Consider the following 112889-nt stretch of genomic DNA (forward strand, 5'->3'; position numbering starts at 1 on the left):
GGATGCACACGCTGCACAAAATTTGAAACCAGCCAAATAACACCAGACCACACCACGGGGTGGCGGGCCCGGCAAATTCAACCAATTCAATACAATAAATTGGTATCAACAAACTTGGCACACTATTGAGTTCTCAAACAACAGACACATTCGAATACTTGCCGAAACAATTCATTTCCATGAATTCTTTATTCCGCTTTTCTTCGCTGCGATGTTTACAGCTTATTTCATTCATTTCCACTTTGCAAATTCGCGATTTTCATCGGAATTTCGCTTTGCGGAGCGAATCCGCCCAGCAGAATTGAAGCAATTTTCATTATGTGCGCCTGGCGCATGAAGAATTGCTTCTCATTTGTGGGGGTTTGTCACCACTCAACGGCGGCAACTCAGAAAACAATACACGCTCCTCCCCGGCCGTGCAAATCGGCCGGGAAGGAGCGTGCAGGTGCGTTTTCGGTACCAGTCAGGATCCGCTACCAGTCAGGATCCCGTGCTGGTCAGGGCGCGGCGACTTCCACTGTTGCCAGGTTCTTCTTGCCCCGGCGCAGAAGCAGGTAGCGCCCGTGCAGCAACTCGCTGGCCGCAATAACGGCGTCCGGGTCAGATACCTTCGCATTGTTGACGTAGGCGCCGCCCTCCCCCACAGTGCGGCGGGCGGCGGACTTGCTCTCAGACAGACCGGAGGCGACCAGCAGCTCGATGATGCCCAGGGCGCCGGCGTCAACCGTGGCGGAGGGCAGCTCGGAGGTCGCCGCCTTCAGTGTCGCTTCGTCCAGTACGGAGAGGTCGCCGTTGCCGAACACCGCGGCGGAAGCCGCAATGACCTTCTCCGTGGCGTCCACGCCATGGACGAGCGAAGTCACCTCGTAGGCCAGCTTTCGCTGGCCCTCGCGGGCGAAAGGCCGTTCGGCGATCGCGAGCTCCAGTTCCTCAATCTCGGCGCGGCTCAAGAAGGTGAACACTTTGAGTCGGTCCGCGACGTCGGCGTCCGCCGTGTTGAGCCAGAACTGGTAGAACGCGTACGGGCTGCACATGGTTGGATCCAGCCAGATCGCGTTGCCCTCGCTCTTGCCGAACTTGGTGCCGTCAGAGTTGGTGATGAGCGGCGTTCCCAGGGCGTGGACGTGCTTGCCCTCAACCTTGCGGATGAGCTCGGTGCCACTGGTGAGGTTGCCCCACTGATCCGAGCCGCCGGTCTGCAGCATGCAACCGTAGTCGCGGAACAACTGAAGGTAGTCCATGCCCTGCAGGATCTGGTAGCTGAACTCCGTGTAGCTGATGCCTTCGTCGGAACTGAGGCGGGAGGCAACGGCGTCCTTGCGGAGCATGGTGCCGACACGGTAGTGCTTGCCGATCTCGCGCAGGAAGTCGATGGCGCTCAGGGGCGCCGTCCAGTCCAGGTTGTTGACCATCCGGGCCGCGTTGTCGCCCTCGAAGCTCAGGAACCGACGGACCTGGGCCTGAAGGTAGCCCACCCACTCGGACACGGTGTCCTTGGTGTTCAGGGTGCGTTCCGCCGTCGGACGCGGATCACCGATCAAGCCCGTGGAGCCGCCCACGAGTCCGAGTGGCTTGTGGCCGGCCAACTGGATCCGGCGCATGAGCAGCAGCTGGACCAGGTTGCCCAGGTGCAGGCTCGGCGCGGTCGGATCGAAGCCGCAGTAATACGTCACGGGGTCGCCGGCGAGGAGCTTTTCGAGCTCCGCCTCATCCGTGGAGACGTGGACAAGGCCGCGCCATTTCAGCTCCTGCCAGATATTGGCAAAGCTGGGATCGTTCTGCTGGGCATCGAGAATATTTAGCTGGGACACGGAATCTAAGTTAGCAGGATCAACCGGGCCGCTGCGCAGGTGACGCCCGCCGGCCCGGGCCTACTCCTCGATGCCTGCCGGGACTCCGGCGGCGGCGATGAGCCGCAGGCGCTGGGTGGGCCGGGTCATGGCCACGTACAGGTCACCCACCCGGCCGTGCTCGTGGTTGAGCATGTCGGTCGGTTCCAGGACCACGACGCCGTCGAATTCCAGCCCCTTCGCCTCGCGGGGACTGATCACCACGATGTCCTGCGCGTAACTCCCGGCGCCCGTCCCGACCCGGTGGCCGTACACGGCCCGCAGTGCCGCGCTGGCCTCGGGGAGAAGGCCGCCGTCGGCGATGACCGCCAGCAGGCCGCCCTCGATGGCGTCCAGTTCCTCCGGAAGCACCTCGACGAGCTTGTTGACGATCTGGCCCTGGCCGACTTTGTCGATGACCGGGGACCAGCGCCCTTCCCGCACGGCCTTGGGCGCCGAAACCACCAGTCCGGCCGCGGTCGCCATGCGGGCTGCGGCCTCGGCGATCTGGGACGGGGTGCGGTAGTTGACGGTCAGCTCCTCGAGCTGCCAGCGGTCGCCGAACATGGGGCCCAGGGCGCTGTGCCAGGAGTTGGCGCCGGCAACAGAACTGGTCTGCGCGATGTCGCCCACGATCGTGAAGGACTTCAGCGGGCAGCGGCGGACCAGCAGCCGCCACTGCATGGGTGACAGCTCCTGCGCTTCGTCCACGACAATGTGCCCGAAGGCCCAGGAACGGTCCGTGGTGGCACGCTCTGCCGCGGTCAGCCGCGTCTCACGCTCCTGGTTCTGGTCCACCAGGTCTTCGGCCGTGACAAGGACGTCCACACCGGCGGTTTCCATGTTGACCAGGGTCTGCTTGGCGTTGGCCAGGTCGCGGGCCCGGTCTTGTTCCTGCTGCGCCAGGCCGCGCCCGGCGGCGGCATCAAGCTCGCCGAGCAATTCGGCAGCCTCGTCCAGCAGCGGAACGTCGGACTCGGTCCAGGGCGAATCGGCCGGGCGGAGCAGCAGCGCGCGTTCTTCCGGGCTGAGGTTCGGGGTGCATGCCTCGAGGATGGCCGGCTTGCTGAGCAGCTCCCCCACGAGTTTCTCCGGGGTCATCGGCATCCAGCACAGGTTCAGGGCGATCCGGACATCCCGGGCCGAGCGGACATCCTCCGCCAGGTACGAGCGGTCGGCGTTGTTGCCGATGTTGCCTGCCTCCACCAGCTCCGTCATCTGCTCGGTCAATTCGCGGAGCAGGATCTTGACGAAGGAGACGCGGGCCTCGTTGTGCGGTTTGCCCGTGGCGCGCGCCCTCTCCTTGGCGCGGCGGACCTGCCTGGGTGTGAGGACCAGTTTGCGGCCGTCCACCTCAAGGGTCCGGTTTCCGGCCGGAATGCGCTGCCGGTTGGCCACGGCGTTGGCGACCACCTCGGCCATGTCGAGCCGGCCCTTGATGGCGGCGACGGCGGAGTCCGGCTCGGCCACGGCGGTGATGCCGGGCATCAGCCGGCCCAGGCTCGCCATGACGACGCCGGTCTCGCCGAGCGAGGGCAGCACGCGTTCGATGTACTTCATGAAGGACGACGTCGGCCCCACCAGCAGGACGCCGGCGCTCTTGAGCCGGTCCCGGTGCGTGTAGAGCAGGTACGCGGCGCGGTGCAGGGCGACAGCGGTCTTGCCCGTGCCCGGGCCACCCTGGACCACGAGGGCGCCGGAGATGGAGGAACGGATGATCCGGTCCTGCTCGGACTGGATGGTGCCGACGATGTCTGACATCCGGCCCGTCCGCTTGGAGTTCAGGGCAGCCAGCAGGGCACCCTCGCCCTGGAGCGAATCGTTGTCGGCGAGCATGCCGGCGTCGAGCACGTCATCCTCGATTGCCTTGACCTCGCGGCCCTGCAGGATCAGGTGGCGGCGGCGGCGGACGCCCTGCCGGTCGAATGCCGTGGCCTGGTAGAAATGGCCGGCCTCGGGCGCACGCCAGTCCACCATGAGCCGCTGCAGGTCCTCGGTGGTCAGGCCGATGCGGCCGATGTACTGGGCCTCCCCGGAATCCAGGTCCAGGCGTCCGAACACGAGCCGGTCATCGACGGCGTCGAGCTGGGCGAGGCGGTCCTCGTAGAGGGCGGCGAAGGCATCACGTTCGGAAACGTTCTGCATGGTGCCCACGGCACCGGCCCGGCGCACCTGGGCCAGCTGGGTGCGCTTCTCCGCCCGCAACTCATCGAGCCGGGCGTAAAGTCCGGCCACATAGTCGCGTTCATGGGCCAAATCAGCGTCGTGCATCGAACGTTCCCCTATCGAAAAAGACAGACCCACCATTCTACAGCCATTTCGGCGGCACGGCTGTTGCATGTCGCCGAACAATGCCAAGGCAGTCTTCGTCAGGGAATTCTACCGACACGTCCCGGATGGTCCAGCCCGGCAGGCCCGCTAGATCCGCAACAGGGACCGGACGTTGTGGCCGGTCAGGGCCGTGCGGCCGCCAAGATCGTCGAGTTCCATGACCACACCGATGCCGGCCACGTGGATCCCGCACCGCTCGAACAGCCGCGCCGCGGCGCCGAGCGTGCCGCCCGTGGCGAGCACGTCGTCGAGGATCAGCACCCGGCTCCCCGGCGCCAGGTCCGTGGTGTGCAGCTCAAGGGTGGCGGTGCCGTACTCCAGGGCGTAGTCCTCGGAGAACACCTCGCGCGGAAGCTTGCCGGCCTTGCGGACCGTGATGACCCCGGTCCCGGTGGCGTAGGCGGCGGCCGCCGCGAGCAGGAAGCCGCGGGCCTCCACTCCGGCGACGGCGTCGAACTGGCCCTGGAAAGGTCCCACCAGGGCATCGACGACGGCCCCGAAGGCGGCGCCGTCGGCGAACACCGGGGTCAGGTCCTTGAAGCTGACCCCGGGTTTGGGATAGTCCGGGATGGTGGCGCACAGGCTCTTGATCAGCTCATCCACCGGCATTGCAGTCGTCGTCTGGTTCGGGTCGCTTTGATTCACCCATCCACCTTACTGGCTGGTAGCGGGAAGCCTCCCGGGCCCCGGCCTCCCGGCCCGCCAGCTCCGCGGCAACCCGCCGGCCATCGAATGTTCACGCTGTCGGTGCCGGATTCGCCGCTCCTGTCCATCCCGCCGGTGATTGAATGCTCGAATGCGACACGAAATCGTCCTCTCCGGCCATGGGATTCGGCTGGTTCCGCTGGCCCCGCACCATGCGGCAGGCCTCTTCGATTTTGTGGACGCCGGCATGTGGGCAGGCATGGCGGCGCCGATGCCGGGGACTGCCCGCGAGCTGGCGGCGCTGTTCCGGTCACGGCTGGAGGATCCCGCCACCATCCCGTTCGCCGTGACGGACGGGCGCACAGGGGCCCTGCTGGGCACGACGTCCCTCCGCGGCTACGTTCCGGACCAGCAACGCCTGGAAATCGGCGGAACATTCTACGGGCGGCAGTTCTGGGGCAGCCACGTCAATCCGGCGAGCAAGCACATGCTCCTCGTCTACGCCTATGAGGTACTGGAAGTGGACCGGGTGGCTTTCCGCTGCGACGCCCGCAACACCCGGAGCGCGACGGCGATCGAACGCCTCGGCGCACAATTCGAGGGGGTCCTCCGCGGCCACCGCGCGGCGCCAGGCGGGGGACGCGCGGACACCGCCGTCTTCTCGATCCTCTCGCAGGAGTGGCCGCACGTGCGCGAGGACCTGCGGCGCCGGCTCGCCCCCTTCGCCGTCGGCGCCGGCTACTCGCTGGGCAGCTTCGCAGCCACCTGGAACCCCTAATGCCCTGCCGCTGGAGGCAAGGCGTCCGGATGAACGGGAGGCCCGGCATCTGGAGGCACGGCATCTTGAGGCACGGAGTCCGGCTCCGGCGGGCGCAGGAGTTCGTTGGCAAGCCCGTAGGAGACGATGTCCAGCGCTTTTCGGAGCGCGCGTTCGGCGTCGAACCGCCCGGCTGCCACGCGGCTCAGCCGGGCGTAGTCCCCGGCCCATCCGGACCGGCGGAACCTGTCGGCGTCACCGTGAAGGAGCCGTCCATAGAGGACGTCCTCGAACAAGTCATGGTCGGCCAGGGCGATGTCGGCCATCAGCGCCTCGCGGTTCCGGATCATCCCGTTGGTGAACATCCCGGCCGCTTCCGCTGCGCCTTGGGCTAGCCGGGAGTCCGCCGAGTAGTTGCACAGGCGCAGCGCCCGCACCACGAGTTTGAGCGAAACGTGTTCTTCGGGAACGATGAATTTGCGCAGCAGGGCCGCGCGGAAGAGCTCAATCCAGTGCCGGCGCTCTGCTTCGACGGAGTCCGCCGCGACCTGCCCGCCGTCGGGGGTGAACAGTTCCACCATCCGGAAGTACTCGGTGGCCAGCTCCGCGAAGATCTGGAGCCGCTCCAGCTCGCTGCCCGGTTTTCCGCGCTTTCCCTCGCCCATACTGCTCCATCATCCCCCACCGCACGTGCCGGCATCAGGGCGCGGGAACGGGGCGCACACAGTGCCCGCTACCTCACGCGCCGCGGGCGCTTGGCGCCTTTGCCGGCTTTGCCGCCTTGTAGCGGGAGACGGTCGGGTCGCCGCTGAGCCAGAACCGCCAGGGGTACTCGTGGCTGCCGCCGTCGCCGGAGACGCCGACGCGCGGACCGGAGCTGATGCCCGCGGCGACCCCCTCCGGCGGGTACGCGGCCGGTTCCAGCCGGAACGGCGGCGCGAGGGCATCCCGCCCGCTGTCCGCCGTCGTCAGTCCCAGCGCGGTGGCCAGCCGGGCAGGCCCGCTCGCGAGGTCGACATCCGATTTCGACGTCGGCCGTCTGGCCCTCGCCAGCTCATGTCCCGCGACCACTTCGCCGGCCCGCAGCAGGAGCGCCGATGCCACGCCCTCGGGCCCGCACACGATATTGGCGCAATGGTGCATCCCGTACGTGAAATACACGTAGAGGTGGCCGGCCGGGCCGAACATCGGGGCGTTGCGGGCCGTTTGGCCGCGAAAGGTGTGGGACCCGGGGTCAGGGTGGTGCGAATCATGCGGGCCCAGGTATGCCTCCACTTCGGTAATGCGAACCGAGACGGATCCGCCGGGCCCGTCGTGCGTCAGCACCGCGCCGAGGATCAGCGGCGCCACGTGCCGGGCATCGGCCGAGAGCAGCTCGCGGACGGTCTCGGCCGTGCCGGACTCGGCAGGAAGCGGGCTGGAAGTCATGCTCAGACTTTAACAAACATCGCCGAAGGAGAGGACGGCCGTGTCCGAATTCCGCTAGCAGCTGCTCCGCGAAGCTGGCAGGATGGGGTGATGGACTTCTGGCAGCGCTACCGGGCAATCGATGCCCGGGACACCCGATTCGACGGGCAGTTCTACACAGCTGTCCGGACCACCGGCATCTATTGCCGGCCCTCGTGCCCCGCGCGGACGCCCAAGGCGGACAATGTCACGTTCTATGAAACGTCCGCCGCGGCGCACGACGCCGGCTACCGTGCGTGCAAACGCTGCCTGCCCGAGGCCGTGCCGGGTACGCCGGCCTGGAACGTGCGCTCCGATATCGCCGGCCGGGCCATGCGGCTCATCAATGACGGCGTGATCAACCGCGACGGCGTCGAGGGGCTCGCGGCCCGGCTCGGATACTCCTCGCGCCAGCTCAATCGGATCCTCAGCCACGAACTCGGCGCCGGCCCGCTGTCCCTGGCACGGGCGAGCCGCGCCCAGACCGCCCGCACCCTGCTGGTCTCCACCGCCATGAAAGTCTCGGACATCGCCTTCGCCGCCGGATTCAGCAGCGTGCGCCAGTTCAACGAGACCATCGGCGAGGTCTTTGCGATGACGCCTTCCGCGCTCCGGGCCACAGCCAGGCATCACCGCTCCCCCGCGGCGACCACAGCGCTCACACTCAACCTTCCGTACCGCGAACCGTTCGACCCGGGCGTCTTTGATTTTTTGGCAGTCCGCGCCATCCCCGGGATCGAGGAAGGTACCTCCACTTCCTACGCCCGGACCCTGCGGCTGACGCACGGCGATGCCCGCTTCCGGGTGGATTACGACGCCGGCGCGCCCGGGCGTCCGCTCGTGCTGACCATCGGCGCCGTCGACCTCCGGGATCTGGCCGCCCTGCTGAGCAGGGTCCGCCGGCTGCTGGACCTGGACGCCGATCCGGTCGCCATCGATGCCGCCCTCGAGGCCGACTCCCGGCTGGCCGCCGCGGTGGCGCGCACGCCGGGCATGCGGATGCCCGGCGCCGTTGATCCGCAGGAGCTGCTGATCCGGGCGATGATCGGCCAACAGATCACCGTGGCCGCCGCGCGGACCGCCCTGGTCCAGCTTTCCGCGGTCGGGAGCGCGAGCCTGGTGCCCGACGACGGCCTCCACCGGCTGTTCCCGACGGCCGAGCAGATCGCCGGGACCGGCTTCGAACTGCTCCGAGGCCCGCAGCGGCGGATCGATGCTGTCCGGGGCGCCGCGTCGGCGATGGCCTCGGGCGACCTCGACTTCGGCTACGGCGATGACGTGCAGGGGCTGGAGGCCAAACTCCTGCCCCTGGCCGGCGTCGGGCCGTGGACCGTGGGATACGTCGCGATGCGGGTCATCGGCGCGCCGGATGTGTTCCTGGCCAACGACGCCGCGGTCCGCAACGGCATCCGTTCACTCGCCGAGACCCCCGACGGCGCCACCCTTACCCCGGATTTCCGGGAGGTCAGCCCCTGGCGCTCCTACGCCACCATGCACCTGTGGCGCGCAGCAGCGGCTGCCCAGGCCGCGGCGCGCAAGCCGTCCCTGCCGCCGAGGCAGGCTCCAACGCAGAACCACAAGCAGACTCCGAAGGAAGCGAAACCATGAAAGCCCAGCTGTTGACCATGTCCACCCCGGACGGTCCGTTCACCATCATTGCCCGGGACGGGGCTGTCTTGTCGTCGGGCTGGACCGCCGTTCCCGGCGAGCTGACCGGCCAGATCCACGCTGACCTGCTTCCGGCCGAATTCGAGACCGTCACCGGGCTCGGCGGGATCTCCGAAGCCGTGGAGGCGTTCTATGCCGGCGATCCGGAGCCGGCCATGGGGGTGCCGGTGCTGCAGAAGTCCGGTCCGTTCCGCAGTCATGCCTGGGACGTGCTGCGCACGGTCGCGCCGGGGCGCCCGGTGACCTACACGGAGTACGCGGAGCTGTCCGGCAACGCCAAGGCCGTCCGGGCGGCGGCCAGTGCCTGTGCCTTCAACGCGGCGGCACTGTTTGTTCCCTGCCACCGCGTCATCCGCACCGACGGGACCCTGGGCGGCTTCCGCTGGGGGCTGGCCGTCAAGGGCAGCCTGTTGGACCGGGAGCGCGAAGCAGCCCTCGCGACGGCACGGGCCTAGGCCCTATTCCATAGCCTGCCGGGCCCGGGCGTGCTCAGTTGTGGACGGGCGCACCGTGTGCGAGGGACGGCCTGCGTGGCCCGGGCGGGCTCAGTTGTTGACCGGAACGCCGGCAGGCCAGGGCAGCAGCTTCGGAAGGTCGACGCCGTCGGCCGCGGCGGTGGCGCGCAGGCTGCCGAGGGTGGGGTTGCGGCCGGCGAGCCACGCGGCGATGTCCGTGAGCATGCCGTTGATCACGGTTGAGGTTCCGCCGCTCCCGATGGCCACCGCGGGCAGGCCAAGCGGCTGCAGCACGAAGCGCTGGCCCTCGGGTACCCGCGCGGAGAGGAAATCGAAAAGGTGCCCGCAGAACGGGCGGCTCCAGGTTTCCGGTCCGTGGCCGGTGCCGAGGTCGGCGGCATGGATGACGAGTTCGCGCCACAGTGCCAGGCCGCCGTCGAACACGACTCCCCCGCGGTAGGTGATGGGCTCACGCCAGCCGGCCGCGTCGAGGGAGTCGAAGGCGCGCAAGGCCCGGTCCAACGCCGCGTCGAGGTCGGCCCGGTGCTGCGCGAGGCTGTGGCCGGCCGCCATCTCGATGGCGCGGTTGCGCCCCTCGAAGCCGCCGTCATAGAGTTCGACGCCCTCGCCGCGGGCGGCATATTCGAGCTGCCGGGCCATCGCGTTGGCAATCCCGCAGATGTGGGCCAGCACGTGGCCGCGGCTCCAGCCGGGCAGTTCCGACGGCGCTTTGATGTCCTGTTCCGTCAGTTTGGCGGCGATTCCGGCCACGACTCCGGCGGCGCGGTGCAGTTCTGCCCGAAGGTTCTCTGGTGTGATTGAGGTCATGGCGCCCATCCTAAACCGAGCCACCCGATTAAGTCGGATTAACTGAGCGATGCCCGGTCAGCGGGGCGCGTAGCGGTGCCGGATGTGCCGGCGGTCGTGCCGGGCCTGCCAGAATTCGATTTCGCGCGGCCGGAGGGCGTAGAGCTGCCAGTCTGTGTTTTCATTGTTTGCATTTTCGCTGCCGTCGGCGCCGGGCCGGGCCCGCCAGTCGGCGGCCGAGGCTTCCGCGGACAGCTCCACGACGTCCCCGGCCACGCGGACCTGGCGGCCCTGCTGTTGCCAGAAGAAGTTCAGCGCCGCATGCGGGTTGGCCGTGAGTTCCTTGCCCTTGCGGGATTCCTTGGAGGTTGCGAAGTGCCAGCCGTCGGCGTCGATGTCCTTCAGGATCAGCATCCGCGACGACGGCCGGCCGTGCTCATCGGCGGTGGCCAGGCTGCACGCGTTGGGCTGGGGCACCCCGGCCGCCAGGGCCTCGTCCAGCCACAGCCGGAACAGCTCCGCGGGGTCCGCGGGCGCCGCCGCAGGGTCGAAGTCCGGGAGCACTTCCGGGAAGTCGGGCAGGGCACGCAGCAGTTGGCGGAACGATTCGCTCATGTCGCAATGCTAGCGGGGAGTTTTCGGCGGCAAACGCACAACGCTCCCTCACTTTTGGCAAGAAATCCGCCGACGCTCCTGCAGGCAATGCAGGAGCGTCGGCCGAGACGCTGCCGGAACTCTCCACCGGCACCCTAGCCTCGCAAGCTCGGCCAGGGAACCCTGCCCGCGTGGCCCCTCTCGCGTGTGCTAACTAGCCCGCGTACTCGCGCGCACCGGCGAGCTCGCCCTCGAGGGCCAGCAGCTGGCGTTCGACGGCGGCCGGTGCGGTGCCGCCCTGCGAGTTCCGGCTGTTGAGCGAACCCTCGGTGGACAGGACCGTGCGGACCTCCGGCGTCAGGTGTTCCGAGATGGCGGCGTATTCCTCGTCCGTGAGGTCCCAGAGCTCGACGCCGCGGCTTTCGGCCTGTTTGACCGCGGCGCCGGAGAGCTCGTGTGCCTCGCGGAACGGCACACCCTGGCGGACCAGCCATTCGGCGATGTCCGTCGCCAGGGCGAAACCCTGGGGAGCCAGCGCTTCCATCCGCTCGGTGTTGAACTTCAGCGTCGCGATCATCCCGGAGACTGCCGGGAGCAGGACTTCCAGGGTGTCGGCGGCGTCGAAGACCGGTTCCTTGTCCTCCTGCAGGTCGCGGTTGTACGCGAGCGGCAGGCCCTTCAGGGTGGCCAGCAGCCCGGTCAGGTTGCCGATCAACCGGCCGGCCTTGCCGCGAGCGAGTTCGGCCACGTCCGGGTTCTTCTTCTGCGGCATGATCGAGGAGCCTGTGGAGTAGGAATCGTGCAGGGTGACGAAGGAGAATTCCTTCGTGGCCCACAGGATCACTTCCTCCGAGACCCGGGACAGGTCCACGCCGATCATGGCCGTGATCCAGGCGAACTCGGCGAAGACGTCGCGGGAGGCGGTGCCGTCGATCGAGTTGTGCGTCGCCGAGAAGAAGCCCAGGTCCGCGGCGACGGCCTCGGGGTCCAGGCCGAGCGAGGAGCCCGCCAGGGCACCGGAGCCGTAGGGCGAAACCCCGGCGCGCTTATCCCAGTCGGCCAGCCGCTGCACATCGCGCAGCAGCGCCCATGCGTGGGCCAGCAGGTGGTGGCTGAGCAGTACCGGCTGGGCGTGCTGCAGGTGGGTGCGGCCGGGCATGGCCACGCCCTTGTGCGCCTTGGCCTGGTCCACGAGAGCGTCAATCGTGGCGAGCACGCCGCGGGCGATGATCCGGGCGTGGTCGCGCAGGAACATCCGTCCCAGGGTGGCCACCTGGTCGTTGCGGGACCGGCCGGCGCGGAGCTTGCCGCCAAGCTGGGTACCGGCGCGCTCGATCAGGCCACGCTCGAGCGAACCGTGCACGTCCTCATCGGACTCGGCCGGCAGGTAGGCGCCGGAGGCGACGTCCTCATCCAGCTGTGTCAGGGCGGCCAGCATGCCGTCCAGTTCGGCGTCGTCCAGCAGCCCGGCCTTGTGCAGCACGCGGGCGTGCGCCTTGGACCCGGCGATGTCGTAGCGGGCCAGCCGCCAGTCGAAGTGCGTGGACTTGCTCAGCGCGGCGAGGGCGTCCGCCGGGCCGCCGGCGAACCGGCCGCCCCACAGCGCTCCCGTATTTGTAGCCTCAGACTTTTGCTCAGCCACAGGGGCTACTCTCCTGCGACGCGGATGTCGCGGCCGGAGGCAACCTTGGCGGACATGCCCCACAGCTCGATGAAGCCGCGCGCCATCGACTGGTCGAACGTGTCGCCGGTGTCGTACGTGGCAAGGTCGAAGTCGTAGAGCGAGGTCTCGGAGCGGCGTCCGTTGACGATCGCCTGGCCGCCGTGCAGCACCATGCGGATGTCGCCGGAGACGTATTTCTGGGTGTCCTCGATGAAGGCGTCGAGGGAGCGCTTGAGCGGCGAGAACCACTGGCCGTCGTAGACCAGCTCGGCCCAGCGCTGGCCGACGGTCGCCTTGAAGCGGGCCTGCTCGCGCTCGATCGTGATGTCTTCGAGGTGCTTGTGCGCGGTGATGAGCGCCATGGCGCCCGGTGCCTCGTAGATCTCGCGGGACTTGATGCCCACGAGGCGGTCCTCGACGACGTCGATCCGGCCCACGCCCTGGGCACCGGCGCGGCGGTTGAGTTCCTTGATGGCCTGCAGCGGGGTGACCTTGACGCCGTCGATCGCGACCGGCACGCCGGCTTCGAAGGAGATGGTGACCTCATCCGGTGCCGGCGGGAATTCCGGGGTGGCGGTGTAGTCGTAGATGTCCTTGGTGGGGGCGTTCCAGATGTCCTCGAGGTAGCCGGTTTCGACGGCGCGGCCCCAGACGTTCTGGTCGATCGAGTACGGGTTCTTTTTGGTGGTCTCGATCGGCAGTCCCTTTTCCTCGGCGAAGGCGATGGCCTTGTCGCGGGTCAGGGCGAGATCACGGACCGGGGCGATGCACTTCAGGTCCGGGCCCAGGGTCTGGATGCCGACTTCGAAGCGGACCTGGTCGTTGCCCTTGCCGGTGCAGCCGTGGGCGACGGTGGTGGCGCCGAATTCGCGGGCGGCCTTGACCAGGTGCTTGACGATCACCGGGCGGGAGATGGCGGAGACCAGCGGGTAGTGGCCCTGGTAGAGGGCGTTGGCCTTCAGCGTGGGCACGCAGTACTCGTTGGCGAACTCGTCGCTGGCGTCGGCGACGTAGGCCTCGACGGCGCCGCAGCCCAGCGCGCGCTGGCGGATGGTCTCCAGCGATTCTCCGCCCTGTCCGACGTCGACCGCCACGGCGATGACCTCGGCGCCGGTGGCTTCACCGATCCAGCCGATGGCTACGGAAGTATCCAGGCCACCGGAGTAGGCCAGAACAATACGCTCAGTCACGGAAATGCTCCTTAGTTGTTTGGTGATGCATTAAGTATGGGAAAAGCTCTGTTGCAAGCCTGTCACACACCCGGGTGCCCGGTCCTGTGAAGGGCTCATGGTGTGGCTTATTGGCCGGCTTCCTCGGCGAACTGCAGGAAGCGTGCGGCGATGTCCGCGCCGCCCAGGGGGTCCCGGGTGACAAGCAGGACGGTGTCGTCCCCAGCGATGGTGCCCAGGATCGAGGGCATTACGGAGTGGTCGATGGCGAGGGCCAGGAAGTTCGCGGCGCCCGGCGGGGTCCGAAGCACCACGAGGTTGGCGGAGGCCTCGGCGGTGACGAGCAGTTCCCCGCACAACCGGGTCAGCCGGGCGTCGAGGATTTCCTGCGTGACGCCGCTCTTGGCCGCCCGTTCGCCGCCCTCCCCCGGGACGGCGTAGACCAGCACGCCGTCCTTGCCGCGGACCCGGACGGCGCCGAGTTCCACGAGGTCTCGTGACAGCGTGGCCTGGGTGACCTGGACGCCGTCGTCCGCGAGCAGCGCCGCGAGCTCGGCCTGGGAACGGACAGATTCGCCCGTGAGAATCGCCGTGATCCGCGCCTGCCGGGCTGTCTTGGTGGCCGGGCTGGCCCCAGGAGAGGCTGGCTGGACGGACATCAGGCCGGTCCGCCCACCGGTGCCGGCCCATCGAGTGGCGCGAGCCCACCGACTGGCGCCAGACCGTCAACCACTGCCAGACCGGAGCGGTGCATGAGCCAGGCCATGAGTGCCTTCTGCGCGTGCAGCCGGTTTTCGGCCTCGTCCCAGACCACCGACTGCGGGCCGTCAATGACGTCCGCGGCGATCTCGTAGCCCCGGTAGGCCGGGAGGCAGTGCAGCACGACGGCGTCCGGCGCCGCGAGCTTCATCGCGTCGGCATCCACGGAATAGGCGCGGAACAGCTTCATCCGCGCTTCCTTCTCCGCCTCCTGGCCCATGGACACCCACGTGTCGGTCGCGACGACGTCGGCGCCCAGGAGCGCTTCGGCGGGGTCCACCGTCACCAGCACCGAGCCGCCGGTCTCCGCGGCACGGTCCTCGGCGGCGGCGATGATCTCCGGCGACGGCAGGTAGCCCTCCGGTCCGGCGATGCGGACGTTCATGCCCGCCGTCACGCCGGCCAGCAGGTAGGAGTTGGCCATGTTGTTGGCCGAGTCGCCCAGGTAGGCCATGGTCAGGCCCTGGAGCGAGCCCTTGTGCTCCTTGACGGTCAGCAGATCGGCCAGGAGCTGGCATGGGTGGTAGTCATCGCACAGGGCGTTGATGACCGGAACGCGGGAGTTCTCGGCCATGGCGACGAGCCCGGCATGCGCGCCGGTGCGCCACACAATGGTGGAGACCATGCGTTCGAGCACCTTGGCAGTGTCCTCGACCGATTCTTTGTGCCCGATCTGCGCCTCGCCGGGGTTGATGATGAGCGCGTTGCCGCCCATGTCCGCGATGCCGGTGGCGAAGGAGACCCTGGTCCGGGTGGAGGTCTTGTCGAAGATGACGGCCACCGTCCGGCGGCCGTTGCCGTCTGCGGCGAAGGGCTGCACGCTGTAGGGCGCGGCCTTCATCCGGACGGCGAGCTCGAGGACCTCGGTCTGCTCGGCCGGGCTGAGGTCCGTGTCCTTGAGGAAGTGGCGGGTGGGCACTGAGGCGGTCACGGCGGCGGTCACTTGGCGTCCTTTGCAGCGTTGGTCTTGGCGGTCTCGAGCAATGCGGGCAGGGCGGCCAGGAAAAGGTCTGCCTGCTCGGTGGTCAGGATCAGCGGGGGCGCCAGCCGGATGGTGCGCGGGCCCGGGCTGTTGACGATGAACCCGGCGTCGAGGCCGGCGGCCACGACGCCCGGGGCGACGTCGGCGTCGAGGTCGAAGCCGATCAGCAGCCCCTCGCCGCGGACCTCGGTCACGCCGGCGATTCCGGCGAGGCGGGCGCGCAGATGCTCCCCCAGGTTCCGGACGTGGGCCAGGATGTCCTGGTTTTCCAGGACGTGCAGGGTGGCGAGGGCGGCGGCGGTGGCCACCGGGTTGCCGCCGAAGGTCGTCCCGTGCTGGCCGGCGGTCAGCAGAGCAGACGTTTCCGGGCCGAACGTGACGAGCGCGCCGACCGGGAAGCCGCCGCCCAGGCCCTTGGCGAGGGTCACGGCGTCGGGCACGATGCCGGCGTCCTCGCTGGCCAGCCACTTGCCGGTGCGGCCGATGCCGGTCTGGACCTCGTCGAGGATCAGCAGGGCGCCGGCCGCGCTCGTGGCCTCGCGGGCCGCCTTGAGGTAGCCGGCAGGCAGCGGCCGGACGCCGGCCTCGCCCTGGATCGGTTCGAGGAAGACGGCAGCGGTGGTCTCATCAATGGCGGCGCGGAGGGCCTCGATGTCACCAAACGGGACATGCACGACGCCGCCGGGCAGCGGCGCGAACGGCGCCCGGTACGCCTCTTTGGCGGTGAGCGCGAGGGCGCCCATGGTGCGCCCGTGGAAGGCGCCTTCGAGCGCGATGATCTTGGTGCGCGGTTTCGGTGTTTTTTCCGCGACAGTATTCTCCGCGGCCGCGGACTGGCTGGCGCCACTGTTACGGCGCGCCAGCTTGAAGGCCGCCTCGACGGCTTCGGTGCCGGAGTTGGCGAAGAACACCTTGGAGCCGGCCGGGGCCTTGGACAGTTCCAGCAGCTTCTCGGCCAGGGCGATCTGGGTGGGGCTCGTGAAGAAGTTCGAGACATGGCCCAGGGTGGCCAGCTGGCTGGAGATCACCGAGGTCACGAACGGGTGGGCGTGGCCGAGGGCGTTCACCGCGATGCCGCCGAGCAGGTCCAGGTATTCCTTGCCGTCGGCGTCCCACACGAGGCAGCCGGCGCCGCGGACCAGGACCCGCTGCGGGGTGCCGAAGACGCCCAGCAGCGAGGACGAGTAGCGGGACAGCCACTGCGCGCCACTGGTTTGACCAACGAGCGCGGTCGCGGCGGCCTCCGCAGCGATGGGGGCCCCGCCCGTCCCCGGACTCACCCCCTCCTCGCCAGCTCGGACGGGGACCCCGGAGGCCGTGGGCCCACCGCGGTGCCCGACCACACCCGGCCCCCCATCGCTGCTGCGGCCTTCAGCGGAATGGCTCAGTTCAGTGCTGCTCACTATGCGTTCACTTCCTCGTCGGGGACGACCTGGGTGCCGATGCCGGCGGTCGTAAAGGTTTCCAGGAGCATCGAGTGCGGCAGGCGGCCGTCCACGATGTGGGCGCGCTCGACGCCGTCGTCAATGGCCTTCAGGCACGCCGCCATCTTCGGGATCATGCCGGACTCAAGGCGCGGCAGCATCTCGCGCAGCTCCGACGCCGTCAGCGACGAAATGAGCGATGACCTGTCCGGCCAGTTGGCGTAGAGGCCTTCGACATCGGTCAGGATGACCAGCTTGGAGGCACCCAGGGCCGACGCCACCGCGGCCGCCGCCGTGTCCGCGTTCACATTAAGTACCTGACCGGTGGTGGATCCGTCGTCGTGGATTTCCGGGGCGACGGTGGAGATCACAGGAATCCGGCCGGCCGCGAGGATGTCCACAATGCCTTCCGGGTTCACCCCGACCACCTCGCCCACCAGGCCCAGGTCCACCTCTTCGCCGTCCACCACGGTGCCGGTGCGGACGGCGCGGAGCAGGCCGCCGTCTTCGCCGGACATCCCGACGGCGTACGGGCCGTGGGAGTTGATCAGGCCCACGAGTTCGCGTCCCACCTGGCCGGTGAGGACCATCCGGACCACGTCCATGGCCTCGGGCGTGGTGACACGCAGCCCGCCCTTGAATTCGGATTCGATCCCGAGCCGGCTGAGCATGGCGTTGATCTGCGGGCCGCCGCCATGCACCACCACGGGGTGGATGCCGACGTGGTGCAGGAACACGACGTCCTCGGCGAAGGCGCGGCGGAGCTCGTCGTTGACCATGGCATTGCCGCCGTACTTGATCACCATGGTGCTGCCGGCAAAGCGCTGGATCCAGGGCAGCGCCTCGATCAGCGTGGCGGCTTTGTCCCGGGCGTCGGACTGGGAGGTGGTCTCGCGGGTCTGGGTGTTCATGCTGTTCGTCCTCTGTTCGTCCCTGCTGTTCATCCGTCTGTTCAGCCTCCGGGGAGGTTAGCTGGAGTAGGCGCTGTTTTCGTGGACGTAGTCGTGGGTGAGGTCGTTGGTGAGGATCGTGGCCTCGGCTGTACCGGCCTGCAGGTCGATTTCGACCAGGACCTCGCGCGGTTCGAGGTCCACGAGGTTGCGGTCATCGCCGATGCTGCCGTTGCGGCAGATCTGCACACCGTTCATGGACACGTTCAGCTGGTCCGGTTCGAAGGCCGCGTCGGTGGTGCCGACGGCGGACAGCACGCGGCCCCAGTTGGGGTCCTTGCCGAAGATCGCGGTCTTGAACAGGTTGGAGCGGGCGACGGCGCGGCTGACGATTTCGGCGTCCCGCTCGCTCGCGGCGTTGAACGTCCGGATCGCGATGTCGTGGCTGGCGCCCTCGGCGTCGCCGATCAGTTTCCGGGCCAGCTCGGCGCAGACCTGGGTCAGGCCGGCGCCGAAGTCGGCGGCGGACGGCGCGGCACCGGAGGCGCCGGAGGCGAGCAGCACCACGGTGTCGTTGGTGGACATGCAGCCGTCCGAGTCCGCCCGGTCGAAGGTGAGCCGCGTGGCGTTGCGGAGTTCGGCGTCGAGCACGTCCGGCGGGACGTCGGCGTCCGTGGTGAGGACCACCAGCATGGTGGCCAGGCCCGGGGCCAGCATGCCGGCGCCCTTGGCCATGCCGCCGATGGTGAACTGCGTGCCGTCCGCGGCCGTGCCGGTGAAGACGGACTGCTTGGACACCGAATCCGTGGTCATGATCGCGGTGGCCGCCGCGGGGCCGCCGTCCGCGGCCAGAGCTGCGGTGGCGGAACCGATCCCGGCCAGGATTTTCTCCATGGGGAGCTGCTCGCCAATCAGTCCGGTGGAGCAGACCACGACGTCGGTGGCGGAGACGCCGAGGGCTTCGGCGGTCTTCTCCGCGGTGGTGTGCGTGTTCTGGAACCCCTGGGGCCCGGTGCAGGCGTTGGCCCCGCCGGAGTTGAGGATCACGGCATCCACGCGGCCGTCCTTGACCACTTCGCGTGACCAGTGCACGGGGGCCGCGGCGACGCGGTTGGACGTGAAGACCGCCGCGGCGGCTTTGGACGGGCCGTCGTTGACCACGAGGGCCACATCCGGCTTGCCGGAAGCCTTGAGCCCGGCCGTCACGCCGGCGGCGCGGAATCCCTGCGGTGCGGTGATGCTCACGGTGCGACTCCCTGGAGGTTGAGGCCGGCGGTTTCCGCCAGGCCGAGGGCTAGGTTCATGGACTGCACGGCCCCGCCGGCGGTCCCCTTGGTGAGGTTGTCGATGGCGCAGCACACGATCACGCGGCCGGTGTGCTCATCGAAGGCGAGCTGCATGACCGTGTGGTTAGATCCCTGGACCGATTTCGTGGAGGGCCACTGCCCCTCGGGGAGCAGGTGCACGAACGGTTCGTCGTCGTAGGCTTCGGCCCAGGCGGCACGCAGGTCTGCGGCAGTGACTCTGCGGCCTGGCTGCTGCCGCACCCTGGCGGTCGCCGTGGTGAGGATGCCGCGGCTCATCGGCGCCAGCGTGGGCGTGAAGGAGACGGTGACCGGGGCCCCCAGCGCTTTCGAGAGTCCCTGTTCGATCTCGGGGGTGTGCCGGTGTCCCCCGCCGACCCCGTAGGGGCTCATGGAGCCCATGACTTCGGCGCCGATCAGGTTGACCTTGGCAGCTTTGCCGGCCCCTGAGGTGCCGGAGGCGGAGACGATCACGACGTCCTCGCCCTCCAGCAGCTGGTTGCTGAAGCCGGGAGTGAGGGCCAGCAGGGCCGAGGTCGGGTAGCAGCCGGGGACGGCGATCCGGGTGGCGCCGCGGAGGGCATCGCGCTGGCCGGGCAGTTCCGGGAGGCCGTAGGGCCAGGTTCCGGCGTGGGCCGACCCGTAGAACTTCTCCCAGGCCGCCGGGTCCTCGAGGCGGTGGTCCGCGCCGGCGTCGATGACCAGGGTCCCGGCGGGCAGCTGCGCCGCTATCTCCGCGGATGCCCCGTGCGGAAGCGCCAGGAAAACGACGTCGTGCCCGGCCAGGTTATCCACGGTGGTGTCTTCGAGAATCCGGTCCGCGAGTCCATGGAGATGCGGCTGCAATTCCCCTAGTCTGGAACCAGCGTTGCTGTGGGCCGTGATGGCGCCGATGGTGACGTCGGGATGACCGGCGAGGAGCCGCAGGACCTCGCCGCCGGCATAGCCGCTAGCCCCGGAAACGGCAACAGAAATAGTCATAAGCACGACTATACAGCAAGAGTATGCATAGATGCCGATATTTATGCATCGATGGGCGTGTGTCCAAAGCTCCCGACCGGCCCGCCGCGGAAACCCGGGGCGTATGCTTGGTAAAGGGTGATCCAGACCGTGCAGCTGCGAATGTCAGCTGCAGCGTTGCCCGTAACCGTGACGAGGCAAGCGCCCTATGACCGCCACTTCCACCCTTCCCGCCGAAACGCCGGCGCGGCCGCCATCGCGGGTCCGGCAGCCCAACGCCGTGGTCCTGAGCTATTCGGAACTCCTCAAGAGCGTGAAGACGGCCGGCCTCCTCGAACGGCGCGTCGGGTTCTACATCACGGTGTTCGCCAGCCTGGTGCTCCTGATGGCCGCCACCTGGTTCGGGTTCGCGCTGATCGGTGACAGCTGGTTCCAGCTCCTGATCGCCGCCGCCCTGGGCATCATCTGCACGCAGTTGAGCTTCCTGGCCCACGAGGCCGGGCACCGGCAGATCTTCGCGTCCCGCCGCGCCAACGACTGGGCAGCACGCCTGCTCGCCACCTCCGTGGCCGGGATCAGCTACTCCTGGTGGGAGCAGAAGCACGGCGCGCACCACAACCACCCGAACGTCATCTCCAAGGACCCGGACATCGCGCCCGGCCCCATCGCCTTCCACCCCGAAGCCGTAGCCGACCGCCAGGGACGCCTTGCGTTCCTGACCCGCAAGCAGGGCTGGTTCTTCTTCCCGCTCCTTTTCCTGGTGGGCCTGGGACTGCAGATCGATTCCGTGAAATTCATCGTCCGCCGGGCCAAGGTCACGCACCGCTGGGTCGAAATCCCGATCCTCGCGGTCCGGCTCAGCCTCCTGCCGGTCCTCGCGTTCACCTTCCTGCCGCTGGGCATGGCGTTCGCCTTCATCGGCGTCCAGCTGGCCGTGTTCGGCTTCTACATGGGCGCGTCCTTCGCGCCGAACCACAAGGGCATGCCGGTGCTGCCGGCGGACAGCCGGGTGGACTTCTTCAGCCGCCAGGTCCTGACGTCCCGGAACATCTCGGGCGGCCGCTTCATGGACATCCTGCTCGGCGGCCTCAACCGCCAGGCCGAACACCACCTCTTCCCGGACATGGCCCGCCCGCAGCTGCACCAGGCCGCCAAGATCGTCCGCGAGTACTGCGCCAAGCACCAGGTCCCGTACACGGAAACCACGCTGATGCAGTCGTACGCCATCATTGTCCGCTACCTCAACGACGTCGGACTCGCCGCCGGCCGCCACTTCGAATGCCCGATGGCAACGGTAACCCGCCGCTACTAAAGGACGGACCGCCGGCGGCCGCGCAGGACCTGCCGCCTCCTGGCAACGTCCGCCCAATCATCAAGTGACGGCTGGTTACGAAAGGCCCCTTCATGGTTACCCCCGGTGTCCCTAGGATGGACCCAGGGACCGGGACAGAATTCCCCGCCCGGAAAAGGAGCCACATGATGCACGCAATCGTCGCCCGCCAGGCCGGCGGCCCCGAGGTCCTCGAACTCGACAAGACAGCCCGGCCCGTTCCCGGGCCCGGCCAGCTGCTGGTCAAGGTCGCGGCCGCGGGCGTGAACTTCATTGACACCTACAAGCGCAGCGGCGTCTACAAGGTCAGCTACCCCTTCACGCCCGGCTCCGAGGCCGCGGGCACCGTGGAGGAGGTCGGCGACGCCGTCACCGGGTTTGCTCCCGGTGACCGGGTGGCCACGGCCGAGGGCGCTGACTGCTACGCCGGCTATGCACTCGTCGATGAGGACAAGGCCCTCCCGGTTCCCGACGGCCTGGATGATTTCACCGCCGCGGCGCTGCCGTTGCAGGGCGTGACGGCCCACTACCTGATCAACTCCACCTTCAAGGTCGAGTCCGGCCACACCGTGCTGCTCCACGCCGGCGCCGGCGGTGTGGGGCTCCTGATGATCCAGTTGCTCAAGGCCAGGGGCGCCAACGTCATCACCACCGTTTCGACAGACGCGAAAGAGCAGCTGGCCCGCGAAGCCGGCGCCGACAACGTGCTGCGCTACGACGGTTTGGCCGACCGGGTCCGGGATCTGACCAACGGCACCGGCGCGGATGTGGTGTACGACGGCGTCGGAAAAGACACTTTCGACGCCTCCCTGGCGTCCCTGCGCATCCGGGGGATGCTGGTCCTCTTCGGTGCAGCGTCCGGCCCGGTCCCGCCGTTCGACCCGCAGCGGCTCAACGCCGGCGGCTCGTTGTACCTCACGCGGCCCACCATGGGCCACTACCTGCGCGACGCCCGGGAACGCCGCTGGCGCTCCGACGAAGTCTTCGCCGCCGCTGCCGACGGCAGCCTCAAGGTCAGGATCGGCGCACGCTATCCTCTCGGCGACGCAGCCCGTGCCCACGAGGACCTTGAACAGCGCCGCACCACCGGCAAAGTCATCCTCGTCCCCTAAGCTGCACGGTCCCCCAAGCCGTACGGCAACACCATCCGTTCATCTCCTGCAGGGACAATGCGCCAGTGACCGAGCAACGACTGACCCCCAGTGAAGCCCCCGACGCCGGTGCGGTGCAGAGTCTTCCCGCTCCCCGTCCCACCGTCCACGAGCCCCAGCTGCCGGGCGCCCTCTCCGCCCCGCCGGAGCGCACGCTGATAGACATCGTCCGGGATACTGCCGCCCGGTACCCGGACGCTTCGGCGCTCGACGACGGCCACCGTTCGCTCAGTTACGCCCAGCTCATGGACGAGGTCCGGGCCACCGCCCGGAAACTGCACCTCGCCGGGCTGGGTGCCGGCGACAAGATCGGCGTCCGGATCCCGTCGGGCACCAACGAACTCTACGTCTCGATCCTGGCGGTGCTGCTGGTCGGTGCAGCCTATGTCCCCGTAGACGCCGACGATCCCGACGAACGGGCCAAACTGGTCTTCGGGGAGGCGAGGGTGGCCGGCATCCTCCGCGCCGGCGGGAAGATCGTCACGGACAGCAACCGCCCCCGCCCGTTCCCCGACGCGAGGCCGCCCGGTCCCGACGACGACGCGTGGGTCATTTTCACCTCCGGCTCCACCGGCACCCCCAAGGGCGTCGCGGTCCGGCACCGCTCGGCCGCCGCGTTCGTGGACGCCGAGGCCCGCATCTTCCTGCAGGCCGATCCGGTGGGCCCGCAGGACCGGGTGCTGGCCGGCCTGTCCGTTGCCTTCGATGCCTCCTGCGAGGAAATGTGGCTCGCGTGGCGCCACGGCGCCTGCCTGGTTCCGGCACCCCGGGCACTGGTGCGGACCGGGATGGACCTCGGCCCCTGGCTCATCAGCCACGGCATCACCGTGGTTTCCACTGTCCCCACACTGGCCGCGCTCTGGCCCGTGGAGTCGCTGGAAAGTGTCCGGCTGCTGATCTTCGGAGGGGAGGCGTGCCCGCCCGACCTTGCCGAACGGCTCGCCGTCGAAGGACGCGAAGTATGGAACACCTACGGGCCCACCGAGGCCACCGTGGTCGCGTGCGCCGCGCAGCTCGGCGCGCCCGGCCCCATCCGGATCGGCCTGCCGCTGGACGGCTGGGACCTCGCCGTCGTCGACGCCGATTCGCTGCCCGTCGCCGAAGGCGCGGTGGGCGAACTGATCATCGGCGGCGTCGGGCTGGCCCGGTACCTTGACCCGGTCAAGGACGCGGAAAAATATGCCCCCATGCCGTCCCTGGGCTGGCCGCGCGCCTACCGATCCGGCGACCTCGTCAGGTACGAAGCAGAAGGCCTCATTTTCCAGGGCCGCGCCGATGAGCAGGTCAAGCTCGGCGGCCGCCGGATCGAGCTCGGCGAAATCGACGCCGCCCTGCAGTCCCTGCCGGATATCGCCGGCGCCGCCGCCGCCGTGCAGACCACCGCGGCCGGCAACCAGATCCTGGTCGGCTACCTTGCCGCCGTCGCGGGCCGGGACATCGACCTCGCGGCCGCCCGTGAACTGCTGGGCGAACGCCTGCCCGCGCCCCTCATTCCGCTGCTGACGCTCGTCGATTCGCTGCCGACCAAGACCAGCGGCAAAGTGGACCGCCACGCCCTGCCCTGGCCGCTCAGCGGAACCGGAGCGGCAGAGGCCGAAGGTGCCCCGCTGAACCTGCCGGAGGACGCGCAGTGGATCGTGGAGCAGTGGAGTGCCGTGCTGGGAAGCCCGGTCACCAGCCTCGATGCCGACTTCTTCGCCTACGGCGGCGGCTCGCTGGCCGCCGCGCAGCTCGTGTCCGCCCTCCGCGTCCGCTATCCCACCATCACGGTGGCCGATATCTACGCGACACCCAGGGTGGGCGCCCTGGTGGACGAGGCCCGGCAGTCGCTGCCGGAGGGTGGTGCCGTCGCCGCCCAGGAGCGCACCGTCCGGCCCACCGCGAGGAAGTCACAGGCCTTCCAGACACTCCTGGGCGTTCCCTTGCACATCCTGGTCGGCATGCGCTGGCTGACCTACCTGATGGCAGCCAACAACCTGCTGGCCGCCTTCGCCGGATTCAGCGCCGCGCCAACGATCTCATGGTGGTGGGTGGGAGTTTCCTGGCTGGTCTTCGTCAGTCCCGCCGGGCGGATGCTGCTCTCCGTCGCCGCCGCCCGCATCCTGCTGCGCAACGTGGTGCCTGGCACCTATCCCCGGTCCGGGCGGGTGCACCTCCGGCTCTGGCTCGCGGAACAGATCCAGGACCTGGCCGGCGCCATCAGCCTCGCCAGCGCGCCCTGGGTGCCCTACTACGCGAAAGCGCTCGGGGCGAAGATCGGCGAGAACGTCCAGCTGCACTCGCTGCCGCCCGTCACCGGGATGCTGACCCTCGGCACAGGGTCCAATATCGAGCCCGAAGTCGATCTGTCCGGCTGGTGGATCGACGGCGACCGTGTCCACATCGGCGCCATCCGGATTGGCCCCGGCGCAAGCGTGGGGGCCCGCAGCACGCTGATGCCGGGAGCCACGGTGGGTGCCGGGGCGCAGGTGGAGCCGGGTTCCGCTGTGATCGGCAAGGTCAAGGCGGGACAGCTCGTGGCCGGGTCGCCGGCCGAGCGCCGTGGCAAGGCCCGGCACTCGTGGCCGGACTCCCCGGACGAGCACCGGCTGACGGGCCGGTTGTGGTTCGCCGGTTTCGCCGCCGCCTCCGCCATGCTGGCGCTCATCCCCTACGTCTCCGCCGCCGTTGCGGGCTTGGTGATCTTCGCGTTCATCCAGGGCAGCTCCTCCCTGCCCGCGGCCCTGCCCGGCATAGCGCTCTCGATCCCGCTGGCGGCGCTGGCATGGTTCCTGACCAACCTGCTGCTGATCCTGGCCACGACGAGGCTCCTCAGCGTCGGCCTCGCTGAAGGCTACTACCGGGTCCGGAGCCGGATCGGGTGGCAGGTCTGGGCGACCGAGCGGGTATTGGATCTGGCCCGGGATCTGCTGTTCCCGATCTACGCCAGCCTCTTCACGCCGGTCTGGCTGCGGCTTCTCGGTGCGAAGGTCGGCCGCAACGTGGAGGCCTCGACAGTGCTGCTGATCCCGCGCATGACCACCGTGGGCGAGGGCGCGTTCCTGGCCGACGACACGATGGTGGCGTCCTACGAACTCGACGGCGGCTGGATGCACATAGCACCGGCCAAGATCGGCAAGCGGTCTTTCCTGGGCAACTCGGGCATGACGGCGGCCGGGCGCAGCGTGCCCAAGAACTCCCTCGTGGCGGTGTTGTCCGCGACGCCGGCCAAGGCGAAGTCCGGCACATCGTGGCTCGGCAGCCCGCCGGTGCGGCTGCGGCGCACCGCCATCGCCTCGGACGACACGCGGACCTACCAGCCGCCGCGGAGGTTGAAGGTCGCGCGGGCCCTGTGGGAGCTGTGCCGGTTCGTCCCGGTCATGCTGACGGTCGTCATCGCCGTCGGTGTGATGCTCGCGTTCGACGCGATGGCGGCCCTGTTCAACTACGGAATCGCCGCTCTCCTGAGCGGGGTGGTGATCCTGCTCGCCGGGGCCACGGCCGCGGGCAGTGCTGTCGTGGCCAAGTGGCTGCTGGTGGGCCGCATCCGCCCCGGCGAGCACCCGCTGTGGAGCTCCTTCATTTGGCGGAACGAGGTAGTGGACACGTTCATTGAGATGGTCAGCGCCCCGTGGTTCGCGCGCGCCGCCACGGGGACACCGGCTCTCGTGTGGTGGCTGCGGGCACTCGGCGCGAAAATCGGTGCCGGGACCTGGTGCGAAAGCTACTGGCTGCCGGAGGCGGACCTCGTCACCCTCGGCAGGAATTCGACCGTCAACCGCGGGTGCGTGGTCCAGACCCATCTGTTCCATGACCGTGTCATGAGCATCGACACTGTTACGCTCGATGACGGAGCCACCATGGGCCCGCACGGCGTCATCCTGCCGCAGGCCAGGATCGGCAGCGGCGGCACGGTGGGGCCGGCGTCCCTCGTCATGCGGGGCGAAACCGTCCCTGCCGGGACGTACTGGATGGGCAATCCGGTCAGCCCCTGGGACGGGCCGGCACCGCCCGCAGGGCCCCGTTAGGCCCGGCGCCTGCGCACGTCAACCAGCACCACAACCGAAGGTCCGTCCATTGAGCACCAGCGCACCAAGCAGCAGCGGCGCCGCCGCCCGCGGGGACATCAGCGGGGAAATCAGCCGCGAAATCAGCCGGGCCACGAGCCCGGAGGCCGGCGCCCCGGACCCCTATATGCCCGGCCACGGGACCAATGCCTACCGCGTCACCCGGTATGAACTCGATCTGGACTACCGGGTCAGCAGCAACCGCCTTGCCGGGCACGCCGTCCTGCACGCCATCACGCAGCTCCCGACGTCGGCGATCGTCCTGGACCTGGCCGGCTTGCGGGCCACGAAGATCCAGCTCAACGGGCGCCGGGTACGCCGGTTCACGCAGCGGGCCGAGCAGCTCGTCGTCTACCCCGACAACCCGCTGCTCGCCACCGAGGCCTTCACGCTGGACATCCGCTATGAGGGCTACCCCGCACCGCGCCGCGGCGTGTGGGGCGAAGTGGGCTGGGAAGAGCTCTCCGATGGGGTGCTGGTCGCCGGGCAGCCCAACGGGGCAGCCTCCTGGTTTCCGTGCAATGACCACCCGCGGGACAAAGCGACTTACCTCATCACCGTGACCACCGATGCGAACTACCGGGCCGTGTGCAACGGGGTGCTGCTCTCCCGCACCAGCAGGGCCAGCCGCGTGACCTGGGTCTTTGATCAGGCCGAACCCATGGCCACCTACCTGGCCACGGTCCAGATCGGCCGCTACGAGCTCCTGACGCTCAATGCCGACCGGCCCTCAGGGCACGTTCCGCAGTATGTGGCCGTGCCGGCGTCGCTGCAGGCGGGCGCCCGGGCCGCCCTGGCCCGCCAGCCCGACATGATGCGGACCTTCACTAATTGCTTTGGGCCGTACCCGTTCCCGGAGTACACGGTGGTGGTCACCGACGACGTCCTGGAAATCCCGCTGGAAGCGCAGACACTGTCCATCCTGGGCCCCAACCATCTGCGGCAGGACTGGGAATCACAGCGGATGATCGCCCACGAACTCGCCCACCAGTGGTTCGGGAACTCCCTGACCACTGCGACCTGGAAGGACATCTGGCTGCACGAGGGCTTTGCCTGCTACGCGGAATGGATCTGGTCTGAAGAGGCCGGCATCATGTCGGCGGCGGCCCGGGCGCGCGCCGCCTGGCGCAAGCTCGCCGCTGCCCCGCAGGACCTGATGGTGGGCGACCCCGGCCCCGAACTGATGTTTGACGACCGGGTCTACAAACGCGGCGCCCTGGCCCTGCACGCCCTGCGGGTACGCTGCGGCGACCTGGCGTTCTTCGCCCTGCTGCACGACTGGACGGGCCGCTTCCGGCACGGCACCGTGACCACCGCCGACTTCATCGTCGCGGCCGCCCACACAACGGGCCTGGACGCAGAGGCCTTGTTGCACCCCTGGCTGTTCGCCGACGCCCTGCCGCCGCTCCCGCAGGCAACGCCGCCCAAGATCTGATCAGGGGCCGGAGCCCTGACTAGGGAAGGACCGCCAGGGCGACGGCTGCCACGAGATCAGCGGGCAGGCCCGTCTCTGCCGGCGGCAGGTCCCGGAGCCCTGCGCGGCCGTTGACTGTCGGCGCCAGCACGTCCAGGGTGTCCGGGGCCGTCTGCAGCCCGGTGCCCAGCATTTTGAGCCAGGCCTCCTTGCGCGCCCACAGGCGCGCCCTGCCCTGCAGCAGCGCGATGCCGCCCAGCCCGGCGAGGTGCCGTTGTTCCGCCGGGGTCAACACGACGTCGTCGAACCCGTCGAAGTCCGCCCGGGCCGGATCCTCGACGTCGATGCCCAGATGCTCGCCCGGGTCCGGGTCCACGACCCCGGCCAGAAGCGTCCAGCCGGCCGCACGGGACAGGCTCAGCAGCAGCGGCGCCGCCTGGCCCCGGAGCAGGTAGCCGGGCCGGCCGTGTGAGATGTCCTCGCCGGTGCCGCACCGTGGGCAGCTGTACCAGGCGGTGAGGTCCGACGCCGGAACGCCGAGCAGGCCGGCGGCGAACCGGCGCTGCGCGAGCCGCCCGTGCAGGAAGTCCTCCCGGGTCCGCGGGGTCATGGCCCGGGCCCGGACGAGTTCGGCCCCGTCCAGCAGGGAGCGGGAGTCGCGTTCCAGCTCCGGTTCCGGGTAAAGGGCTGGTGCCGCGTCCACGGTCGCCCCCAGGTCCCTGGGAACCCCGGGGTCGCCGGGAACCCCGGGGTCGCCGGGAACGCGAAAGGGCGGGCAGGCACGCACAACAAGGTGTGATGCCATGACCCGCCCCTTTCAGAAACGTCTGCGCTGTGACCAGCGCAGTCCTCAGCGCTGCACCGCTCCGAATCGTTCGTGGGCGGCGGCCACGGCACCTTCACGGGCCTCCGAGGCCTCGTCCGCCGTCAGGGTGCGGTCGTCGGCGCGGAAGCGCAGGCTGAACGCCAGCGACTTCTTGCCTTCCTCGATGCCCTTGCCCGCGTAGACATCGAACAACGCGACGTCCTCGAGCAGTTCGCCGGCGCCTTCACGCAGCGCAGCCAGCACCTCCCCGGCCGGGACGTCCTGCGCCACCACCAGGGCCACGTCCTGCGTGGCCACCGGGTACGTCGAGATGTGCCGGGCCACGATCACGTCGGCGGCTGCCTCGAAGAGGGCGTCGGCGTTCAGTTCCAGTGCCACGGACCGGGCCGGCATGTCGTGCGCCGCCAGCAGCTTCGGGTGCAGCTCGCCGGCGTAGCCCACCACTTCGCCGGTGCGCAGTTCAAGCTGCGCCGCCCGGCCCGGGTGGAAGGCCTGATGCCGGCCCTGCGTGACCAGGAGCTCGACGCCGATCACGTCGCCGGCGATCCGGGCGATGTCCACCGCGTCCGCCCAGTCCCAGGCCCGCGGGGCGTGGCCCGGGGCAGCGGGAGAGTCGTGCCCCGTGAGCACGGCGGCGAGGTGCAGCGGCTGGTCCGGGACGCCGTCGTACAGGGCATCGAGCACGTCGTCGCCGGGCTTGACGCCGAGCGGCGGAATCGCGGATGTGCCAAGCTTCTCGCCCGGCAGGAACACGAGCCCGGCCTCGAAAAGGGCGAGGTCGCGGAAGCCGCGGGAGTGGTTGCGCTTGGCAACCTCGATCAGGCCCGGCAGGACGGAGGTCCGCAGGAAACCGTGCTCCTCGCTGATCGGGTTGGCCAGCTTGAGGGCCTTGCGCTCCGCACCTTCGGCGGGGACGCCAAAGGTGTCATTGGCGGCCTTCGAGACGAACGGATACGCCAGCACCTCGGTGAGTCCGGCGTCGGCGAGGGCCTGGATCAGGCGGCGGCGCTGCTGTTGGACGCGGGTCAGGCCACGGCCCGGGGGCGCCACGGGCAGGGTCGCCGGGATCTTGTCGTAGCCGACCAGCCGGGCGATTTCCTCGGTGAGGTCGTCCTTGGTCTCGAGGTCCTGGCGCCAGCTCGGGGCGGTCACCGTGTAGCCGTTGCCGGTCTTGGCAACGACGGCGCCGAGGTCCTCGAGCGAGGTCAGGATCTGTTCCTCGGTGAAGTCGATCCCGATCCGGGCTGCCGCGTACTCTGCCGGCAGTTCGATGGTGACGGCGTCCGGCGCGGTCCCGACGTCGGTCCCGGCCTCGTCGGCCGTTCCGCCGGCGAGTTCGACCAGCAGGTCCACCACACGCTGGGCGGCCACGTCGGCCACCTGCCAGTCCACGCCGCGTTCGAAGCGCTTGGACGCCTCGGAGGGCAGCTTGTGCCGGCGGCGGGCACGGGCGATCGAGACCTCGTCGAAGTGCGCGGCCTCGACCAGGACGTTCGTGGTGGTGTCCGAGACTTCGGTGTGGGCACCGCCCATGACACCGGCGATTCCGATGGGCCCGGATTCGTCCGTGATCAGCAGATCCTCGACGTCGAGCGTGCGCTCTTTGTCGTCCAGGGTGGTGATCTTCTCCCCCGCCGTGGCCCGCCGGACCACGATGTCGCCGGCCAGCTTGTCCAGGTCATAGCAGTGGTTCGGCTGCCCGAGCTCGAGCATGACGTAGTTGGAGATGTCCACGGGCAGGGAGATGGACCGGATGCCGGCGAGCCGGAGACGGGAGGTCATCCACGGCGGGGTGGGCCGGGTGGCGTCGACACCGCGCACGGTGCGGGCCACGAAACGGTCGCAGCCGGGCTTGCCGTAGATGGGGGCGTCGTCGTTGAGCTTGACGCCGTAGCCGCCGGAGAGCGACTGCGGAACCTGGACCTTGGAGACCGGGTCCGTGAACACGGTGCCGGTGGCGTGCGCGTATTCACGGGCCGCACCGCGGATGGAGAAGCAGTAGCTGCGGTCAGGGGTGACGTTGATTTCGGCGGCCTGGTCGTAGAGGCCGAGCAGTTCCATCGCGTCGGTGCCCAGTTCCGGGTCGAGGCCGATCCGGGACAGCACCAGGATGCCGTCGTGGTCCTCCCCGATGCCGAGTTCGCGGACGGAGGCGATCATGCCGGCAGAGAGGTGCCCGTAGGTCTTGCGCGCGGAGATCCTGAAGTCGCCCGGCAGCACGGCGCCCGGAAGGGTGACCACCACCTTGTCGCCTTCCACGAAGTTGTGGGCGCCGCAGATGATGCCCTGCACGCCGGAGGGATCGATGCCGGCGCCGGTCAGGGTCTGCTCACTGCCCTCGGGGACAACCCGGACCTGGCACCAGTTGATGGTCTTGCCGTTGGACTGGGGTTCCTTGACGATGCTGAGCACCTGGCCCACCACGATCGGACCCTGGACGGCGTCCGTGGGCCGGTGGACTGCTTCTTCTTCGAGCCCGACCTTGACGAGCTCGGCCATGACGTCTTCGGCCGTCGCTTCGGCCGGTACCTGCGCGAATTCGCGCAGCCATGAAAGTGGGATACGCACTGTTAGATCTCCATCCCGAAGTGCTCGCTGAAACGTACGTCGCCTTCAATCATGTCGCGCATGTCGCCAACCTCGTTGCGGAACATGAGGGTGCGTTCGATGCCCATGCCGAAGGCAAAGCCTGAATAGATGTCCGGGTCGATCCCGGCCGCGCGCAGGACATTGGCGTTGACCATGCCGCAACCGCCCCACTCGATCCAGCTGGGGCCGCCCTTGGCGCCCGGGTGCCAGATGTCCAGCTCCGCGGAGGGCTCGGTGAACGGAAAGTAGTTGGGCCGCAGCCGGATCTGGGCTTCCGCGCCGAACATCTGGCGTGCGAAGTGCTCCAGGGTGCCGCGGAGGTCCGCCATGCTCAGGTTCTTGTCGATGGCCAGGCCCTCGAACTGGTGGAACACGGGGGTGTGCGTCGCGTCGAGCTCGTCCGTGCGGAACACCTTGCCCGGGCACAGCACATAGATGGGCAGCTCCCGTTCCAGCATGGAGCGGACCTGCACCGGCGAGGTGTGCGTGCGCATGAGCAGGTGGGCCTCGGGCGGCTCGACGAAGAACGTGTCCTGCATGTCGCGGGCGGGGTGGTCCGGCTTGAAGTTCAGGGCATCGAAGTTAAACCATTCGGACTCGACCTCGGGCCCTTCGGCGATTTCCCAACCCATGCCGACAAAGATGTCCGCCACGCGGTCCTGCAGCGTGGACAGCGGGTGCCGTGCACCGGCCGTGCGCCGGCGCGGCGCTGCCGTGACATCCACGGTCTCTTCGACGAGGATCCGCGCGTCGTTCTCGGCCTCGAGCGCGACCGTGCGGTCCGCGAGCGCCTTGTTGACCCGTCCCCTCGAGGCGCCCATGAGCTTGCCGGCGGCGGCCTTCTGGTCCTTGGGCAGCGCGCCGATCTCACGGTTGGCGAGGCTCAGGGCGGACTTCTCGCCCGTGTGGGCGAGGCGCACGGCCTTGAGTTCATCGAGGGTCGCGGCGGCGGCGATGGCGGCAACGGCCTGGTCTACGGCGGCGGTAATGGCGGCTTCATCCAGAGGATTCGGGACGGCTGCGTCCGGCAAAGTTTCAGTCATCTACTGTTCTTAGCTACGAGTCGGATCATGCCAACAGCGTGCGCCGGGCACAGGGCGCGGCGCAGGTTCTCGGCAAGGCTTGTGGTCACTGTCCCCAGTCTAGTAGACGGCCGTCGGCGGCATGGCACGGCCGCCCCGCACGTGACGCAGCGGTGCCGGCTGCACCTGGGCACGCCAACGCCGGGATTCCAAGGGCACGGGACATCCCGGCGGACCCCTGACTGCCGGGCACACCCCCGGCTACCATGGCCTAATGACGCCCGGACAACGGCTTCGCCAGATCGCCAACCTGCTCAACGGCTCCACCCTACTGGGCCTGCTGCTGGCAGCCTGTGCGCGGACAACCGTCAGCTCCGGTCCGCGCGGATTGCTGATCGCTGGCCGCTACCGCTGGCGGTTGCCCTTTGCTGCGGCCTTCACGGTGGGCAACGTGATCCTCTTCCGGGCCGGACCGGAATCCGCCCGCGCCAATCCAGTGCTGCTGGGCCACGAGGAGCGCCACAGCACCCAATACGCCTGGTGCCTCGGGCTGCCCTTCCTTCCGCTGTACTTCATGGCCGCCGGCTGGTCCCTCTGGCGCACGGGCAACCCGGGCAGCGCCAACATCTTCGAGCGCCACGCCGGCCTGGAAGCGGGCGGCTACCCCCGGCCCGGCCTGCCCGGAACCAGACCACGCACGCACCCCAGAATGGGCACCGCCCCCGAACGTTACGAGGCCTGACATGACAGACAGCCCCCGAAGCATCTCCGTTGCAGGAACCGGCAGCGCCGAGGCGGTGCCGGACCTGCTGACCGTGTCGATCGGCGTTGAATGCCGCCGCGAGACCGTGGCCGAGGCCTACGGCGAGGCCGGAACGCGGTCGGCCGCCATCACGTCGGAGCTCCGGCAGCACGGCGTGGACAGCGCGGACTTATCCACCTCGGGGCTGAACGTCCGGGCCGAGCTGAACTGGCAGGATGGCCAGGGCCAGACCGTGACCGGCTATCTGGCCTCCAGCACGCTCACCGTCAGGATCCGCGAGTTGTCCGCGTCCTCGCAGATCCTTGCCGCGGCGGTTGCTGCCGGCGGCGACGCCGTCCGGCTGAACGGGCTGACCCTCGGCTTCGCCGACCCCTCGGCCGTGGAAGCCCGGGCCCGGGAGGCCGCCTGGCAGGACGCCCGCACCACCGCCGAGCATTACGCCGCCCTCGCAGGAACCGGGCTGGGCAGGGTCCTGTCCCTCACTCAGCACACCGGCTTCCAGGCGCCGATCCCCGTGGCGAAGATGCAGCGGGAAGCGGCGGTGGCCTCACTCACCGTCGAGGCCGGTGAGTCGGGCGTCACCGCCACCATCGGCGTCGTCTGGGAACTGCTGGAATGATTGTCCAGTAATTGTGGAAGCAGTTGTTTCGCGTCGCCGACGGCGGCCGCCACGGGCTCGGGCGGCGGATGACCGGCTTGGGCTAGTGGGTTGCGCCGGCAGGGAGCTTGAGATCCGCCGTCGTCGCCAGCGCAGTGCGCACGACGACGGCGAGCGCCGCCGCCATCTGGGCGGCCGGCAGCGAGGGGGCACTGCTTCCGGCCGGAAGCTGCGTGTCCTGGTAGGGGACGTGGACAAAGCCTCCCCTGGTGCCCGGACGTAGCCGCAGGGCGTGCATGAGCGTGTAGAAGACGTGGTTGCAGACATAGGTCCCGGCACTTTGGGACACTTCGGCCGGGATCGGTTCTGCGGTCAACGCCGCGAGCGCCGCCTTGACGGGCAGCGACGTGAAATAGGCTGCCGGTCCGCCCGGGACTACGGGTTCGTCCACTGGCTGATTGCCGGCATTGTCCGGAATACGGGCGTCGTCACAATTGATGGCCACCCGTTCCAGCGAGATGCGCGCCCTCCCGCCGGCCTGGCCGGCGCACAGCACAAGCTCCGGCGTGAAACGCTCGAGGGCCTCTGCCAGCACCTTGGCCGACTCGCCGAAGACGCATGGCAATTCCACCGCCTGGACATCCAGCCCTTCGGATTGGAGCAGCCGTGCCGCCGAACGGGCCGCTGCCCACGACGGATTGGCCGTATCGCCGCCAAATGGCTCGAACCCGGTCAGGAGAATCATCGCCCCAGCCTAACAATCCGCCGCCCCACTGCCCGGCAAGGCGCCACCCCCGCGGCACCCTTAACCCGGCCCCGTCCACACTTGGCCGCCAGGGCAGGTGTCGCTCCGGCCTCACGCGTCTGTCCGCGTCGGCAGGGTGAGGATTTCGGCCCCGTCGTTGGTGATGGCGATCGTGTGCTCACTGTGTGCAGTCCGGCAGCCGGTCGCACTTCGGAGCGTCCACCCGTCGGCGTCGGTGATGAGTTCAGCGGTGTCGGCCATGACCCATGGCTCCAGGGCGAGCAGCAGCCCGGGGCGCAGCTTGTAGCCACGGCCTGGCCGTCCGGTGTTGGGAATGTGCGGGTCCTGGTGCATGGTCGATCCGATGCCATGGCCCCCGAACTCGGTGTTGATCGGGTACCCCGCCTCGCCAAGGACTGAGCCGATGGCATGGGAGATGTCGCCGATCCTGGCTCCGGGCCGGGCAGCGGCTATCCCTGCGCTCAACGCGCGCTCGGTCGCGCTGATCATCGCGACGCCTTCCGGGGGCTTTGAGCCGCCCACGATGAAGCTGATGGCGGAGTCTGCTGCGACTCCCCGCTTGGAGACGGCGAGGTCGAGTGTCAGCAGGTCGCCATCGGCCAGCGTGTAGTCGCGTGGGAGTCCGTGGAGCACGGCGTCGTTGACGGCCGTGCAGATGTAGTGTCCGAACGGCCCGCGGCCGAAGGACGGCTCGTAGTCGACGTAACAGGACTGCGCACCAGCCTCGGCGATCATGGCCTGCGCCCATCGGTCGAGGTCCAGGAGGTTCGCGCCGACCGTGCTGCGGTACTTCAGCGTCTGCAGGATGTCAGCGACAAGGGCGCCTGCTTCTTTGGCCCGGGCAAGTTCGGTGGGATTCAGGATCTCGATCATGCGGCGCCTTTCTCACGCGTCCAATAACTATACCGGTCATATTATCCCGGTATAATCGAAGCCATGGTCAGGTTGCCCCTCACATTCGCAGAGATCGAGCGCGGACAGCGCCTCGGCGCCCTGTTGCGCCGCGCCAGGGGGGAACGCTCGATGCTCGACATCGCGCTCGATGCACGCGTCTCACCGGAAACCCTCCGGAAGATCGAGACGGGCCGCGTAGCGACCCCCGCCTTCCCGACCATCGCCGCTATCGCCGGCGTCCTCGGACTCTCCCTCGATGCGGTGTGGGCCGAGGTCAACCAGACCAAACGCGCCACTGAACCAACCGGCCCTGATCACAACGCCCGTGAGCGGCTGGCTTCGTAAGCCTCGATCCCGCAGCTGCGCAGGCCGCCCCATGCTGCAACCGGCCGCCGCCTCGCCCGTCAGCATCCTTGACATTCAGTCGAACATATATTCGAATGTAGGCATGAGATGGGACGCACAAGCACTTGAGCGCGGCGATTCCCCGGCCGCCGCTTCGCCCACGGCTGCCCTGCTGCCCCTGGCCGGACTCGTGCGGACGGTTTCCACCCCGGAGTTTGCCGGGATCACCTTCCATGAGGTCACCGCCAAATCGGTGCTCAACAAGGTGGTCGCCGGTTCGCGGATGCCGTTCGACTGGACCGTCAACCCCTACCGCGGCTGCAGCCACGCCTGCGTCTACTGCTTCGCGCGCAAGAGCCACACCTATCTGGACTTCGACGCCGGACTGGACTTCGACAGCCAGGTGGTGGTCAAGATCAACGCCGCCGAGATACTGCGCAAGGAGCTGGCCAAGCCCTCCTGGCAGCACGAGCACGTGGCCCTCGGCACCAACACGGACCCGTACCAGCGCGCCGAGGGCCGCTACCAGCTCATGCCCGGCATCATCGGTGCCCTCGCCGATTCCGGCACTCCCCTGTCAATCCTCACCAAGGGCACGCTCCTTGCCCGGGACATCCCGCTGCTGAAGCATGCCGCGGCCCAGGTGCCGGTGGGCGTGGGCATCTCGCTGGCCATGACCAACGAGCAGCTGTCCGAAGCCGTGGAACCGGGCACGCCTGGGCCACGTGCCCGGCTGAAGCTCATCTCCCGTCTGCGGGAAGCGGGCCTGCCCTGCGGCGTCATGGCCATGCCCATCCTGCCGTGGCTCTCCGACAGCGACGACGCCCTCGACTCCCTCTTCGGGGCCCTCGCGGCGGCCGGCGCCACAGGCGTCACGGCCGGTGCGCTGTACCTGAAGCCGGGCACCCGTGAATGGTTCATGCAGTGGATCGCCCGCGAACATCCGCACCTGGCGGGAAAGTACCGCCGGCTGTACGGCAGCGGGTCGTACGCATCCAAGGAATACCGCGCCTGGCTGGCAGGGCGGGTCCGGTATTTCAAGGACCTGCACGGCTTCTCCGGTTCGCAGGGCTTCAGCCACCGGGACCTCGACGGGGGCAGCGACCATGACAACGCCCGGGAGGAAGAAGCCCAGTACCCGGCCGGGAGCATCCCGGACACCGCGGGGCACGCAAGCCCACGCCACTCCGGCGCCATCCGTTCCGGCACGGCCCGTTCCGACGCCGCCCAGCCCACATTGTTTTGAAGTCCGCTCCACCTCAAGCACACGGAGCCATGGGTCCCCTGCGCAGCAGGGCTGCCGGAGCGGAAAGTGCCCTGAGCCGCCAGGCGCAGGATGCCTAGAGCGCCTTGACTGCGCCGAGCACCCTGGCCAGCGAATCCTTGGCGTCCCCGAACAGGAGCGTGGTCTTGGGATCGTGCAGGAGCTCATTCTCGATGCCGGCAAACCCCGGGCGCATGGACCGTTTCAGGAAAACGACCTGCTGGGCCTGCACCACTTCCAGGATCGGCATCCCGTAAATCGGCGAACCCGGCGAGGACTTGGCCGCCGGGTTGACGACGTCATTGGCCCCGACTACCAGAACGATGTCCGTGGTCGCGAATTCGGGATTGACTTCCGCGAGCTCCCGCAGTGACTCGTACGGCACGTTGGCCTCTGCCAGCAGCACGTTCATGTGGCCCGGCATGCGTCCCGCCACGGGATGGATGGCGAACACGACGTCCACTCCGCGGGCGCCCAGTGCCGTGGCAAGCTCCGCCACAGTGTGCTGGCCCTGGGCCACGGCGAGCCCATAACCGGGAACGATCACCACCCGCTGGGCGTAGCCGAGCTGGACGGCAATGTCCTCCGGGGACGAGGAACGCACTGGCCGGTCGCTCAGGGCGGTCGAACCCGCCGTCGAGCCGCCCTTGAACGCCCCGAACATGATTCCGCCGACTCCGCGCCCCATGGCCGAGGCCATGACCTTGGTCAGGATGGTGCCGCTCGCGCCCACGAGCGTCCCGGCGACCAGCAGCAGGACATTGCCCAGGACCACGCCGGACGCTGCCACCGCCAGCCCCGTGAAGGCATTCAGCAGGGAGATCACGATCGGCACGTCCGCCCCGCCCACGGGCAGCACCAGGAGCAGCCCTGCGGCGAGGCCCAGGCCCAGCAATGCGAGCGACCAGCCCAGCGATCCGGTCAGGACCACCAGAGCTCCTGAGATGACCGCCCCCAGCAGGACGGCCCCCATCACCCAGGGCATCCCGGGAAACAGCAGCGGACGGGTGCTGATGAGCTCCTGCAGCTTGCCCACGGTCACCGCGGAGCCGGCGAAGGACACCGCGCCAACCAGCATGGTGAAGACGACGGCCAGGCGGACCCAGGGATCTTCCTGGTGGCCAAGTTCCAGTACGGCGACGAGCGCCGCGGCCCCGCCTCCGACGCCGTTGAAGAGCGCCACGAGTTGGGGCATCTGGGTCATCTGCACCCGGCGCGCCACGGGGAAGGCAATCGCGGAGCCCACGGCGATGGCCGCGAGGATGAGTGGAACATTTTCCAGCCGCGCGGAGAGGAAGACGGTGACGACGGCGAGCAGCGCCCCGGCCGCGCCGATGGCGTTGCCGCGGCGGGCAGTTCGTGGCGAACTGAGGCCCTTGAGCGCCAGGATGAAGCAGACGGCGGCCACAAGGTAGAGCAGGGCTGTCCATTCGGGGCTCAGGAGGCTCATTTGGACTCCCCCGCCGCGTCGGCGGAGCTCCCCTCACCGGGGTGTCCTTCGCCCGCGGTTCCGCCAGCCTTGGCGGCGCCGCTTGGGGCGGGGATGCGTGTCCGTTTGTGGGCGCTGAACATCTCCAGCATCCGGTCCGTGACCACAAAGCCGCCCACCAGGTTGACGGTGGCCAGGACGACGGCCAGGAGCGCGACGCCGAGGACCCACGGGTCACTGGCCTGTCCGGCGACGATGATGGCGCCGACCAGGATGATGCCGTGGATGGCGTTGGCGCCGGACATGAGCGGTGTGTGCAGTTTGCTGGTGACCTTGGAGACGACTTCGAAGCCAACGAACACCGCGAGCACCACCACGGTCAGCAACGCGACGGGGCCCATCACGCCTCCCTTTCCAATGCTTCCGCGGTGGGGGCGTGCCGCACCGTGCCGCCGTGGGTCAGGCACGTTCCGGCGACCACGTCGTCGTCGAAGTCCGGGGCCACCGAGCCGCAGTTGGTCATGAGCGCGAGGAAGTTGCTGACGTTCCGGGCGAAAAGCCGGGACGCGTCCGAGGGCATGGCGGATGCCGCGTCCTGCAAACCTACGAGCGTGACCGATCCGCCGTCGACCGGCACCTGCACGTCCTGGCCGGCGATCACGCCTTCGACGTTGCCTCCGGACTCCGCGGCGAGGTCGACGACGACGGATCCTGCCCGCATGCCGGCCACCATGGCGGTGGTCACCAGCAAGGGAGCGGCCCGGCCGGGGATGGCCGCCGTCGTGATCAGGACGTCCGCCGCCGCGACATGCGGGGCCAGGAGGCTGCGCTGGCGTTGCGCCCGGTCCTCACCGAGGGCACGGGCGTAGCCTCCGGTTCCGTCTGCCGCCGCATCGATGTCCAGGTTGATGAACGTGCCGCCCATCGAGGCGACTTCCTCGGCGGAGGCGGCCCGGATGTCGTTGGCCGAGACCCGGGCGCCGAGCCGCTTTGCCGTGCCGATCGCCTGCAGCCCCGCGACGCCGGCCCCAAGGACGAGCACCCTCGCCGGCGGGATGGTACCGGCGGCGGTCATGTAGAGCGGGAAGAACCGCGGGTAGCGGACGGCGGCTTCCAGCACGGCGCGGTAGCCCGTGACCAGGGACTGGGAGCTGAGCGCATCCATGGACTGCGCCCGGGAGATCCGCGGAAGCAGCTCCAGGGCGAACGAGGTGATCCCGGCAGCGGCGAGTGTCCGGACGGTCGGCAGCTCCGAGGACGGCGATGCCAGCCCGATGGTGACGGTGCCGGGCCGCAGCCGGGCCGCGGCCTCCGGGGTGAGCGCGCGGACATGCAGCAGGACGTCCAGGGCCTCCAACGGGAGCTCGGAGATGACCGTCGCGCCGGCCTCCTTGAAGGCGGCGTCGGCGAAGCCTGCTTCGGTGCCAGCACCGCTCTCGACCAGGAGATGGAGCCCGAGCGCCGTCAGCTGCCGGGCCGTCTCCGGTGTGGCCGCGACTCGGCGTTCTCCGGCTCGCTGCTCTCGTCCGACACCGACCTGCACGGGCCACTCCTCTCGGTTGGGATCAGAGTAGGCACATGCCTGACCGTTTGGCGAGAGGCGGGCTCCCGAAGCGCGGCGGCGAGTCCGGTCAGCGGCCCAGTCCCGCTTCCACTCCGCGCGACCCGGTGGCGTGCACAGCCGCCAGGAGGGCCTCGACGATGGGGAGGTCCGCCGGGATCCACGGCAGGTCCAGGACCCCTGCCGGATTGCGGAGGTCGAGCCAGCGCAATTCGTCATGGTCCTCCAGCGGCCGGGGTTCTCCCTGCACGAGCTCCGCGAACCAGACCCTCATCGCCGCCTTCGCGTTGAGCGGCCAGCCCGCGGCGGTTTCCGCGGGCAGCTCCGCCCCGAGCCGCACCAGCACGCCCAGTTCTTCCCGGAGCTCGCGGTGCAGGGCGTCCTCGGCGGCCTCGCCTGGTTCGACTTTTCCGCCCGGGAACTCCCACATTCCGGCAAACTGCGGCGGCGCTGTGCGCCGGGCCACAAGGAGCATGCCCGGGTCGGCCAGGGAGTCCACTACTGCGCCGCCTACGACGCCTATGAGTCCAGTCACGCCCTCAAGTCTAAGGCGGGCGCAGGGTCCGGCGCCCGGGGGCCGGGGCCGGGGCCGGCCCCGGTAGGGGACAATGGTGGAGGCGGCCGCCACGACACCTTCCGGAATATTCGGCGTCCCCTCCCGGTTCTTAAAAGCATATTTATCTGTCCGATCCATCCGGCCTCTCCCGGAAAATCTCTCCGAAAAGACGAATGACAACCACCACACACGCCCCGGCGCCGACCAAGTCCGGCACCCGTCACGTTGCCCTGGCAATCATTGCCCTCGCGATGGGCGGCTTTGGCATCGGCACCACGGAATTCACCATGATGGGCCTGCTCAAGGAGATCGAACAGGGCCTGAACATCAGCACGCCCGAGGCGGGTCACCTGATTTCGGCCTACGCCCTCGGCGTCGTGATTGGCGCGCCGGTGCTGGCCGCGGTCGGGGCCAAACTCCCGCGGAAGTATCTGGCCCTCGGGCTCATGCTCTTCTTCAGCATCGCCAACCTCAGTTCCTTCCTCGCCCCGGACTACGGCTCCATGCTGGTGTCCCGGTTCGCCGCGGGACTCCCCCACGGCGCCTTCTTCGGGGTTGCGGCCGTGATTGCCGCCTCCCTGGTGGCGCCGACCAAGCGGGGCTGGGCCATTTCGATGGTCATGGCCGGGCTGACGGTGTCCAACGTCATTGGCGTCCCCTTCGCCACCTGGCTGGGCCAGAGCTACGGGTGGCGGCTGCTGTTCCTGCTGGTGGGCCTGATCGGCATCATTACGCTGTTCATGCTGTGGAAGTTCGTCCCGTTCCAGAAACCGCACGCCGATGCCAGCTTCCGCAGGGAGCTCGGCGCGCTCAAGCGGCTGCAGGTGTGGCTTGCCATCCTGGTCGGCATCGTCGGCTTCGGCGGGTTCTTCGCGACCTACACCTACATTTCGCACACCATGACCTCCGTCGCCGGCCTCCCGGCGGCCTGGCTGCCGCTGGTCGTGGCCCTGTACGGCGTGGGCATGGTGGTGGGCAACATCGTTGGCGGCCGGATCGCCGACAAATCCGTCATGGGCACGATTTACTGGGTCCTGCCCGGCACGGCGGTGGCACTCGTGGTTTATGCCGTGGGCGTCCACTGGGCCTGGTCCGCGCTGGTCATGGTGTTCGTCGTTGGCGCCGCCGGGTCCATGCTCGTTCCCGCCCTGCAGACCAGGCTGCTCGATGCGTCCCCTGATGCACCGTCGCTGGCCTCCTCGCTGAACCATGCTGCGCTCAACGTCGCCAACGCCCTCGGTGCCTTCCTGGGCGGCCTGGTGATCGCCTGGGGCTGGGGCTACGTCGCCCCCGCGCTCGTGGGCGCCGTCCTGGCCGTGCTGGGTCTCGGGGTCGCCGCCTTCAGCGGCGCCGTGGAACGCCGGCGGCCGCTGGCCTCCTAGCCACCCCGCCACCCGCCAGAACACCGCGGCAGAACAGCCGCGGCCGCGGTACCCCGCCAACGGCAGAGGAAGAGGCCGAGGCAGCAGGGTGCAGATGCTCCAAAAAGAACAGCAGTCCTGTCCAGTGATGCACTGGGCAGGACTGCTGTTCTGTTGAGGGGCTGCCGTTCCATCTGGCGGCTGCCGTTCTCCCTATGGGCTTCCGTTCTCCCTGTGGGCTGGGCGGCTCAGGGGGCGCTGACGCGCTGCACATCCGGTTCCAGATAGATGACCCGGGCAATCGGGACGGCTTCCCGAACCCGGACCTCCGCGTCATCAATCGCCTTCGCAATGTCCTGGCCCGAGTCCGAGCGGCCGATGCTGATCTTGGCCGCCACCAGCAGCTCCTCGGGGCCAAGGTGCATGGTCTTGAGGTGAATGATGCTGGTGCCGCCGGCCTCGATCGCGCTGCGGATCTTGGCGACGTCATCGCGGGTGGCCGACTCGCCCAGCAGCAGGGACTTGGTTTCCATGGCCAGCACCACGGCGATCGCCACGAGCAGCAGACCGATCATCGCGGTGCCGAGGGCGTCCCAGATGCCGTTCCCGGTCAGGAGCGTCAGGCCCACGCCGAAGAGCGCGAACACCAGGCCCACGAGGGCGCCGAAGTCCTCGAGCAGGATCACCGGGAGTTCCGGCTGCTTGGCGTTGCGGATGAACTTAACCCAGCTCTGCTTCCCACGCAGGGGGTTGGATTCGATGATCGCTGTCCGGAACGAGAACGACTCGGCAATGATCGCGCCGATCAGGACGGCCAGCGGCACCCACCAGAAGTCACCTTCGATGGCGTGCGGGTGCTGGATTTTTCCCCAGGCCTCGTACAGTGCGAACAGGCCGCCGACGCTGAAAAGCACAATCGAAACGATGAAGGCGTAGATGTAACGCTCGCGGCCGTAGCCGAAGGGGTGCTCGGGGCTGGCTTCCCGCTTTGCGCGTTTGCCGCCGAGCAGGAGCAGCAGCTGGTTGCCGGAGTCTGCGAGGGAGTGAATCGCCTCGGCCAGCATGGACGAGGACAGCGTCAGAAAGTAGGCGACGAACTTCAAAACGGCGATGGTCAGGTTTGCGGCCAGCGCCGCGAGAATCGCCTTGGTACCGCCATTTGCAGCCACGTGAGCTTCTCCTTATGGGGTTCTTCCGGGGTGTATGCGAACACCGGAAGAACCCAGCGCCCACAAGGAATACCGTACCGGTTTCCGGGCCGGCGCCGAACCGCGGCGGGGACCAACGCTGCCACGTAACGATTGGGTAGTCCCCTGCTGACAAGCAATCCGCCCTATGTTAGCTTGAAGCCATATTCGGTATTCACAATTTGGATGCCGAAAAATATGTAGGAGGAGACATGGGCTTTCTTGGCTGGATCATTCTCGGACTCATAGTGGGTGCAATCGTCAAGGCACTCTTGCCCGGCAGGGTCGGTGGCGGCTGGGTTACCAGCCTCGTGCTCGGCGTCGTCGGCGCGATTGTTGGCGGCTGGATCGGGGACCTGCTGTTCGGCGGCGGCAAGATGGAATTCTGGAATCTCGGTTCCTGGCTCCTGGCCATCGTCGGTGGCCTCGCGGCCGCGTTCATCTACGGCGCCATCACAGGGCGCAACAAGACCACCACCTAATTCTTCAAGGCACTGGCCGCACACTTTGTGTGGGGGCGGCAGTGACACTACGACGGCGGGGCTCACCATTCGGTGGGCCCCGCCTTTCGTTTGGCCTGCGTTTTTCGGACAGGAATTCCTGCCGGACCCGCTGGTTTCCTGCTGGGCGGCTAGGGGGTTTGCTGGGAGCGGGCGCTGGCGTACAGGCAGACAGTGGCTGCGGTGCCGAGGTTCAGGCTTTCCGCTTCCCCGTACACCGGCACGGCCACCCGGTGGTCGGCCAGCGCGATCTCGTCCTCGGACAGGCCTTGGGCCTCGTTGCCGAAGAGCCAGGCGGTCGGCTGTTCCAACGCGTACACCGATTCGGCGGCGGATGCCCCCAGGCGGCGGGCCGCGTTCTCGTCCTGGAGACGGTCCAGGTCCAGTTGTCCCTTGCCGTCCGCGGCCAGCACGCCGACGCCACGCTCCCGGCAGCGGGCCACGACTTCCTCGACCTCCGCGCCGAGGACAACGGGCAGATGGAACAGGGAACCCGCCGTCGACCGCACGGCCTTGGGGTTGTAGATGTCCACGCTCGAGCCGGTCAGGATGACAGCGTCGGCGCCGGCGGCGTCGGCCGCCCGCAACACGGTGCCGGCGTTGCCGGGGTCCCGGACCTGGCACAGGACGGCAATCAGCCGCGGGCCGGCGTCGAGCACGTGCTCAAGGCTGACGTCCAGGAAGCCGCAGACGGCAATGATGCCCTGTGGGGTGACGGTGTCCGCCATCGCAGCGATCACTTCGTCGGTTGCGAGGTGCGCGTGGGTTCCCTCGGCCAGCTGCTCCAGCTCCGGGTGGCGGTCCAGGCAGGCCTCGGTGGCGTACACCTCATAGACGATGCCGGGCTCCCCCGCGGCGATCCTCTTCCCGTGCAGGACCAAGGCCTCACGGACCGCCTGCGGGCCTTCGGCCAGGAACTCGCGACGCTTTAAACGGGCCGGGCGCCCGGCAAGCTGTGCCACCTTCCTCATCCGATCAGCTCGGGGGTTGGAGAGTGGAAAGTCTTGCGGGCGCCCGGTTTCGTTCATATAAGAACCTTAGTGGCTATTCCAGCCGGCTCTTGAACGAGACAGTCTTTCAACTGCGGGAGGAACTACTTTGCAGCCTCGTCGGCGGCCTTCTTGGCTGCAGGCTTCTTCGCGGGAGCCTTCTTGGCAGCCTTGGGAGCCGGAGCAGCCTCAGCCTGGACGGCCGGAGCGGACGTGTCGGCAGGCAGCGAGTCCTTGGCGACCTTGACCAGCGCGGCGAAGGCGTTGGCGTCGGAAACGGCCAGCTCGGCCAGCATACGGCGGTCAACCTCAACCTCAGCGGCCTTCAGGCCCTGGATCAGGCGGTTGTAGGTCAGGCCGTTGGCGCGGGATGCAGCGTTGATGCGCTGGATCCAAAGACGGCGGAAGTCGCCCTTCTTCTTCTTACGGTCACCATAGCTGTACACAAACGAGTGCAGCAGCTGCTCTTTTGCCTTGCGGTACAGGCGTGAACGCTGTCCGCGGTAACCCTTTGCGCGTTCGAGGATAACCCGGCGCTTCTTGTGGGCGTTAACCGCCCTCTTCACACGTGCCACGTGCGTACTCCTTAGAAAATTTCTGATCCCAAGCGTCTACTGCCGGAACGGTCCGGCTGGCCTGAGAAGCCTTTTTGGTAGTTGACTGCTGCCAGGTGGCGAACAGTCAGAGAACTTGGAACTTAGATGCCGAGCATCTTCCGGATGACCTTGGCGTCGCCCTTGAAGACGATCTTGTCGCCGGCAAGGCGACGGGTCAGCCGGGAGGACTTGTGCTCGAGGTAGTGGCGGCGGTTGGCCTGCTGGCGGCGCAGCTTGCCGGTACCGGTCAGCTTGAAGCGCTTCTTAGCACCGCTGTGGGTCTTCATCTTCGGCATGGGAACCGATCTCCTTACGTATCCGCAGAAAAGTCTGCAGCTCTTTCGTGCAGCCACCCCTGCGGGCGGCGTGCTGGTTGCCTGCTGCCGGACATTGCTGTCCGGCAGCCGTGAACTAGTTGGTCTTCTTGGTGCCAGGCTTGGCGGCTGCCCGGGGGGCGGCCGGCCGTGCGGCGGGCTTCGGCGCTGCGGGCCTGGGTACCGGCTTCGGAGCAGCAACCGGCTTCGGTGCTGCTGCCGGAGCGGCTGCCTTTTCCTCGGGAGCCTTCGCTGCCGCCGGGGCCGGAGCGGCCTTCGGAGCCGCGGGAGCCTTGGCTGCTGCCGGCTTCTCGGCGGCCTTCGGAGCCGCCGGAGCCTTCGCTGCTGCCGGCTTCTCGGCCGCCGTCGGAGCCGCCGGAGCCTTCGCTGCTGCCGGCTCCTCGGCTGCCTTCGGTGCGGCTTCCGCCGGCACGTCCTGGGCGGGGGCCTCGTCGGCCTTGGTCTCTTCGACCGGAGCCGCTTCAACCTTGGCTTCTTCAACCTTGGCTTCTTCGACCTTGGTCTCTTCAACCTTGGCTTCTTCGACGGGTGCCTCCGCTGCGGGTGCCTCCGGCGATACGACGTAGCCTTCCGGCAGGAGGTCCGACAGCGTCTGGGTCAGCGGGGCGTTGCCACCGGAGACATCGACGCGTCCCGAAGCCTTGGCTTCGTTCTCAGCCTTGGCTTCTGCGCGCTGCGTTGCGCGGCGGGCCTCCGCCTTGGCTTCGGCCTTGTTCTTCAGCGGGCCAACCACCATGACCATGTTGCGGCCATCGATGCGCGGGCTGGACTCCACCACACCAACTTCGGCGACGTCGTCGGCGAAGCGCTGGAGCAGGCGGATGCCCATCTCGGGGCGCTGCTGCTCGCGGCCGCGGAACTGGATCATGGCCTTGACCTTGTCGCCGGCACCGAGGAAGCGGAGCGCGTGTCCGCGCTTCGTTTCGTAGTCGTGGGTGTCGATCTTCAGGCGGAAACGGATTTCCTTCAGGACCGTGTTGGTCTGGTTCTTCCGGGCCTCGCGTGCCTTGACAGCGGCTTCGTACTTGTACTTGCCGAAGTCCATCAGCTTGCACACCGGAGGCTTCGCCTGCGGTGCAACTTCAACGAGATCAAGATCGGACTCGGCAGCCAAACGCAGGGCATCCTCAATACGGACAATTCCTACTTGTTCGCCTGCAGGGCCGACCAGCCGCACCTCGGGGACGCGGATACGCTCATTGATTCTTGGCTCGCTAATGTTAAAGCTCCTGTGTTCGTGAGGGGTATTCCACCGGCAAAAAGAGAAGGCCCCCAATTGCCGGAGCAATCGAAGGCCTCGAGATCGGAACTGCCGCCCTCAATGGGGCAACATGCACTTCCTGCGGACCGGAGTCCGAGGTAGTGCCCGACCAGGTACCCGGCAACCTTGACTCCTGGACAGGAGGGGCTTCCCGAAGGAAGTTTCGCGGCTGACGCGGGTGGGAGAGAACTCCGCTTGCAAACTAAAGCCAACTCTACAGAAAGACACCCGTTCAACGCACGTATGCATCGCCGGGCGCCAACTTCAGTGACAAGCACTGCCAGTCAGAACACTGCATTCTATAAAAGCTTGAGAATAACGACATTTAGTCGGTCTGTGACAAGCTTACCAGCATGAGCACTTCAGATAGTAATTCCCACGTCTTCGAGCCCGCGGCAGCCCAGGCGGACGTCTCGCAGCAGATCCGCGACATCTCGGAAGTCCCCTCCATCGAGGTCATCACCACGGCCGCCGTGCACCTGATGAGCGCCGCCGCGGTAAAGCTCGGCCTCGCCGCCGAGGAAAATGCCCAGGACCTCAAGGACCTGGACGAGGCCCGCAAGCTGATCACCGCCCTCGCCGGTCTGGTGACCGCGGCGGCGCCCGAAATCGGCTCACAGCACGCTGGACCGTTGCGCGACGGACTCCGTTCGCTCCAGCTGGCCTTCCGCGAAGAATCGATCATCCCGGACGCGCCGGGCAAGGGCCCGGGCGAGAAGTACACCGGCCCCGTCAACTAAGCACCCGTCAGTCAGGACAACGCCGGCGTGCGGACCACCCAGGTCCGCCCGCCGGCGTCGTTATTTTCCGTCCTCAGGATTTGCCGTTCACAAAGCCCGGGCGCGTGCCCGGAGTGGCGCAATGGCGGCAGGCCCGCGTTCAGACGCGGGCCAGGCGGCTGCGCCGGACCTGTTGCAGGGCCAGTCCCACCAGGCAGAGGGCCACGCCCGCCAACCCCACTGAGACGAAGCCGGCCGACGGGCCGATGAGGTCAATGAACAGCCCGGCAAGCGGCGCGCCCAGGGCCACTCCGCCGGTGAGCGATGACCCGTACCAGCCCATCGCCTCGCCACGCCGGCTTTCATCCACCAGTTCGGCCACCTTTTCCGAGGCCGCGGACAACACCGGCGCGCACAGCAGACCCGGCAGCAACGCGAGCAGGCTGAGCGTCCAGACGTCGGTCGCGAAGGCCATCGGGACCGTCAGCGCTGACATCCCCAGCAACAGGAGGATCGGGGAAACGGCCCGGTGCATGGCACCGTAGAGGACGCCGCCCACCACCGAGGCCGCGCACCAGAAGAGGAACACGATGCCGATTTCGGCCTGGTGGCCGCCGGTCTGGAGCGCCGCGACGATGCCGACGTCGGTGCCGCTGAGGACCATGCCGGCACCGGCGCCGACGGCAAACACGGCGGCTACGGCGGCGGTGAACCAGCTGAAGTTGTGGATGACCCTGTGGCGCAGGCCGGATCCCCGCCGGCGGCGCTCCTCGGCGGCGGCCGCCAGGGGTGCCAGTTCGGCTGCTGCCTCCTGCAGGTGGGCCGGCGCGGCGGCGACCACTGCGGCTTCCGCGCACTCCAGCTCCTGCGCCTCAAGCCCGGCGTCCGGGGAAGCACTCCGGGTGGGCGGGTTGAACCACATGAGGAAGAGCCCGGAGACGGATGTGGCCACTCCCACGACTGTCAGGCCCAGGACGGACTGGCCGCTGGTGGCGACGACGGCTCCGACGGCCGGGCCGATCATGAAGACCAGCTCGGTGGCGATGGCGTCGAGCGCAAAGGCAGTCCGGCGCTGTTCCCCGGGGGCCAGAACGCCCAGCGACTGCCGCACCACGCTGAAGATGGGCAGGGTCAGCAGGCCCCCGATGAAGACCAGGGGCAACAGGGCCTCGTAGGACACGTGCGGCACGATCGACCAGATCACGGCCTCGGAGACCACAGACGGAATCAGCGCCTTTCGCAGCCCCACGGTGTCGACCCGGCGTCCGCGCCAGGGCGCGCCGACGGCGATACCGATCGTCATCACGGCGGCGGCCGCTCCGGCGGCGGCGTAGCCCTGGCCGAGGGTCAGGACGATGTGCAGGGTCAGCAGGACGCCGGCCGCCGAGTGCGGTATGCGTGCGATCATGCCGACCAACAGGAGGCGCCTGATGGGCCGGATCGCCAGCAGCTGACGGTAAAGCGCGAAATTCACGGACTATATCCTTCTGGTACTGCCCACGGCAGCACCGGGAGGTCCCCCGTTGGGCCGTCAGCTATGGTGCTGCGCGCTGCAGCTTGACCTCGATCGAATCAACCCGCTCGGCAAAGATTTCATTCCGGGCCCAGGCGTTATTGAGGCCGGCGACGATCGACTGCACGCCGGCGGCGTCGAGACCGTCTTCAAGGTAGAGGACCACACGGAGTTCCGGGCCGGCTCCCCCACCGGGGAGCCGCCTGCCATCGGCCGTGGCCGAGGCAACTCCACCCCCCGGATGAATTTCAACACGGCGGACCGCCGGAAAGCCAACCGCGCCTTCCCCGAGTGCACCCGCGAGATCGGGATCGGCGTATGACGGCGTCCATGGCTGCTGCTGGGCGAGGGCCCAGACTGCCGGCCGGCGGACCACGAACGTCACTTCCGAGCCGGGATCGAGCACGAGCAGCTCCGCGCCTTCCGCGACCGCTGACAAGGCAGCCCGGGCCGCGTACACGGCGACCGGCCTGGCCTCCGGGTGCCACGCCGTCAGTGACGCCGCCGAGGTGAACACCGGCATGGCCGTCCGCCCGTCCGGCGCCTTGAGCGTCACCAGGGCCATGTCGGCCTGCTTGTCCGAGTGCAGCGGATCCCCGTTGGGCCCGGCCGCGGCCTCGCCCTCTTCGGCGAGCTGGGCGAGAATTGGCACGAACACCCGGGCGGTGGCCAGCGCGGCCACCACGGCCGCCTCGTCGCCAGTGCCCGCGGCGAGGTCGGACAAAGCCGCCAGATAGCCGGCGTCGGCGGTGCCGTCGTCGTCGTCGAAATTATGGATCTTGGCGTCATTGCCGGACAGGCTGCGCCCAGCCCAGGGTTGGCCGGCGGAGTCCGTGGCCCCGCCGGCGCCGGCAAGGGCCGCCGCGATATGCCCGGGCAGATGCCGGATGGGACCGGCCCCGGTCCCTGCCTGCACTCTCTCGTGGGGGTTATTGGGGTCGTGGGTGTCGTGGGAGTGCGTCATGGGCGCCTTCGCCGCTAGCGGCGGCCGGCGACGTCGAGGGCCTCGGGCAGGGTGAAGTTGCCGTTGTAGAGGGCCTTGCCGACGATGGCGCCTTCGACGCCGAGCGGCACCAGGGAGCGCAGGACCTTGAGATCCTCGAGGCTGGAAATGCCGCCGGAGGCGACCACCGGCTTACCCGTTTTCTCGACCATCTGGCGCAGGAGTTCGACGTTGGGGCCCTGGAGCGTGCCGTCCTTGGTCACATCGGTCACGACGTACCGGGCGCAGCCGGCGTCCTCGAGGCGGCCGAGCACGTCCCAGAGGTCCCCGCCTTCCTTGGTCCAGCCCCGGCCGGCGAGGGTGGTGCCGCGGACATCCAGGCCGACGGCAATCTTGTCGCCGAAGCGCTCGATCACCCGGGCCGTCCATTCCGGGTTCTCCAGTGCCGCCGTGCCCAGGTTGACGCGTGCGACGCCGAGGTCGAGGGCCTTCTCAAGGGATTCGTCGTCGCGAAGGCCGCCGGAGAGCTCCACCTTGATATCGAGCCGGCCGACGACCTCGCGCAGGAGCTCGGCGTTGGAGCCGCGCCCGAACGCGGCGTCCAGGTCGACCAGATGCACCCACTCAGCCCCCTGCTGCTGCCAGTTGAGGGCGGCCTCCAGCGGGGTGCCGTAGCTCGTCTCGCTGCCGGCTTCGCCCTGTACGAGCCGGACGGCCTGTCCGTTGACGACGTCGACGGCGGGCAGGAGCTCGAGTACGGGCAGCGGGGTTTCGGTGGTCATCGTGGAGTCCTCAGCTTGGGGATGGTGGTGGGGAGGGGCGGTCAGGACGCCGGCAGGGTCAGGAGGTAGGCGGCCAGCAGTGACATGCCGGCGAGGATGTAGAAAACGATCTGCACCCAGAGCGGACTTTTCTGCTGGCGGAAGGAGATCCCGCCGCCAACCAGCAGGCCGGCCACGCCCATGAGCACCAGGGACCACATCTAGGCGGTCCCTTCCGGGGCTGCGGTACGGTCCGGGGCTGCGGGGCGCAGGCTCTGGACCCAGTTGCGCAGCAGCCGGGCGCCGGCGTCGCCGGACTTCTCCGGGTGGAACTGGGTGGCACACAGCGGGCCGTTTTCCACGGCCGCGATGAACGGGGCACCGTGGTCGGACCAGGTCACCAGCGGCGCAGCCATCCGCGGCTGGATGACGTCGAAGTCCCACTTCTGGACACCGTAGGAGTGTACGAAGTAGAAGCGCTCGTCCTCAACCCCGGCGAAGAGCCTGGACCCTTCGGGGACGGCGACGGTGTTCCAGCCCATGTGGGGCACGACGTCGGCAGGCAACAGTTCCACCTTGCCGGGCCACTCCCCCATGCCCTCGGCTTCGGTGCCGTGTTCGACGCCGGCCTCGAACAGCACTTGGAGCCCGACGCAGATGGCCAGCACGGGGCGGCCTCCGGCGACACGGCGGCCGATCATGCGGATGGCGTCAACGGCCTTGAGTTCGCGCATGACGGTTTCGAAGGCGCCGACACCGGGGACGACGAGGCCGTCGGCATTGAGGACATCCTCAGGCTTGGAGCTGAGGATGACTTCGGCGCCGGCCCGCTCCAGCGCGCGGACGGCGGACCGGACATTCCCGGAGCCGTAGTCCAGCACCGTAACTGTGGGCTTTCCCTGCGGGGAGACCGGCTTGGCCGCGGCGGCGGGGTCGATGATGGCCCCGTCGCGGAGCACCGGGCCGGTCACAAAGCACCCTTTGTCGACGGGATGCCCTCGACGCGGGGATCCGGCTCGACGGCTGCGCGCAGGGCACGGGCAAAGGCCTTGAACTGGGCCTCGACGATGTGGTGGGGGTCACGCCCGGCAGTGACGTTCATGTGCAGGCAGATCCCGGCGTGAAGGGTGATCGCCTCGAAGACGTGGCGGGTCAGGGAGCCCGTAAAGTGGCCGCCGATCAGGTGGTATTCCTGGCCTGCCGGCTCGCCGGCGTGGACCAGGTAGGGACGGCCGGAGACGTCCACGACAGCTTGCGCGAGGGCCTCATCGAGGGGAACGGTCGCCTCGCCAAAGCGGCGGATCCCGGCTTTGTTGCCCAGGGCGGTCCGCAGAACCTCGCCGAAAGTGATGGCCACGTCCTCGACAGTGTGGTGGACATCGATGTGGGTGTCGCCGGTGGCCTTGACGGTCATGTCAATCAAGGAGTGCTTGCTGAGGGCCGTCAGCATGTGGTCGTAGAACGGGACCGACGTGCTGATGTCTGAAACGCCGGTGCCGTCCAGGTTGATCTCGACCAGGACCGAGGACTCGCTGGTGGTCCGTTCCATGCGTGCGGTCCGGCCCTCGGCGGCGGTGGATCCGGTGGTGCTCATGTAGATGTGTCCTTTGGAAGAAGGCAGGGTGTTGGGCAATCTGGCGGGGACGATCGGGCTCCCCACCAAGTCTAGGCCTGCGGCTTTGCGGAGCCGGCCAGGATGAGTTCAAGTGCCTCCAGGAAGGCTGTGGTTTCTGTCTCAGTGCCGGCGGTGACGCGCAGGTGCCCCGGAATACCGACGTCGCGGATGAGGACACCGGCGTCCAGCATGCGCTGCCAAACCTCATGGGGGTTCTCGAGGCCGCCGAAGAACACGTAGTTGGAATCAGACGCGGCCGGGGTCAAGCCCAACCGCGTCAGTTCCGACACGATCCGGTCGCGCTGGCGCTTGATGTCCTCGACGTCCGCCATGAGCGCCTCCCGGTGGCGCAGGGCAGCCAGGGCCGCAGCCTGGGTGATAGCGGAGAGGTGGTACGGGAGACGGACCAGGCGCAGGGCATCCGCGACCTCCGGGGCCGCGGCCATGTAGCCGAGCCGCGCACCCGCGAGGGCGAAGGCCTTGCTCATGGTGCGCGAGACGATGAGCCGCTCCCGGCCAGGCAGCAGGGTGAGGGCACTGGGCGTGCCGTCGTGGGCGAACTCGTGATAGGCCTCGTCGACGATCACGATGGTCTGGCTGGCCTCGCCGGCGTCATAGACTGCCTCGACCACATCAAGGCCCAGCCCCGTGCCGGTCGGGTTGTTCGGGGAACAGAGGAAGACAATGTTGGGCTGAAGCTCGCGGACTTGCTGTGCCGCTGATTCCGCACTGAGCCCATAGTCGGACGCGCGGGCCCCGACGACGTACTCCGTATCCGTGCCGGAGGCCAGCAGCGGGTACATCGAATACGTGGGAGGGAACCCGAGGGCCGTCCGGCCAGGGCCCCCGAAGGCCTGGAGGATTTGCTGAAGGACTTCGTTGGAACCATTCGCGGCCCAGATGTTCTCCGCGTCCAGCCCATGGCCAAGGTATTCGGCGAGGGCTTCGCGCAATTCGGTGAATTCGCGGTCCGGATAGCGGTTCAGCCCGGCAGCGGCGGCGCTCACGGCTTCGGTAATCGCGGCGCGGACATCGGCCGGGACCCCATGGGTGTTCTCGTTGACGTTGAGCAGGATGGGGACGTCCAGCTGCGGCGCGCCATACGGACGCAGGCCACGCAGATTGGTTCGGAGGGGCAGTCGGTTGAGGCGCTCAAGCTGGTCAGTCACGTGACCAGTTTAAGTGGTAGCGGGACGGGCGCTGAAACTGTGACGCCCGCGACGGCACCCGGGGGTGGCTACTTGGACGGAACAAACAGTTGCTGGCCCGGCATCACACGCGCGGCGTCCAGATTGTTCAACTGCACGATATCGGCCACAACATCGCGGGGATCGCGCTCCGGGGCCACCGACCCGGCAATGGCCCAGAGGGACTCCCCCGGTTGGACTGTGACGGATACGGTCGGCGTCACCGAGAGCTGGTCTGCGGAATCTGCCGCTTTCGCGGGAGCGTTGAGGAATCCGCTGAAGGACAGGATGAACGCCGCCAGCAGAATCAGGGGGACGCCGAAAAAGACGAAGCGTCCGCGCCGGGTGAGCCGAAGCGGCGGCTGCTTGGTCCGGCCGCCGGAAACCGCGGCGGCGGCTCCTTGCTGCGCCCGCGACTGCGCGGAGCCGCGGCGCCTGGCGTTGAGCGGGTACACGTTGCCGTGACTGGAACCGCTTTGGGCGAGGCCGCCGTGTCCGATGCTGCGGCGATCCGCTGCGCCACCCGGACCAACACCACGGTGGCGGGTCGTGACGCCCTGAATGTTAGTGCCGTCAAACGCGCTTGAAACTGACATGAACTGAGCCCTCCTGGACCATAAGTTGCCGCCCGGCGTACTCACGTACTCGCCGCCAACCGGCCGAACCTTCGAACATAGAACCGAACATTGCCTGCGAACCTAGATCGTCCGAATCGAACACATATTCGAATCTTGCTGGTTCTGTTTTAGCACTTACTAACGAACGATGTCGAGACTCGCTAGAACAAATGTTTGAAAAAGGTCTGCGGCTGGCCTATTTTTGAGGGACAGGACAACCACTTTCGAACTCCCACTTTCGAACTAACAGTGGGAATTCATTCGTAGTTGATCAGCAGGGTCTGACATTTCAGGCCGGAAGTTCCCGGTGACAGCAGCCACGGCAGCCGGGCGGAACGGAAAGGCGTTGGCGAACATGGCAGCACAAGCCACCGGCGGCAGGGCCACCCCACGGAGCCCGCAGCCCGCCCGGGCCCCCAAGAGCCTCACCGTCCGGCAAAAGAAAATCCTGGAGACCATCCAGCGGTCCGTCACGGACAAGGGCTACCCGCCGTCCATGCGCGAAATCGGCGACACCGTCGGTCTCGCCAGCCTGTCGAGCGTGACCCACCAGCTCTCCCAACTGGAAAAGCTCGGCTACCTGCGGCGCGATCCGAAGCGGCCCCGGGCCATGGAAGTACTCATGCCGCTGACCCTAGACGAGGGGGCCACACCGATATCTGGTATCGAGAAGTCCAGCCCCTTGCGGGCCGTCGGCGGCCTGTCGGTAACCGAGCTCGCCAGCGCCACTGACACGGCAATGGTGCCGTTCGTCGGACGCATCGCCGCCGGCGGGCCGATCCTCGCGGACCAGGTGGTGGAGGACGTCATGCCGCTGCCCCGCCAACTCGTGGGCCATGGCGAACTCTTCATGCTCAAGGTGGCCGGCGACTCGATGATCGACGCCGCCATCTGCGACGGCGACTGGGTGGTTGTCCGCCGCCAGGGTGATGCCGTGAACGGCGATATCGTCGCCGCCCTGCTGGACGACGAAGCCACGGTCAAGACCTTCCGCCAGCGGGACGGCCACACGTGGCTGTTGCCGCAAAACACCCAGTACGAGCCCATCCTGGGCGACCACGCCGTCATCATGGGCAAGGTCGTATCGGTACTGCGCTCCCTCTAAACTGCGCTCACTCTAAACTGCGCTCCCCTTAGCCATCCCGGGCCATGCCGCCAGTTCGGAGCGGCCACCCCGCGGCCGATTTCCGGCGCAGGGTGACGGCCCCGGTTTGGGACTTAAGCTTTCGCGGAGTCTTTCGCCAGGCGCTTCAGGGCTGCCATGGCTATCGATGAATCGGTGGTGGGCCAGAACGGCGGCAGCGCGGCGCGCAGGAAGCCGCCGTAACGCTCCGTGGAGAGCCGCGAATCCAGCACTGCCACCACGCCCTTATCCGAGGTCGAGCGGATCAGCCGTCCGGCGCCCTGCGCGAGGCGGATGGCGGCGTGCGTGGCCGAGACGGCCATGAAGCCATTGCCGCCGGACTGGGCCACGGCCCGCGAACGTGCCGTCATCAGCGGGTCGTCCGGCCGCGGGAAGGGAATCCGGTCGATGACCACCAGCCGGCAGGACACGCCAGGGACGTCGACGCCCTGCCAGAGGGACATGGTGCCGAACAAACACGTGTCAGGTTCGTCGGCAAACTGCCGCACGAGCGCCGTCATGGTCGACTCCCCCTGGCACAGGATGCTGAGGCCCAGCCGGGGCCGCATGGCCTCGGCTGCTTCCTCTGCGGCGCGCCGCGAGGAGAACAGGCAAAGGGCGCCTCCGCCGGAGGCGCGGATCAGCTTCTCGAGTTCGTCCAGGGCCTCGGGGGACGTTCCGCGGCCGGGTTTGGGCAGGTGCCTGGCTACGTAGAGGATGCCCTGCTTCGGGTAGTCGAACGGGGAGCCGACGTCGACGCCGGTCCAGCTCGGGGCGCCGTTGCCAACCAGGCCCAGGCCGCCGGCGGCGGGTTCGAAGGCAGCGCCGATGGCCAGTGTGGCCGAGGTGAGGATGACGGTGTGGTCCGCGAACAGGCCCTCGCGCAACCGCCCTGCGACGCTCAGCGGGGCAACGTTGATCAACGCCGGCGCGCTCTCGTCCGGCTGGGAGTAGCCCTGCGCCGGGTCGAAGCTGCTGTTGCGGGAGAACCACACGACTTCGCGGTTTTCGCGCGCGGCCAGGAGGCGTTCACAGAGCTCCAGGATGACCATGAGGCGCGAGCGGGCCAGCTGCCGTCCGCCGTCCGCCGACACGGAGCTGTCCCCCTTGGAATCGGACAGGGCGGCGCGGCACGCGTCGCGCAGTTGGTCGATGCAGTCCAGCTGCTCGCTGTTCAGGCCGTTGGGCATCAGCCCGCTGGGGACGCCGTCGATGGCGAGCTCCAGGTGGGCGGCGGCATTGTTCAGCGCATCCACGGTGATGCCCGTGTGCTTCCGGGCCCCGGACGCGGCGGCGTGCACCATCGCCACGGAGAGCTGGCCCGAGACCGCGCCCGTGACGCGGTCCTGAAGTTCGTGTGCTTCATCCACCACGACGACGTCGTACTCCGGCAGGACCGCCAGGCCTTCGAAGGCACTGACGGCGAGCATGGCGTGGTTGGTGACCACGACGTCGGCATCGGCGGCGTTCTGCCGTGCCAGTTCGCTGAAGCATTCGGCCGCGAGCGGGCATTTCTGCGCGCCGAGGCACTCCATGGAGGTGACCGAGACCTGGCGCCAGGCCCGGTCCGTGACGCCCGGCATGAGCTCGTCGCGGTCCCCCGTGGCGGTCTCCTCGGCCCATTCGCGCAGCCGGACAACTTCCTTGCCCAGCTGGGAGGACGGCCCGCCAAGTGCGGCGGCGAAGTGCGGCACGGACGTGTCCTCGCCGAGGGAAAACAGCTGTCCCTCGGAAGGTTCTTCGGACGGGAAGCCGCCCTCGAGTTTGTGCCGGCAGACGTAGTTGGACCGGCCCTTGACCAGGGCGACCTTGACGGGCCGCTCCAGGGCAGGGGTGATGGTCTTGAGCAGCCTGGGCAGGTCCCGGCCCACAATCTGCGTTTGCAGTGCCAGGGTGGCGGTGGAGACTAGGGTGGGTTTGTTGCTGGTCAGCGAATGCGCGATCAGCGGAATCAGGTAGGCCAGCGACTTGCCGGTGCCGGTGCCGGCCTGGACCAGCAGGTGATCGCCGCTGTCTATCGCGCGCGCCACCTGCCGGGCCATTTCGTGCTGGCCATCGCGGCTCTGCCCGCCCATGCCGGACACGGCACGGTCGAGCAGCTTAACAACAAACTCCTCGCCGGCCGCGCCGGCAACCGAACCGGCGCCGGTGTCGGCGTCGGCCGGCCCAGCGTCAGCTGGTTCGGCGTCGGCTGGTTCGGCGTCAGCTGGATCGGCGTCGGTCCTGGTCACCGCAGCCTCAGTCATTGCTGATGAAGGGATCCAGTTCGGCGGCGAGTCCTTCACGCACCATCACCACGGCACGGGTCCCGGTTTCCTCGTGGTCGAGGCTGAGGATCTCGGCGTCGCTTTCGTGGAGCTTGCTGATCAGATCCCCGCGGTTGTACGGGATGAGCAGTTCAAGCTTCACGCTGGGCCGCGGAATGCCGTCGCTGATGGCCTTGAGCAGTTCCGGAATGCCTTCGCCGGTGCGGGCCGAGACCACCACGTGGCGCGGCTCGCGCTGCTTGAGCCGTTCGACCACGAACGGGTCAGCGGCGTCGGCCTTGTTCAGGACAATGATTTCCGGAACCTTGCGCGCGTCGACTTCGCTGAAGACCGTCCGGACAGCCGCGATCTGGCCTTCCGGATCCGGGTGCGAGACGTCCACGACATGCAGGATCAGGTCAGAGTCGGCGACCTCTTCCAGCGTGGAGCGGAATGCCTCCACGAGCTGGGTGGGCAGGGAACGGACAAAGCCCACGGTGTCGGCCAGGGTGTATCCCAGCCCGTCAGCGGTTTCGGCCTTGCGGACGGTGGGGTCCAGGGTGGCGAACAGGGCGTTTTCCACCAGCACCCCTGCGTCGGTCAGCCGGTTCAGCAGCGAGGACTTCCCGGCGTTGGTGTACCCGGCGATGGCGACAGAGGGCACGGCATTACGACGGCGGTTGGCGCGCTTCGTTTCCCGGGCAGGCTTCATAGCGGCGATTTCGCGCCGCAGCTTGGCCATCCGGGTGCGGATCCGACGGCGGTCCAGTTCGATCTTGGTCTCACCGGGACCACGCGAGCCCATGCCGGCACCGGCGCCGCCCACCTGGCCACCGGCCTGGCGGGACATCGATTCACCCCAGCCGCGCAGGCGCGGGAGCAGGTATTCGAGCTGGGCGAGCTCCACCTGCGCCTTGCCTTCACGGCTCTTGGCGTGCTGGGCGAAGATGTCCAGGATCAGCGCTGTACGGTCAATGACCTTGACCTTGACGATGTCCTCCAGCCCGCGCCGCTGGGACGGGGCCAATTCGGCGTCAACGACGACGGTGTCGGCGCCGGTGGACATCACGATGGCTTTCAGCTCCTGTGCCTTGCCGGAGCCTAGGAAAGTCCCGGGATCGGGCTTGGCACGCCGCTGGACGAGCCCGTCGAGGACCTCGGAGCCGGCCGTCTCAGCGAGGGCGGCAAGTTCACGCAGGGAGTTCTCCGCGTCCGCGAGGGTGCCCTCGGTCCAGAGGCCGGCCAGGACGACGCGCTCAAGGCGCAACTGCCGGTATTCGACCTCGGTGACGTCTTCGAGCTCGGTGGACAGGCCGGCCTTGCGGCGCAGTGCGTGCCGTTCCTCAAGGTCCTGCTGGTCGCCGTCGAAGTTGGTGTACACCTCGTCCAGGCGGGAGATGGCCTGCGCCTTGCCGAGCACCGACGTCGGGCTGCTGGTGCCAGCACCGGCGGCGGTGCCATGGCCGGTGCCGCCGCCGCGGCCTGGGGCGGGGGTGTCCTTGGAAAGGATCCGGTCGATTACAGCTTGAATCTCTTCAGGGCTCATGTCCTGGGCTGCTGAATCGGGTCCGGTGTTGGGGTGGCTGGTCATGGTCTCCTTTAAAGGTTCGGCTCTTTCAGAATAGTGCCGATTGTTGCTCTGTGGGGCGGTATTCGCGCTGGGCTGACGGCGGGGGGTCATGCGGGCCTCCTGGAATGCCTGCGGCAACGGCGCCGGGGCGGGGCTGGTTCTGTGCGGAGCGGTGGCTGGGTGAACGTAGAGGCGGCTAGGGCGCCTGGCTGCGGGGACACTGGCTGTGTGGGCGGTGCCGGTGCAAACACGTTGAGGTAGGTGCCTCCGCCACGCCGGGCCCGGGAGCGGGACCGGGAGCACGGTGCCCGAAAAACGGTGCCAGCAAGACACGGTGCCTGGGAAGATGGCTGGATTCCAAGTGGTGCGGGCGCCCGCGGGTGAGAAAACTCACCCGTGCAATGGCGCACTCAGCGGAAGGCGTTTACCTGCGTCGCTACGGAGCCCCTCGGCGTCCCTGACAAGGACGGGACGGGACCCGTGCCGGCTACTTGGAGATCAAGATCATGTTTTGTAGCGTAGCAGACGCCGGCGCTCCCACCCGGTTTCCCATACGGGCTGGCCGCGAACTAATCTGGCCCATTATGGAGTCTGCACACTATTTCAGCGCCCAGCCGGCCGGGCCCTTTACCCGTAAGCCGCTCACTGTGGATCTTGCCGGTGAGACGCGCCGGCTGCAGACGTCCTCGGGGATCTTCAGCCCGGACGGGATCGACAAGGGGACGGCCGTGCTCCTGGCCGACGTCCCGGCGCCGTCGCCGCAGGGCAACCTGCTGGATATCGGCTGCGGCTGGGGACCGATCGCCCTGACCATGGCCCTGCGGGCACCGCACGCCCAGGTCTACGCGGTGGACGTGAACGAACGCTGCGTGACCCTGACCAATGAAAACGCCGGGCTGTTGGGGCTGCACAACGTATCCGCCAGCACGCCGGACGCCGTGGACCCCGACCTGCGCTTTGACACCATCTGGTCCAACCCGCCGATCAGGATCGGCAAGGATGAGCTTCATGCCCTCCTGCGCCTGTGGATTCCCAGGCTGGCGCCGGGCGGATCGGCCTGGCTCGTGGTCCAGAAGAACCTCGGCTCGGACTCGCTGCAGCGCTGGCTCTCGGCGGAGCTCGACGCCAGCTTCAGCGTGACCCGGGAGAGCACGTCGAAGTCGTTCCGGATCCTTCGAATCAGGAAAGCGTCCCGCTAGCGACGATCACGGCCGGGCCGCTGAGTTCGACGTGTTCGTGCCCCTCCGGGCCCAGGAAGAATTTCACGCCGACGACGCCGCCGGGGACGTGGACGTTCCACGCGTCCGGTGCGCCCTGTCCGGCCCAGTGGCGAATCGCGACGGCGGCGGCGCAGGCGCCCGTGCCGCATGACTGGGTCTCCCCCACTCCGCGCTCGTGGACCCGCATGGTGATGGTGCCGGTGCCGTCGTGGACCAGTGGTTCGGAGGGCACAACGAATTCGACGTTGGTGCCGTGCGGCGGCGTCGGGTCCACCCGGGGGGCCGTGAACAGCTGCGTGGCCTCCAGTTCGGCTGTTTCGGCCAGGGCCACGACAGTGTGCGGGTTGCCCATGCTGACGGAGAGGGCGGGCCGTGCGACTTCGAGCCCGTCGGCGCTGACCAGCGAGTCCATGGCCCGCGCGGTCGCCTCGCCCGGGAAAATGAACTCCCAGGGGCCCATGTCCACGGCGTAGCCCGCAGCCGTCCGGACGATCGTCTTGGCACCGCCCCGGGTTCCAATGACGAGCGATTCGCCGGCCGGCAGGACCACGAGGCCTTCGGCGATGAGGAAGTGCACAAAGACGCGGACTCCGTTTCCGCACATCTCAGAGAGCGAGCCGTCGCCGTTGCGGTAGTCCATGAACCACTCGGCATCGGGGTGCGCGGTCAGCAATTGCTGCCCCTCGGGCAGGAGCCGGGAAGGCACGGCCCGGATCAGGCCGTCGCCGCCGATGCCACGGTGCCGGTCACAGAGCGCCGCGACGTGCTCCGGGCTCAACTCGAGCGCGCCGTTGGGGTCTGCGATCAGGACAAAGTCGTTGCCCGTTCCGTGGCCTTTGGAAAACTTCAGGCCGCTCAGCGGGGCGGTATCGCCGGCAGTACGGTCAGCGGCTACGGCTTGGGATTCGTCCATGCTCCAAGGTTACCGTTCCGCCCCGACCGCTCCGCCACCGTGACCCAAGCGCTACGCCGGAGGCAGAACCGGCGTCGCCCGGCAGAGGCCGGCGGCCTCGGCCACGAGGTCAGGATCGTGCCAGCCCAGCCAGGTGACCCGGGGATCCGCACGGAACCAGGTCAGCTGGCGGCGCGCGAACTGCCGGGTGGCGATGATGGTTTCGTCCGCGGCCTGCTCCACGCTGGAGGCACCGTCGAGCACCCGGAGGAACTGGGCGTAGCCGAGGGCCCGCGGCGCGGTCCGGCCGCTGCGGAGCCCTGCTGCGTCCAGCCGGCGGACTTCGTCCAGGAGCCCCCGGTCCACCATCGCGTGGACCCGGTCGGCCAGGCGCTGCCGGAGCAGTTCCCGGTCCACCTCGAGTCCGATCTGGATGGCAGGCTGGAAGTATTGGCGGGCCGGCATGAAGGAGCTGAATGGCCGCCCGGTGAGCTCGAAGACTTCCAGGGCGCGGATGATCCTGCGCTCATCGCCGAGCCTGCCCGCGGAGACGGGGTCCACTGCCTCGAGCCGTTGCCGCAGGGGCGCGGGGCCCGCGGTAGCCAGTTCCGCCTCGAGCCGGCCGCGGATCTCCGGATCCGTGCCGGGGAATTCCAGGACGTCGAGGGCGCCGCGGACGTAGAGTCCGGAGCCGCCGGCCAGGATGGCGCGCTTACCCCGGCCGTGGATGTCGGCGATCAACGCCCGGGCCTGCTGCTGGAAGTCCGAGACGCTCGCTTCCTCGGTCACGTCCAGAATGTCCAGCAGGTGATGCGGCACACCGCGGCGCTCCGCCTCGGTGATCTTGGCGGTGCCGATATCCATGCCGCGGTAGAACTGCATCGAGTCGGCGTTGATGACTTCACCGTCGAGCTCAAGGGCGAGGGAAACGGCCAGGTCTGATTTGCCGGATCCCGTCGGCCCGACGACGGCGATCACCGGCGGCGCGGCCGGCCGTGCCCCCTGCGCCGCCGCATTTTGGGCAGCGTCCTTCTGGGCAGTGCCCTCGACCGCCAAGGCCTGGGCTGTGTCCTCGACCGCCGTGGCGCGGGCTGCTGGGTTCTGGACTGCTTCGTTCCGGGGAGCGCCCTGCGGGCCGGGCACGGCGCTAACGGCCGCGGACCGGGAGGCTGGGCATGCCCAGCGACACGCCGGAGGTGCCCGACGCGCTGGTCTTGCCCGCCGGGCCGGTTTTGCCTGCTGGGCCTGCGCCGCAGGAATCTGCCTGCGACCGGTCCCAGGCATCGCCGGCACGGGACCGGCGCAGGCTGTAGTCCTCGGCCGAGGCGGGGTCGGAGACGAGGTGGAACGCCGCCGCCTCTGTGATGGTGACAGTCACCAGATCGCCGGGCCGGGGCACTTCGGCTCCGGCGGGCACGGAGAAGTGCACCAGCCGCTGGTCCTGGGACCGGCCGGAGAGGCGGTGGGTTTCCCCAGCCTTACGGCCCGACTGGGCCGTCACCATGACCTCGACGCGGCGGCCAAGCTGCCGGGCGTTTTCCTCGGCGGCAATCCGGTCCTGCAGGGCCGTGAGGCGTTCGAAGCGTTCCTGGACCACGGCCTTGGGCAGCTGGTCCGGCAGGTCCGCGGCGGGCGTGCCCGGCCGCTTGGAGTACTGGAAGGTGAAGGCGGTGGCGAACCGGGACTTCGCCACGACGTCGAGCGTGGCCTGGAAGTCCTCCTCGGTCTCGCCGGGGAACCCGACGATGATGTCGGTGGAGATGGCGGCGTGCGGGATCTTCTCGCGGACCTTGTCCAGGATGCCGAGGAACTTGGTCGAGCGGTAGGACCGCTTCATGTCCTTGAGGACCTTGTCCGAGCCGGACTGCAGGGGCATGTGCAGCTGCGGCATGACGTTGGGCGTCTCGGCCATGGCGTCGATGACGTCGTCGGTAAAGGCGGCCGGGTGCGGGCTGGTGAACCGGACCCGCTCCAGGCCCGGGATGTCGCCGCACGCGCGCAGGAGCTTGGAGAAGGCCTGCCGGTCGCCGAATTCGACGCCGTAGGAGTTCACGTTCTGGCCCAGCAGGGTTACCTCGATGGCACCGTCGTCCACGAGCGCCTGGATTTCGGCCAGGATCTCGCCGGGGCGGCGGTCCTTTTCCTTGCCCCGCAGGGCCGGGACGATGCAGAAGGTGCAGGTGTTGTTGCAGCCCACCGAGATCGATACCCAGCCCGAGTAGACGGAGTCCCGCTTGGTGGGGAGGGTGGACGGAAAGACGTCCAGCGATTCGAGGATCTCCAGCTGGGCCTCATTGTTGTGGCGGGCCCGGTCCAGCAGCGCCGGCAGGGCACCGACATTGTGGGTGCCGAACACGGCATCCACCCACGGGGCCTTCTTGAGGATGGTCTCGCGGTCTTTTTGCGCGAGACAGCCGCCGACGGCGATCTGCATGCCCGGGTTGGCTGCCTTGACCGGGGCGAGGATGCCGAGGTTGCCGTACAGCTTGTTGTCGGCGTTTTCCCGGACCGCGCAGGTGTTGAAGACCACGACGTCGGCCAGCTCGCCGGAGGAGGGGACGTAGCCTGCGGCTTCCAGCATGCCGGCCATCCGCTCGGAATCGTGCACGTTCATCTGGCAGCCGAAAGTGCGCACCTGGTAGGTGCGGGGCTGGGCCGGGGCGGGACTTTCCGGTGCGGAAACGGGGTCCGCACCGAATGTCTGGGGCCCTGCCGGCTGCACCGCCGGTGGCGCTGTCGGAGAAGTCGTGCCGGCCGTTGGGGAGGGAATGGTAAAACTCACCTGTTAAGGGTAACGGGTAAGGGTAGTGGGCAGCGGCTGGGCCAGCGCAGACCCCGGCCCGGCGGTCCTAATCCCCGTCCCCCGCTTGGCCGGCGGCGGCATCGAGCACCTCACCCACCACCCGGAAGGCGAGCGACGGCTGGTATCCCTTGCGGGCCAGCATTGACGCGAGGCGGCGCGTAACTTTGTCGCGTTCGGCCCGGTCTTCGCCGCCGGTGAATCCCCGCAGCTTGCGCTCCACGAGCTCCCGGGCGGCCGTTTCCTCGTCGGCGTCGCTGAGCTGGTCCAGTGCACCGGCAGCGATCTCTGGGTCGATGCCCTTGTCCGCAAGTTCGCGCCGCAAGGCCCCTTTGGCGAGCTTGCGCGTCTGGGACCTGCTGCGGACCCACATGTCGGCGAACTCGGCGTCGTCAACCAGCCGCACTTCCTCGAAGCGGTCCAGCACGGCCTCCGCGACGTCCTCAGGGACGTTGCGCTCGGCCAGCTTGCGCGAGAGCTGCAGCCGGCTCTTGGGCGAATTCGTCAGCTGCCGCAGCACGATGGCACGCGCCACCGCCGCGGGGTCCGCGTCCCGGTCCTGCCCGGCCGGCGAATCCGCGCCATCGGTGCGGTCCGCCGGCTGATCCGGGCCGGCAAAGCCGGGGGCAGGATTCCGTGATGGAAATCCTGCCCCTTTGCGCCGCCGGCTGTTAGAAGCCGTCAACGGCCTTCAGCTTCGGAGATTCTTCGGTCTCAGCCGGGGCCTTGACGCCAACGCCGAGCTTTTCCTTGATCAGGCGCTCGAGTTCGGCCGCCAGCTCCGGGTTGTCGCGCAGGAAGCGGCGGGAGTTCTCCATGCCCTGGCCCAGCTGGTCGCCATCGTAGGTGAACCAGGAGCCCGACTTCTTGATCAGGCCGTGCTCGACACCCATGTCGATGATGCCGCCCTCACGGGAAATGCCCTGGCCGTAGATGATGTCGAACTCGGCGATCTTGAAGGGCGGGGCCATCTTGTTCTTGACGATTTTGGCCTTGGTGCGGTTGCCGACGGAATCGGCGCCCTCTTTCAGGGTCTGGATGCGGCGGACGTCGATGCGGATGGAGGCATAGAACTTCAGCGCCTTACCACCGGTGGTGGTTTCCGGGGAGCCGAAGAAGACACCGATCTTTTCACGCAGCTGGTTGATGAAGATGGCCGTGGTCTTCGTCTGGCTCAGGCGGCCGGTGATCTTACGCAGGGCCTGGCTCATCAGGCGGGCCTGCAGGCCCACGTGGCTGTCGCCCATGTCGCCTTCGATTTCCGCGCGGGGAACGAGGGCGGCCACGGAGTCGATGACTATGACGTCAAGGGAGCCGGATCCGATAAGCATGTCCATGATTTCCAGCGCCTGCTCGCCGGTGTCCGGCTGGGAGACCAGGAGCGCGTCGGTGTCGACGCCCAGCTTGGCGGCGTATTCCGGATCGAGGGCGTGCTCGGCGTCGATGAAGGCGGCAATGCCGCCCTGGCGCTGGGCATTGGCAACCGCGTGCAGCGCGACCGTGGTCTTACCGGAGGATTCCGGACCGTAGATTTCCACGACGCGGCCGCGGGGCAGGCCGCCAATTCCCAGGGCGACGTCCAGTGCGATGGACCCGGTCGGGATGACTTCGATGGGCGCACGGACTTCATCGCCGAGGCGCATGACCGAGCCTTTGCCGAACTGCTTGTCAATCTGGGCAAGCGCTGCGTCGAGCGCCTTCTGGCGATCCGGGGCTGCGGCCATGATTCACACCTCTAATACTTTCTCGCTGTGGAGTGGCCGTGGAGGCCTTTGTCTGTCATCACTGACGCTACTGGCACCCTCCGACAAAGTTGTCGGGAGAACCACTTATGTGGAAAACGGTCTGAAAAAAAGCATATCGCTATCCGAACAGATATTCGAACAAGCGGACGGCGTGTCAGGCGTCAGCGCGACGACGCAGGCGTCAGCGCGACGACGCAGGCGTCAGCGGGGCCCGGTGGTGTCACGGGGTTTGACGTCGCGGCCCAGGCGGCGTTCCGGCGGAACGTCCTGGACGTCGCACATGGCAAGCCACACCTGGCGCGGCGGAACGCCGGCGCCGAGCGCCTGGTCCGCGGTGCGGCCTCCGACCCCGGCCAGGACCAGCGAACTGCTCAGGACGCGGGAGTATCCCGCGCCGAACTCGTCGTCCATAAGCCGCCAAAAGTCACTGATTCGCACGAGTAAAGTCTCTCACGGCCGGGGACTCTAGAATGGTTGCCATGAGCAACCCAACTGAGTCCGCGGGAGATCCCGCTCCCGATACCGCCGGCGCGGACGCCGCCCTGGACGCCGTCGAGAACCAGCTGAGCCTGCTCTGGCGCCGGGGCCGGTCGATTTCCCATCAGCTCTCGCGCCAGGTCCACCCGGACATGGAACCCGCCGCCTACGGCCTGCTCAGCGTGATCCGCCAGCAGGGCCCCATCCGGCTGACCGACCTCGCCTCCTGCATCGGCGTCGGCAAGCCATCGGTGAGCCGGCAGATCGCCTTCCTCGAGGGCCTCGGGCTGGTGTCGAAGGAGGCTGACCCGCTGGACGGCCGGGCGCAGGCCATCCGGCTGACGTCCGAAGGGGAGGAAAGGATGCACCAGGTCCAGGACGCACGGCGGGAGGTGTTCCGGGAACGCCTGGCGGAATGGCCGGCCGAGGATCTGCAGGCTTTGGCCATGTACATGGCCAAGCTCAATGCCACCTACGAGCGCGACGGTTTCCCCCGGGACGAGCCCGCCTGACTCCCCCACCGGGAACCCTGGTCACCGAAGCACGACAAAGGACCTCCGGCCTGGGCCGGAGGTCCTCTTTTGTGTCTTAGGTCTTAGGTGAGCCGGCTGCTAGCGCGCCCCGGAAAGGAGGCCCTTGGCCAGCTCGTCGGAGAGATCGGAGTTCAGTTCCCGGTCGAGGTCGCGGCCATAGCGCTGCGCGAACTCCTGGGGAACGGTGTCCGGAACCGCGACGCCCTCGGCGACCGCGACGCGGTCGCTGACTTCGCGGAGCATGCTCGAAAGCGGAACATCGAGGGCCGAGCAGATCGAGGAGAGCAACTCCGAGGAGGCTTCCTTCTGGCCGCGTTCCACTTCGCTCAGGTAGCCCAGGGAAACGCGGGCACTGTGCGAGACTTCGCGGAGCGTACGGCCCTGGCGCTGGCGGACATCGCGCAGGACATCACCGATTTCGTGACGTAGTACAACCATCTTGCGCTCCTTCTGTTCGCTCTTGGCCTGATCGGCGAGGCCCACATCCTTCCAGCGGACAACGCCGTTTACGGATACGGGCTGCTTTACCATCTGTATCGCCTTGCTCCTCGTACTGTCGAGTCCGCCGGTGGGGGCGGACTCTGCTGATGTTTTCATCCTAGGCGCCTCCCTCATTTGGAAGCGACACAATGTAACAACTATTCGGAATCAACTTTTGTTCCCGGCAACTTTACGCCCGGTAGCCTTCGGAAGATAGGGCCTCCAGCAGACGTTCCAGCGCGGCGCCGCAGGCAAGTGCGCGGATCTCGGCGCGGCTGCCGTCAAAGGAATAGGGGTACGACGTCGATCCTTCCGCCGTGGCGATGCCGACAAAGACCGTGCCCACCGCTTTGCCGTCGTGCGGTTCGGGACCGGCCACGCCGGTAGTGGACACGCCGATATCGGCGCCGCAGATGCGGCGCGCCCCGTCGGCCATGGCTGCGGCTACCTGGCCGTCCACGGAGCCGACGGCGTCGAGCAGCTCAGCGGGGACGCCGAGGACGTCGGACTTGACCCTGTTGGCATAGGACACCACGCCGCCCTGCAGCATCCCGGAGGCGCCGGGCGTGTCGGCCAGCACGGCGGTGACCATCCCGGCGGTGAGGGATTCGGCGGTGGCGGCGGTCAGGCCGCGGCCGAGGGCGCCGGTGACGGCCTGCTCCGCCAGGCGGTGCAGATTGGGATGCAGATTGGGGTGCAGGTTCGGGTGAGGAACGGGGTCCGGCTGGTTCATGGCTTGTTCTCCCTTGAACGTTGTTTCTCTGCCTTGATGCCGGCGGCCCGCAGTTTGAGCGCCTCAATGACGTATTCGCCGCCGGTCCACAGGGTGATGGCCAGGGCGGCCATCATCACGATGAACGCCACAACGCCCAGCCACGGGGCGAGGGATGCCAACGGAAGGACGTAGAGGAAGATGGCCGCCGTCTGCACCACCGTCTTGAGCTTGCCGCCGCGCGAGGCCGGGATAACGCCGTAGCGGATGACGAAGAAGCGCAGGGCGGTGATGCCCCACTCCCGGACCAGGATCAGGATGGTGACCCACCAGGGCAGTTCCTGGAGCAAGGAGAGCATGACCAGCGCGGAACCGATCAGGAGCTTGTCGGCGATCGGGTCGGCAATCTTGCCAAAGTCGGTGACGAGGCCGCGGGACCGGGCGATGTCGCCGTCGAGCTTGTCCGTGTAGATGGCCACCGCGAAAACGAAGGCGGCCGCCCAGCGCCAGACGCCGTTCTGGGCCTGCAGCCCCGGCGCGTCGAGGAGGAGGAACCAGACGAAGAACGGCACCAGCACTATCCGCAGCATCGTGAGGACATTCGGCAGGTTCCAGATCTGCGAGGCGGATCCGGCGTTGGCTTCGGCGCTATTCACCTTCCTAGGCTACCGTCTGCGCTACCGGCCGGTGAGCGACCAGGCGTCCTCTGAGCCGTCCTCGTCGCCGGAACCGCCGTCGGCGCCGTCGTGGTAGTCGATCGCCTGGGTGCGGTTCTCCAGGTCCGCCGCCACGAGGTCCTCGGCGTAACCGCCCTGGGCGATGTTCGCGTTGGCGTTATCGCTCAGCGCCGCGGTCTGCGAGTCGGCGGACACCGGACCGTCCTGTCCCTTCATCGCGGCCAGCACGGCGGCGAGGTCATCGGGCTTGACCAGCACGTCGCGCGCCTTGGAACCTTCGGAGGGCCCCACCACTCCCCTGGACTCGAGCAGGTCCATGAGACGGCCGGCCTTCGCGAAGCCGACGCGGAGCTTGCGCTGGAGCATCGAGGTGGAGCCGAACTGGGTGGTGACCACGAGCTCGGTTGCCTGGAGCAGGACCTCGAGATCGTCCCCGATGTCGTCATCGATCTGCTTCTTCTGCGCCTCGGGCGCGACGTCGTCGCGGTAGACGGCCTTGAGCTGGCCCTTGACGTGCTCGACGACCTTGTGGATCTCGGACTCGGTGACCCAGGCACCCTGGACACGCATGGCCTTCGAGGCCCCCATCGGCAGGAACAAGGCATCGCCCTGGCCGATGAGTTTCTCGGCGCCCGGCTGGTCCAGGACCACCCGGGAGTCGGTGACAGAGGAGGTGGCGAAGGCCATGCGGGAGGGCACGTTCGCCTTGATCAGGCCGGTCACGACGTCGACCGACGGGCGCTGGGTGGCCAGGACCAGGTGGATGCCGGCCGCACGGGCCAGCTGCGTGATGCGGACAATCGAGTCTTCGACGTCGCGCGGGGCCACCATCATGAGGTCGGCGAGTTCGTCCACGATGACCAGCAGGTATGGGTACGGCTTGATGACGCGCTTGGAATCCACCGGCGGGTGGACCTTGCCGGCCCGGACAGCCTTGTTGAAGTCATCGATGTGCTTGAAGCCGTAATTGGCGAGGTCGTCATAGCGGGCATCCATTTCCCGGACCACCCACTGCAGGGCCTCGGCCGCCTTCTTCGGGTTGGTGATGATCGGGGTGATGAGGTGCGGGACCCCCTCGTAGGCGGTGAGTTCCACGCGTTTGGGGTCCACCATGACCATCCGGACCTCGTCCGGGGTGGCCCGCATCAGGATGGAGGTGATCATCGAGTTCACGAACGAGGACTTACCGGCACCGGTGGCGCCGGCCACGAGCAGGTGCGGCATCTTGGCCAGGTTGGCCACGACGTACCCGCCCTCGACGTCCTTGCCGACCCCCATGACCATGGGGTGGTCGGTGCGGCGGGCGTTCTGGCTGCGGAGCACGTCGCCCAGGGACACGGTTTCGCGGTCCGTGTTGGGGATTTCGATGCCGATGGCCGACTTGCCCGGGATGGGGCTCAGGATGCGCACATCCGAGCTGGCCACGGCATAGGAGATGTTCTTGGACAAGGCGGTGACCCGTTCCACCTTGGTGCCCGGGGACAGCTCGATTTCGTAGCGGGTCACGGTGGGGCCGCGGCTGAAGCCGGTGACCTGCGCCTCCACGTTGAACTGGTTGAGGGTCTCGGTGAGCGAGGCGACAATCGCGTCGTTGGCCTCGGTGCGTTCCTTGGGGATGGAACCGGGTGTCAGCACGTCCGACGCCGGCAGGGTGTAAGTGACGTCGCCGGCCAGGGAAAGCTGCTCGGTGCGCTGCGGAATGGGGGTGGGCAGCGGTGCGGGCGCGACCGGGTTGGAGGGGACCTTGGCGGCCGCAGCAGCGGCATTGAGCGATCCCGCGGCCACCATCCCCGGAGTGACCAGCGGGATGGCCTCGGTGGCGTCGCCGCTGGACTCCGCCGCAGCGCCGGCTGATCCTGCCGTCCCGAGCCCCTGGGCGGCTTTGATCTTTTCGACGGCGATCTCGGCCTGGGTGGGACGGCGGACGCCGGGCGCGACATCGGGCGCGGCGTCGGCTGCGACGCCAGAGCGCCCCTTGCCCCTCGCGCCCTTGGCCGGAGGTGCGTCCGCTGCTTCATCATCTGCGATGAGGGCGCGTTCGAAGGCCTCGTCGCCGACGTAGCCTTCCAGACCGGACTCGTCGTCGTGGTCCTTGCCGAAGAGGCGCTTGCGCTTCTTCCTGGGCGGGGCCGGCGCGTCGTTCTCGTAAAGGTAGCTGCGGTCGTGGCGGTCGCCGCCGTCGTCGTCCTGCAGGTCGATGCCCATCAGGTGCTCGTAGGCGTCGCGCAGGCGGCCCGGGATCGCGCCGAAGGGCGTGGCGGTGACGATCAGCAGCGAGGTGAAGGCCAGCAGGCCGTAGACCGCGACGGGGACGGCGGTGTGCACGGCGGCGAGCGGGGCGGCGGCGAGGTAGCCGAGCATGCCGCCGGCCCGGCGCAGGCCGTCGAAGCCGTCGGCGACGGTCGGCTGGCCGCCAATGATGTGGGCCAGCCCGGAACCGGCGAACGTCATGATGAGGAAACCGATGCCGACCCGGTTGTTGCCGCGGCCGTCGTCGGGCTGGCGGAACAGGCGGAAGGCGCACACAAACAGCATGAGCGGCAGCAGCAGGGCCATCCAGCCGAACGTGCCGTTGACGATCGCAAACACGAGGTCAGGGAGCCAGCCCTGGAACCCCCACCACGCGAAGGTGGCAACGAAGACTCCCAGGGCCAGGTTGAACAGGGCGGCGCCGTCGCGGCGCTCCTCGGGGGCGAGGTCGCTGACGTCGTGGCCGACCCGCCGGATGCCGGCGCCGATCACGTGGGCGATGCCCAGCCAGGCACCGGCCAGCACCCTCACCACCCAGGGCTGGTGCGGCTCAACAACGGCCGACTGCCGGGTCCGCGCGGTGGCTGCGGTTCTACCTGCGGTCCCACCTGCGGTGCCACCTGCGGCTCCCCGCGGCCGGGCGGATTTGGATGCGGCGGGACGGGACCCCCGGCCGGGAGAACTGCCTGATTTGCCGCTTGAGTTTCCTCTAGGCGCGGAAGAAGTACGAGTCGCCATACCCGCCACGGTACCGGATGCCGGGCCGAAAACCCCGAATTTCCGGGCGTCCGGGATCATGTTGCCGCCACCACCAACGGGAACGGCCTCCCCCGCCTCCCGCGGCGCTCAGGCTGCGGGATGGCGGGGAAGGCCGTTGACCAGGCATGCGCCAGGTGCGAGTGAAGGACTTACGCCCGGTGAACCACCTGAGGCTTACGCCCGGCGAACCAACTGAGGCTTACGCCCGGTGAACCACCTGAGGCTTACGCCCAGTGAACCACCTGAGGCTTACGCCCGGTGAACCACCTGAGGCTTACGCCTCAAGGACCACCGGGATGATCATGGGCTTGCGGCGCAGCTTGCGGTTGACCCACGTGCCGACGACCCGGCGGACGACCTGCTGCAGCTGGTGCGTCGTGTGGTCCGTGCGGTTCAGCACGGCTTCCTCGAGGGCTTCATTGATCTTGGGGATGATCTCGTCGAAGACGGAATCGTCCTCGGCCACGCCGCGGGCGTGGATTTCCGGCCCGGACACCACCTTGCCGGTGGCACGGTGGATGACCGTGATGATGGAGATGAAGCCCTCATCGCCGAGGGTCTGGCGGTCCTTGAGGTCTGCTTCGGTGACCTCGCCGACGCTGGAGCCGTCGACGTAGACGAAGCCAACCTCGACCTGGCCCACGATGTCGGCCTGGTGGTCGCGAAGATCGATCACTGTGCCGTTGTCCGCGAGCAGGATGCTTTCCTCCGGCACTCCGGATTCGAGGGCGATCTTGCCGTTGGCGATGAGGTGGCGGGTTTCGCCGTGCACCGGCATGGCGTTGAGCGGCTCAAGGATGTTGTAGCAGTACAGCAGCTCGCCGGCGGCAGCGTGGCCGGAGACGTGAACCTTGGCGTTGCCCTTGTGGATGACGTCGGCGCCGAGCTTCAGCAGTCCGTTGATGATGCGGAAGACGGCGTTTTCGTTGCCCGGGATCAGGCTGGACGCAAGGATGACGGTATCGCCCTCGCCGACGACGACGCGGTGGTCGCCGTTGGCCATGCGGGACAGGGCGGCCATGGGCTCGCCCTGGGAGCCGGTGGACATCAGCACAACCCGGTTGTCCGGCAGGTTGTCGATGTTCTTGATGTCGACCAGGATCCCGGCCGGGACCTCCAGGTAGCCCAGTTTCGCGGCGATGGCCATGTTCCGGACCATGGAGCGGCCCACGAAGGCAACCTTGCGGTTGTGGTTGGCGGCGGCATCGAGAACCTGCTGGACGCGGTGCACGTGGGAGGAGAAGGAGGCGACGATGATGCGCTTGGAGGCCTGCCCGAACAGCCGGTCCAGGGTGGGTCCGATTTCCTTCTCGGCGGTGGTGAACCCCGGGACGTCGGCGTTGGTCGAATCCGACATGAACAGGTCCACGCCTTCTTCGCCCAGCTTGGCGAAGTGCCGGAGGTCGGTGATGCGGCCATCCAGCGGCAGCTGGTCCATCTTGAAGTCACCGGTGTGCAGGACGGTGCCGCCCGAGGTGCGGAGGAACACGGCCAGGGCGTCCGGGATGGAGTGGTTGACGGCGATGAACTCGCATTCGAAGGGCCCGTACTTCTCGACCTGGCCCTCGACGACGATCTTCGTGTTCGGCTTGATCCGGTGTTCCTGCAGCTTGGCCTCGATGAGGGCCAGTGTCAGCTGTGAACCGACGATGGGGATGTCGGCGCGCAGGCGCAGGAGGTAGGGGACGGCGCCGATGTGGTCTTCGTGACCGTGGGTCAGGACTACCGCGACGATGTCCTGGAGACGGTTCTCGATGTAGGAGAAGTCCGGCAGGATGAGGTCGACGCCGGGCTGGGTCTCCTCGGGGAAGAGGACGCCGCAGTCAACGATGAGGAGCTTGCCATCGATCTCGAAAACGGTCATGTTTCGACCGATTTCCCCGATTCCGCCGAGCGGTACGATCCGCAGGGTGTTCTTCGGGAGGCGCGGCGGCGTGACAAGGCCGGGAAGGGCGGTTTGGGTCATAGTGCACTACTTTCCAGGCTGAAGCCGGGCTGGTTCTTAACCATCAGGATTGGCTCCCGATCAGGAAAAGACCATCCCCGCTTCCGCCAAATCCTCGCGGATGGTTGCGATCTCGGCCTCGCCCGGCTCCACGAGGGGCAAACGGACAACCGAGTTGGGCAGGACTCCCTGCCACTTAAGAACCTGCTTGGCAGCGACAGCACCCTGAATGTGGGTCATCACTGCGCGGACCACGGGGTCCAGTTCGAAATGTAGGGTGCGGGCGGTAGCAAAATCGCCTGCAAGTGCGGCATCGATCAGCGCACGGAATTGCCGCGTCGCGACGTGCGCGGAGACGCTGACCAGCCCGACGGCACCGGCGGCCATCCACGGCAGCGTGAGGCCGTCGTCGCCGGAGTAGACATCAAGATCGGTGTTCGCCAGGACGCGCGTGAGGGCGTTGAAGTCGGCCTTGGCATCCTTGAGGGCGACGATCCTGGGGTGGTCGGCGAGCCGGATCATGGTCTCGGGCAGGATGGGCACGCCGGCGCGGCCGGGGATGTCGTAGACCATGACGGGGAGGTCGGCGGCGTCGGCCACGGCCTCGACGTGCGCCTGGATACCGGCCTGGCTGGGCTTGTTGTAATACGGCGTGACGATCAGCTGGCCGTGGGCTCCGGCCTTGGCGGCGCGCTTGGCCATCTCGATCGAGTGCGAGGTGTGGTTGGTCCCGGTTCCGGCGATGACCTTGGCGCGGTCGCCCACGGCCTCGACGATGACGCGGAAGAGCTTCTCTTTTTCGTCGTCCTCGAGCGTGGAGGTCTCACCCGTGGTGCCGGAGATCACGAGGGCGTCATTGCCGTCGTCGACGAGCTTGCTCGCCAGTTCCGCCGACTGCCGGTAGTCGACCTCACCGTCCGATGTGAAAGGCGTGACCATGGCAGTCACGAGGGTCCCGAACGTGTAAGAGCGAATATCAGAGTCAGCCATATGAAAAACGTTACCTTGTCTGCGGCATGTTAGGACAATGGCGGCGGTGTGACGAACGTCAAACTCGGCGGCCGTGCGTCACGTTTCGGCGGCCCGGCCGGACTCAGGGCCGCCGAAACCGCGCCAGCACACTGTGTTGGAGACTCGCGGTCAGCACCTCGGTGCCGGAGCCGGCCGCCTGCCGGAGCGGGAGCCCGTCAGGACCCCAGAACCCGCTCAGGCCACACGAAGGGCCGAGCGGCGTGGCGCCCGCCAGGTTCGCCAGGACGGAGAACATCCGGTTGTCCATGGCCCGGGCGCCGAGATGCAGTGCCAGCCGGTGGTCTTCGCCGGCCGTGTAGAGGGCCGAGACGGCATAGATGTCCGCCCCGGCGTCCGCGGCCCATTCCGCATGGCCGCGGCGGGCTGCGTCGAAGCAGATCGCCAGGGCGACCTTCCAGCCGTCGATCTCCAGGACCGCTGGATTCCTGCCGGCCACGAAGAGATCCTGCTCCGGTCCGTGCAGGTGCGTTTTGAAGCTGGTCTCGATGGAGCCTGTTGGATGGACCGCGAGGGCGGCCAGCCGCGGCGTACCGTCCGCGTCTTTGAACGCGGCACCGACCACGGCGGTTATTCCGGTGCGCCGGCAGATTTCCCGGATGCCGTCCAGCCGCCGGTCAGCCGCGCTCAGCCACTCCCCGGGTCCGTCCAGCAGGTCCAGCCGGTATCCCGTCAGCGAGAGTTCGGGAAAGATGACAAGCCGGGCTCCGTGCGACTCGGCGTCTTCGATCAGCCGGATGTGCTCGGGCACGTTGGCGGCAACGCCACCATCCAGGGCCTGGTATTGGACGGCGGACAGCGTCAGCGCGGTGATTGAGCCAGTGGTCACCCTGCCATCCTATGCACCCCGTCTTTCGCCGGAGGGAGCCGAAGGTGCCGAGCAGTAACGCCCGACGGCGGTTTCGCGAAGGGCCTCTGCCCAGGCGGCTAGACGCTGGGTCGCCCGCACGTAGTCGAACAGTTCGGTTGGAGTGAGGGCGTCGAGGTCCGTCTCGGCCAGCCGCCGGGCCAGCTCAGCTCCCGGCGGCACCGCGGCCAGCGCCGCACCTTCCTTCCCCCACTGAACGTCCTCGGCCGGCTCCCCGGCGACCAAGCGCCGGAAGAGGAAGTCCACGACGCCCGGGCTCATGGCCTTGAGGGCGCCGGCCGCCGCCTCGCCACCGCTCGTCCGTCCGCCAGGCGTCGCGCTGTTCAGTTGCGGGCCCGACGGATCCGGGCCCGGAAATTGTCGGCTTGTGGATTCCCGGCCGGTGAATTCGGGCTTCAGGAAGGCTGGCTCTGGGGCGTCGTTCATGCGCCCATCGTATTCGAACATATATTCGAATACAAGGGATGCCCGGAGAAGGACCGGGGCTGCGGGCAGGCCGAAGATGAGACGGTCACCGGGCCGATCGTGAGACGATCAGATGATGACGGCGCGCGGAATGACTACGGCTTCCCGGACCGTCCGGGGCACTCCCCCCGGCGTCCGGCTGGCCGGCATCGACGCCGCGCGCGGCCTGGCCTTGCTGGCCATGATGGCCACCCACGTGCTGGCAACCTTTGAGCCGGACCCGCAGCTCACGCCCACCTGGATCGGCCTGGCGTTTTCCGGACGGGCAGCCGCGCTGTTCGCCGTGCTGGCCGGAGTCGGGCTCGCCTTGTCCACGGGGAAACAGCAGCCGCTTGAGGGCGCCGAACTGCGGGGTGCCCGCAGAGGCATCGCCTTGCGGGCGCTCGTAATCGGTGCCGTCGGGCTCTCCCTGGGCGGGCTGGAAGTCAACATCGCGATAATTCTGGTTCACTACGCCCTGCTGTTCCTGTGCGTGCTGCCCTTTGTCGGGCTTGGGCTGAAACGCCTGGCCGCACTCGCGGTCCTCTGGATACTGGCTGCCCCCGCCCTGGCCTACCTCCTGCGGCCGTGGCTGCTGTCCGCCGATCCGCCCCTGCGCCTGGGGCACAACCCAAGCTGGGAGGATCTGGCCACCCCGGCCAGGCTGCTGGGCGACCTCTTTCTCACGGGCTACTACCCTGTCCTGCAGTGGATCGCTTATCTCCTGATAGGGCTGGCGATCGGCCGGATGGCGCTGTGGAAAGCGGCCGTGCCGTTCCTGCTCGTTGCTGCCGGCACGGTGGTGGCCGTCATGTCCAAGTGGCTGGGGACGCTCATGCTGGAGGACTGGGGCGGCAGGCAGGCCCTTCAGGCGCACATCGGCGATCCCGCCTACCCGCTGGAGAGCCTGCTGCAGGTCAACCTGGCCGGCATCGACCAGTCAGGCTCAGTGTGGTGGCTGGCCACGAGTGCACCGCACTCCGGCACCACGCTGGATCTGTTGCACACCTCGGGGGCCGCTGCAGCCTTGATCGGCCTGTGCCTGCTGCTGGGCCGGCTGGGCGACTGGCTGGAACTGGATCTGCTGCTGCCGCTGCGCGGAGCCGGGGCCATGACGTTGAGCCTCTACACGGCTCACCTGTGCATCATGGCCGCCCTGCACGACCAGCCCTTGATGCCGGGCTGGACCGTGGAGGGTGTGTATTTCGCGCAGGCTGTCGGGATGCTGGTGGCCGGCGGAGTCTTCGCGGCCATGGCGTGGCGCGGGCCGCTGGAGTGGGCGACCCATGCGGCCAGCCAGGCGGGCCGGCACCAGCCGGCCCAAGTCCGCCGGCCTCGGCGCGTACGCTAAGTTCCGCCGCCGGGTCGTGCGCTAAGTTCCGCCGCCGGGCCCGGCGCGGCCCGGCAAACGGTGTCCGGCTAGTTCTTCTGCTCCCCGGCGCGGAACATTCGCACGGCGTCGCGCATTGAGGCGCGGGCGCGCTTGCGGTCGCCGGCAGCATCGTACGCACAGCTGAGCCGGAACCAGGAACGCCAGTCCTCGGGGGCAGCTTCGGCCTCAGCGCGGTACTTCTCAAATTCGGCGTCGGCGGCTTCGCGGATGATCCGGCCGGCGGGCGTGCGCGGCAGAGTGTCCTCCGGCAGGCCCCCCTCGCCTTCGAGGATCTTTGCCAACCGCTCAGTGCGGGCACCAAACAGCAGTTCCCGCATCAGGGCCCAGGCCCCGATGACCGGCAGCACCAGGTAGGCGACGCCGATCGCCTTCGCCACGAGGCTGGGGTCGGACATCAGGAGCACGGAACGTTGAAGGGACACCACCAGGTAAAACACGAGCAGCAGGGTGACGGCCCCCACCCAGATCTTGGTGCGGTTCGCTTTCAGGGCTGTCAAGGCAGCGGACATCTGACTCAGAGTCCCAGGTCCAGGTAGCCGTCGAGTCCCACGGTGAGACCGGGGTGAGCGGCGACGCTGCGGATCCCCAGCAGCACCCCGGGCATGAAGGACGCACGGTCGAAGGAGTCGTGGCGGATGGTCAGCTGCTCCCCCGGCCCGCCCAGCAGGACCTCCTGGTGCGCGACAAGACCGGCCAGCCGGACACTGTGGACCCGGATGCCGTCGACGTCGGTGCCGCGGGCACCGGCGAGTTCCGAGGTGGTGGCGTCCGGGCTGGACGGCACGCCAGCCTCGGAGCGCTCGGCCGAGATCAGCTGTGCCGTGCGCACGGCCGTGCCGGAGGGCGCGTCAACCTTGTCCGGGTGGTGAAGCTCAATAATTTCAACGGATTCGAAGTACTTGGACGCCTTGGCGGCGAAGGCGGAGGCCAGGACGGAGCCGAGGGCGAAGTTCGGGGCGATCAGGACGCCGACGCCGGGCCGGTTGGCGAGGAGTTCTTCCAGCCCCGCGAGCCGGCCGGCATCCCAGCCGGTGGTGCCGACCACGGCGTGCATGCCGTGCTCGACGGCGAAGCGAACGTTCGCCTCGGTGCTTTCGGGGACGGTCAGGTCCACCACGACCTGCGCGCCGGAGCTGACAAGGGAGTCGAGGGGGTCGTTGCGGCCAAGGGCCGCGACGAGCGTCAGGTCCGCGGCGGCGTCGATGGCCTTCACGGCCTCTGCGCCCATGCGCCCGCTGGCGCCCAGCACGGCGACGGAGAGTTGTTCGGTCATGCCATCAACCCTACCGCCGGGGCCGCTGCGTTCCGGAACCGGCGGCGCTTGGTTACAGGGCCGCCGCCGGGGGCGACAGCCTGACCGCCACGCGGCGTGAGCAACGTTCCGCAAGGCCCGGGCCGCCGGCTCGATGGGTCACACGCCGACCCAGGCCTGTCAGGCTGGATTGACGCCCTTATGCCTGTCAATCTAAACTGACAGGCATGGAGACTGATGACCTGTCCGCGCATATTCATTCACTCGACCCCGCCGTCGGTCTGCGGGCGGTCGGAGCCCTCCATCGCCTGGCAGAACAGGTCGAGGCAGCGCAGGTCAGAGCTGCCCGACAGCGGGGATGGACCTGGGAGCAGATCGGCGACGCCCTGGGCGTCTCGCGGCAGTCCGTCCACGCAAAATACCGAGAGTGAGATCAAGCCATGTTTGAACGATTTGCCGACGACACCCGAAAGATCGTTGGCTTCGCCATGGACGAGGCCCGCTGCAGCGGCGACAAGCGGCTGGGCACGGATCATCTGCTGTTGGGGGCGCTCCACGATCCTGCTCCCGCCGCCCTTCTGGGTGTCACGCTCGATCAGGCACGGGCCGCGGCGGCGAGGCTTGACCGCACGGCACTCGCATCAATCGGTATAGATGCCCACGGCTTTGAGCGCGTCCCCATGCCCAGCCGGGGGAAGAAGCCGCCCTTCAGCTCGGGCGCCCGGTCGGTAATGGAAGGCATGCTTCGGTATGCCATGGACCAGAAGTCACGACAGATCACCACCGCGAATCTGCTGCTGTCGCTGCTGGACTGCCAGGAACACGATCCGGCAGCCGTGCTGCTCAAGGAACTGGGGGTCGACCGGGCGGGGGTCCGGCGCAGGGTTATTTCCTCCTGATCCGGAGCCGGCTTCCTGCCGGTCACGCGGCGTCTACTCGCCGGCGCCGACCCACTCCACGGTGCCGTCGGCGAAAAACTGTTCCTTCCAGATCGGCACTTGGGCCTTGATCCGGTCGACGAGTTCTGCACATACGGCGAAGGCCTGGCCGCGGTGGGCCGCCGAGACGGCGCACACCAGAGCCGGATCGCCGATCTCGAGCATGCCGATCCTGTGGGCCGCCCAGATCCGCACCGGCTGCCGCTCGTCCCGGGTGGCGCCGGCGCCGCCGGCGGCGTCCTCCGGAGATCCGCCGGGCACGGCATTCCCGGCCGGGACCGAGTGCTCCGCCACAAGCCCGGCGACGACGTCGGCCATCACCTGGTGGGCCGTCGGGTGGGCGCTGTAGCTGAGCCGGGAGACCTGCTTGCCGCCGTCGTGGTTGCGGACGACGCCGCTGAAGCTGACCACCGCTCCTGCCGTGTCCGACTCCACCGCCGCGATGGCCTGCTCCACCGAGATGGGTTCGGCGCTCAGCACGGCGTGCACGATTTCAAATCCGGTATCAGTGCCCATGGCTGCCTTCCAGTTGGTCGCAAAGGTGTCCAACGATGGGATCCAGCACGGCCAGGCCGTCCATCACGCCCTTCGGGGATCCGGGCAGGTTCACGATGAACGTCTGTCCGGCTGCGCCCGCGTGGCCCCGGCTGAGCATGGCCATCGGAGTCTTGGCCGTTCCGGCGTTCCGGATGCCCTCCATGATGCCCGGGATTTCCCGGTCCAGCAGGGGCAGCGTCTGCTCCGGCGTTGCGTCGGTGGGGCTCAGCCCGGTGCCGCCGCTGGTGATGATGACGGCCGGCTGCTGGCTCAGCAGGGCCCTCAGCGCGGCCCCGACCGGCGCCCCGTCCGGCACCACCATGGCGGGGAACGGCTCGAAGCCGTGCTCGGTGAGCCAATCGATGATCACAGGGCCCGTGAGGTCCTCATAGACACCGGAGGCCGCCCGGGTGGAGGCGATCACGACACCGGCCTTGCGGCCCGTGGCTTCGCCGTGGCGGTGGGGTTCGGGCATGTTCATAGGGTCCAGTCCCCGCTCTTGCCGCCGCTTTTGGCGAGCACCTTGATATCGGTCAGGACCGCGTGCTTGTCCACGGCCTTGATCATGTCGTACACGCTCAGTGCCGCGACCGTCGCCGCAGTCAGGGCTTCCATCTCGACCCCGGTGACGCCGCGTGTCTTGACCGTGGCGAAAATTGTCACGGCGTCGGTGTCGAGCTCAAAGTCGATGGTGACTTTGGCGATCGGGAGCGGGTGGCAGAGCGGGATCAGGTCCGGCGTCTTCTTGGCCGCCATGATCCCGGCGATGCGGGCCACGGCCAGGGCGTCGCCCTTCGGGAGCTCACCGCCGCCGAGGAGGGACAGGACCTCGGCCGTGCTGCGGACGGTTGCGGTGGCCGTGGCTTCCCGGGTGGACTGCGCCTTGTTGGACACATCCACCATCTGGGCCGTGCCGTCGTGGCGGAGGTGGGTCAGGCGGGTGTTGCCCACGGCTCCTTTGTCCGCTTCGCCGGTGCCCGCTTCGCCGTTGTCCGCCGGTGCGGCATCCGCTTCAGGGTTTTCTACATCATTCACAGGATCCATACTTCCACTTCGTCGCCCGCTGCGAGCGCCGCTGTTCCCTCTGGCACGTGGACGAGGGCGTTGGAACGGGCCAGGGCATGGACCAGGTGGGAGCCCGCGCCGCCCTCCAGCCTGACGGTGCCGTCCGGAGCCAGCGTGCMGCGCCGCACCTGGTGCTTGCCCGCCGGGGAGGTCAGCGGTTCGGCGAGGCGCGCGCGGACGGCGGGCCGGGGCGCCGGGGCGCCGAACAGTTCCGTGAGGACCGGGCGCAGGAACATTTCAAAGGACACCAGGCAGCTCACCGGATTGCCCGGGAACCCCAGCACAGGGACGCCGTCGAAGCTGCCGATCCCCTGCGGGCCGCCCGGCTGCATCGCCACGGCGCCGAATTCGACGTCGTGTCCGGCCATTGCCTGCCGGACCACCTCGTAGGCACCTTTGCTGACGCCGCCGGTGGTGACGATCAGGTCCGCGGCGGGGGCGTGCCGGCGCAGCAACGCGGCGAGCTCATCCGGCTGGTCCGTGGAGACGCCGGTCCGTGTGACCTGGAGCCCGGCCTGGCGCATGGAGGACTCGAGCAGCGTGCCGTTGGAGTCGAAGATCTTGCCCGGTCCGAGCGGGCTGCCCGGTTCCACCACCTCGTCGCCGGTGGTGACCAGGAGGACCCGGAGGGAGGGACGCACGGGCACCTCCGTGTAGCCCATCGCCGCCAGCAGTCCCAGCTGGCCGGGGCCGAGGAAGGTCCCCGCGCTGAGGGCGAGCTCGCCGGAGCGGATGTCGCTGCCGGCGTCGCGCACGAACGTTCCGGCGGCGGCGGCCGGCAAGTGGACCGTGGCGGGCTCCCCCGGCACCGGGAAGGAATCGGGCACGGCCTGCTCGATGGGAACGACGGCGTCGGCCCCGGCCGGCATCATCGCGCCGGTCATGATCGGGGCGGCCGTGCCGGCGGCCAGTTCCGCCGGTGTGGCTCCGGCCGGGACGGGCGCGACGACACGCAGTTCCCTGCCGCCGTCGGGCACGTCGGCGCTGCGGATCGCGAAGCCGTCCATCTGCGAGTTGGCGAAGGGGGGAAGGTCCAGCGGCGCCAGGATGTCGGCGGCGAGCCCCCGGCCCAAGGCTTCGAGCAGCGGGAGCCGTTCCACCCGCCCCTCGGTGCGCAGGGGGGCCAGCAGGGCCCGCACCTTGTCCCGGTGTGCTTGAACGCTGACATGCCTTGTCTCGGTGCGGTGCATGCGTTTCCTGACCTCTGCTCGGCTCGCTAGGACTTCACGTCAACTCTAACCGTGTGATAACCCGTGGCTCCGTTCGGCGCGACCGGTGCGGATTCCTCGGCCTGCGGCACGCCGTCTAGGGCTGTGGCCCGGACCTGGACCTCATATTGTCCCGGCTCCAGCGGCAAGGCCAGCTTCCACTGGTACCAGGTGTCCTTGGAGATGCCGGGGGCCAGCTCGGCCTGATGCCAGTCGCCGCGGTTGACCCGCAGCTCCACCTTGCCGATGCCCGTGTGCTGGGCCCACGCGACGCCGCCGAAGACAACCGTCCCGCCCTTCACGTTGGCCCCGTCGCGCGGCACGTCAATGCGGGACGATGTCTTGATGGGCCCGCGCTCGCTCCAGCCGCGGGGCGTCCAGTAGGCGACGTCGTCCGCGTACCGGGTCACTTTCAGTTCGGTGACCCACTTCGTGGCGGAGACGTAGCCGTACAGCCCGGGCACGATCATCCGGACGGGGAATCCATGTTCGAGCGGGAGCGGTTCCCCGTTCATGGCGACGGCCAGCAGCGCGTCGCGGTTGTCCGTGAGGGCCTCCAGCGGGGTCCCTGCCGTCCAGCCGTCTGTGCTCCGGGAGAGCACCATGTCCGCCCCGGGCTTGGGGCCGGCCATGGCGAGCAGTTCGCGCACCGGCCAGCCGAGCCAGCGGGCATTGCCGATCAGGTCCCCGCCGACCTCGTTGGAGACGCAGGCGATGGTCACGTGCCGTTCCGTCAGGGGTTTGGCCAGGAGAGTGGCGAAGTCGAGCTCGATCTCCCGTTCCACCAGGCCCGTGACTTTCAGCGTCCATTCCGCAGGATCCACCAGCGGGACGCGCAGGGCGGTGTCGATCCGGTAGAAATCCCTGTTCGGCGTCACGAGCGGGCCCAGTCCGTCCAGCCGGATCTCGGCGCCGGCCGGGATGGGCGGCGCGGGAGCGGCGGGCACCGGGAGGACCAGCTTGCTGCGCACGTCGCTGACGACGGCGGCCGCTCCCCTGAGGGTGGAGGCGAGCACACCGGCGACGGCGGCAACCGCGGCTGTCCCGCCCAGCGCCAGCAGGAACCGGCGCCGGGCGGGCCCGGCTTCGTTGGCTGTGGCATCTGCAGGCGCCACGGCAGGGGCGTCCTGCGGGGCCGGCTCAACCGGTGGTGTTTCCGGCGGGCCGGACGCCACCGCCGGTCGCCGGTCGGCATCGGGTTGCCACTCCAACAGTTTCCGGATGAGCCACCGCAACAGCGCGATCCCCACCAGTGCCACCAGCACCGGGACGGGGATGGCGTTGGCGGTCAGGTCGGCCCGGCTCAGCACGGCCACGAGCCCTACCGCGCCGAACACCGCGATGAGAATCACCCCGGCGAAACGGCGCCGCACTTCGAGGACTCCGGAGAGCGCCGCGAGCGCGGCGATGACCAGTGCCATGCCGCCCAGCAGTGCCGCCTTGTCCGCCGTGCCGAACAAGGAAATGGCCCACTCCTTGACGCCCGGCGGGACGGTGTCGATCACGGCCCCGCCGACGGCCGTCACCGGAGACACCGTGGGGCTCACCAGGCTGGCCGTGAGTTCACCGAGGACCACCGCCGTCCCCACGGCCACCAGTCCGGCCCCGGCGGCCCACAGGTCCCGGGACTGCCGCTGCCGGACTCCCGGTTCCGTATGCTGCTGTTCCCTGCCGGCGAGTGTGCCGCCGGTTTCCTTCCCCTGCCCGTCAAAGCCGACGCCGCTGCTCACTGTGCCCATCCCGTCCGGAGTTTTTCCTCTACCGCGTCGCGCGGAATCGTGTTGTGTGCTCCCTCGGCTGTTGCTGCCGGGGCTGCTGCTCCCCCGGCAGCAGGCTCCCCGGCAGAAGTGCCGTGGCTGCCACCCGGCTTCTGGCCGGCGGCTCCCTGGCCGGGGAGCAGCAGCGAGAACCGGCATCCGCCGTCGACGTTCTCCACGGTGACGGTGCCTTGATGGGCGCTGACGATTCCGGCGACAATGCTCAGGCCAAGGCCGGCGCCGCTGTAGCGCATGACGCCTGCCGGCTCATCCGGCATGGGCGCCCGGAAGCCGTCGCCCGGGGCCGCGCCATCAGGGGCCATTCCGTCCAGTCCGTCGTCCGGGGCGGCCCAACGGCCGGCCTGCCGCCGCGCCGGGTCCTTCTGCCAGCCGGTTTCGAACACATGCGGGAGGTCCGCTTCGGGGATCCCGCCGCAGCCGTCGGTGACCGCGACGACGGCCCGGTCACCGTCCCGGCCGACTTCCACGGTGACCCGGGAGCCGGGTCTGCTGTGGACGATCGCGTTGAGCACGACGTTCCGGATGGCACGCCCCATCGAGGGGCCGTCGGCGAGGGCCAGGCTTTCCCGTTGGCCGCCGCCGTCGAGCGTAATGCCGTGCTGCTCCGCCAGCGCGGCGAGGTCGGCAATGGCGTCGCTGGCGAGGTCGTACAGGTCCAACGGCTCGGCCTTGAGCCGCATAGTTCCGGCATGGATCTTCGACAGTTCCAGGAGGTCGTTGACCATGCCGGCCATGAGGTCGGTCTGCGCGATGAGCTTGCGGTAGTAGGCGGGGACGTCCGCGGCCATCCCGTCTTCCAGGGCCTCGGTCATGGCGCGCATGCTCGCCAGCGGCGTCCGCAGGTCGTGGGAGATCCAGCTGACCAGTTCGCGGCGGGCGTTTTCGACGGCGGCCTCCCGCTGCCGGGAGGCCTCCAGCATCCGGCTGCTGGATTCGAGCTCGGCGGCGAGGGCGGCAAGTTCGTGGCTCATCACCGGGGACTGGATCCCGGGGCTCTCGCCGCGGCCGATGCTCCGGGCAGCCTCGACCAGCGCCTTGGCGTTCCGCGAGACCCTCGCTCCGAGCACGAGCGCGATCGAAACAGCCACGGCGGAAGCCACGGCCAGGACGTACCACATCACTTCGAGGTCCCGGGCCGAGATGAACATCGCGTTGAAGGCGCTGACCATTCCGGCCGTCAGGACCGCCACGGCGGCGAGCACCACCACGCAGATCTGGACCGCGAACGAGGCCCGGCGCAGGGATTTCAGGATGAGCAGCGACGCGGCCCCGATCACGGCTCCCCAGGCCAGGGCCCAGCCGATGATGGTCAGGAGTTCAGAGGTCTGCATCGGCGGATTCCTCCTCATCGCTGGGGTCCAGCCGGTAACCCACGCCCCAGACCGTTTTCAGGACGGAGGGGCGGGTGGGGTCGTCCTCGATCTTCTCCCGCAGCCTCCGCACGTGCACCGTGACAGTGGACAGGTCCCCGTAGTCACAGCCCCAGACGGCTTTCATGAGTTCCTCGCGGCTGAAGACTTGCCGGGGACGGCGGAGCATGAAGGCCAGAAGGTCGAACTCCCTGGCCGTCAGCGCCAGGGGCCTGCCATGGCGGGAGACGGTGCGTGCGGCCGGGTTGAGGTCGAAACCGCCCACTTCGACGGAGGGCTCCGGGCTGAATTCGGGAATGCTCCTGCGCAGGACCGAACGGACCCGCAGTACCAGTTCGCGGGGCGAGAATGGCTTGGTGACGTAGTCGTCAGCGCCGGCTTCCAGGCCGAGGATCCGGTCGTCTTCCGTTCCGAGGGCAGTGAGCATGATGACCGGGACGCTGTGTGCGGCACGGAGCCGGCGGCAGACTTCCACACCGTCCAGGCCCGGCAGCATCCGGTCCAGCAGGACGAGGTCCGGGCGGCGTTCGGCCGCAAGGCGCAGGGCCGTGAACCCGTCGGCGGCGAGGACCACCTGGTATCCCGCCTGGACGAGGTAGTCCCGGACCACTCCCGCGATGGTCGGTTCGTCCTCGACGAGGAGGATGCGCCGGTACTCCGTTGCGTCCGGGGCCGGCTGGGTCTTGTTCACGCTTCCAGCATAGGTTCGCGGCCACGGTCCGGGCAGGGCTCCGGACCCCCGCCGGACATCGTTCCCGAATCCGTAATATCCGTGCCGTCATGCGGCTGTGACGTGGGCCGCGAGGTGGCGTAGCCTGACTCTATGACAGTTCAACTGGGTATGCCCCAGCCCCGCGCGGCAGGCAGTCCCGGAGCGGGAGTGCCTGCTGCAGCCGCACTGTCCGGGCGTCCGGAGGGCCTGGTTGCAGGGCTCGTGGATCGCTACGGCCGCCGTGCCACGGACATGCGCCTCTCACTGACGGACAAGTGCAATCTGCGTTGCACCTATTGCATGCCGGCCGAGGGCCTGGAATGGCTGTCCAAGCAGGCGGTGATGTCCGCGGAGGAAATCGTCCGGATCGTGCGGATCGGCGTCGACATGCTCGGCGTGCGTGAACTGCGGCTGACCGGAGGCGAGCCCCTGGTGCGGGCGGACCTGCTGCAGATCATCGCCGCGCTCCGCCAGGCCCACCCCGGCCTGCCAATCTCGATGACCACCAACGCCGTCGGCCTGGACAAGAAGGCCGCCGGACTCAAAGCCGCGGGACTGACCAGAATCAACGTCTCGCTGGACTCCCTGCATGAAGAAACCTTTACCAAGCTGACCCGCCGGCCCTTCCTGGACAGGGTCCTCGCCGGCGTCGACGCCGCCTGGGCCGCAGGCCTGGGCCCGGTCAAGCTCAACGCTGTACTCATGCGCGGCATCAACGACGCCGAGTCCCCGGCCCTCCTGGCCTGGGCACTGGACCGCGGCTATGAACTGCGCTTCATCGAACAGATGCCGCTCGACGCGGACCACGGCTGGACCCGGCGGAACATGATCACCGCCGCGGAGATCCGGGAACTGCTCTCGGTCGATTACGTGCTCAGTTCCGACCCGCGGGACCGCGACGGCGCCCCGGCGGAACGGTTCGAAGTCCGGGCCCGGGTTCCCGGCACCGACCGCGCCGCCGGCCCTCTGCTCGGCACTGTGGGCATCATCGCCTCCGTCACGGAGCCGTTCTGCTCGGACTGCCGCCGGACGCGCATCACCGCCGAGGGCAAGATCATGAGCTGCCTGTTCTCGCGCGAGGAAGTGGATCTGCTGGGGCTGCTGCGCGAGGGCGCCAGCGACGAACAGCTCGCCGAACGCTGGCAGGATGCCATGTGGATCAAGCCCAAGGCCCACGGCATGGACCATGTGGGCCTCGACGCGCCCGACTTCGTCCAGCCGGACCGCAGCATGAGCGCCATCGGAGGCTGACTTTTTCGTGAATGTACGCTACTTCGCTGCCGCACGCGCTGCCGCCGGCGTGGATGAAGAACGCTACGACCTCGCCGACGGCGACACCCTCGCCTCGCTGCTCGAGGCGATCCTCGCCGTCGAGCGCCCCGAACCGCCGGCCGGTACGCCGCCGCTGGCCCGCATCCTGTCCCGCTCCAGCTTCCTGCTCAACGAAGTTGCCGTGCGGGACCATGCCGCGGCGCTCCGGCCCGCCGACGTCGTCGACGTGCTGCCGCCGTTCGCCGGCGGGTAACCCGGGCACGCCCGGCTCCATAAAGCCGGTATGTCGGGTTCACAAAATCCGGGGTATCGCGTTTAGCTGGCCGGTTCTAGAGTGTGGAATATCCGCCGCGGCGGGCAACAAACACCAACGAGGAGGGCAGCATGTTCACCTTGCAGATCGAGCATAGGATCAAGGATTTCTCCATGTGGAAAGCGGCGTTCGACCGTGATCCGGTGAACCGCGCGGCGTCGGGCGTCACCGCGTACCGCATCAACCAACCCGTGGACGACCCGCACTCTGTGGTCGTTGAACTGGACTTCGAGCAGCGCGGGCAGGCAGAGGCCTTGTTGGCCAATCTTCAGGCGAAGGTCTGGAACTCCGCCGAGGCGGCGCCCGGCCTAGAGGGAACTCCGAAGACCCGGATTCTGCAGGCCGCCTCCTAAGACCTCACGCCGGTACGGCAGCGCCCTCAGCGACGCGGCGGCACACGGTAGTCATGAAGGGCGTGAAATCGCTCGCCCTGCCCAGGCGGAGTCCGGCGGCATGAGTGAGTTCGCCGTCGTCCACCCGGAAGGTGTGCCGTGCGGTCCCGCGGTCACTTCGCCGTTCCACGGTCAAGGTGCCGCCTTCCATGCTGGCGCGCGCGGGTCCCTCGGGCGGCAACCCCAAGCTGTTGACGTGGTACCAGAAGGTCTCGGGATGGTCCGGGTCCGTCGTGAAGACACCGTGGCCTTCGGACCGGGTCCCGTCCGCATCCGTGTGCCGGTAGCTCTGGGCGACGGCAAGCCCGGCGGCTGCCCGGGAAAAGATAATCTCGGTGTCCGCGGTGCGCGCCGGACCCCACGCGGTTGCCTCCCAGTGCGTGGTCCCCGTCCAATGGCCCAGGAAAGCCTCAAGCGCCTCGCATGCACTGCCTGGCAGCGGCCGGTCCACAGTTTCTCCCATATGGAGTTCCTCCCGAGTGACCCCGCCACCATCATGACGCCGCGCCAGTTGGAATGTCTAGGCCAGGAGTCCGAACGTCTCGCTTTCCTCGAACGGCCCGACCACCGTGACGGTCCGCGGGGCTGCCGCGAGCTCACGGGCGAGCTCCTGGACCTCCGCGGCTGTGACGGCCTTGATCTGGCGGAGGGTCTCATCGATGTCCTGGTACTCGCCGGACACCAGTTCCGCGCGGCCCAGCCGGGACATCCGGGAACCGGTGTCCTCCAGCGCCAGCACGATTCCGCCGCACAGCTGTCCCTCCGCCTTGCGCAGCTCCTCGTCTGAGATTCCGTCGGCAGCCAGCTTGTCCAGTTCGGCGCCCAGCAGATCAATGACCTGGCGGACCTTCGACGGGGTGCATCCGGCGTACATGCCGAAATAGCCGGCATCGGCGTAGGAGGAGGCGAAAGAGTAGGTCGAGTAGACGAGTCCGCGCTTTTCCCGGACCTCCTGGAAGAGGCGGGAGGACATGCCGCCGCCGAGAACGGCGTTGAGCACACTCATCACAAAGCGGCGGCCGTCGGTGGCGACCAGCGACGGGCAACCCATAATGATGTTGGCCTGCTCCACCTGCCTCTTGACCACATGCAGGCCGGCCGTGCCGGTGATCGATGCACGTTCGGTGGAGCGGCGCTGCACGGGGGCGGCCGCGGCCTCAAGGTTCCAGCCGGCGGAGTGCAGGGCATCCACCACGAGCCCGCAGACGACGTCGTGGTCCAGGCCGCCGGCCGCGGTGACCACGAGCTCGTCGGGACGGTAGTAGCGGCGGTAGTGGTCCCACACCGAGTCGCGTGCCACGGCCCGGATGGCTGCCGGCGTGCCGCCGATGGGGCGGCCCAGCGGGTGCGTTCCCAGCACGGCGGCCACGAAGTTCTCGTGCGCGACGTCGGTGGGATCGTCGCTGTCCATGGCGATTTCCTCGAGGATGACGTCCCGCTCCTGCTCCATCTCCTGCGGGTCCAGGACCGCGCCGGTGATCATGTCCGCGATGACGTCGATCGCCATGGGAAGGTCCGTGTCCAGCACGCGGGCGAAGTAGCAGGTGCTTTCCTTCGCGGTGGCCGCATTGGATTCCCCGCCGACCTCGTCGAAGGCCGAGGCGATCTCCAGCGCGGTGCGGCGCTTGGTGCCCTTGAAGAGCAGGTGCTCCAGGAAGTGCGTGGAACCGTGCTGGCCGGGAGCCTCGTCGCGGGAGCCGACGCCGACCCAGAAACCGATCGTGGCAGAGCGTTGGCCGGGCATCGCTTCGGTGAGGACGCGGACGCCGCCGGGCAGGACCGAGCGTCGCACCTCGGAGCCGCCGTCGGCGCCGTGGATCAGGGTGTCAGCGTGCTGGTTCTGCTCTAGCGGCAGGGGGACGACAGTCATCAAGGCCTTTCATTGAACACATGCCAAATCTGCCTGCCATCCTACCTTTAACAGCAGCGGGGCCGGTGGTTGATCCACCGGCCCCGCTTTTTGACTCAGGAGAGACTACTCCGCGGCGTCCGCGGAGACCTCGGCGTTGTCAGCGTTTTCCGTGTTTCCTGCATTTTCCGCGCCAGCCTCCTCAGCCACTACGGGCGAGAGGGACAGCTTTCCGCGATCGTCGATCTTGGTGATTTCCACCTGGATCTTCTGGCCCACGGAGACGACGTCGTCGACGTTGTCCACGCGCTTGCCGCCGGCGATCTTGCGCAGCTCGGAGATGTGCAGGAGGCCGTCCTTGCCCGGGGTCAGGGAAACGAAGGCGCCGAAGGTGGTGGTCTTGACGACCGTGCCCAGGTAGCGCTCACCGATTTCCGGGATCTGCGGGTTGGCGATGGCGTTGATCGCGGACCGTGCTGCGTCGGCAGACGGGCCGTTGGTGGCGCCAATGTAGACAGTTCCGTCGTCCTCGATCGAGATGTCGGCTCCGGTGTCTTCCTGGATCTGGTTGATCATCTTGCCCTTCGGGCCGATGACCTCGCCGATCTTGTCAACCGGGATCTTGACCGCGATGACGCGCGGCGCGAACTCGGAGAGCTCGTCCGGGGTGTCGATCGCGGAGTTCAGGACGTCCAGGATGTGCAGACGGGCTTCGCGGGCCTGCTTCAGGGCGGCGGCCAGGACCGAGGCCGGGATGCCGTCAAGCTTCGTGTCCAGCTGGATGGCCGTGACGAACTCGGAGGTACCGGCAACCTTGAAGTCCATGTCACCGAAGGCATCTTCGGCGCCAAGGATATCGGTCAGGGCGGCGTAACGGGTCTGGCCGTCGACCTGGTCGGAGACCAGGCCCATGGCGATACCGGCAACAGCAGCCTTCAGCGGCACGCCTGCGTTCAGCAGGGACAGCGTGGAGGCGCAGACGGAACCCATCGACGTCGAACCGTTGGAGCTGAGAGCCTCAGACACCTGGCGGATGGCGTAGGGGAATTCCTCGCGGGACGGCAGCACCGGCATGATGGCGCGCTCTGCGAGGGCACCGTGGCCGATTTCGCGGCGCTTCGGGGAACCGACGCGGCCGGTCTCGCCGGTGGAGTACGGCGGGAAGTTGTAGTTGTGCATGTAGCGCTTGCGCGTCACGGGAGACAGCGAGTCGATCTGCTGTTCCATCTTGAGCATGTTCAGCGTGGTGACACCCATGATCTGGGTCTCGCCGCGTTCGAAGATGGCCGAGCCGTGGACGCGGGGCAGAACCTCAACCTCGGCGGTGAGCTGGCGGATGTCCGTCAGGCCGCGGCCGTCGATGCGGATCTGGTCCTTGAGGATACGCTGGCGCACAACCTGCTTGGTGACGGAGCGGAAGGCTGCGGACAGTTCCTTCTCGCGGCCTTCGAACTGGCCAGCCAGGGAAGAGGTGACCTCGTCCTTGAGCTCGTCGGACGCGGTGTCGCGTTCCTGCTTGTCGGCGATCTGGAAGACAGCGGCCAGCTTCTCGGCGGCAGCGGACTCCACAGCGGCGTAGACGTCGTCCTGGTAGTCCAGGAAGACCGGGAACTCGACGGTCGGCTTGGCGGCGCGGGCTGCCAGGTCGGACTGTGCTTCACAAAGGGCCTTGATGAACGGCTTGGCAGCCTCGAGGCCTTCGGAGACAACCTCTTCGGTCGGGGCGGTGGCGCCCTGTTCCTTGATGAGGTTCCAGGAGTTGTCGGTGGCTTCGGCTTCAACCATCATGATGGCGACGTCGTCACCGGCGATGCGGCCGGCGACGACCATGTTGAAGACGGCGTTCTCGAGCTGGGAGTGCTTCGGGAACGCAACCCACTGCGAGCCGTTCTCGTCGGCAACGAGGGCAACGCGGACGCCGCCGATCGGGCCGGAGAAGGGCAGGCCGGAAAGCTGGGTGGACATCGAGGACGCGTTGATCGCGACGACGTCGTAGAGCTCGTCCGGGTTGATGGACAGCACGGTGACGACGATCTGGACCTCGTTGCGCAGGCCCTTGACGAACGCGGGGCGCAGCGGGCGGTCCATGAGGCGGCAGGCCAGGATGGCTTCCGTGGAGGGACGGCCTTCGCGGCGGAAGAACGAGCCCGGGATGCGGCCGGCGGCGTACATACGCTCTTCGACGTCGACGGTCAGCGGGAAGAAGTCGAAACCTTCACGCGGGTGCTTGCCGGCGGTGGTTGCGGACAGCAGCGCGGTCTCTTCATCGATGTAGACCATCGCTGCGCCGGCTGCCTGCTTGGCAAGGCGGCCGGTTTCAAAGCGGATTACACGCTTGCCGAAGCGGCCATTGTCAATGATTGCTTCTGAGAACTGGATTTCGGGACCCTCCATAGAGAGTCACCTCCGTTTCTTGGTTCACGGAGCCCAGCCGCATCAACCCAGCCCAGCATCTGTCTACTGGCCTGCACTGCACCCGGTCATCGATCGAGACCCACGGGCCGGGCCTCATTCCTTGAGGCCGTTCCCGGGGATCACTACCGAGGACCGCGAATGCGTGATGCGGTTGATCCTCCTGTTTAGTTTTTTCCTGAAGAAGGCGGCCCTTTCCGGTCCGGAAGGGGCCGCCCCTTAAAACTGACTAGCGACGCAGGCCGAGGCGCTCGATGAGCTTACGGTAGCGGGTGATGTCAGTGTTCTTGAGGTAGGTGAGCATGCGCTTGCGACGACCAACCATGGCCAGCAGACCGCGCTGGGTGTGGTAATCGTGCTTGTGCTCCTTCATGTGCTCAGTGAGATCCTTGATCCGCTGAGTCAGGACTGCAACCTGGACCTCCGGCGAACCGGTGTCGCCCTCGGACGTTGCGAAATCCTTGATGATGGACTGCTTTACAGCGGCTTCAAGTGCCACAATAACTCCTAGAGATGTGCCGTGAGGCCCGAATCAGTAATTCACTGCCGGGGGTGCCGTCCCGGAATCCCCCGCCGAAGCCGGGCATTCCGTACACAACAGGAGCCAGCCGCCACGGACTGCAGCCGGATCCAACGTTCAGTTTAGTGGCACGTCCGCGGTCTTGTCGAAACCGCCGGGCGCGGCCGCCGACTCTGCCGGCGCGCCAGCTGCCTGCGGCGGTTGCGGTTTTCCACTTTCCTGGGCTGCGAGCAGTTCGCGAATAGCGGCGACGCCCCGGTAAAGCTCCGCGAAGGATGTGCTGAGCGGCGACAGCCCGATCCTGATGCCCTGCGGGGCGCGGAAATCGGGAATCACGTCCTGGTCCCACAATGTGGCCGTCATTTCCCGGAAGGCCGGGTGGTCGATCGTCACGTGGCTGCCGCGCAGTTCCGCCGCCCGCGGGGTGGACAGCTGCACGCCGGCCGGCGCCAGCCAGGCGTCGTAAAGTTCGAGGGCATAAGCGGTCAGCACCCGTGACTTCTCCCGCAGTGACGCCATCCCCGCTTCCTCGATCAGGTCCAGGGTGCCGCGCATGGCGAGCATCCCGAAGATCGCCGGAGTGCCGCTAAGGAAGCCGCGGATGCCGGGGGCGGCCTCGTAGCCGGGACCCATTTCGAACGCGTCCTTGCGCCCCATCCAGCCCCAGATGGGCTGCTGCAGCCCGGCCAGGTGCCGTGCGTTGATGTAGGCGAACGCGGGCGAGCCCGGTCCCCCGTTCAGATATTTGTAGGTGCAGCCTGCCGCGAAGTCGACGTCGGCGTCGTCCAAAGCGATCTCCACAGACCCGGCGGAGTGGCACAGGTCCCACACCACCAGGGCGCCGGCGTCGTGGATTGCCGCGGTGATGCCCGGCAGGTCCGCGAGGAAGCCGGAGCGGTAGGCGATCTGGCTCAGGACCACGATGGCGGTGGCCGGGCCGGTGGCGTCGCGCACCTGCTCGACGGTGACGCCGGAGGCCGGATCGGCGTCGATCCAGCGCAGGGTCAGGCCTTCTTCACGGGCGATTCCCTCCACCAGGTAACGGTCGGTGGGGAAATTATCCGTGTCCAGGACGATCTCGGTCCGGGCCGGATCGGTGACGGCTGCCAGCGCGGCGCGGATGAGCTTGTACAGCACCACGGTGGTGGAATCGGCAATGATCGTCTGCCCCGGCGCCGCGCCGAGCACGGCGCGGCCGAGCTGGTCGCCGATCTTCTGGGGCAGTTCGAGCCATTCCTCGTCCCAGCCCCGGATCAGGCGGCCGCCCCAGCTGTCCTGGATGAAGCTGCTGATGTCGGTGACGGTCCGCTTGAGCGGACGGCCCAGGGAGTTGCCGTCAAGGTAGGACAGGGCCGTGTCCGTGCCGACAAAGTGGTCGCGGTAGCCGGCCAGCGGATCCGCGGCGTCGAGGTCGAGGGCGCGCTGCCACAGGCTGTCCGTCGCGTCGGTGTTGGCGGACATGCTCACTGGCCGATCTCCGTCCGCACGGCGAAGAGCTCAGGGAAGAAGGTCAGTTCGAGGGCCTTCTGCAGGAACGCGGCGCCGCTGGATCCGCCGGTGCCGGCCTTCATGCCGATGGTCCGCTGGACGGTGCGCAGGTGGCGGAAACGCCACAGCTGGAAGTTGTCCTCAAGGTCCACAAGTTCCTCGCAGGCCTCGTATGCGCCCCAGTTGTCGGCGGCGTTCTCGTAGATGTACTTGAACACCGGGACCAGTTCGGGGCAGAACTCGTGGGCCTTGGTGACGTCGCGCTCCAGCAGGGAGGCCGGGACGTCGAAGCCCTGGCGCTTGAGATAGGCGAGGAAATCGTCGTAGATGCTGGGGGCTTCGAGCAGTTCGCGCAGCATCTCGTGGGCCTCGGGGTCCGATTCGAACACCGGAAGCATCTTGGCGTTCTTGTTGCCGAGAAGGAACTCCACCGCACGGTACTGGCTGGACTGGAATCCGGACGAGTTGCCGAGGAAGCCGCGGAACTGGGAGTACTCGGTGGGCGTCAGGGTGGCCAGCACGGACCATTGCTCGGTGAGCGTCTTCTGAATGTGCTTGACGCGGGCGATCGCCTTCAGGGCGGACCCGAGGTCGTCCGACCGCAGCCACGCGGCGGCGCTGCGAAGCTCGTGCAATACCAGCTTCAGCCACAGCTCCGTGGTCTGGTGCTGGATGATGAACAGCATCTCGTCGTGGTGTTCCGGGGTGCTGACCGGCTGCTGGGCGCTGAGCAGGGTGGGCAACTGCAGGTAGGACGCGTAGCTCATCCGCGCACTGAAATCCCGGACAATGTCCTGGTCCAGTTCCCTCGTGTTTTTCTCGATGGTCACGTGTCTTGCCTTCCTTGCCAAGTGGCTGTGAATCAGCGCGGCTCCAGTGAACCAGAACATTGTCAGCGCGGGGCCGACGCCGATCCGGCCCGGTTCTTAGCGGGCGAACAGGAGGTCGTGGGCCTGGACGACGTCCAGGCGCATCTGCTCCACCAAAGCTTCAGCCCCACGGTACGCCACCATGCCGCGGAGCCTGGCGACAAATTCCACCACAACTGTCTGGTCGTACAGATCGAAGTCGTCGGGAGACTCTTCCGGGCGGTCGATCACGTGGGCCTCGACCTGACGGCTCACGCCGTCGAACGTCGGGTTCGAGCCCACGGAGATGGCGGCGGGCCAGCGCGTGCCTGCCTGGTCCACGAGCCAGCCGGCGTAGATGCCGTCCGCGGGGATGTACCCGGTGGCCGTCGAGGAGAGGTTCGCGGTGGGGAACCCGAGGTCGCGGCCGCGTGCGGCCCCGTGCACCACCTCGCCGCGCATCCGGTGCGGCCTGCCGAGGACGGCAGCTGCGGTGGCGACGTCGCCCGCGCGCAGGGCCTCGCGCACCCACGTGGACGAACAGCGGCGGTCCGTGCCGTCGTCGTCGTGGATGGGAAAGCCCTCTGAGCCGAATTCGCTGATGACCTGCACCTCGAACCCGAGCTTCTTGCCCAGCTCCTGCATGGTGGCGAGGTCGCCGGAATTGCCGCGGCCAAACCGGGCGTCGTGGCCGATCACCACGTGGCTGGCCTTGAGGCTGTCGACCAGCACTGTCGCGACGAATTCCTCGGGGGTGAGGCTGGCGAGCTCCATCGAGTACTTCATCACCAGCACGGCGTCGAGGCCGAGCTCTCCGAGGGCCACGAGCTTGTCCTCCAGCCCCATGATCAGTTCGGGAGCCGATTCCGGACGGTGTACCTGCGCGGGGTGCGGGTCGAAGGTGATGGCGACGGCGCGTGCGTGCTTCAACCGGGCGGTACGGATGAGCTGCGACAGCACCTGCTGGTGGCCGCGGTGCACGCCGTCGAAATTGCCGAACGTGACAACCGAAGGACCAAAGTCCGCCGGGACCTCGGACAGATCGTTCCAGATGTGGACCATCAACCTCGCCTTTTGCTGCCTGCCATGAACTGCTCCGGAGCGACCGTGCCGGCTCCGGAACTCTCTTAGATTACCCGCAATCCGGGCAACTCCCGGACGGTCCGCCGGGCTCCGGGGGCATCCCCGTAAAGGCCACGCCGGAGGGACCACGGTTAATCGGCGGCAGGGCGAAGGTGTGAGGCGGGCGCGCACTATCGCCCGAGCAAAAGCCGCCGCTCGCTGTCGCGCACCGTCTGTTTCCGCCAATTCCGCCAATGCAGCAGCACTGCGACGAGGATGAGGGGGACGTGGAGCCCGGGCAGGATATTCGCTAACCACCGCGGCAGGTAGATGTCCGTTACGGAGCCCGAGCCGTCGCCAAGATTTTTCGCGACGACAGTCAACGGGCATTGGAAGCCGGTGCCCGCAAAAATCAGCGATTCGCTGGCGACCACGACGGCGGCAGCCCTCGTCTTCCGGTCATTGCGGCCCGTGATGCCGGCGTACAGGACGTAGGCCATGCAGGCCTCGATCACGAGCCAGGCAAGGGTGTGGAGCGTCTTCACTACCCGCAGCATCAGACTGCGCTGGTCCATGCCTCCACCCTAGGCCCGCCGTGGCGCGCAGGCTTGGGACTTTCGGCCCGGTGCAGGGAGCCCGGCGACGGAGGGCGCGGTTTCGGGGGTCCCACCGAGTCAGTCGAGGCGAGCGTCAGTCCAGGCGCGGGGGTCACTCCAGGCGGAAGTAGGTGTTCCGGCGGGGTGTCCGGGCGGGGTCGAGGTGGGGTGGCGGGATGAACCAGGGGATGCCGGTGCGCATCTGGATGCTCCAGTGTTCCTTGTGCATCACGTGGTGGTGATGGGAGCAGAGCAGGGTGCCGTTGCCGGTTCCGGTGGTTCCGCCGCGGGACCAGTAGGTGATGTGGTGGGCCTCGCACCAGGAGGCCGGGATGGTGCATTGCGGGAAGGCGCAGCCCCGGTCCCGGGCCGTGATGGCCTTGCGGATGTGGGGCGGGAAGATGCGGGAGGCGCGGCCGATGTCCAGGACCTGGCCCTCGCCGCCGAGGACGACCGGGATGATGTCGGCGTCGCAGGCGAGCTTGCGGATGGTGCCTGCGGTGACGGGGCCGGTGAACAGCAGCGTCCCGGTGCCGTGCCTGGTTCCGGTGCCGTGCTGTGCGGTGTTGGCAGGGGCGCCTGCTTCGGCGGGAGTCGTCCCGAGCCGGGTGAGCAGGTCGCGGTAGTCGATGGTGGCCATGACCTGGGGCCGGAGCCCGCCCGCGGCGGGTAGCCCTCCGGTGGCGAGGGCTGCTTTGCAGGCACCGACCAGGCCGTCGAGCAGCTTCTGCGGCCGGGAGCGGAGGTCCAGAACCGGCAGCGACGGGTCCTCTTCCACCGTGGCGGGCTCCGCAGCCGGGCCGGGCGCACCCGCCGCCGCGGACCCGTCACCCGCCGTGTGGCCGGTGGTGGTGCCTTGGCCGGTGTCTGGGTCGGTGCGGGGGTTGGTGGCGGTGTTCATCACGGTGATCAGGTGTTCGAACTGGTCCGTGGTGGCGAAGATTTCCAGGTGTTGCAGGCCGTGCCGGGGTTTGCGGAGGAAGGCGCCCTGGAGCTGGCGGAGCAGTTCCTCGGAGGGTTCGGCGCCGTCCTGGTCCAGTGCCTCGGCCCAGCTGCGGCTGATCCGGGCCAGGAAGTCGGCGTCGTTCTCGGCCGCGGTGCGGGTCAGGGCGTGCTCCATCGCCGCGACGGCCTCCGGGAGGCAGCTGTGCCGGACCCGGTCCAGGGCGAGCGTGACGAGGGTCGCGGCGCGGGAGGCGACCTCGCCGGCCGCGACGGCGGCTCCGAGCTCCGGGTGCACGGGCGGGATGGGCCGGCCGACGAGTCCCTGCCGGGGCAGCAGCGTGTCGGCCAGGCAGAGCCGGCGCTTGGCCTCGGCGGCGCTGATCCGCAGCCGCGCCCGCAAAAAATCTGTGGCGTTCCGGTAGCCGTCATCCGCCGCAGCAGACATCCCAATTTGCCCGGAAAAGTCACCGCGGGGGCCAGTTCCGGCCCCGGCATGCGTCCCGCCGACAGGTGCGCCGTGAGCCCCGGCGTCGGAAACGGCATCAGCTCCCCCGCCGGCCCCTGCATCCGTCCCGCCGTCGGATTCCTGTTTCCAGCCCGTGAGCCAGCCCGCCTGGGCCGCTTCCTCACCCCAGCCGTGTGCGGCCGGCGCGGCGAACGCGGCTTGTTTGCGCGTCCGCTCTACCGCCGCCGCGGCAACGAGCTGGAAGTATTCGACCGTGCGGGACAGGTCCTCTACGTGGCCGGCAAAGTCCGCGGCCTCCCGCAAGCCAAACCAGGGGGAATCGACATCCGCAGCCGGGCTCGAAGCCCGCAGCGCCGCCAGCGCCGAGTCCACCGCCGCACCCGCGGCGCCCAGAGCGCCGCCGGCTGCGTCAGCCGCGCCGGGAACGGCGGCCAGGCGGGGATGCCGGGAGGACACAGCCGGGCCGGGCCACGGGGCCCGGTCCGGGATGAACTCTCCAATGGCTTCCATAACTAAACTCTGCCAGAGGGGTACGACAGACATAGCGGAAGCCATTCCTGCTGGCGCGTGACTCATATTGGGTGACTCCCGGCAGCGCACTTCAGAGCACCTGGAGCCCATAGGGCACGTCCGAGCACGTAACACTGCGTACGACCCCCGCCCTCCTACGGACCGGTGCGTGGCAAGCTGTAGGGATGGACAGCACAGCCGCTCCCCAAGTCGGGGAATCACCGTTCGCACCACTGCTGCCGGGCGATCCGCGCCGCCCGTTGGGCCCACGCGATCCTGGCGATGCCTGGGTCGATGGCGACCGGGGGCGGTTCTGGGGTCGGTTCGGTTCCGCCGGGCTTCTGGTCCACGACCCCGCCAAGGGGGTCCTGCTCCAGCACCGCGCCTTGTGGAGCCATCAGGGCGGCACTTGGGGGCTCCCCGGCGGCGCCCTGCACCAAGGGGAAGAAGCCATCCACGGCGCGTTGCGGGAAGCACACGAGGAAGCGGCCGTGCCTCCGGGGAATCTCCAGGTCCTGTTTACGTCGGTGTTCGACGTCGGCTACTGGTCTTACACCACCGTGGTGGCCGTTGCCCTGCAGCCGTTCGAGGCCGCGATCAGTGATGCGGAAAGTATCGAACTGCAGTGGGTGGGGATTGACGGCGTCGGCGGCAAGGAACTGCACCCGGGCTTCGCCGCGGCCTGGCCGGGGCTGCGCAGCAGGCTCACTGGGGCCCGGCGCATCGCCGGCCGCTTGTAATCAGCCGGAGTCAGTGGTCCCGGGGCGCGGGCCGTCGGCGGTACAGCCAGATGAGTCCCAGGATCGGCAGCAGGAGCGGGATGAATCCGTAGCCGCGGCCAAACAGGGACCATACTGTCTCGTGCGGGAAGTTCACCGAGTCGAACACGCTGAGTGCTCCCACCACCAGGACGCCCACAAGCTCCACCAGGACTGCCGCCACCGAGACCTTGAACGCGGTGCGCCCCGGCTTCGCCAGAGACACGGTGGCCACGACGTAGACGGCGGCGGCGAACGCGGACAGCAGGTACGCCAGCGGCGCCTCGGAAAACTTGGTGAGAATCTGGTAGCCGGCCCGGGCCGTCGCCGAAATCGCGAAGATGGCATAGACAGCAATCAGCAGCCGTCCCGGCCCGGTGTTGCGGGTATCGGTCGTCGCCGGCGCAGTGTCGGCGGATCCAGCGTCCGCCGGCCCAGTGGTCCGGGACGCCGGCGCCGCCGGCTTTCCGGTGCCGTCGTGCGGGGAGTTTGCGCTCACGTTTTCTGCCTCTTCCATCTCAATACCAGATCTGGTTCATGCGCGCCGCCATCACCAGGGCGGTGACGCCGACGGCGGCCAGGACAAAGTTGCTCCAGCGGGTCCGCTCCAGGATGGACCAGTACACGGCCCCAATCGGGAGGATCAGCGCCGTCGCCAGATAGCCCCAGAACTCCCAAGCCTCCCCCGCGATCCGCTCGCCGCTGGCCACCCGGACAATCGAACCCCCCAGATAGACCAGAAGGGCAAGTTCGACGGCGGCCACCGACAGTATCGTCGTGTCGTTGGGCGCCTTCTTCAGGAGGCCCGCGACGACGCAGATGATGCTGGAGAGCAGGCCAACCACCAGAATGATGTAGAAATACGCGTCCACTACTGGCCGGCCAGCTTTTCTGTGGGCTGCTTATCTGTTGCCTGCTTATCTGTGGCCGGCTTGCCGTTGCCGGGCTTTTCATTGCCGGGCTTTTCATTGCCGGGCTTTTCGTTATCCGGCGCGAAGACGAGCACTGGTTTGGCGTAGCTTCCCGCATCGGCCAGGAGGGCCACGAGCGAACCGTCCGGCGCGAACGCCGCTGCCGGTTTGTCCGCGGTCGCTGCCTCCGGCGTGCCTGCCGCTGCTCCGGCTCCGATCCTGCGGCCGAAGGAAATCTCGGTGGTTTCCGCCTCGCTGAGTTCACGGTTCGGCATCAGCGCCCGGGCCGCGTCCGAGATTTCCAGGACGTCCAGCGTCTCGGCCAATTGTTCGAGGGTGTGCGCCTGATCAAGGGTGTATGGACCCACTTGAGTCCTCCGCAGTGCAGTCAGGTGGCCGCCGACGCCGAGAGCATCGCCGAGGTCGCGGGCCAGGGCACGGATGTAGGTACCGGAGGAGCACTCCACGGTGACGTCCACGTCGAGGGACTCGCCGTCGTGGACGGGACGGGTCTCGTGGATCTCAAAGCGGTGGATGGTCACCGGCCGGGCCGCGAGCTTGACCTCTTCACCGGACCGGACCCGGGCGTAGGCGCGTTCGCCGTTGACCTTGATGGCACTGACGCTGCTGGGAACCTGCTCGATTTCCCCGGTCAGTGCCGCGACGCCGGCGCGGACGGCGTCTACGGTGACCCCGGCGGCGCTGCGGGTGGCGGTGATCTCGCCTTCGGCGTCGTCCGTGACGGTGGATTCACCGAGCCTGATGGTGGCGGTGTAGGTCTTGGACGTGCCCACGATGTAGGTCAGCAGCCGGGTGGCCTTGTTGATGCCCACCACCAGAACGCCGGTGGCCATCGGATCCAGTGTCCCGGCGTGGCCGACCTTTCGGGTACCGGCAATCCGCCGCATCCGTCCAACCACATCGTGGCTGGTCCAACCTTGCGGCTTGTCTACTATCACCAGTCCAGAAAGCACGCCTCCCAGTATATGCGGGCCAGCCCCGCCCCGACGCCCACCGTCCCGCCGCCACCGCGGACGCCGGGCGTTAGGATGGCAGACATGCCCGAGCTTGCCGCACATGTCCGCGACGTCCCGATTAACCAGATCCGCGAGATCACCGAAGCCGCCTGGGGAACGCCCGGTGCGATCGTGCTGAGTATCGGGGAGCCGGGCTTCGCAGTCCCCCGCCATGTCCTCGAGGCCGGCATGGCGTGCCTGGACCGGGACGAGACCAACTACACACCTAACGCCGGGATCCCCGCGCTGCGGGAGGCCTTCGCCGCCCGCTTCCGTGAACACAATGCGACGCCGGTCGGCGCGGAGCGCGTGTACGTGGTCGACGGCGCCCAGCAGGGCCTGCATTTCGCCATGAGCCTGTTGCTCTCCCCCGGGGATGAGATCCTCATCCCCAATCCCGGCTACCCCACCTTCGCGATGACGAGCAGCCTGCTGCACGCCGTTCCGGTCCGCTACCCGCTGTACCCGGAGCACGATTTCCAGCCACGGATCGAGGACATCGAGGCGCTCATCACGCCCCGAACCAAGGTGCTGATCCTGAATTCCCCGTCCAACCCGCTCGGCGCTGTCCTGGGCGAGGACCTGACCCGCCGGCTCGTGGAGCTGGCGAGGCGGCACGATCTGTGGGTCATCTCCGACGAATGCTACGAGGCGTTCACCTACGATGTCCCGCACGTCAGCCCGGCCCGCTTCGACAGCGACGTCCCGGGCGAAGCACGCGTTTTCACCTCGCTCACGCTCTCCAAAACCTACGGGCTGACGGGACTGCGGATCGGTGCGCTGATCTGCCCGCCGGGGCTGGAACAGAAGATGAACAACGTGATGGAGTCGATCGTGTCGTGCGTGGCCTCGCCGTCGCAGTACGCCGCGCTGGCAGCGCTGACCGGTCCGCAGGACTACGTCAGCCACGCCCATGCCCACTACCGGGCCAACCGCGACGCGGCCTCGGCGGTGCTGCGCGCCCACGGCATCCCCTACCTCGCGGCCCAAGGCGCGTTCTATTTGTGGGCGGACGTCTCGCATGCCAGTGGCGGGGATGTCCGGTCATGGACGCGCCGCTTCCTGGCGGACTCCGGGGTGGCCTTCGCCCCCGGCACGGCGTTCGGCTCGATCGGCGAAGGCTGGATCCGGATCGCGCTCTGCGGCAGCCAGGCCGATTTGGTGGAGGGCCTCGGGCGCATCCCTGCACGCGAGCCGGCTGCGGGCACCGACAGGTCCACCGGCCCTATCGCCGGGCCGGCCGGCGCCCTAGCCTGAGCTCACGGCGCTTCCAGGCTGGCCCACTGTCCTGGCGTCGGACCTGGCCCGACAGGGCGCCGTGGATTTCCAGCCGAGGGAGTACATCGTGTGGTGGCAAGACCTGCTGTGGGGTTTCTGGAATGGGCTGACGGCATGGATCGTCCTGATCGCCCATGTATTCGGGTTCTGGAGTGAATTCCCGTTCTATAACTCCGCCCGCGCGGGGAACTGGTACGACTTCGGCTACCTCCTGGGCATGGGATCTCCCGTGCTGGGCGGCGGGCTGGGAGCCCGAGGACGCTCAAGACGCCGCTAGGCGGACAGTGCGGCGTCGAGCCAGCTGCGAAGGGCGGCCGACGGCGGCGCACCGGCCTGGCGCGCTGCCACCGCGCCGTTCTTGATGACGAGCAGCGTCGGGATGGCCTGGATATCGAATCTCCGGGACAATCCCGGGGAGATGTCGACGTCGACCTTCACCAGCTTGAACTTTCCAGCCCGCTCCACGGCCAGCTTGTCCAGCACCGGGCTGACCATTCGGCACGGCCCACACCACGCCGCCCAGAAATCGACGAGAACCGGAACGGTGGATTGCTCCGCGACAACCGGGAAATCGGCGTCGGACGCCGCCACGATCCAGGCAAGGTCCCGGCCGCAGTTGCCGCAGCGCGGGTGCCCGGCAGCGGCCGCGGGAATCCGGTTGGTCTTCCCGCAGTGCGGGCATTTGGTCAGGCTGGACTCCACGGCACTCCGCCACCTTTGCGCATAACTGCGGTCCTTGATGCTTCTATATTCGTCAACCGTGGCCCGGCCGTCCACCTCCACGCCGCTCCCGGACAGACTCGAGGCGGTTTTCACCCGGATCCCGGGTCACCGGCAACGGCAGCTGGATCTTTCCGAACGGATACGACAGCAGGGGCCGGATCCGTTACCGGTTCCGGCCCCTGCTGTTGAAGGCATTCCTACTTGTTGCGGTCCTCATCGATTGCGTCGTTGTCAATGAGGTCCAGGTCCTCTTCGTCAAAGTCGTCCTCGTCGAGCTCCACGTCCTGCGGAGTGTCACTCTTGTAAGGATCGGCGTCGCCGGCGTGCTTGGCACTTTCGGCAAGCGCGGCCACCTCGGCGTCGCGCTTCTTCGCCGCCCGGAGCAGCTCCTCAAGGTTCGAGGCGTTGACGGGGATCTGGTCAGCCACGAACTCGAGCGTCGGAGTCAGCCGCACGGTGATGTTCCGCCCGACTTCCTGCCGCAGCACGCCCTTGGCCTTCTCCAGCCCCTTGGCGGCATCGGCCTGGGCCACTTCGTCACCGAACACGGTGTAGTAAACAGTTGCGTGCTGCAGGTCGTTGGTCACCCGCGAGTCGGTCACGGTGACGCCTTCCAGGCGGGGATCCTTCACCCTCCGGCCCAGCGCCTCAGCAACGACAACCTTAATCCGCTGCGCCAACTTGGCAGCCCGTGCGGGATCAGCCATTTCCACTCCTAAAAATTTGGATGTACGACGGCGCTGTAACGGCTGCCGTACACCAGTTGGGTTTTCATGCCACGCGCCTAAGGCGAGTCTACGACGGACTCCCGTTGGTTTCTTCCGGCGGCCCTTTGGAGCCGTGGAGGGGGCCCGGGAGTGGCATCGGGCCTGCCGGAGCTGGATGGCCGACGTCGTAAGACGTCGGCCACCCAGCGTAGGGGCGGGGCCCCCTCTACGGCGGAAAAGTGCAGGGCCGCCGGAAAATCCAACGGCCCCGCACCTGTACTGCTAAACCAACTTAGACGCGCGGCTTCTCGCGCATCTCGAAGGTCTCGATGATGTCACCTTCGGTGATGTCGTTGAACGAGCCAAGACCGATACCACACTCGAAGTCCGTGCGGACCTCGGTTGCGTCGTCCTTGAAGCGCTTGAGCGTCTCAACGGTGAGGTTGTCACCGATGATCTTGCCGTCGCGGCTGATGCGGGCCTTGGCGTTGCGCCGGATAACACCGGAGCGGACGATCGAGCCTGCAATGTTGCCGAACTTGGAGGAACGGAACACTTCGCGGACCTCGGCGGTGCCAAGCTGGACCTCTTCGTACTCCGGCTTGAGCATGCCCTTGAGGGCTGCCTCGATGTCATCGATTGCTGCGTAGATGACGGAGTAGAAGCGCATGTCCACGCCTTCGCGGTCTGCCAGTTCGGCAACACGCTCGGCGGGCTTGACGTTGAAGCCGATGATGACGGCGCTGTCGACCGTTGCCAGGTTGACGTCGTTCTGCGTGATCGCACCGACACCGCGGTGGATGACGCGGAGCTGGACACCCTCGCCGACGTCGATCTTGAGCAGCGCGTCTTCGAGGGCTTCCACGGCACCGGACACGTCACCCTTGAGGATGAGGTTGAGGGTGTCGATCTTGCCATCGGCGACGGCCTGGTCGAAGTCTTCCAGGCTGATGCGCTTGCGGCGCTTGGCCAGGGCGGCGTTGCGGTCGGCCGCTTCACGCTTCTCGGCGATCTGGCGGGCGGTACGCTCGTCAGCGGTCACGAAGAAGGTGTCACCGGCGCGCGGGACGTTGGACAGACCCAGCACCTGCACGGGGCGGGACGGGCCAGCCTCGGTCAGGGCGCTGCCGTCGTCGTCGAACATCGCACGGACGCGGCCGTGGGCCGTGCCTGCCACGATGGTGTCGCCGACGTGCAGGGTACCGGACTGAACCAGGACGGTGGCCACGGAACCGCGGCCCTTGTCCAGGTTGGCTTCAATCGCGATACCGCGGGCGTCCTTGTTCGGGTTGGCGCGCATGTCCAGGGCAGCGTCTGCGGTGAGCAGAACGGCGCCGAGGAGCTCGTCGATGTTCAGGTTCTGGCGGGCGGAGACCTCCACGAACATGGTGTCGCCACCGTATTCTTCCGGAACCAGGCCGTACTCGGTCAGCTGGCCGCGGACCTTGTCCGGGTTGGCGCCTTCCTTGTCGATCTTGTTCACGGCCACGACGATCGGCACGTTGGCCGCCTGGGCGTGGTTGAGGGCTTCAACGGTCTGCGGCATGACGCCGTCGTCCGCTGCGACCACCAGGATGGCGATGTCAGTGACCTTCGCACCACGGGCACGCATGGCGGTGAACGCCTCGTGGCCCGGAGTATCGATGAAGGTGATCTTGCGATCGATGCCTTCGTGGGCGTGGGTGACCTGGTAGGCACCGATGTGCTGCGTGATACCGCCGTGCTCGCCCGCCATAACGTCGGACTTGCGGATGGCATCGAGCAGTCGGGTCTTACCGTGGTCAACGTGACCCATGACGGTGACAACCGGAGGACGTGCCTCGAGGTCTTCATCGCCTTCGGCTTCCAGTTCGGCGTCGAAGTCGATGTCGAAGGTGGAGAGCAGCTCGCGCTCCTCGTCCTCCGGGGACACAACCTGGAGCTTGTAGCCAAGCTCCTCGCCGAGCAGGGCGAAGGTCTCTTCATCCAGCGACTGCGTGGCCGTGGCCATTTCGCCGAGGTGGAAGAGGACCGTCACCAGTGCTGCCGGGTTTGCCTCGATCTTGTCGGCAAAGTCCGTGATGGACGAGCCACGGCGAAGCCGGACTACGGTGTTGCCGTCGCCGCGGGGTACGCTCACGCCACCCAGCGACGGAGCACTCATCTGCTCCAGTTCCTGACGCTTGGCACGCTTCGACTTGCGCTGCTTGCCACGGCCTGCGCCGCCCTTACCGAAGGCGCCCTGGGTGCCGCCGCGACCGCGACCGCCCTTACCAAAGCCACCACCGGCCGGAGCGCCGCCACCGGCACCGGGAGCACCGGTACCCGGAGCGCCACCCGGACGGCCCGGACCACGGCCTCCGCCGCCGGGACGGCCGGCACCAGCGGGTGCGGGACGTTCGGTGCGGTTAGGCATCATGCCGGGAGTCGGGCGGTTGCCGCCGGCTCCTGCCGGACGACCGGCGCCGGGAGCGCCGGCCGGACGCGGGGCGCCGGGGCGCGGGCCGCCTGCGCCTGCTGCCGGACGGGGACCACCCGGACGGGGGCCGCCAGCGCCTGCTGCGGGGCGCGGACCACCGGGGCGTTCACCCTCGGTGCGGCTTCCGCCCGGACGGGGCATTCCCTGGGAAGGAGCGAACGGGTTGTTGCCCGGACGCGAGGGACGTTCGTTGTCGCCGCCGCGGCCGCGGGGCATGCCCTGGGACGTGGCGAACGGGTTGTTGCCGGGACGGGGACCGCCCGGACGCGGTGCAGAACCACCCTGGCGTGCCGGAGCAGCCGGGGTTTCGGCCTTAGGGGCCGGACGCGCGCCGGGCTTGACGCCCGTCGACGGAGCGGCCGGGGCCTGGGCAGCGGGGGCTGCCGGGGCCTGGGCGGCGGGGGCTGCCGGAGCGGCGGGCGCGGCGGCAGGTGCCGCAGCGGCCGGAGCCGGAGCTTCAGCCTTGGGTGCTGCAGCCGCCGGCGCTGCGGGCGCAGCGGGGCCGGGTGCAGGCGCCGGACGGGTCGCTGCCGGGCTGGCAGATGCCTGGGGGGCGGACGCCGGAGCTTCGGACTTCGAAGCTGCGGGGGCGTCGGGGTAAGCGTTGCGCAGTTTCCGCACAACGGGAGCCTCGATTGTTGACGAGGCGGAGCGAACGAATTCGCCCAGTTCCTGCAGTTTGGTTACTGCATCTTTGGAAGTAATACCGAGCTCTTTAGCAAGCTCATGTACGCGGACCTTGGCCACATTTCTCCTGTCTCGGTCCGCACCGAGCCAGGCACGAACCGTCTACTTCTTACTGCGGGCCTCCGCCGCGAATGCAGCTGAAAGGCCCATTGCAGAGCGCAACAAAGTTGTCATCGTTGCGCACTCATCGCTGGGAACTCATCGGGTTTCCATCAGTTTTCTGACCCGCTTTCAGGTTGGACGGTTGTTGCTGCGGCCACCGGGGTGCCCACGGCTTCCGTGCCGGCAGTGATCCGGCGTTCAACATCGGCCGTACCGGCTGCGCCGTTGAGGGCGCGGCCGAACGCTCGACGTTTGACCGCCAGTGCCAGGCACTTTTCGCTGGGGTGCAGCCATGCTCCCCGGCCAGCCATCCGGCGTCGTTCATCCACCACGACGGCGGACGAACCACCGGCGCCGGCGACGAGCCGGAGTAACTCCGACCGCGACCCTTTTTGTCGGCATCCGATACAGGTGCGCTGCGGCTGATTCCCGAGGTGTTGCACATGTGCCACGTTCGAGTATCTTCCTGCCAGTACAACTGCTTGGTGAATCACCGCGTCCCGGGAATCCGGGAAAAACCCAGACGCGCCAAAGACACACGGATACCGGCCGTTAGGCGCGGTCATGTCTATTCTAGCCCCTCCGGCGCCCGGGTCCCGAACCCAGGCATGCCGGTCAGCTTGGAAATCACGGCTAACCCGTGAGAGCGCACACAGGCCGCGGGCCGCGATGGCGGCCCGCAGCCCGTGTTCGTGCGCGTGTTCGTGCGCTTGCGCGCTTGCGCTATTTGCCGGTGTTGACGGCGGCGTCGGAGACGATGTCGATTCGCCATCCCGTGAGCTTGGCGGCGAGACGGGCGTTCTGGCCCTCTTTGCCGATGGCGAGGGAGAGCTGGTAGTCGGGAACGACCACCCGGGCCGAACGCGTCGCCTCGTCGGTGATTGTGACCGAATTCACGCGCGACGGCGAGAGGGCGCTGGCGATGAAGGTCGCAGGATCGTCGTTGTAGTCAACGATGTCGATCTTCTCGTCGTTCAGTTCAGTCATGACCGCCCGGACACGCGAACCCATTTCACCGATGCAGGCGCCCTTGGCGTTCACGCCGGGGGTGTTTGCCTTCACGGCGATCTTGGTGCGGTGGCCGGCTTCGCGGGCAAGCGCCACGATCTCGACCGAACGGTCCGCGATCTCGGGAACTTCGAGTTCGAAGAGCTTCCGGACGAGCCCGGGGTGGGAGCGCGACAGCGTGATGGACGGGCCCTTGGTGCCGCGGTGGACGTCGATCACGAAAGCGCGCAGCCGGTTGCCGTGGATGTACTTCTCGCCGGGAACCTGCTCGGGCGGCGGCAGCAGTGCCTCCACCGTGCCCAGGTTCACCTGGATCATGTGCGGGTTGTTGCCCTGCTGGATGGTGCCGGCGACAAGCTCACCTTCACGGCCCTTGAACTGGCCCAGCACGTTGTCGTCCTCAGCGTCCCGGAGGCGCTGCAGGATGATCTGCCGTGCGGTGCTCGCCGCGATGCGTCCGAAGCCCGCGGGTGTGTCCTCGAACTCGCCGATCGGGGCGCCGTCGTCGTCGATCTCGGTGGCCCAGATGGTCACGTGGCCGCTCTTGCGGTCGAGCTCGGCCCGGGCCTTTTCGAAGGCGCCGGGGGTCTTGTGATAGGCCACGAGCAGTGCCTGCTCGATTGTTGGAATCAGGAGATCCAGCGGGATTTCACGCTCACGCTCCAGGAGTCTCAGTGCGCTCATGTCAATATCCATCAGGCCTCCTCAGAAGGTCCATTGTTTGCTTTTTCCAAGCCGGCCTCTTCGAGGTGGCTGAACTCTATCTCGACTTTTCCGCTGCGGATCCTGTCGAAAGGAAGCTTGACGGGTTCACCCTGTTTGGGCTTCATGCCCTTCTTGACGGCAATTTCCGGAACGAGGGTGACTCCCCCGTCGTCCACGGACTGGACCCTGCCGGTGACGTTGTCGCCTTGGATCACGTTCACGTTGACCATCCGCCCGCGGGCGCGGTGCCAGTGCCGCTCCTCGGTCAGTGGACGGCCGACGCCGGGTGAAGAGACTTCGAGCTCATAGGGGCGCGCGTCCATGCTGGGGTCGTTGTCCAGGGTGTCCGAGAGGGTCTTGGAGATCTCGGCGATGACGTCGAGCCCGACGCCCCCGGTCTCCTCCTGCGGCAGGTCCACCACTACGTGGACCACCCGGTTGGCACCGGCGACATGGATGGATACGTCCTCCAGGTACAGCCGGTTCGCCAGCACTGCGGGTTCCAGGAGTGCGTGAAGGCGCTCGGCCTCGACATTTTGAACGGTTGCGGCTTCAGCCTTTCCCGTCCCGGTCCGGTCTGTTGAAGTCGTGGCTTCTGCGTTGGTCATGATGCCGGCCGCCTCCCGCTAGATGATGTTGTGTGTACTAGCCTAGCGATTTTCCGGGCGGCGTGGTGCACGCAGTTCCGGGCCGGCATGACAACATGGTCTGTTGTGAAAGACGACACCAGGGAAAAGCGATGGCAGGATCACTTTCCCCGGTCGCTCCCCCGCTATGTGCTTTTGGTGTGCCTCGCCCTGGTGGTGGTGAGCCTGGGCGTGGTCCTGACGCCGGCCAGGCCGCCGGAGCCTGCGGGGCCGCCCTTTTCTGAGCAGGCGCGCGCCGCCGCACTGGCCGAAACCCGGCAACTGCTGGACGCCGGCAGCCAGCTTGGCACCGCGGCCCGGGCCGGTTCAAAAGACAGCCCGGCCGAGGGCGCGGATGGCCGTCCGGCCGCTGCCGGGAATCCCGCCATCGAGCGGACTGTGACCTTGCTTACACTCCAGGCGCAAGCGCTGCTGGCGCCCGGAGAAAGTCCTGCGGACCCGGCCGGCGCGGCTGCCGCCTCCGGCCGGGCAACGCCCCCGGCAGCGTCCTCCGCCGCATCGACTCAGTCCGCTTCCGGAGCGCCCGGCTCCGGGGCGTCCGCCGCACCTCTTCCGGCGACCGCAGCCGGGCTGGTGGCGGCCTTGGCAGACAGCGGCCGCCAGCGCCTCGCGGACGCTGCCAGGGCCGACGGCGGCATGGCACGGCTGTTGGCCGCCGTCGGCACCGCTCAGCTGCTGCAGGCGTCCGCCCTCGCCGCCGGCACCGGAACGGCGGCGCCGGCAGCCGACGTAACCTCGCCGCAGGTGTCCGGCACCTGCCCGTCGCCGTCCGCGACGGCGCCCTCCACAGAGGGTCCGGCCGCAGCAGAACCGTCCACAGCAGCGCAGCCCGAAGGAGAGCCATCCGCGGCCGCGTCCAGCCTAGGCGGCGCCCTGGCGTCGGCTGCGCGGACCGAGGCGCAGACCATCTACGGCTACCAGGTGGCGCTGACCCGGCTCGGTGGCGACGCGGCGAAATCCGCGGCCGAGGAACTGGCCCATCATGACGCACTCCTTGGCGCCGTGGAATCCCTGAGCCGGCTGCACTGTTCCGCGGCGCCACCACGCGAGGCGGGCTACGCGCTGGAGCCGTCCTTCCTGACCTCCCCCGCCGCCGGCCTCGGCGACCTGGAAGCCGCCGCCCTGCCGGTCTATGGCGACCTCGTGGCGCTGAGTGAGGGCGGGACCCGGCAGTGGGCCATCGCTGCCCTGTTCGGGTCTGCGAAGCGGGCGGTGCAGTGGGGTGCGGATTCCGGCGCCCTGCCGGGCCTGGACAGGGCCTCGATGCCGACGCGGCCGGCGGGCGAAACGCCGTCGCAGCCCGCGGGCTGAACGCCGGAGCAAGCCTCGGCTTATTTTGGTAAGCCTTGGAATACTGGCATGCCCCGGCGCCGGGTGATTTGCTGTAGGCATGGAAACGACCGGCGCCGCAACCCAGCACGAGAACGAGCCGCACCACAATGACATCGCACACCGCCTCAATTGGCTCCGCGCGGGCGTTCTGGGGGCCAATGACGGCATCGTCTCGGTCGCAGCGATCGTCGTCGGCGTCGCCGGCGCCACCACCGACACCGGAGCAATCCTGCTCGCGGGCGCCGCGGGCGTGGTGGGCGGCGCTATCTCGATGGCGCTCGGGGAATATGTCTCCGTCAGCAGCCAGAAGGACAGCCAGCACGCCTTGATCGAAAAGGAGCGCCGGGAACTGGAGGAACAGCCGGAGGAAGAGCTCGAGGAGCTCGCGGCGATCTACCAGGGCAAGGGCCTCAGCCCCGCGACCGCACGGACGGTGGCCAAGGAACTGACGGCGCACGACGCGCTCGGCGCGCACCTCTCAGCCGAACTCCATATTGACGAGACCGACATCGTGAGCCCCTGGCACGCGGCGTTCGCTTCTGCCATCGCGTTCCTCGCCGGTGCAATCCTGCCCATGCTGGCCATCCTGCTGCCGCCGGAAAGCATCAGGATTCCGCTGACCTTCGTGGCCGTGCTCGTGGCGTTGGCCGCCACTGGCGCCGTGGGCGCGTGGATTGGCGGCGGTTCAAAGCTCAAAGCAGCGATCCGCGTGGTGATTGGCGGCGCCGTGGCGCTGGTGGCAACGTTCGCGATCGGCAACGCGCTCGGCGCGAGCGGCATCGTCTAAAGGCCCCCCGGTCCCAGAGGAACCATCCGAGGCCCGCCTGCGGCCCGCCAACGCGGCGGCGACCCCTCCGGCCCTACGATAGGTCCCGTGAACGCGATCCCAGACGTCCCCATCCCGCCTGATCTTTCCCGCCGGTACGCCCGTACCCCTGCGGGACGCACCTGGCTGGCAACACTTCCTGACCTGATCGGGCGATTCCTCGACCAGTGGGACCTGGAGCCGGATCTGGAACCGGGTGCCCTTCCCTGGAACGGGCACGGCGGCGTCGTCATTCCCGTGCGGCGCCGGGACGGGCAGGGGTCCCCGGGCAAGGGCGAGGCAGCCGTGCTGAAGCTGGCTTTTCCGCATGAGGAGGCCACCCGCGAACACCACGCCCTCGCCCTGTGGGGAGGTCACGGCGCCGTCAGGCTGCTGGCCGCCGACGCCGGTTCCTGCGCCCTGCTCCTCGAGCGCCTGGACGCCTGCCGCTCCCTCCTGGATGTCCCGCTGGACACGGCGGTGACCGCGTGGGGCGGCGTGGTCAGCCAGCTCAGCGTGCTCCCGGACGGCCGGCCGGAGTGGCTGGAAATCGACCACGTGGCGGCACGGGCCGAGCAGTGGAGCGATGAATTCCCGGAGGCGTGGGAACACCTCGGGCGCCCGTTCCCACGCTGGCTGCTCGAAGCGGCGCTGGAGGTCTGCCAGACCCGCGGCGCCGTCGGCCGGCGGTCCGGCAAAGACGTCCTGGTCCACGCGGACCTGCACTACTTGAACGTCCTGGCCCGTCCCGGCGTCCCGGACCCTGGAGCCCGGAAGGAAACACCGCCGCTGGAGTACGCTGCGATTGATCCCCAGCCCATGATCGGGGAGGCGGAGTTCGCGGTGGCCCCGGTGCTGTGGAACAGGCTCCGGGAACTGCCGCAGCAGGATCCCGGGCGGGCCCTGCTCGCGCGGTGCGGGGATTTCAGTGCCGCAGCCGGGCTCGACGCCGAGGCCGCCCGGCAGTGGAGCCTGGCGCGCGAGGTGGAGAACGCCCTCTGGTATGCCTCGCAGCGCCACTATGACGGCGATCTGGCCCGATCGCTGTGGGTGGCGAGCACGCTGGCGGGCCGGACGCTTCCCGGCCTGCCCGCCCCGCAGGAGCTGCCCGATCCGGGCCAGGACATGGCCCACTGGGCGGCGGACCAGCACTAGCCGCAGCCGGCTCCTTCAGCACTTGGCGATCCGGGGACTTTTGGCTCTTCCCCGACCGGGGGTGCCGGGGAGAAGGCTGG

109 protein-coding genes are annotated in these 112889 nt (G+C 68.2%); 29 read left to right on the forward strand and 80 right to left on the reverse strand.

Going from position 1 to position 112889, the window contains the following annotated elements:
- Positions 1-497: 497 nt before the first annotated feature.
- The 3 genes from tyrS to AC1DGD_RS07425 all read right to left on the reverse strand — a co-directional run bounded on the left by tyrS (position 498) and on the right by AC1DGD_RS07425 (position 4769).
- Positions 498-1811 (reverse strand): tyrosine--tRNA ligase, encoded by a 1314-nt coding sequence (gene tyrS, locus AC1DGD_RS07415; RefSeq protein WP_230007239.1) that lies wholly within the window; start codon positions 1809-1811, stop codon positions 498-500.
- A 60-nt stretch (positions 1812-1871) separates the two neighbouring features.
- Positions 1872-4100 (reverse strand): HelD family protein, encoded by a 2229-nt coding sequence (locus AC1DGD_RS07420; RefSeq protein ID WP_476849486.1) that lies wholly within the window; start codon positions 4098-4100, stop codon positions 1872-1874.
- Positions 4101-4247: 147 nt separating this feature from the next.
- On the reverse strand, positions 4248-4769 hold the full coding sequence (locus AC1DGD_RS07425; RefSeq protein ID WP_243181808.1) for an adenine phosphoribosyltransferase: 522 nt from the start codon (positions 4767-4769) through the stop codon (positions 4248-4250).
- A 187-nt stretch (positions 4770-4956) separates the two neighbouring features.
- Here AC1DGD_RS07425 and AC1DGD_RS07430 point away from each other — a divergent pair, with 187 nt between their 5' ends.
- A complete protein-coding gene (locus AC1DGD_RS07430) occupies positions 4957-5583 on the forward strand; it encodes a GNAT family N-acetyltransferase (RefSeq protein WP_476856399.1) in 627 nt (208 codons plus the stop codon).
- Here the strand turns inward: AC1DGD_RS07430 and AC1DGD_RS07435 are convergent.
- Positions 5580-6227, reverse strand: coding sequence for a hypothetical protein (locus tag AC1DGD_RS07435; RefSeq protein WP_476856400.1), 648 nt, complete (start codon positions 6225-6227; stop codon positions 5580-5582). The genes AC1DGD_RS07430 and AC1DGD_RS07435 overlap by 4 nt on opposite strands.
- Before the next feature lie 73 nt (positions 6228-6300).
- Positions 6301-6990 carry a DNA-3-methyladenine glycosylase gene (locus AC1DGD_RS07440; RefSeq protein WP_476856401.1) on the reverse strand — a complete coding sequence of 230 codons (690 nt, stop codon included), beginning with the start codon at positions 6988-6990 and terminating at the stop codon, positions 6301-6303.
- A 90-nt stretch (positions 6991-7080) separates the two neighbouring features.
- Between AC1DGD_RS07440 and AC1DGD_RS07445 the strand changes: the two genes are divergently transcribed.
- Both AC1DGD_RS07445 and AC1DGD_RS07450 read left to right on the forward strand, forming a co-directional pair.
- Positions 7081-8616 (forward strand): AlkA N-terminal domain-containing protein, encoded by a 1536-nt coding sequence (locus AC1DGD_RS07445; RefSeq protein ID WP_476856402.1) that lies wholly within the window; start codon positions 7081-7083, stop codon positions 8614-8616.
- The gene (locus tag AC1DGD_RS07450) at positions 8613-9131 is read left to right on the forward strand and encodes a methylated-DNA--[protein]-cysteine S-methyltransferase (RefSeq protein ID WP_230010645.1); all 519 of its coding nucleotides are present in this window, start codon (positions 8613-8615) and stop codon (positions 9129-9131) included. Before AC1DGD_RS07445 ends, AC1DGD_RS07450 begins: the two co-directional genes overlap by 4 nt.
- Before the next feature lie 90 nt (positions 9132-9221).
- Here the strand turns inward: AC1DGD_RS07450 and AC1DGD_RS07455 are convergent, their stop codons facing one another.
- From AC1DGD_RS07455 to argC, 10 genes are all read right to left on the reverse strand, one after another.
- Positions 9222-9959 (reverse strand): maleylpyruvate isomerase family mycothiol-dependent enzyme, encoded by a 738-nt coding sequence (locus tag AC1DGD_RS07455; protein WP_476856403.1) that lies wholly within the window; start codon positions 9957-9959, stop codon positions 9222-9224.
- A 57-nt stretch (positions 9960-10016) separates the two neighbouring features.
- Positions 10017-10553 (reverse strand): pyridoxine/pyridoxamine 5'-phosphate oxidase, encoded by a 537-nt coding sequence (locus AC1DGD_RS07460; protein WP_476856404.1) that lies wholly within the window; start codon positions 10551-10553, stop codon positions 10017-10019.
- 193 nt (positions 10554-10746) lie between these two features.
- The gene (gene argH, locus AC1DGD_RS07465) at positions 10747-12174 is read right to left on the reverse strand and encodes an argininosuccinate lyase (protein ID WP_476856405.1); all 1428 of its coding nucleotides are present in this window, start codon (positions 12172-12174) and stop codon (positions 10747-10749) included.
- 5 nt (positions 12175-12179) lie between these two features.
- Positions 12180-13385, reverse strand: coding sequence for an argininosuccinate synthase (locus AC1DGD_RS07470; protein WP_028277269.1), 1206 nt, complete (start codon positions 13383-13385; stop codon positions 12180-12182).
- 107 nt (positions 13386-13492) lie between these two features.
- Positions 13493-14023 carry an arginine repressor gene (locus tag AC1DGD_RS07475; RefSeq protein ID WP_079551248.1) on the reverse strand — a complete coding sequence of 177 codons (531 nt, stop codon included), beginning with the start codon at positions 14021-14023 and terminating at the stop codon, positions 13493-13495.
- Positions 14023-15066 (reverse strand): ornithine carbamoyltransferase, encoded by a 1044-nt coding sequence (argF, locus tag AC1DGD_RS07480; RefSeq protein ID WP_476856406.1) that lies wholly within the window; start codon positions 15064-15066, stop codon positions 14023-14025. The genes AC1DGD_RS07475 and argF overlap by 1 nt, the downstream gene beginning before the upstream one ends.
- Positions 15063-16385 (reverse strand): acetylornithine transaminase, encoded by a 1323-nt coding sequence (locus tag AC1DGD_RS07485; RefSeq protein WP_476856407.1) that lies wholly within the window; start codon positions 16383-16385, stop codon positions 15063-15065. The genes argF and AC1DGD_RS07485 overlap by 4 nt, the downstream gene beginning before the upstream one ends.
- A 122-nt stretch (positions 16386-16507) precedes the next feature.
- A complete protein-coding gene (gene argB, locus AC1DGD_RS07490; protein ID WP_223917243.1) occupies positions 16508-17440 on the reverse strand; it encodes an acetylglutamate kinase in 933 nt (310 codons plus the stop codon).
- A gap of 57 nt (positions 17441-17497) precedes the next feature.
- Positions 17498-18664, reverse strand: coding sequence for a bifunctional glutamate N-acetyltransferase/amino-acid acetyltransferase ArgJ (argJ, locus tag AC1DGD_RS07495; RefSeq protein WP_476856408.1), 1167 nt, complete (start codon positions 18662-18664; stop codon positions 17498-17500).
- Positions 18661-19704: an N-acetyl-gamma-glutamyl-phosphate reductase gene (argC, locus tag AC1DGD_RS07500; protein WP_476856409.1), complete on the reverse strand. Its 1044-nt coding sequence runs from the start codon at positions 19702-19704 to the stop codon at positions 18661-18663. The genes argJ and argC overlap by 4 nt, the downstream gene beginning before the upstream one ends.
- A gap of 187 nt (positions 19705-19891) precedes the next feature.
- Between argC and AC1DGD_RS07505 the strand changes: the two genes are divergently transcribed.
- The 4 genes from AC1DGD_RS07505 (at position 19892) to AC1DGD_RS07520 (ending at position 27645) form a co-directional block, all read left to right on the forward strand.
- On the forward strand, positions 19892-20995 hold the full coding sequence (locus AC1DGD_RS07505; protein ID WP_028277262.1) for a fatty acid desaturase family protein: 1104 nt from the start codon (positions 19892-19894) through the stop codon (positions 20993-20995).
- Positions 20996-21159: 164 nt separating this feature from the next.
- Positions 21160-22125, forward strand: a complete 966-nt coding sequence (locus AC1DGD_RS07510) for a quinone oxidoreductase family protein (RefSeq protein ID WP_476856410.1) — start codon at positions 21160-21162, stop codon at positions 22123-22125.
- A 113-nt stretch (positions 22126-22238) separates the two neighbouring features.
- A complete protein-coding gene (locus AC1DGD_RS07515) occupies positions 22239-26171 on the forward strand; it encodes a Pls/PosA family non-ribosomal peptide synthetase (RefSeq protein ID WP_476856515.1) in 3933 nt (1310 codons plus the stop codon).
- A gap of 49 nt (positions 26172-26220) precedes the next feature.
- Positions 26221-27645 carry a M1 family metallopeptidase gene (locus AC1DGD_RS07520; protein WP_476856411.1) on the forward strand — a complete coding sequence of 475 codons (1425 nt, stop codon included), beginning with the start codon at positions 26221-26223 and terminating at the stop codon, positions 27643-27645.
- A 19-nt stretch (positions 27646-27664) separates the two neighbouring features.
- Here the strand turns inward: AC1DGD_RS07520 and AC1DGD_RS07525 are convergent, their stop codons facing one another.
- From AC1DGD_RS07525 to pheS, 3 genes are read right to left on the reverse strand one after another with little or no spacing between them, the layout of a single operon-like run.
- On the reverse strand, positions 27665-28429 hold the full coding sequence (locus AC1DGD_RS07525; protein ID WP_476856412.1) for a 4'-phosphopantetheinyl transferase family protein: 765 nt from the start codon (positions 28427-28429) through the stop codon (positions 27665-27667).
- A 45-nt stretch (positions 28430-28474) separates the two neighbouring features.
- Positions 28475-31018: a phenylalanine--tRNA ligase subunit beta gene (pheT, locus tag AC1DGD_RS07530; RefSeq protein ID WP_476856413.1), complete on the reverse strand. Its 2544-nt coding sequence runs from the start codon at positions 31016-31018 to the stop codon at positions 28475-28477.
- 2 nt (positions 31019-31020) lie between these two features.
- Positions 31021-32082, reverse strand: coding sequence for a phenylalanine--tRNA ligase subunit alpha (gene pheS, locus AC1DGD_RS07535; protein WP_028277258.1), 1062 nt, complete (start codon positions 32080-32082; stop codon positions 31021-31023).
- Positions 32083-32335: 253 nt separating this feature from the next.
- On the opposite strand from pheS, the gene AC1DGD_RS07540 reads away from it, so the two are divergent.
- Together AC1DGD_RS07540 and AC1DGD_RS07545 are read left to right on the forward strand one after the other, a co-directional pair.
- Positions 32336-32803 (forward strand): hypothetical protein, encoded by a 468-nt coding sequence (locus AC1DGD_RS07540; RefSeq protein ID WP_476856414.1) that lies wholly within the window; start codon positions 32336-32338, stop codon positions 32801-32803.
- 1 nt (position 32804) lies between these two features.
- The gene (locus tag AC1DGD_RS07545) at positions 32805-33443 is read left to right on the forward strand and encodes an SIMPL domain-containing protein (protein ID WP_476856415.1); all 639 of its coding nucleotides are present in this window, start codon (positions 32805-32807) and stop codon (positions 33441-33443) included.
- An 82-nt stretch (positions 33444-33525) separates the two neighbouring features.
- Here the strand turns inward: AC1DGD_RS07545 and pcp are convergent, their stop codons facing one another.
- Together pcp and map are read right to left on the reverse strand one after the other, a co-directional pair.
- Positions 33526-34167, reverse strand: a complete 642-nt coding sequence (gene pcp, locus AC1DGD_RS07550; protein WP_476856416.1) for a pyroglutamyl-peptidase I — start codon at positions 34165-34167, stop codon at positions 33526-33528.
- A gap of 111 nt (positions 34168-34278) precedes the next feature.
- Positions 34279-35061 carry a type I methionyl aminopeptidase gene (map, locus tag AC1DGD_RS07555; protein ID WP_230008100.1) on the reverse strand — a complete coding sequence of 261 codons (783 nt, stop codon included), beginning with the start codon at positions 35059-35061 and terminating at the stop codon, positions 34279-34281.
- Positions 35062-35124: 63 nt separating this feature from the next.
- On the opposite strand from map, the gene AC1DGD_RS07560 reads away from it, so the two are divergent.
- Together AC1DGD_RS07560 and AC1DGD_RS07565 are read left to right on the forward strand one after the other, a co-directional pair.
- Positions 35125-35427 (forward strand): helix-turn-helix domain-containing protein, encoded by a 303-nt coding sequence (locus tag AC1DGD_RS07560; RefSeq protein ID WP_028277253.1) that lies wholly within the window; start codon positions 35125-35127, stop codon positions 35425-35427.
- 103 nt (positions 35428-35530) lie between these two features.
- Entirely contained in the window at positions 35531-36673 is a 1143-nt protein-coding gene (locus AC1DGD_RS07565) for an Rv2578c family radical SAM protein (RefSeq protein WP_476856417.1), read from the forward strand.
- A gap of 94 nt (positions 36674-36767) precedes the next feature.
- Here the strand turns inward: AC1DGD_RS07565 and AC1DGD_RS07570 are convergent, their stop codons facing one another.
- From AC1DGD_RS07570 to AC1DGD_RS07585, 4 genes are all read right to left on the reverse strand, one after another.
- On the reverse strand, positions 36768-38141 hold the full coding sequence (locus AC1DGD_RS07570) for an NAD(P)(+) transhydrogenase (Re/Si-specific) subunit beta (RefSeq protein WP_223917215.1): 1374 nt from the start codon (positions 38139-38141) through the stop codon (positions 36768-36770).
- On the reverse strand, positions 38138-38521 hold the full coding sequence (locus AC1DGD_RS07575; RefSeq protein WP_476856516.1) for an NAD(P) transhydrogenase subunit alpha part 2: 384 nt from the start codon (positions 38519-38521) through the stop codon (positions 38138-38140). The genes AC1DGD_RS07570 and AC1DGD_RS07575 overlap by 4 nt, the downstream gene beginning before the upstream one ends.
- Positions 38521-39663, reverse strand: coding sequence for a Re/Si-specific NAD(P)(+) transhydrogenase subunit alpha (locus AC1DGD_RS07580; RefSeq protein ID WP_476856418.1), 1143 nt, complete (start codon positions 39661-39663; stop codon positions 38521-38523). Before AC1DGD_RS07580 ends, AC1DGD_RS07575 begins: the two co-directional genes overlap by 1 nt.
- Positions 39664-39751: 88 nt before the next feature.
- The gene (locus AC1DGD_RS07585; RefSeq protein ID WP_476856419.1) at positions 39752-40216 is read right to left on the reverse strand and encodes a (deoxy)nucleoside triphosphate pyrophosphohydrolase; all 465 of its coding nucleotides are present in this window, start codon (positions 40214-40216) and stop codon (positions 39752-39754) included.
- A gap of 194 nt (positions 40217-40410) precedes the next feature.
- Between AC1DGD_RS07585 and AC1DGD_RS07590 the strand changes: the two genes are divergently transcribed.
- Positions 40411-41619: an MFS transporter gene (locus tag AC1DGD_RS07590; RefSeq protein ID WP_223917209.1), complete on the forward strand. Its 1209-nt coding sequence runs from the start codon at positions 40411-40413 to the stop codon at positions 41617-41619.
- A gap of 227 nt (positions 41620-41846) precedes the next feature.
- On the opposite strand, the gene AC1DGD_RS07595 is transcribed toward AC1DGD_RS07590, so the two are convergent.
- The gene (locus AC1DGD_RS07595) at positions 41847-42767 is read right to left on the reverse strand and encodes a cation diffusion facilitator family transporter (protein WP_079551287.1); all 921 of its coding nucleotides are present in this window, start codon (positions 42765-42767) and stop codon (positions 41847-41849) included.
- Positions 42768-42997: 230 nt separating this feature from the next.
- Here AC1DGD_RS07595 and AC1DGD_RS07600 point away from each other — a divergent pair, with 230 nt between their 5' ends.
- Positions 42998-43267: a GlsB/YeaQ/YmgE family stress response membrane protein gene (locus AC1DGD_RS07600; RefSeq protein WP_230010760.1), complete on the forward strand. Its 270-nt coding sequence runs from the start codon at positions 42998-43000 to the stop codon at positions 43265-43267.
- A 149-nt stretch (positions 43268-43416) separates the two neighbouring features.
- On the opposite strand, the gene AC1DGD_RS07605 is transcribed toward AC1DGD_RS07600, so the two are convergent.
- From AC1DGD_RS07605 to infC, 4 genes are all read right to left on the reverse strand, one after another.
- Complete coding sequence (locus AC1DGD_RS07605; protein WP_476856420.1) at positions 43417-44313, reverse strand: TrmH family RNA methyltransferase; 897 nt, start codon at positions 44311-44313, stop codon at positions 43417-43419.
- A 65-nt stretch (positions 44314-44378) separates the two neighbouring features.
- The gene (gene rplT / locus AC1DGD_RS07610) at positions 44379-44849 is read right to left on the reverse strand and encodes a 50S ribosomal protein L20 (RefSeq protein ID WP_028277244.1); all 471 of its coding nucleotides are present in this window, start codon (positions 44847-44849) and stop codon (positions 44379-44381) included.
- Positions 44850-44971: 122 nt separating this feature from the next.
- Positions 44972-45166 carry a 50S ribosomal protein L35 gene (gene rpmI, locus AC1DGD_RS07615; protein ID WP_003798720.1) on the reverse strand — a complete coding sequence of 65 codons (195 nt, stop codon included), beginning with the start codon at positions 45164-45166 and terminating at the stop codon, positions 44972-44974.
- Positions 45167-45281: 115 nt separating this feature from the next.
- Positions 45282-46382 (reverse strand): translation initiation factor IF-3, encoded by a 1101-nt coding sequence (gene infC / locus AC1DGD_RS07620; RefSeq protein WP_476856421.1) that lies wholly within the window; start codon positions 46380-46382, stop codon positions 45282-45284.
- Between the two features lie 437 nt (positions 46383-46819).
- On the opposite strand from infC, the gene AC1DGD_RS07625 reads away from it, so the two are divergent.
- Positions 46820-47206, forward strand: coding sequence for a DUF1844 domain-containing protein (locus AC1DGD_RS07625; RefSeq protein ID WP_230010214.1), 387 nt, complete (start codon positions 46820-46822; stop codon positions 47204-47206).
- Between the two features lie 139 nt (positions 47207-47345).
- Here AC1DGD_RS07625 and AC1DGD_RS07630 read toward each other — a convergent pair whose 3' ends face one another.
- From AC1DGD_RS07630 to AC1DGD_RS07665, 8 genes are all read right to left on the reverse strand, one after another.
- A complete protein-coding gene (locus AC1DGD_RS07630) occupies positions 47346-48659 on the reverse strand; it encodes an MFS transporter (RefSeq protein ID WP_028277241.1) in 1314 nt (437 codons plus the stop codon).
- A gap of 61 nt (positions 48660-48720) precedes the next feature.
- On the reverse strand, positions 48721-49662 hold the full coding sequence (locus AC1DGD_RS07635) for an SseB family protein (RefSeq protein ID WP_476856422.1): 942 nt from the start codon (positions 49660-49662) through the stop codon (positions 48721-48723).
- Positions 49663-49676: 14 nt separating this feature from the next.
- A complete protein-coding gene (gene priA, locus AC1DGD_RS07640) occupies positions 49677-50423 on the reverse strand; it encodes a bifunctional 1-(5-phosphoribosyl)-5-((5-phosphoribosylamino)methylideneamino)imidazole-4-carboxamide isomerase/phosphoribosylanthranilate isomerase PriA (RefSeq protein ID WP_079551296.1) in 747 nt (248 codons plus the stop codon).
- Positions 50424-50464: 41 nt separating this feature from the next.
- Positions 50465-50623: a hypothetical protein gene (locus tag AC1DGD_RS07645; RefSeq protein ID WP_164468561.1), complete on the reverse strand. Its 159-nt coding sequence runs from the start codon at positions 50621-50623 to the stop codon at positions 50465-50467.
- A complete protein-coding gene (gene hisH / locus AC1DGD_RS07650; RefSeq protein WP_476849458.1) occupies positions 50624-51373 on the reverse strand; it encodes an imidazole glycerol phosphate synthase subunit HisH in 750 nt (249 codons plus the stop codon).
- Positions 51370-51996 carry an imidazoleglycerol-phosphate dehydratase HisB gene (gene hisB, locus AC1DGD_RS07655; RefSeq protein WP_476849457.1) on the reverse strand — a complete coding sequence of 209 codons (627 nt, stop codon included), beginning with the start codon at positions 51994-51996 and terminating at the stop codon, positions 51370-51372. Before hisB ends, hisH begins: the two co-directional genes overlap by 4 nt.
- Before the next feature lie 71 nt (positions 51997-52067).
- Complete coding sequence (locus tag AC1DGD_RS07660; protein WP_230008559.1) at positions 52068-53186, reverse strand: histidinol-phosphate transaminase; 1119 nt, start codon at positions 53184-53186, stop codon at positions 52068-52070.
- 68 nt (positions 53187-53254) lie between these two features.
- Positions 53255-53659, reverse strand: coding sequence for a LysM peptidoglycan-binding domain-containing protein (locus AC1DGD_RS07665; protein WP_476849495.1), 405 nt, complete (start codon positions 53657-53659; stop codon positions 53255-53257).
- Between the two features lie 517 nt (positions 53660-54176).
- Here AC1DGD_RS07665 and lexA point away from each other — a divergent pair.
- Complete coding sequence (gene lexA, locus AC1DGD_RS07670) at positions 54177-54926, forward strand: transcriptional repressor LexA (RefSeq protein WP_230008558.1); 750 nt, start codon at positions 54177-54179, stop codon at positions 54924-54926.
- Between the two features lie 113 nt (positions 54927-55039).
- On the opposite strand, the gene AC1DGD_RS07675 is transcribed toward lexA, so the two are convergent.
- Positions 55040-57190, reverse strand: coding sequence for an ATP-dependent DNA helicase (locus AC1DGD_RS07675; protein ID WP_476856423.1), 2151 nt, complete (start codon positions 57188-57190; stop codon positions 55040-55042).
- A complete protein-coding gene (hflX, locus tag AC1DGD_RS07680; RefSeq protein ID WP_223913986.1) occupies positions 57183-58781 on the reverse strand; it encodes a GTPase HflX in 1599 nt (532 codons plus the stop codon). Before hflX ends, AC1DGD_RS07675 begins: the two co-directional genes overlap by 8 nt.
- 563 nt (positions 58782-59344) lie before the next feature.
- Here hflX and AC1DGD_RS07685 point away from each other — a divergent pair.
- The gene (locus tag AC1DGD_RS07685; protein ID WP_230008613.1) at positions 59345-59959 is read left to right on the forward strand and encodes a class I SAM-dependent methyltransferase; all 615 of its coding nucleotides are present in this window, start codon (positions 59345-59347) and stop codon (positions 59957-59959) included.
- On the opposite strand, the gene dapF is transcribed toward AC1DGD_RS07685, so the two are convergent.
- The 6 genes from dapF to AC1DGD_RS07715 all read right to left on the reverse strand — a co-directional run bounded on the left by dapF (position 59940) and on the right by AC1DGD_RS07715 (position 65855).
- Positions 59940-60893, reverse strand: a complete 954-nt coding sequence (gene dapF, locus AC1DGD_RS07690; protein WP_476856424.1) for a diaminopimelate epimerase — start codon at positions 60891-60893, stop codon at positions 59940-59942. The two genes, AC1DGD_RS07685 and dapF, sit on opposite strands and share 20 nt — an antisense overlap.
- Before the next feature lie 51 nt (positions 60894-60944).
- A complete protein-coding gene (gene miaA, locus AC1DGD_RS07695) occupies positions 60945-61850 on the reverse strand; it encodes a tRNA (adenosine(37)-N6)-dimethylallyltransferase MiaA (RefSeq protein ID WP_476856517.1) in 906 nt (301 codons plus the stop codon).
- 169 nt (positions 61851-62019) lie between these two features.
- Complete coding sequence (miaB, locus tag AC1DGD_RS07700) at positions 62020-63507, reverse strand: tRNA (N6-isopentenyl adenosine(37)-C2)-methylthiotransferase MiaB (RefSeq protein WP_476856518.1); 1488 nt, start codon at positions 63505-63507, stop codon at positions 62020-62022.
- Between the two features lie 214 nt (positions 63508-63721).
- The gene (locus tag AC1DGD_RS07705) at positions 63722-64357 is read right to left on the reverse strand and encodes a regulatory protein RecX (protein WP_476856425.1); all 636 of its coding nucleotides are present in this window, start codon (positions 64355-64357) and stop codon (positions 63722-63724) included.
- Positions 64344-65396 (reverse strand): recombinase RecA, encoded by a 1053-nt coding sequence (gene recA, locus AC1DGD_RS07710; protein ID WP_018774457.1) that lies wholly within the window; start codon positions 65394-65396, stop codon positions 64344-64346. Before recA ends, AC1DGD_RS07705 begins: the two co-directional genes overlap by 14 nt.
- 222 nt (positions 65397-65618) lie before the next feature.
- Complete coding sequence (locus tag AC1DGD_RS07715) at positions 65619-65855, reverse strand: DUF3046 domain-containing protein (protein ID WP_476856426.1); 237 nt, start codon at positions 65853-65855, stop codon at positions 65619-65621.
- A gap of 41 nt (positions 65856-65896) precedes the next feature.
- On the opposite strand from AC1DGD_RS07715, the gene AC1DGD_RS07720 reads away from it, so the two are divergent.
- Positions 65897-66406, forward strand: coding sequence for a MarR family winged helix-turn-helix transcriptional regulator (locus AC1DGD_RS07720; RefSeq protein WP_223913991.1), 510 nt, complete (start codon positions 65897-65899; stop codon positions 66404-66406).
- A gap of 99 nt (positions 66407-66505) precedes the next feature.
- Here the strand turns inward: AC1DGD_RS07720 and AC1DGD_RS07725 are convergent, their stop codons facing one another.
- The 8 genes from AC1DGD_RS07725 to AC1DGD_RS07760 form a co-directional block, all read right to left on the reverse strand.
- The gene (locus AC1DGD_RS07725; protein ID WP_018774460.1) at positions 66506-66958 is read right to left on the reverse strand and encodes a helix-turn-helix domain-containing protein; all 453 of its coding nucleotides are present in this window, start codon (positions 66956-66958) and stop codon (positions 66506-66508) included.
- A 139-nt stretch (positions 66959-67097) separates the two neighbouring features.
- Complete coding sequence (locus tag AC1DGD_RS07730; RefSeq protein ID WP_476856427.1) at positions 67098-67640, reverse strand: CinA family protein; 543 nt, start codon at positions 67638-67640, stop codon at positions 67098-67100.
- Positions 67637-68275, reverse strand: a complete 639-nt coding sequence (pgsA, locus tag AC1DGD_RS07735; protein WP_476849453.1) for a CDP-diacylglycerol--glycerol-3-phosphate 3-phosphatidyltransferase — start codon at positions 68273-68275, stop codon at positions 67637-67639. The genes AC1DGD_RS07730 and pgsA overlap by 4 nt, the downstream gene beginning before the upstream one ends.
- A gap of 21 nt (positions 68276-68296) precedes the next feature.
- Entirely contained in the window at positions 68297-71284 is a 2988-nt protein-coding gene (locus tag AC1DGD_RS07740; protein WP_476856428.1) for an FtsK/SpoIIIE family DNA translocase, read from the reverse strand.
- A 295-nt stretch (positions 71285-71579) separates the two neighbouring features.
- Positions 71580-73271 carry a ribonuclease J gene (locus AC1DGD_RS07745; protein ID WP_476849451.1) on the reverse strand — a complete coding sequence of 564 codons (1692 nt, stop codon included), beginning with the start codon at positions 73269-73271 and terminating at the stop codon, positions 71580-71582.
- A gap of 60 nt (positions 73272-73331) precedes the next feature.
- The gene (dapA, locus tag AC1DGD_RS07750) at positions 73332-74240 is read right to left on the reverse strand and encodes a 4-hydroxy-tetrahydrodipicolinate synthase (RefSeq protein ID WP_223913994.1); all 909 of its coding nucleotides are present in this window, start codon (positions 74238-74240) and stop codon (positions 73332-73334) included.
- A 103-nt stretch (positions 74241-74343) separates the two neighbouring features.
- Positions 74344-75108 carry a carbon-nitrogen hydrolase family protein gene (locus tag AC1DGD_RS07755; protein ID WP_476856429.1) on the reverse strand — a complete coding sequence of 255 codons (765 nt, stop codon included), beginning with the start codon at positions 75106-75108 and terminating at the stop codon, positions 74344-74346.
- A 9-nt stretch (positions 75109-75117) separates the two neighbouring features.
- On the reverse strand, positions 75118-75573 hold the full coding sequence (locus tag AC1DGD_RS07760) for a hypothetical protein (protein WP_476856430.1): 456 nt from the start codon (positions 75571-75573) through the stop codon (positions 75118-75120).
- 115 nt (positions 75574-75688) lie between these two features.
- Here AC1DGD_RS07760 and AC1DGD_RS07765 point away from each other — a divergent pair, with 115 nt between their 5' ends.
- Positions 75689-76942 carry a heparan-alpha-glucosaminide N-acetyltransferase domain-containing protein gene (locus tag AC1DGD_RS07765; RefSeq protein ID WP_476856431.1) on the forward strand — a complete coding sequence of 418 codons (1254 nt, stop codon included), beginning with the start codon at positions 75689-75691 and terminating at the stop codon, positions 76940-76942.
- Between the two features lie 68 nt (positions 76943-77010).
- On the opposite strand, the gene AC1DGD_RS07770 is transcribed toward AC1DGD_RS07765, so the two are convergent.
- Both AC1DGD_RS07770 and dapB read right to left on the reverse strand, forming a co-directional pair.
- The gene (locus AC1DGD_RS07770; RefSeq protein ID WP_476856432.1) at positions 77011-77493 is read right to left on the reverse strand and encodes a hypothetical protein; all 483 of its coding nucleotides are present in this window, start codon (positions 77491-77493) and stop codon (positions 77011-77013) included.
- Positions 77494-77498: 5 nt separating this feature from the next.
- On the reverse strand, positions 77499-78257 hold the full coding sequence (gene dapB, locus AC1DGD_RS07775; protein WP_476849447.1) for a 4-hydroxy-tetrahydrodipicolinate reductase: 759 nt from the start codon (positions 78255-78257) through the stop codon (positions 77499-77501).
- A gap of 206 nt (positions 78258-78463) precedes the next feature.
- On the opposite strand from dapB, the gene AC1DGD_RS07780 reads away from it, so the two are divergent.
- Both AC1DGD_RS07780 and AC1DGD_RS07785 read left to right on the forward strand, forming a co-directional pair.
- Entirely contained in the window at positions 78464-78667 is a 204-nt protein-coding gene (locus tag AC1DGD_RS07780) for a helix-turn-helix domain-containing protein (protein WP_223914000.1), read from the forward strand.
- 9 nt (positions 78668-78676) lie between these two features.
- Complete coding sequence (locus AC1DGD_RS07785; protein ID WP_476856433.1) at positions 78677-79135, forward strand: Clp protease N-terminal domain-containing protein; 459 nt, start codon at positions 78677-78679, stop codon at positions 79133-79135.
- A gap of 33 nt (positions 79136-79168) precedes the next feature.
- Here the strand turns inward: AC1DGD_RS07785 and AC1DGD_RS07790 are convergent, their stop codons facing one another.
- Genes AC1DGD_RS07790 through AC1DGD_RS07820 form a run of 7 tightly spaced genes read right to left on the reverse strand, consistent with a single transcriptional unit; the run spans position 79169 to position 85823 of the window.
- A complete protein-coding gene (locus AC1DGD_RS07790; RefSeq protein ID WP_476856434.1) occupies positions 79169-79690 on the reverse strand; it encodes a molybdenum cofactor biosynthesis protein MoaE in 522 nt (173 codons plus the stop codon).
- The gene (locus AC1DGD_RS07795) at positions 79680-80192 is read right to left on the reverse strand and encodes a MogA/MoaB family molybdenum cofactor biosynthesis protein (RefSeq protein ID WP_476849444.1); all 513 of its coding nucleotides are present in this window, start codon (positions 80190-80192) and stop codon (positions 79680-79682) included. The genes AC1DGD_RS07790 and AC1DGD_RS07795 overlap by 11 nt, the downstream gene beginning before the upstream one ends.
- On the reverse strand, positions 80189-80746 hold the full coding sequence (gene moaC / locus AC1DGD_RS07800) for a cyclic pyranopterin monophosphate synthase MoaC (RefSeq protein ID WP_476856435.1): 558 nt from the start codon (positions 80744-80746) through the stop codon (positions 80189-80191). The genes AC1DGD_RS07795 and moaC overlap by 4 nt, the downstream gene beginning before the upstream one ends.
- Positions 80743-81966 carry a molybdopterin molybdotransferase MoeA gene (locus AC1DGD_RS07805; protein WP_476856436.1) on the reverse strand — a complete coding sequence of 408 codons (1224 nt, stop codon included), beginning with the start codon at positions 81964-81966 and terminating at the stop codon, positions 80743-80745. The genes moaC and AC1DGD_RS07805 overlap by 4 nt, the downstream gene beginning before the upstream one ends.
- Positions 81967-81992: 26 nt before the next feature.
- On the reverse strand, positions 81993-83723 hold the full coding sequence (locus AC1DGD_RS07810; protein ID WP_476856437.1) for a molybdopterin-dependent oxidoreductase: 1731 nt from the start codon (positions 83721-83723) through the stop codon (positions 81993-81995).
- Complete coding sequence (locus tag AC1DGD_RS07815; protein WP_476856438.1) at positions 83711-85093, reverse strand: sensor histidine kinase; 1383 nt, start codon at positions 85091-85093, stop codon at positions 83711-83713. Before AC1DGD_RS07815 ends, AC1DGD_RS07810 begins: the two co-directional genes overlap by 13 nt.
- Positions 85080-85823: a response regulator transcription factor gene (locus AC1DGD_RS07820; RefSeq protein ID WP_476856439.1), complete on the reverse strand. Its 744-nt coding sequence runs from the start codon at positions 85821-85823 to the stop codon at positions 85080-85082. The genes AC1DGD_RS07815 and AC1DGD_RS07820 overlap by 14 nt, the downstream gene beginning before the upstream one ends.
- Before the next feature lie 132 nt (positions 85824-85955).
- On the opposite strand from AC1DGD_RS07820, the gene moaA reads away from it, so the two are divergent.
- The 3 genes from moaA (at position 85956) to AC1DGD_RS07835 (ending at position 87782) form a co-directional block, all read left to right on the forward strand.
- The gene (moaA, locus tag AC1DGD_RS07825) at positions 85956-87095 is read left to right on the forward strand and encodes a GTP 3',8-cyclase MoaA (RefSeq protein WP_223914007.1); all 1140 of its coding nucleotides are present in this window, start codon (positions 85956-85958) and stop codon (positions 87093-87095) included.
- Between the two features lie 7 nt (positions 87096-87102).
- Positions 87103-87369: a MoaD/ThiS family protein gene (locus AC1DGD_RS07830; protein ID WP_223914008.1), complete on the forward strand. Its 267-nt coding sequence runs from the start codon at positions 87103-87105 to the stop codon at positions 87367-87369.
- A 131-nt stretch (positions 87370-87500) separates the two neighbouring features.
- Positions 87501-87782, forward strand: a complete 282-nt coding sequence (locus AC1DGD_RS07835) for a hypothetical protein (protein WP_476849439.1) — start codon at positions 87501-87503, stop codon at positions 87780-87782.
- Positions 87783-87786: 4 nt separating this feature from the next.
- Here AC1DGD_RS07835 and AC1DGD_RS07840 read toward each other — a convergent pair whose 3' ends face one another.
- The 9 genes from AC1DGD_RS07840 to AC1DGD_RS07880 form a co-directional block, all read right to left on the reverse strand.
- Complete coding sequence (locus AC1DGD_RS07840) at positions 87787-88284, reverse strand: DUF1579 domain-containing protein (protein ID WP_476849438.1); 498 nt, start codon at positions 88282-88284, stop codon at positions 87787-87789.
- Between the two features lie 57 nt (positions 88285-88341).
- On the reverse strand, positions 88342-89691 hold the full coding sequence (locus tag AC1DGD_RS07845) for a M16 family metallopeptidase (protein ID WP_243181750.1): 1350 nt from the start codon (positions 89689-89691) through the stop codon (positions 88342-88344).
- Between the two features lie 105 nt (positions 89692-89796).
- A complete protein-coding gene (locus AC1DGD_RS07850) occupies positions 89797-92064 on the reverse strand; it encodes a polyribonucleotide nucleotidyltransferase (RefSeq protein WP_223914011.1) in 2268 nt (755 codons plus the stop codon).
- Between the two features lie 247 nt (positions 92065-92311).
- Positions 92312-92581, reverse strand: a complete 270-nt coding sequence (gene rpsO / locus AC1DGD_RS07855) for a 30S ribosomal protein S15 (protein ID WP_018774485.1) — start codon at positions 92579-92581, stop codon at positions 92312-92314.
- A 138-nt stretch (positions 92582-92719) separates the two neighbouring features.
- On the reverse strand, positions 92720-94063 hold the full coding sequence (kynU, locus tag AC1DGD_RS07860) for a kynureninase (RefSeq protein ID WP_476856519.1): 1344 nt from the start codon (positions 94061-94063) through the stop codon (positions 92720-92722).
- A 2-nt stretch (positions 94064-94065) separates the two neighbouring features.
- Positions 94066-94920 (reverse strand): tryptophan 2,3-dioxygenase, encoded by an 855-nt coding sequence (gene kynA, locus AC1DGD_RS07865; RefSeq protein WP_223914012.1) that lies wholly within the window; start codon positions 94918-94920, stop codon positions 94066-94068.
- Between the two features lie 96 nt (positions 94921-95016).
- Positions 95017-96000 (reverse strand): bifunctional riboflavin kinase/FAD synthetase, encoded by a 984-nt coding sequence (locus AC1DGD_RS07870; RefSeq protein ID WP_476856440.1) that lies wholly within the window; start codon positions 95998-96000, stop codon positions 95017-95019.
- Between the two features lie 191 nt (positions 96001-96191).
- Entirely contained in the window at positions 96192-96575 is a 384-nt protein-coding gene (locus AC1DGD_RS07875) for a hypothetical protein (protein WP_476856441.1), read from the reverse strand.
- Positions 96576-96708: 133 nt separating this feature from the next.
- Positions 96709-98517: a DUF222 domain-containing protein gene (locus tag AC1DGD_RS07880; RefSeq protein WP_476856442.1), complete on the reverse strand. Its 1809-nt coding sequence runs from the start codon at positions 98515-98517 to the stop codon at positions 96709-96711.
- A gap of 185 nt (positions 98518-98702) precedes the next feature.
- Between AC1DGD_RS07880 and AC1DGD_RS07885 the strand changes: the two genes are divergently transcribed.
- A complete protein-coding gene (locus AC1DGD_RS07885; RefSeq protein WP_476856443.1) occupies positions 98703-99257 on the forward strand; it encodes an NUDIX domain-containing protein in 555 nt (184 codons plus the stop codon).
- Between the two features lie 10 nt (positions 99258-99267).
- Here the strand turns inward: AC1DGD_RS07885 and AC1DGD_RS07890 are convergent, their stop codons facing one another.
- From AC1DGD_RS07890 to truB, 3 genes are read right to left on the reverse strand one after another with little or no spacing between them, the layout of a single operon-like run.
- A complete protein-coding gene (locus AC1DGD_RS07890; RefSeq protein WP_476856444.1) occupies positions 99268-99792 on the reverse strand; it encodes a hypothetical protein in 525 nt (174 codons plus the stop codon).
- A gap of 1 nt (position 99793) precedes the next feature.
- The gene (locus AC1DGD_RS07895) at positions 99794-100147 is read right to left on the reverse strand and encodes a hypothetical protein (RefSeq protein WP_230012044.1); all 354 of its coding nucleotides are present in this window, start codon (positions 100145-100147) and stop codon (positions 99794-99796) included.
- Positions 100147-101160, reverse strand: coding sequence for a tRNA pseudouridine(55) synthase TruB (gene truB, locus AC1DGD_RS07900; RefSeq protein ID WP_476856445.1), 1014 nt, complete (start codon positions 101158-101160; stop codon positions 100147-100149). The genes AC1DGD_RS07895 and truB overlap by 1 nt, the downstream gene beginning before the upstream one ends.
- Before the next feature lie 84 nt (positions 101161-101244).
- Between truB and AC1DGD_RS07905 the strand changes: the two genes are divergently transcribed.
- Together AC1DGD_RS07905 and AC1DGD_RS07910 are read left to right on the forward strand one after the other, a co-directional pair.
- Positions 101245-102459: a pyridoxal phosphate-dependent aminotransferase gene (locus tag AC1DGD_RS07905; RefSeq protein ID WP_223914020.1), complete on the forward strand. Its 1215-nt coding sequence runs from the start codon at positions 101245-101247 to the stop codon at positions 102457-102459.
- A gap of 88 nt (positions 102460-102547) precedes the next feature.
- Positions 102548-102757 (forward strand): hypothetical protein, encoded by a 210-nt coding sequence (locus AC1DGD_RS07910; RefSeq protein WP_028278246.1) that lies wholly within the window; start codon positions 102548-102550, stop codon positions 102755-102757.
- Here the strand turns inward: AC1DGD_RS07910 and trxA are convergent.
- The 6 genes from trxA to AC1DGD_RS07940 form a co-directional block, all read right to left on the reverse strand.
- Entirely contained in the window at positions 102754-103182 is a 429-nt protein-coding gene (trxA, locus tag AC1DGD_RS07915; protein WP_476856446.1) for a thioredoxin, read from the reverse strand. The two genes, AC1DGD_RS07910 and trxA, sit on opposite strands and share 4 nt — an antisense overlap.
- Before the next feature lie 218 nt (positions 103183-103400).
- On the reverse strand, positions 103401-103910 hold the full coding sequence (gene rbfA, locus AC1DGD_RS07920; RefSeq protein WP_018774499.1) for a 30S ribosome-binding factor RbfA: 510 nt from the start codon (positions 103908-103910) through the stop codon (positions 103401-103403).
- Between the two features lie 292 nt (positions 103911-104202).
- The gene (gene infB / locus AC1DGD_RS07925; protein WP_223914021.1) at positions 104203-107115 is read right to left on the reverse strand and encodes a translation initiation factor IF-2; all 2913 of its coding nucleotides are present in this window, start codon (positions 107113-107115) and stop codon (positions 104203-104205) included.
- 152 nt (positions 107116-107267) lie between these two features.
- Positions 107268-107723, reverse strand: a complete 456-nt coding sequence (locus tag AC1DGD_RS07930; protein ID WP_084476152.1) for a YlxR family protein — start codon at positions 107721-107723, stop codon at positions 107268-107270.
- Positions 107724-107880: 157 nt separating this feature from the next.
- Positions 107881-108861: a transcription termination factor NusA gene (gene nusA, locus AC1DGD_RS07935; protein WP_018774503.1), complete on the reverse strand. Its 981-nt coding sequence runs from the start codon at positions 108859-108861 to the stop codon at positions 107881-107883.
- On the reverse strand, positions 108861-109478 hold the full coding sequence (locus tag AC1DGD_RS07940) for a ribosome maturation factor RimP (protein ID WP_028277119.1): 618 nt from the start codon (positions 109476-109478) through the stop codon (positions 108861-108863). The genes nusA and AC1DGD_RS07940 overlap by 1 nt, the downstream gene beginning before the upstream one ends.
- Before the next feature lie 105 nt (positions 109479-109583).
- On the opposite strand from AC1DGD_RS07940, the gene AC1DGD_RS07945 reads away from it, so the two are divergent.
- The 3 genes from AC1DGD_RS07945 to AC1DGD_RS07955 all read left to right on the forward strand — a co-directional run bounded on the left by AC1DGD_RS07945 (position 109584) and on the right by AC1DGD_RS07955 (position 112809).
- On the forward strand, positions 109584-110828 hold the full coding sequence (locus AC1DGD_RS07945) for a ferritin-like domain-containing protein (protein ID WP_476856447.1): 1245 nt from the start codon (positions 109584-109586) through the stop codon (positions 110826-110828).
- 79 nt (positions 110829-110907) lie between these two features.
- Complete coding sequence (locus AC1DGD_RS07950; protein ID WP_223914023.1) at positions 110908-111636, forward strand: VIT1/CCC1 transporter family protein; 729 nt, start codon at positions 110908-110910, stop codon at positions 111634-111636.
- Positions 111637-111723: 87 nt separating this feature from the next.
- Positions 111724-112809: an aminoglycoside phosphotransferase family protein gene (locus AC1DGD_RS07955; protein WP_476856448.1), complete on the forward strand. Its 1086-nt coding sequence runs from the start codon at positions 111724-111726 to the stop codon at positions 112807-112809.
- Positions 112810-112889 lie beyond the last annotated feature (80 nt).

The organism is Arthrobacter sp. 05T45, assembly GCF_056395875.1.

Bases quoted from the DNA above. Each gene is read 5' to 3' on its own strand.
- AC1DGD_RS07420 (WP_476849486.1), bottom strand. From the start codon at position 4,100: ATGCACGACGCTGATTTGGCCCATGAACGCGACTATGTGGCCGGACTT.
- AC1DGD_RS07510 (WP_476856410.1), top strand. From the start codon at position 21,160: ATGATGCACGCAATCGTCGCCCGCCAGGCCGGCGGCCCCGAGGTCCTC.
- AC1DGD_RS07890 (WP_476856444.1), bottom strand. From the start codon at position 99,792: ATGGAAGAGGCAGAAAACGTGAGCGCAAACTCCCCGCACGACGGCACC.
- AC1DGD_RS07430 (WP_476856399.1), top strand. From the start codon at position 4,957: ATGCGACACGAAATCGTCCTCTCCGGCCATGGGATTCGGCTGGTTCCG.
- AC1DGD_RS07815 (WP_476856438.1), bottom strand. From the start codon at position 85,093: ATGCAGACCTCTGAACTCCTGACCATCATCGGCTGGGCCCTGGCCTGG.
- AC1DGD_RS07435 (WP_476856400.1), bottom strand. From the start codon at position 6,227: ATGGGCGAGGGAAAGCGCGGAAAACCGGGCAGCGAGCTGGAGCGGCTC.
- moaA (WP_223914007.1), top strand. From the start codon at position 85,956: ATGACAGTTCAACTGGGTATGCCCCAGCCCCGCGCGGCAGGCAGTCCC.
- AC1DGD_RS07675 (WP_476856423.1), bottom strand. From the start codon at position 57,190: ATGACTGAGGCTGCGGTGACCAGGACCGACGCCGATCCAGCTGACGCC.
- AC1DGD_RS07950 (WP_223914023.1), top strand. From the start codon at position 110,908: ATGGAAACGACCGGCGCCGCAACCCAGCACGAGAACGAGCCGCACCAC.
- dapB (WP_476849447.1), bottom strand. From the start codon at position 78,257: ATGACCGAACAACTCTCCGTCGCCGTGCTGGGCGCCAGCGGGCGCATG.
- AC1DGD_RS07875 (WP_476856441.1), bottom strand. From the start codon at position 96,575: ATGGACCAGCGCAGTCTGATGCTGCGGGTAGTGAAGACGCTCCACACC.
- AC1DGD_RS07540 (WP_476856414.1), top strand. From the start codon at position 32,336: ATGACGCCCGGACAACGGCTTCGCCAGATCGCCAACCTGCTCAACGGC.
- AC1DGD_RS07440 (WP_476856401.1), bottom strand. From the start codon at position 6,990: ATGACTTCCAGCCCGCTTCCTGCCGAGTCCGGCACGGCCGAGACCGTC.
- rpmI (WP_003798720.1), bottom strand. From the start codon at position 45,166: ATGCCGAAGATGAAGACCCACAGCGGTGCTAAGAAGCGCTTCAAGCTG.
- AC1DGD_RS07450 (WP_230010645.1), top strand. From the start codon at position 8,613: ATGAAAGCCCAGCTGTTGACCATGTCCACCCCGGACGGTCCGTTCACC.
- AC1DGD_RS07850 (WP_223914011.1), bottom strand. From the start codon at position 92,064: ATGGAGGGTCCCGAAATCCAGTTCTCAGAAGCAATCATTGACAATGGC.
- AC1DGD_RS07870 (WP_476856440.1), bottom strand. From the start codon at position 96,000: ATGGTCCACATCTGGAACGATCTGTCCGAGGTCCCGGCGGACTTTGGT.
- AC1DGD_RS07790 (WP_476856434.1), bottom strand. From the start codon at position 79,690: ATGGGCACTGATACCGGATTTGAAATCGTGCACGCCGTGCTGAGCGCC.
- AC1DGD_RS07725 (WP_018774460.1), bottom strand. From the start codon at position 66,958: ATGGTAAAGCAGCCCGTATCCGTAAACGGCGTTGTCCGCTGGAAGGAT.
- AC1DGD_RS07905 (WP_223914020.1), top strand. From the start codon at position 101,245: ATGCCCGAGCTTGCCGCACATGTCCGCGACGTCCCGATTAACCAGATC.
- pcp (WP_476856416.1), bottom strand. From the start codon at position 34,167: ATGATTCTCCTGACCGGGTTCGAGCCATTTGGCGGCGATACGGCCAAT.
- AC1DGD_RS07730 (WP_476856427.1), bottom strand. From the start codon at position 67,640: ATGAACCAGCCGGACCCCGTTCCTCACCCGAACCTGCACCCCAATCTG.
- dapA (WP_223913994.1), bottom strand. From the start codon at position 74,240: ATGGCTGACTCTGATATTCGCTCTTACACGTTCGGGACCCTCGTGACT.
- AC1DGD_RS07765 (WP_476856431.1), top strand. From the start codon at position 75,689: ATGACGGCGCGCGGAATGACTACGGCTTCCCGGACCGTCCGGGGCACT.
- AC1DGD_RS07590 (WP_223917209.1), top strand. From the start codon at position 40,411: ATGACAACCACCACACACGCCCCGGCGCCGACCAAGTCCGGCACCCGT.
- AC1DGD_RS07840 (WP_476849438.1), bottom strand. From the start codon at position 88,284: ATGGGAGAAACTGTGGACCGGCCGCTGCCAGGCAGTGCATGCGAGGCG.
- AC1DGD_RS07570 (WP_223917215.1), bottom strand. From the start codon at position 38,141: ATGAGCCTCCTGAGCCCCGAATGGACAGCCCTGCTCTACCTTGTGGCC.
- AC1DGD_RS07600 (WP_230010760.1), top strand. From the start codon at position 42,998: ATGGGCTTTCTTGGCTGGATCATTCTCGGACTCATAGTGGGTGCAATC.
- recA (WP_018774457.1), bottom strand. From the start codon at position 65,396: ATGGCCGCAGCCCCGGATCGCCAGAAGGCGCTCGACGCAGCGCTTGCC.
- AC1DGD_RS07505 (WP_028277262.1), top strand. From the start codon at position 19,892: ATGACCGCCACTTCCACCCTTCCCGCCGAAACGCCGGCGCGGCCGCCA.
- AC1DGD_RS07720 (WP_223913991.1), top strand. From the start codon at position 65,897: ATGAGCAACCCAACTGAGTCCGCGGGAGATCCCGCTCCCGATACCGCC.
- pheS (WP_028277258.1), bottom strand. From the start codon at position 32,082: ATGACTGAAACTTTGCCGGACGCAGCCGTCCCGAATCCTCTGGATGAA.
- AC1DGD_RS07940 (WP_028277119.1), bottom strand. From the start codon at position 109,478: ATGACCAACGCAGAAGCCACGACTTCAACAGACCGGACCGGGACGGGA.
- AC1DGD_RS07575 (WP_476856516.1), bottom strand. From the start codon at position 38,521: ATGGGCCCCGTCGCGTTGCTGACCGTGGTGGTGCTCGCGGTGTTCGTT.
- AC1DGD_RS07810 (WP_476856437.1), bottom strand. From the start codon at position 83,723: ATGGGCACAGTGAGCAGCGGCGTCGGCTTTGACGGGCAGGGGAAGGAA.
- kynU (WP_476856519.1), bottom strand. From the start codon at position 94,063: ATGTCCGCCAACACCGACGCGACGGACAGCCTGTGGCAGCGCGCCCTC.
- AC1DGD_RS07455 (WP_476856403.1), bottom strand. From the start codon at position 9,959: ATGACCTCAATCACACCAGAGAACCTTCGGGCAGAACTGCACCGCGCC.
- AC1DGD_RS07745 (WP_476849451.1), bottom strand. From the start codon at position 73,271: ATGACCCAAACCGCCCTTCCCGGCCTTGTCACGCCGCCGCGCCTCCCG.
- rbfA (WP_018774499.1), bottom strand. From the start codon at position 103,910: ATGGCTGATCCCGCACGGGCTGCCAAGTTGGCGCAGCGGATTAAGGTT.
- AC1DGD_RS07625 (WP_230010214.1), top strand. From the start codon at position 46,820: ATGAGCACTTCAGATAGTAATTCCCACGTCTTCGAGCCCGCGGCAGCC.
- AC1DGD_RS07460 (WP_476856404.1), bottom strand. From the start codon at position 10,553: ATGAGCGAATCGTTCCGCCAACTGCTGCGTGCCCTGCCCGACTTCCCG.
- AC1DGD_RS07885 (WP_476856443.1), top strand. From the start codon at position 98,703: ATGGACAGCACAGCCGCTCCCCAAGTCGGGGAATCACCGTTCGCACCA.
- map (WP_230008100.1), bottom strand. From the start codon at position 35,061: ATGATCGAGATCCTGAATCCCACCGAACTTGCCCGGGCCAAAGAAGCA.
- AC1DGD_RS07475 (WP_079551248.1), bottom strand. From the start codon at position 14,023: ATGTCCGTCCAGCCAGCCTCTCCTGGGGCCAGCCCGGCCACCAAGACA.
- AC1DGD_RS07930 (WP_084476152.1), bottom strand. From the start codon at position 107,723: ATGACCGCGCCTAACGGCCGGTATCCGTGTGTCTTTGGCGCGTCTGGG.
- AC1DGD_RS07545 (WP_476856415.1), top strand. From the start codon at position 32,805: ATGACAGACAGCCCCCGAAGCATCTCCGTTGCAGGAACCGGCAGCGCC.
- priA (WP_079551296.1), bottom strand. From the start codon at position 50,423: ATGACCACCGAAACCCCGCTGCCCGTACTCGAGCTCCTGCCCGCCGTC.
- argC (WP_476856409.1), bottom strand. From the start codon at position 19,704: ATGACTATTTCTGTTGCCGTTTCCGGGGCTAGCGGCTATGCCGGCGGC.
- AC1DGD_RS07685 (WP_230008613.1), top strand. From the start codon at position 59,345: ATGGAGTCTGCACACTATTTCAGCGCCCAGCCGGCCGGGCCCTTTACC.
- AC1DGD_RS07770 (WP_476856432.1), bottom strand. From the start codon at position 77,493: ATGTCCGCTGCCTTGACAGCCCTGAAAGCGAACCGCACCAAGATCTGG.
- lexA (WP_230008558.1), top strand. From the start codon at position 54,177: ATGGCAGCACAAGCCACCGGCGGCAGGGCCACCCCACGGAGCCCGCAG.
- AC1DGD_RS07785 (WP_476856433.1), top strand. From the start codon at position 78,677: ATGTTTGAACGATTTGCCGACGACACCCGAAAGATCGTTGGCTTCGCC.
- AC1DGD_RS07760 (WP_476856430.1), bottom strand. From the start codon at position 75,573: ATGAACGACGCCCCAGAGCCAGCCTTCCTGAAGCCCGAATTCACCGGC.
- hflX (WP_223913986.1), bottom strand. From the start codon at position 58,781: ATGACCAGCCACCCCAACACCGGACCCGATTCAGCAGCCCAGGACATG.
- hisB (WP_476849457.1), bottom strand. From the start codon at position 51,996: ATGAGCACCACCGGATCCACCGCCGCCGAGGGCCGGACCGCACGCATG.
- AC1DGD_RS07845 (WP_243181750.1), bottom strand. From the start codon at position 89,691: ATGACTGTCGTCCCCCTGCCGCTAGAGCAGAACCAGCACGCTGACACC.
- AC1DGD_RS07880 (WP_476856442.1), bottom strand. From the start codon at position 98,517: ATGGAAGCCATTGGAGAGTTCATCCCGGACCGGGCCCCGTGGCCCGGC.
- AC1DGD_RS07795 (WP_476849444.1), bottom strand. From the start codon at position 80,192: ATGAACATGCCCGAACCCCACCGCCACGGCGAAGCCACGGGCCGCAAG.
- AC1DGD_RS07645 (WP_164468561.1), bottom strand. From the start codon at position 50,623: ATGTGGTCCCTGGTGCTCATGGGCGTGGCCGGCCTGCTGGTTGGCGGC.
- argB (WP_223917243.1), bottom strand. From the start codon at position 17,440: ATGAACACCCAGACCCGCGAGACCACCTCCCAGTCCGACGCCCGGGAC.
- AC1DGD_RS07525 (WP_476856412.1), bottom strand. From the start codon at position 28,429: ATGGCATCACACCTTGTTGTGCGTGCCTGCCCGCCCTTTCGCGTTCCC.
- dapF (WP_476856424.1), bottom strand. From the start codon at position 60,893: ATGGACGAATCCCAAGCCGTAGCCGCTGACCGTACTGCCGGCGATACC.
- nusA (WP_018774503.1), bottom strand. From the start codon at position 108,861: ATGGATATTGACATGAGCGCACTGAGACTCCTGGAGCGTGAGCGTGAA.
- AC1DGD_RS07635 (WP_476856422.1), bottom strand. From the start codon at position 49,662: ATGACGCACTCCCACGACACCCACGACCCCAATAACCCCCACGAGAGA.
- AC1DGD_RS07445 (WP_476856402.1), top strand. From the start codon at position 7,081: ATGGACTTCTGGCAGCGCTACCGGGCAATCGATGCCCGGGACACCCGA.
- AC1DGD_RS07605 (WP_476856420.1), bottom strand. From the start codon at position 44,313: ATGAACGAAACCGGGCGCCCGCAAGACTTTCCACTCTCCAACCCCCGA.
- AC1DGD_RS07740 (WP_476856428.1), bottom strand. From the start codon at position 71,284: ATGGCGACTCGTACTTCTTCCGCGCCTAGAGGAAACTCAAGCGGCAAA.
- AC1DGD_RS07780 (WP_223914000.1), top strand. From the start codon at position 78,464: ATGGAGACTGATGACCTGTCCGCGCATATTCATTCACTCGACCCCGCC.
- AC1DGD_RS07425 (WP_243181808.1), bottom strand. From the start codon at position 4,769: ATGCCGGTGGATGAGCTGATCAAGAGCCTGTGCGCCACCATCCCGGAC.
- AC1DGD_RS07835 (WP_476849439.1), top strand. From the start codon at position 87,501: ATGTTCACCTTGCAGATCGAGCATAGGATCAAGGATTTCTCCATGTGG.
- AC1DGD_RS07560 (WP_028277253.1), top strand. From the start codon at position 35,125: ATGGTCAGGTTGCCCCTCACATTCGCAGAGATCGAGCGCGGACAGCGC.
- AC1DGD_RS07565 (WP_476856417.1), top strand. From the start codon at position 35,531: ATGAGATGGGACGCACAAGCACTTGAGCGCGGCGATTCCCCGGCCGCC.